This window comes from Listeria farberi (assembly GCF_014229245.1).
Lineage (GTDB): Bacteria > Bacillota > Bacilli > Lactobacillales > Listeriaceae > Listeria > Listeria farberi.
Map to the genome: position 1 here is coordinate 1 of NZ_JAARZJ010000008.1, position 115343 is coordinate 115343.

General features: G+C 38.9%; 111 protein-coding genes, 1 other RNA gene, 1 riboswitch and 1 other annotated feature (1 of these 114 running past the window's edge). Of the genes, 80 read left to right on the forward strand and 32 right to left on the reverse strand.

Features of this window, described 5'->3' with window-relative positions; translation table 11 throughout:
* Nucleotides 1–199: 199 nt before the first annotated feature.
* From HCB45_RS08225 to HCB45_RS08240, 4 genes are all read right to left on the reverse strand, one after another.
* Nucleotides 200–1972 (reverse strand): ABC transporter ATP-binding protein, encoded by a 1773-nt coding sequence (locus HCB45_RS08225; protein WP_185319698.1) that lies wholly within the window; start codon nt 1970–1972, stop codon nt 200–202.
* Entirely contained in the window at nt 1972–3693 is a 1722-nt protein-coding gene (locus HCB45_RS08230) for an ABC transporter ATP-binding protein (RefSeq protein ID WP_185319699.1), read from the reverse strand. Before HCB45_RS08230 ends, HCB45_RS08225 begins: the two co-directional genes overlap by 1 nt.
* Nucleotides 3694–3853: 160 nt before the next feature.
* Entirely contained in the window at nt 3854–5560 is a 1707-nt protein-coding gene (gene pabB, locus HCB45_RS08235; protein ID WP_185619537.1) for an aminodeoxychorismate synthase component I, read from the reverse strand.
* Complete coding sequence (locus HCB45_RS08240) at nt 5557–6129, reverse strand: anthranilate synthase component II (protein ID WP_185619539.1); 573 nt, start codon at nt 6127–6129, stop codon at nt 5557–5559. Before HCB45_RS08240 ends, pabB begins: the two co-directional genes overlap by 4 nt.
* A 130-nt stretch (nt 6130–6259) precedes the next feature.
* Here HCB45_RS08240 and HCB45_RS08245 point away from each other — a divergent pair, with 130 nt between their 5' ends.
* The 3 genes from HCB45_RS08245 (at nt 6260) to HCB45_RS08255 (ending at nt 8568) form a co-directional block, all read left to right on the forward strand.
* Nucleotides 6260–6679 carry a pyridoxamine 5'-phosphate oxidase family protein gene (locus HCB45_RS08245; RefSeq protein ID WP_185607933.1) on the forward strand — a complete coding sequence of 140 codons (420 nt, stop codon included), beginning with the start codon at nt 6260–6262 and terminating at the stop codon, nt 6677–6679.
* Nucleotides 6680–6731: 52 nt separating this feature from the next.
* Nucleotides 6732–6954, forward strand: a binding site (T-box leader).
* 59 nt (nt 6955–7013) lie between these two features.
* Nucleotides 7014–8297, forward strand: coding sequence for a serine--tRNA ligase (gene serS / locus HCB45_RS08250; protein WP_185608001.1), 1284 nt, complete (start codon nt 7014–7016; stop codon nt 8295–8297).
* A 19-nt stretch (nt 8298–8316) separates the two neighbouring features.
* Nucleotides 8317–8568: a TfoX/Sxy family protein gene (locus HCB45_RS08255; RefSeq protein ID WP_185319704.1), complete on the forward strand. Its 252-nt coding sequence runs from the start codon at nt 8317–8319 to the stop codon at nt 8566–8568.
* A gap of 54 nt (nt 8569–8622) precedes the next feature.
* On the opposite strand, the gene HCB45_RS08260 is transcribed toward HCB45_RS08255, so the two are convergent.
* Nucleotides 8623–10350 (reverse strand): ABC transporter ATP-binding protein, encoded by a 1728-nt coding sequence (locus HCB45_RS08260; RefSeq protein WP_185319705.1) that lies wholly within the window; start codon nt 10348–10350, stop codon nt 8623–8625.
* A 329-nt stretch (nt 10351–10679) separates the two neighbouring features.
* On the opposite strand from HCB45_RS08260, the gene HCB45_RS08265 reads away from it, so the two are divergent.
* The 8 genes from HCB45_RS08265 to HCB45_RS08300 all read left to right on the forward strand — a co-directional run bounded on the left by HCB45_RS08265 (nt 10680) and on the right by HCB45_RS08300 (nt 17261).
* A complete protein-coding gene (locus HCB45_RS08265; RefSeq protein WP_185319706.1) occupies nt 10680–11369 on the forward strand; it encodes a Crp/Fnr family transcriptional regulator in 690 nt (229 codons plus the stop codon).
* A 142-nt stretch (nt 11370–11511) separates the two neighbouring features.
* A complete protein-coding gene (gene fsa, locus HCB45_RS08270; RefSeq protein WP_185619541.1) occupies nt 11512–12156 on the forward strand; it encodes a fructose-6-phosphate aldolase in 645 nt (214 codons plus the stop codon).
* Between the two features lie 18 nt (nt 12157–12174).
* Nucleotides 12175–12522: an SH3 domain-containing protein gene (locus HCB45_RS08275; protein WP_185619543.1), complete on the forward strand. Its 348-nt coding sequence runs from the start codon at nt 12175–12177 to the stop codon at nt 12520–12522.
* Between the two features lie 117 nt (nt 12523–12639).
* A complete protein-coding gene (gene lde, locus HCB45_RS08280) occupies nt 12640–13848 on the forward strand; it encodes a multidrug efflux MFS transporter Lde (RefSeq protein ID WP_185619545.1) in 1209 nt (402 codons plus the stop codon).
* Nucleotides 13838–14128 carry a helix-hairpin-helix domain-containing protein gene (locus HCB45_RS08285; RefSeq protein ID WP_185319709.1) on the forward strand — a complete coding sequence of 97 codons (291 nt, stop codon included), beginning with the start codon at nt 13838–13840 and terminating at the stop codon, nt 14126–14128. The genes lde and HCB45_RS08285 overlap by 11 nt, the downstream gene beginning before the upstream one ends.
* Nucleotides 14121–14810 carry an NAD-dependent protein deacylase gene (locus HCB45_RS08290; protein WP_185619625.1) on the forward strand — a complete coding sequence of 230 codons (690 nt, stop codon included), beginning with the start codon at nt 14121–14123 and terminating at the stop codon, nt 14808–14810. The genes HCB45_RS08285 and HCB45_RS08290 overlap by 8 nt, the downstream gene beginning before the upstream one ends.
* A 92-nt stretch (nt 14811–14902) precedes the next feature.
* On the forward strand, nt 14903–16237 hold the full coding sequence (locus HCB45_RS08295; protein ID WP_185319711.1) for a hemolysin family protein: 1335 nt from the start codon (nt 14903–14905) through the stop codon (nt 16235–16237).
* A 67-nt stretch (nt 16238–16304) separates the two neighbouring features.
* Entirely contained in the window at nt 16305–17261 is a 957-nt protein-coding gene (locus tag HCB45_RS08300; RefSeq protein WP_185319712.1) for a LacI family DNA-binding transcriptional regulator, read from the forward strand.
* Between the two features lie 4 nt (nt 17262–17265).
* On the opposite strand, the gene HCB45_RS08305 is transcribed toward HCB45_RS08300, so the two are convergent.
* Genes HCB45_RS08305 through HCB45_RS08320 form a run of 4 tightly spaced genes read right to left on the reverse strand, consistent with a single transcriptional unit; the run spans nt 17266 to nt 24747 of the window.
* Nucleotides 17266–18399 (reverse strand): glycerate kinase, encoded by a 1134-nt coding sequence (locus HCB45_RS08305; RefSeq protein ID WP_185319713.1) that lies wholly within the window; start codon nt 18397–18399, stop codon nt 17266–17268.
* A complete protein-coding gene (locus HCB45_RS08310; RefSeq protein ID WP_185619547.1) occupies nt 18396–20078 on the reverse strand; it encodes a sugar phosphorylase in 1683 nt (560 codons plus the stop codon). Before HCB45_RS08310 ends, HCB45_RS08305 begins: the two co-directional genes overlap by 4 nt.
* Before the next feature lies 1 nt (nt 20079).
* Nucleotides 20080–22728, reverse strand: coding sequence for a glycoside hydrolase family 38 N-terminal domain-containing protein (locus HCB45_RS08315; protein ID WP_185619549.1), 2649 nt, complete (start codon nt 22726–22728; stop codon nt 20080–20082).
* Nucleotides 22729–22788: 60 nt separating this feature from the next.
* Nucleotides 22789–24747 (reverse strand): fructose-specific PTS transporter subunit EIIC, encoded by a 1959-nt coding sequence (locus tag HCB45_RS08320; RefSeq protein WP_185619551.1) that lies wholly within the window; start codon nt 24745–24747, stop codon nt 22789–22791.
* Between the two features lie 163 nt (nt 24748–24910).
* Between HCB45_RS08320 and HCB45_RS08325 the strand changes: the two genes are divergently transcribed.
* From HCB45_RS08325 to HCB45_RS08335, 3 genes are all read left to right on the forward strand, one after another.
* Complete coding sequence (locus HCB45_RS08325; RefSeq protein WP_185319717.1) at nt 24911–25663, forward strand: MurR/RpiR family transcriptional regulator; 753 nt, start codon at nt 24911–24913, stop codon at nt 25661–25663.
* 81 nt (nt 25664–25744) lie between these two features.
* On the forward strand, nt 25745–26113 hold the full coding sequence (locus tag HCB45_RS08330) for an RpiR family transcriptional regulator (protein WP_185319718.1): 369 nt from the start codon (nt 25745–25747) through the stop codon (nt 26111–26113).
* Between the two features lie 13 nt (nt 26114–26126).
* Nucleotides 26127–26738 carry an HAD family hydrolase gene (locus tag HCB45_RS08335; RefSeq protein WP_185619553.1) on the forward strand — a complete coding sequence of 204 codons (612 nt, stop codon included), beginning with the start codon at nt 26127–26129 and terminating at the stop codon, nt 26736–26738.
* Nucleotides 26739–26781: 43 nt separating this feature from the next.
* Here the strand turns inward: HCB45_RS08335 and HCB45_RS08340 are convergent, their stop codons facing one another.
* The 3 genes from HCB45_RS08340 to HCB45_RS08350 all read right to left on the reverse strand — a co-directional run bounded on the left by HCB45_RS08340 (nt 26782) and on the right by HCB45_RS08350 (nt 28607).
* A complete protein-coding gene (locus HCB45_RS08340) occupies nt 26782–27186 on the reverse strand; it encodes a cupin domain-containing protein (RefSeq protein ID WP_185319720.1) in 405 nt (134 codons plus the stop codon).
* Nucleotides 27186–27641 carry a MerR family transcriptional regulator gene (locus HCB45_RS08345; RefSeq protein WP_185619555.1) on the reverse strand — a complete coding sequence of 152 codons (456 nt, stop codon included), beginning with the start codon at nt 27639–27641 and terminating at the stop codon, nt 27186–27188. The genes HCB45_RS08340 and HCB45_RS08345 overlap by 1 nt, the downstream gene beginning before the upstream one ends.
* Nucleotides 27642–27725: 84 nt before the next feature.
* Nucleotides 27726–28607 (reverse strand): helix-turn-helix domain-containing protein, encoded by an 882-nt coding sequence (locus HCB45_RS08350; RefSeq protein WP_185619557.1) that lies wholly within the window; start codon nt 28605–28607, stop codon nt 27726–27728.
* Between the two features lie 169 nt (nt 28608–28776).
* Here HCB45_RS08350 and HCB45_RS08355 point away from each other — a divergent pair, with 169 nt between their 5' ends.
* Genes HCB45_RS08355 through HCB45_RS08365 form a run of 3 tightly spaced genes read left to right on the forward strand, consistent with a single transcriptional unit; the run spans nt 28777 to nt 31076 of the window.
* Nucleotides 28777–29226, forward strand: a complete 450-nt coding sequence (locus tag HCB45_RS08355; RefSeq protein WP_185319723.1) for a MarR family winged helix-turn-helix transcriptional regulator — start codon at nt 28777–28779, stop codon at nt 29224–29226.
* Nucleotides 29223–30575 (forward strand): MATE family efflux transporter, encoded by a 1353-nt coding sequence (locus HCB45_RS08360; RefSeq protein ID WP_070006604.1) that lies wholly within the window; start codon nt 29223–29225, stop codon nt 30573–30575. The genes HCB45_RS08355 and HCB45_RS08360 overlap by 4 nt, the downstream gene beginning before the upstream one ends.
* Before the next feature lie 57 nt (nt 30576–30632).
* The gene (locus tag HCB45_RS08365) at nt 30633–31076 is read left to right on the forward strand and encodes a VOC family protein (RefSeq protein ID WP_185619559.1); all 444 of its coding nucleotides are present in this window, start codon (nt 30633–30635) and stop codon (nt 31074–31076) included.
* A gap of 20 nt (nt 31077–31096) precedes the next feature.
* Here HCB45_RS08365 and HCB45_RS08370 read toward each other — a convergent pair whose 3' ends face one another.
* Both HCB45_RS08370 and HCB45_RS08375 read right to left on the reverse strand, forming a co-directional pair.
* Entirely contained in the window at nt 31097–31558 is a 462-nt protein-coding gene (locus HCB45_RS08370) for a GNAT family N-acetyltransferase (protein ID WP_185319726.1), read from the reverse strand.
* Between the two features lie 53 nt (nt 31559–31611).
* Nucleotides 31612–32346, reverse strand: coding sequence for a MerR family transcriptional regulator (locus tag HCB45_RS08375; RefSeq protein ID WP_185619560.1), 735 nt, complete (start codon nt 32344–32346; stop codon nt 31612–31614).
* 79 nt (nt 32347–32425) lie between these two features.
* Between HCB45_RS08375 and HCB45_RS08380 the strand changes: the two genes are divergently transcribed.
* Nucleotides 32426–33145 carry a glucosamine-6-phosphate deaminase gene (locus HCB45_RS08380; protein ID WP_185319728.1) on the forward strand — a complete coding sequence of 240 codons (720 nt, stop codon included), beginning with the start codon at nt 32426–32428 and terminating at the stop codon, nt 33143–33145.
* A gap of 41 nt (nt 33146–33186) precedes the next feature.
* Here the strand turns inward: HCB45_RS08380 and mbcS are convergent, their stop codons facing one another.
* Nucleotides 33187–34764: an acyl-CoA synthetase MbcS gene (gene mbcS / locus HCB45_RS08385; protein ID WP_185619562.1), complete on the reverse strand. Its 1578-nt coding sequence runs from the start codon at nt 34762–34764 to the stop codon at nt 33187–33189.
* A 195-nt stretch (nt 34765–34959) separates the two neighbouring features.
* Between mbcS and tadA the strand changes: the two genes are divergently transcribed.
* From tadA to HCB45_RS08435, 10 genes are all read left to right on the forward strand, one after another.
* Nucleotides 34960–35430 (forward strand): tRNA adenosine(34) deaminase TadA, encoded by a 471-nt coding sequence (gene tadA / locus HCB45_RS08390; protein WP_185319730.1) that lies wholly within the window; start codon nt 34960–34962, stop codon nt 35428–35430.
* Nucleotides 35431–35813: 383 nt separating this feature from the next.
* Nucleotides 35814–37220 carry a cytochrome ubiquinol oxidase subunit I gene (locus HCB45_RS08395; protein ID WP_185319731.1) on the forward strand — a complete coding sequence of 469 codons (1407 nt, stop codon included), beginning with the start codon at nt 35814–35816 and terminating at the stop codon, nt 37218–37220.
* Nucleotides 37207–38220: a cytochrome d ubiquinol oxidase subunit II gene (cydB, locus tag HCB45_RS08400; protein ID WP_003727651.1), complete on the forward strand. Its 1014-nt coding sequence runs from the start codon at nt 37207–37209 to the stop codon at nt 38218–38220. The genes HCB45_RS08395 and cydB overlap by 14 nt, the downstream gene beginning before the upstream one ends.
* A complete protein-coding gene (cydD, locus tag HCB45_RS08405) occupies nt 38220–39944 on the forward strand; it encodes a thiol reductant ABC exporter subunit CydD (RefSeq protein WP_185619564.1) in 1725 nt (574 codons plus the stop codon). Before cydB ends, cydD begins: the two co-directional genes overlap by 1 nt.
* The gene (gene cydC / locus HCB45_RS08410) at nt 39944–41683 is read left to right on the forward strand and encodes a thiol reductant ABC exporter subunit CydC (RefSeq protein WP_185619566.1); all 1740 of its coding nucleotides are present in this window, start codon (nt 39944–39946) and stop codon (nt 41681–41683) included. The genes cydD and cydC overlap by 1 nt, the downstream gene beginning before the upstream one ends.
* Before the next feature lie 143 nt (nt 41684–41826).
* Nucleotides 41827–42798, forward strand: a complete 972-nt coding sequence (locus HCB45_RS08415; protein ID WP_185619568.1) for an LPXTG cell wall anchor domain-containing protein — start codon at nt 41827–41829, stop codon at nt 42796–42798.
* A gap of 42 nt (nt 42799–42840) precedes the next feature.
* Entirely contained in the window at nt 42841–43779 is a 939-nt protein-coding gene (locus tag HCB45_RS08420) for a GW domain-containing glycosaminoglycan-binding protein (RefSeq protein WP_185619570.1), read from the forward strand.
* A 114-nt stretch (nt 43780–43893) separates the two neighbouring features.
* On the forward strand, nt 43894–45408 hold the full coding sequence (locus tag HCB45_RS08425) for a gluconokinase (RefSeq protein ID WP_185319736.1): 1515 nt from the start codon (nt 43894–43896) through the stop codon (nt 45406–45408).
* A 276-nt stretch (nt 45409–45684) separates the two neighbouring features.
* Nucleotides 45685–45951, forward strand: an RNA gene (ffs, locus tag HCB45_RS08430) — signal recognition particle sRNA large type.
* A gap of 154 nt (nt 45952–46105) precedes the next feature.
* The gene (locus HCB45_RS08435; protein ID WP_185319737.1) at nt 46106–46747 is read left to right on the forward strand and encodes a hypothetical protein; all 642 of its coding nucleotides are present in this window, start codon (nt 46106–46108) and stop codon (nt 46745–46747) included.
* A 44-nt stretch (nt 46748–46791) separates the two neighbouring features.
* Here the strand turns inward: HCB45_RS08435 and HCB45_RS08440 are convergent, their stop codons facing one another.
* Nucleotides 46792–46947, reverse strand: coding sequence for a hypothetical protein (locus tag HCB45_RS08440; RefSeq protein WP_185619571.1), 156 nt, complete (start codon nt 46945–46947; stop codon nt 46792–46794).
* 441 nt (nt 46948–47388) lie between these two features.
* Here HCB45_RS08440 and HCB45_RS08445 point away from each other — a divergent pair, with 441 nt between their 5' ends.
* From HCB45_RS08445 to HCB45_RS08480, 8 genes are all read left to right on the forward strand, one after another.
* The gene (locus tag HCB45_RS08445) at nt 47389–48753 is read left to right on the forward strand and encodes a PTS sugar transporter subunit IIC (RefSeq protein WP_003768594.1); all 1365 of its coding nucleotides are present in this window, start codon (nt 47389–47391) and stop codon (nt 48751–48753) included.
* Nucleotides 48754–48886: 133 nt separating this feature from the next.
* Nucleotides 48887–49108 carry a hypothetical protein gene (locus tag HCB45_RS08450; protein ID WP_003721028.1) on the forward strand — a complete coding sequence of 74 codons (222 nt, stop codon included), beginning with the start codon at nt 48887–48889 and terminating at the stop codon, nt 49106–49108.
* Nucleotides 49109–49110: 2 nt separating this feature from the next.
* Nucleotides 49111–49293 carry a DUF3188 domain-containing protein gene (locus HCB45_RS08455; RefSeq protein WP_003728589.1) on the forward strand — a complete coding sequence of 61 codons (183 nt, stop codon included), beginning with the start codon at nt 49111–49113 and terminating at the stop codon, nt 49291–49293.
* A 17-nt stretch (nt 49294–49310) separates the two neighbouring features.
* Nucleotides 49311–49775, forward strand: a complete 465-nt coding sequence (locus tag HCB45_RS08460) for a DUF3284 domain-containing protein (RefSeq protein WP_185319739.1) — start codon at nt 49311–49313, stop codon at nt 49773–49775.
* Nucleotides 49776–50325: 550 nt separating this feature from the next.
* Entirely contained in the window at nt 50326–52065 is a 1740-nt protein-coding gene (gene dnaX / locus HCB45_RS08465) for a DNA polymerase III subunit gamma/tau (RefSeq protein WP_185319740.1), read from the forward strand.
* A 29-nt stretch (nt 52066–52094) separates the two neighbouring features.
* A complete protein-coding gene (locus HCB45_RS08470) occupies nt 52095–52412 on the forward strand; it encodes a YbaB/EbfC family nucleoid-associated protein (protein WP_003722063.1) in 318 nt (105 codons plus the stop codon).
* Between the two features lie 108 nt (nt 52413–52520).
* Nucleotides 52521–53117, forward strand: a complete 597-nt coding sequence (recR, locus tag HCB45_RS08475) for a recombination mediator RecR (RefSeq protein WP_003722062.1) — start codon at nt 52521–52523, stop codon at nt 53115–53117.
* Between the two features lie 14 nt (nt 53118–53131).
* Nucleotides 53132–53374 (forward strand): YaaL family protein, encoded by a 243-nt coding sequence (locus tag HCB45_RS08480; protein WP_185319741.1) that lies wholly within the window; start codon nt 53132–53134, stop codon nt 53372–53374.
* A gap of 43 nt (nt 53375–53417) precedes the next feature.
* Here HCB45_RS08480 and HCB45_RS08485 read toward each other — a convergent pair whose 3' ends face one another.
* Nucleotides 53418–54260: an aldo/keto reductase gene (locus tag HCB45_RS08485; protein WP_185319742.1), complete on the reverse strand. Its 843-nt coding sequence runs from the start codon at nt 54258–54260 to the stop codon at nt 53418–53420.
* A 118-nt stretch (nt 54261–54378) separates the two neighbouring features.
* Between HCB45_RS08485 and HCB45_RS08490 the strand changes: the two genes are divergently transcribed.
* Nucleotides 54379–54825, forward strand: a complete 447-nt coding sequence (locus HCB45_RS08490) for an NUDIX hydrolase (protein WP_185607927.1) — start codon at nt 54379–54381, stop codon at nt 54823–54825.
* A gap of 22 nt (nt 54826–54847) precedes the next feature.
* Here HCB45_RS08490 and HCB45_RS08495 read toward each other — a convergent pair whose 3' ends face one another.
* From HCB45_RS08495 to dhaK1, 6 genes are all read right to left on the reverse strand, one after another.
* Nucleotides 54848–55687 carry a Cof-type HAD-IIB family hydrolase gene (locus HCB45_RS08495; RefSeq protein WP_185619574.1) on the reverse strand — a complete coding sequence of 280 codons (840 nt, stop codon included), beginning with the start codon at nt 55685–55687 and terminating at the stop codon, nt 54848–54850.
* Between the two features lie 118 nt (nt 55688–55805).
* Nucleotides 55806–56657, reverse strand: coding sequence for a MurR/RpiR family transcriptional regulator (locus HCB45_RS08500; RefSeq protein ID WP_185607925.1), 852 nt, complete (start codon nt 56655–56657; stop codon nt 55806–55808).
* Between the two features lie 109 nt (nt 56658–56766).
* Nucleotides 56767–58425 (reverse strand): peptide ABC transporter substrate-binding protein, encoded by a 1659-nt coding sequence (locus tag HCB45_RS08505; RefSeq protein ID WP_185619576.1) that lies wholly within the window; start codon nt 58423–58425, stop codon nt 56767–56769.
* Nucleotides 58426–58562: 137 nt separating this feature from the next.
* Nucleotides 58563–58937: a dihydroxyacetone kinase phosphoryl donor subunit DhaM1 gene (gene dhaM1 / locus HCB45_RS08510; protein WP_149118043.1), complete on the reverse strand. Its 375-nt coding sequence runs from the start codon at nt 58935–58937 to the stop codon at nt 58563–58565.
* A 3-nt stretch (nt 58938–58940) separates the two neighbouring features.
* Nucleotides 58941–59537 (reverse strand): dihydroxyacetone kinase ADP-binding subunit DhaL1, encoded by a 597-nt coding sequence (gene dhaL1 / locus HCB45_RS08515; protein ID WP_185319747.1) that lies wholly within the window; start codon nt 59535–59537, stop codon nt 58941–58943.
* A 21-nt stretch (nt 59538–59558) separates the two neighbouring features.
* Nucleotides 59559–60548, reverse strand: coding sequence for a dihydroxyacetone kinase subunit DhaK1 (gene dhaK1 / locus HCB45_RS08520; protein WP_185319748.1), 990 nt, complete (start codon nt 60546–60548; stop codon nt 59559–59561).
* A gap of 183 nt (nt 60549–60731) precedes the next feature.
* Here dhaK1 and HCB45_RS08525 point away from each other — a divergent pair, with 183 nt between their 5' ends.
* The 5 genes from HCB45_RS08525 to HCB45_RS08545 all read left to right on the forward strand — a co-directional run bounded on the left by HCB45_RS08525 (nt 60732) and on the right by HCB45_RS08545 (nt 65869).
* A complete protein-coding gene (locus tag HCB45_RS08525; protein ID WP_185607923.1) occupies nt 60732–62111 on the forward strand; it encodes an aminotransferase class I/II-fold pyridoxal phosphate-dependent enzyme in 1380 nt (459 codons plus the stop codon).
* A gap of 54 nt (nt 62112–62165) precedes the next feature.
* Nucleotides 62166–62792: a dTMP kinase gene (gene tmk / locus HCB45_RS08530; protein WP_185607922.1), complete on the forward strand. Its 627-nt coding sequence runs from the start codon at nt 62166–62168 to the stop codon at nt 62790–62792.
* Between the two features lie 107 nt (nt 62793–62899).
* Entirely contained in the window at nt 62900–63229 is a 330-nt protein-coding gene (gene darA / locus HCB45_RS08535; protein WP_003739897.1) for a cyclic di-AMP receptor DarA, read from the forward strand.
* Between the two features lie 220 nt (nt 63230–63449).
* Nucleotides 63450–65099: a glycosyltransferase gene (locus tag HCB45_RS08540; RefSeq protein WP_185619578.1), complete on the forward strand. Its 1650-nt coding sequence runs from the start codon at nt 63450–63452 to the stop codon at nt 65097–65099.
* Nucleotides 65100–65173: 74 nt separating this feature from the next.
* A complete protein-coding gene (locus HCB45_RS08545; protein ID WP_343068649.1) occupies nt 65174–65869 on the forward strand; it encodes a DUF421 domain-containing protein in 696 nt (231 codons plus the stop codon).
* 87 nt (nt 65870–65956) lie between these two features.
* Here HCB45_RS08545 and HCB45_RS08550 read toward each other — a convergent pair whose 3' ends face one another.
* The gene (locus tag HCB45_RS08550; protein ID WP_185619580.1) at nt 65957–67717 is read right to left on the reverse strand and encodes a 1,4-beta-N-acetylmuramoylhydrolase; all 1761 of its coding nucleotides are present in this window, start codon (nt 67715–67717) and stop codon (nt 65957–65959) included.
* A gap of 162 nt (nt 67718–67879) precedes the next feature.
* Here HCB45_RS08550 and HCB45_RS08555 point away from each other — a divergent pair, with 162 nt between their 5' ends.
* The 4 genes from HCB45_RS08555 to HCB45_RS08575 all read left to right on the forward strand — a co-directional run bounded on the left by HCB45_RS08555 (nt 67880) and on the right by HCB45_RS08575 (nt 73820).
* Nucleotides 67880–68446 (forward strand): TetR/AcrR family transcriptional regulator, encoded by a 567-nt coding sequence (locus HCB45_RS08555; protein WP_185319754.1) that lies wholly within the window; start codon nt 67880–67882, stop codon nt 68444–68446.
* 102 nt (nt 68447–68548) lie between these two features.
* A riboswitch (M-box (ykoK) riboswitch) is annotated at nt 68549–68716 on the forward strand.
* Between the two features lie 284 nt (nt 68717–69000).
* Nucleotides 69001–71571 carry a magnesium-translocating P-type ATPase gene (gene mgtA / locus HCB45_RS08565; RefSeq protein WP_185619582.1) on the forward strand — a complete coding sequence of 857 codons (2571 nt, stop codon included), beginning with the start codon at nt 69001–69003 and terminating at the stop codon, nt 71569–71571.
* Entirely contained in the window at nt 71572–72702 is a 1131-nt protein-coding gene (locus tag HCB45_RS08570; protein WP_185619584.1) for an FtsW/RodA/SpoVE family cell cycle protein, read from the forward strand. It begins immediately after the preceding gene.
* Nucleotides 72699–73820, forward strand: a complete 1122-nt coding sequence (locus HCB45_RS08575) for an FtsW/RodA/SpoVE family cell cycle protein (protein WP_185619586.1) — start codon at nt 72699–72701, stop codon at nt 73818–73820. The genes HCB45_RS08570 and HCB45_RS08575 overlap by 4 nt, the downstream gene beginning before the upstream one ends.
* Before the next feature lie 21 nt (nt 73821–73841).
* On the opposite strand, the gene HCB45_RS08580 is transcribed toward HCB45_RS08575, so the two are convergent.
* The 3 genes from HCB45_RS08580 to HCB45_RS08590 form a co-directional block, all read right to left on the reverse strand.
* Nucleotides 73842–74144 (reverse strand): PTS sugar transporter subunit IIA, encoded by a 303-nt coding sequence (locus HCB45_RS08580; RefSeq protein WP_003722042.1) that lies wholly within the window; start codon nt 74142–74144, stop codon nt 73842–73844.
* A gap of 36 nt (nt 74145–74180) precedes the next feature.
* A complete protein-coding gene (locus HCB45_RS08585; protein ID WP_185319758.1) occupies nt 74181–75488 on the reverse strand; it encodes a PTS sugar transporter subunit IIC in 1308 nt (435 codons plus the stop codon).
* A gap of 135 nt (nt 75489–75623) precedes the next feature.
* The gene (locus HCB45_RS08590; protein ID WP_003739890.1) at nt 75624–75929 is read right to left on the reverse strand and encodes a PTS sugar transporter subunit IIB; all 306 of its coding nucleotides are present in this window, start codon (nt 75927–75929) and stop codon (nt 75624–75626) included.
* A 253-nt stretch (nt 75930–76182) separates the two neighbouring features.
* Here HCB45_RS08590 and HCB45_RS08595 point away from each other — a divergent pair, with 253 nt between their 5' ends.
* From HCB45_RS08595 to HCB45_RS08625, 7 genes are read left to right on the forward strand one after another with little or no spacing between them, the layout of a single operon-like run.
* Nucleotides 76183–76272 carry a potassium-transporting ATPase subunit F gene (locus HCB45_RS08595; protein WP_015085182.1) on the forward strand — a complete coding sequence of 30 codons (90 nt, stop codon included), beginning with the start codon at nt 76183–76185 and terminating at the stop codon, nt 76270–76272.
* Nucleotides 76269–77954 carry a potassium-transporting ATPase subunit KdpA gene (kdpA, locus tag HCB45_RS08600; RefSeq protein WP_185319759.1) on the forward strand — a complete coding sequence of 562 codons (1686 nt, stop codon included), beginning with the start codon at nt 76269–76271 and terminating at the stop codon, nt 77952–77954. The genes HCB45_RS08595 and kdpA overlap by 4 nt, the downstream gene beginning before the upstream one ends.
* Before the next feature lie 11 nt (nt 77955–77965).
* Nucleotides 77966–80011, forward strand: a complete 2046-nt coding sequence (gene kdpB / locus HCB45_RS08605; protein ID WP_185319760.1) for a potassium-transporting ATPase subunit KdpB — start codon at nt 77966–77968, stop codon at nt 80009–80011.
* 14 nt (nt 80012–80025) lie between these two features.
* Nucleotides 80026–80598, forward strand: coding sequence for a K(+)-transporting ATPase subunit C (gene kdpC / locus HCB45_RS08610; protein WP_185319761.1), 573 nt, complete (start codon nt 80026–80028; stop codon nt 80596–80598).
* An 18-nt stretch (nt 80599–80616) separates the two neighbouring features.
* A complete protein-coding gene (locus tag HCB45_RS08615; RefSeq protein ID WP_185319762.1) occupies nt 80617–83310 on the forward strand; it encodes an ATP-binding protein in 2694 nt (897 codons plus the stop codon).
* Nucleotides 83307–84002 carry a response regulator gene (locus tag HCB45_RS08620; RefSeq protein WP_185319763.1) on the forward strand — a complete coding sequence of 232 codons (696 nt, stop codon included), beginning with the start codon at nt 83307–83309 and terminating at the stop codon, nt 84000–84002. Before HCB45_RS08615 ends, HCB45_RS08620 begins: the two co-directional genes overlap by 4 nt.
* Nucleotides 84003–84039: 37 nt before the next feature.
* Complete coding sequence (locus HCB45_RS08625; RefSeq protein WP_185319764.1) at nt 84040–84852, forward strand: alpha/beta fold hydrolase; 813 nt, start codon at nt 84040–84042, stop codon at nt 84850–84852.
* Between the two features lies 1 nt (nt 84853).
* Here the strand turns inward: HCB45_RS08625 and HCB45_RS08630 are convergent, their stop codons facing one another.
* The 4 genes from HCB45_RS08630 to HCB45_RS08645 form a co-directional block, all read right to left on the reverse strand.
* Nucleotides 84854–86110, reverse strand: a complete 1257-nt coding sequence (locus HCB45_RS08630; RefSeq protein ID WP_185319765.1) for a Y-family DNA polymerase — start codon at nt 86108–86110, stop codon at nt 84854–84856.
* A 12-nt stretch (nt 86111–86122) separates the two neighbouring features.
* Nucleotides 86123–86464, reverse strand: a complete 342-nt coding sequence (locus HCB45_RS08635; protein ID WP_185319766.1) for a hypothetical protein — start codon at nt 86462–86464, stop codon at nt 86123–86125.
* A gap of 194 nt (nt 86465–86658) precedes the next feature.
* On the reverse strand, nt 86659–87114 hold the full coding sequence (gene rpiB / locus HCB45_RS08640; RefSeq protein ID WP_185619589.1) for a ribose 5-phosphate isomerase B: 456 nt from the start codon (nt 87112–87114) through the stop codon (nt 86659–86661).
* A gap of 45 nt (nt 87115–87159) precedes the next feature.
* Nucleotides 87160–87630: a universal stress protein gene (locus tag HCB45_RS08645; RefSeq protein ID WP_185319768.1), complete on the reverse strand. Its 471-nt coding sequence runs from the start codon at nt 87628–87630 to the stop codon at nt 87160–87162.
* Between the two features lie 115 nt (nt 87631–87745).
* On the opposite strand from HCB45_RS08645, the gene HCB45_RS08650 reads away from it, so the two are divergent.
* The 16 genes from HCB45_RS08650 (at nt 87746) to HCB45_RS08725 (ending at nt 102979) form a co-directional block, all read left to right on the forward strand.
* A complete protein-coding gene (locus HCB45_RS08650) occupies nt 87746–88552 on the forward strand; it encodes a helix-turn-helix domain-containing protein (RefSeq protein WP_185619591.1) in 807 nt (268 codons plus the stop codon).
* Between the two features lie 45 nt (nt 88553–88597).
* A complete protein-coding gene (locus HCB45_RS08655) occupies nt 88598–88966 on the forward strand; it encodes a VOC family protein (RefSeq protein ID WP_185319770.1) in 369 nt (122 codons plus the stop codon).
* Nucleotides 88963–89325: an MmcQ/YjbR family DNA-binding protein gene (locus HCB45_RS08660; RefSeq protein ID WP_185619593.1), complete on the forward strand. Its 363-nt coding sequence runs from the start codon at nt 88963–88965 to the stop codon at nt 89323–89325. Before HCB45_RS08655 ends, HCB45_RS08660 begins: the two co-directional genes overlap by 4 nt.
* A gap of 77 nt (nt 89326–89402) precedes the next feature.
* Nucleotides 89403–90215, forward strand: coding sequence for a putative ABC transporter permease (locus HCB45_RS08665; RefSeq protein ID WP_185619595.1), 813 nt, complete (start codon nt 89403–89405; stop codon nt 90213–90215).
* Between the two features lie 370 nt (nt 90216–90585).
* Complete coding sequence (locus HCB45_RS08670; protein WP_185619597.1) at nt 90586–92655, forward strand: BglG family transcription antiterminator; 2070 nt, start codon at nt 90586–90588, stop codon at nt 92653–92655.
* Between the two features lie 33 nt (nt 92656–92688).
* Nucleotides 92689–93153 (forward strand): PTS sugar transporter subunit IIA, encoded by a 465-nt coding sequence (locus HCB45_RS08675; RefSeq protein WP_070235154.1) that lies wholly within the window; start codon nt 92689–92691, stop codon nt 93151–93153.
* A 56-nt stretch (nt 93154–93209) separates the two neighbouring features.
* Nucleotides 93210–93491 (forward strand): PTS sugar transporter subunit IIB, encoded by a 282-nt coding sequence (locus tag HCB45_RS08680; protein ID WP_003722023.1) that lies wholly within the window; start codon nt 93210–93212, stop codon nt 93489–93491.
* A gap of 61 nt (nt 93492–93552) precedes the next feature.
* Nucleotides 93553–94824 (forward strand): PTS galactitol transporter subunit IIC, encoded by a 1272-nt coding sequence (locus HCB45_RS08685; protein ID WP_003722022.1) that lies wholly within the window; start codon nt 93553–93555, stop codon nt 94822–94824.
* A 36-nt stretch (nt 94825–94860) separates the two neighbouring features.
* The gene (locus HCB45_RS08690; protein WP_185319774.1) at nt 94861–95913 is read left to right on the forward strand and encodes a galactitol-1-phosphate 5-dehydrogenase; all 1053 of its coding nucleotides are present in this window, start codon (nt 94861–94863) and stop codon (nt 95911–95913) included.
* A gap of 1 nt (nt 95914) precedes the next feature.
* The gene (locus HCB45_RS08695) at nt 95915–96946 is read left to right on the forward strand and encodes a zinc-binding dehydrogenase (protein WP_185319775.1); all 1032 of its coding nucleotides are present in this window, start codon (nt 95915–95917) and stop codon (nt 96944–96946) included.
* A 194-nt stretch (nt 96947–97140) separates the two neighbouring features.
* Nucleotides 97141–97581: a ribose 5-phosphate isomerase B gene (gene rpiB / locus HCB45_RS08700; RefSeq protein ID WP_003764201.1), complete on the forward strand. Its 441-nt coding sequence runs from the start codon at nt 97141–97143 to the stop codon at nt 97579–97581.
* A gap of 8 nt (nt 97582–97589) precedes the next feature.
* Complete coding sequence (locus HCB45_RS08705) at nt 97590–98264, forward strand: ribulose-phosphate 3-epimerase (protein WP_185319776.1); 675 nt, start codon at nt 97590–97592, stop codon at nt 98262–98264.
* Between the two features lie 33 nt (nt 98265–98297).
* The gene (gene tkt / locus HCB45_RS08710; RefSeq protein WP_185319777.1) at nt 98298–100313 is read left to right on the forward strand and encodes a transketolase; all 2016 of its coding nucleotides are present in this window, start codon (nt 98298–98300) and stop codon (nt 100311–100313) included.
* The gene (rpe, locus tag HCB45_RS08715) at nt 100310–100954 is read left to right on the forward strand and encodes a ribulose-phosphate 3-epimerase (protein WP_185619599.1); all 645 of its coding nucleotides are present in this window, start codon (nt 100310–100312) and stop codon (nt 100952–100954) included. The genes tkt and rpe overlap by 4 nt, the downstream gene beginning before the upstream one ends.
* A 132-nt stretch (nt 100955–101086) precedes the next feature.
* On the forward strand, nt 101087–101566 hold the full coding sequence (locus HCB45_RS08720) for a GNAT family N-acetyltransferase (protein ID WP_185319779.1): 480 nt from the start codon (nt 101087–101089) through the stop codon (nt 101564–101566).
* A gap of 15 nt (nt 101567–101581) precedes the next feature.
* Nucleotides 101582–102979: a deoxyguanosinetriphosphate triphosphohydrolase gene (locus HCB45_RS08725; RefSeq protein WP_185619601.1), complete on the forward strand. Its 1398-nt coding sequence runs from the start codon at nt 101582–101584 to the stop codon at nt 102977–102979.
* A 37-nt stretch (nt 102980–103016) separates the two neighbouring features.
* Here HCB45_RS08725 and HCB45_RS08730 read toward each other — a convergent pair whose 3' ends face one another.
* On the reverse strand, nt 103017–104408 hold the full coding sequence (locus HCB45_RS08730; RefSeq protein WP_185619603.1) for a deoxyguanosinetriphosphate triphosphohydrolase: 1392 nt from the start codon (nt 104406–104408) through the stop codon (nt 103017–103019).
* A 256-nt stretch (nt 104409–104664) separates the two neighbouring features.
* Between HCB45_RS08730 and rpsL the strand changes: the two genes are divergently transcribed.
* The 11 genes from rpsL to HCB45_RS08785 form a co-directional block, all read left to right on the forward strand.
* On the forward strand, nt 104665–105078 hold the full coding sequence (gene rpsL, locus HCB45_RS08735) for a 30S ribosomal protein S12 (protein ID WP_003720973.1): 414 nt from the start codon (nt 104665–104667) through the stop codon (nt 105076–105078).
* 30 nt (nt 105079–105108) lie between these two features.
* Nucleotides 105109–105579, forward strand: coding sequence for a 30S ribosomal protein S7 (rpsG, locus tag HCB45_RS08740; RefSeq protein WP_003722012.1), 471 nt, complete (start codon nt 105109–105111; stop codon nt 105577–105579).
* Between the two features lie 65 nt (nt 105580–105644).
* The gene (gene fusA, locus HCB45_RS08745) at nt 105645–107732 is read left to right on the forward strand and encodes an elongation factor G (RefSeq protein ID WP_003724965.1); all 2088 of its coding nucleotides are present in this window, start codon (nt 105645–105647) and stop codon (nt 107730–107732) included.
* A 108-nt stretch (nt 107733–107840) separates the two neighbouring features.
* A complete protein-coding gene (gene tuf, locus HCB45_RS08750) occupies nt 107841–109028 on the forward strand; it encodes an elongation factor Tu (RefSeq protein WP_003739865.1) in 1188 nt (395 codons plus the stop codon).
* 155 nt (nt 109029–109183) lie between these two features.
* Nucleotides 109184–111250: a BglG family transcription antiterminator gene (locus HCB45_RS08755; protein WP_185619605.1), complete on the forward strand. Its 2067-nt coding sequence runs from the start codon at nt 109184–109186 to the stop codon at nt 111248–111250.
* A gap of 193 nt (nt 111251–111443) precedes the next feature.
* Nucleotides 111444–111878 carry a PTS sugar transporter subunit IIA gene (locus HCB45_RS08760; RefSeq protein ID WP_003728554.1) on the forward strand — a complete coding sequence of 145 codons (435 nt, stop codon included), beginning with the start codon at nt 111444–111446 and terminating at the stop codon, nt 111876–111878.
* Between the two features lie 2 nt (nt 111879–111880).
* Nucleotides 111881–112153: a PTS sugar transporter subunit IIB gene (locus HCB45_RS08765; protein WP_003726309.1), complete on the forward strand. Its 273-nt coding sequence runs from the start codon at nt 111881–111883 to the stop codon at nt 112151–112153.
* Nucleotides 112154–112179: 26 nt separating this feature from the next.
* Nucleotides 112180–113478: a PTS ascorbate transporter subunit IIC gene (gene ulaA, locus HCB45_RS08770; protein ID WP_003733048.1), complete on the forward strand. Its 1299-nt coding sequence runs from the start codon at nt 112180–112182 to the stop codon at nt 113476–113478.
* A 69-nt stretch (nt 113479–113547) separates the two neighbouring features.
* Complete coding sequence (locus tag HCB45_RS08775; protein WP_185619607.1) at nt 113548–114540, forward strand: phosphotriesterase family protein; 993 nt, start codon at nt 113548–113550, stop codon at nt 114538–114540.
* A 12-nt stretch (nt 114541–114552) separates the two neighbouring features.
* Nucleotides 114553–115302 carry a creatininase family protein gene (locus HCB45_RS08780; protein WP_185619609.1) on the forward strand — a complete coding sequence of 250 codons (750 nt, stop codon included), beginning with the start codon at nt 114553–114555 and terminating at the stop codon, nt 115300–115302.
* Nucleotides 115262–115343, forward strand: the 5' end (the start) of a protein-coding gene (locus HCB45_RS08785; RefSeq protein WP_185319784.1) for a KDGP aldolase. It continues 638 nt past the right edge of the window; only the first 82 of its 720 coding nucleotides appear in the window; its start codon is at nt 115262–115264; its stop codon lies off the right edge, out of view. Before HCB45_RS08780 ends, HCB45_RS08785 begins: the two co-directional genes overlap by 41 nt.

Consider the following 115343-nt stretch of genomic DNA (forward strand, 5'->3'; position numbering starts at 1 on the left):
AAAGTAAAATAAGACCAATAAAACCACTTCTAACAAAAAGATTAAAATTCATATGTATGTTCACCTCTGCTTTTATTTTTCTGTTCTAAATTACGTTAACATAAAATTGCTGAGATGAAAATAAAAAAAGAAGTTCTCAATATTTAACATTTGAGAACTTCCTTTTTTCTATTTATTTCAGACCATAAAAAGCGTCTATCTACTCAATAACAAACTGATTATGATAAAGCTCAGAATAAAATCCTTCCGCCTTCATCAGCTCATCATGGTTACCCTGTTCAATCACTTCACCTTGATGTAGCACGACGATATGGTCGGCATCGAGGATGGTTTTTAAACGGTGGGCGATGACGAAACTAGTTCTACCGGAGATTACGTTGTCCATAGCTTTTTGGATGCGGCTTTCGGTTACGGTATCTACATTACTTGTCGCTTCATCTAGAATTAGTAGAGAAGGGTTCGTAATAATAGTTCTCGCAATACTCATAAGCTGCTTTTGACCAACACTGAAAATATTGTTTTCATCACTGATTTCTGTTTCATAACCTTTTTCGAGGTTCATAATGAAGTCATGGATGTTAGCTTGTTTCGCAGCGTTAATCACTTCCTCATCGCTTGCTTCCGGTTTACCGAAAACAATGTTATCGCGAATAGTTCCCGTAAATAGAACGGAATCTTGCAACACGATACCGACTTGTTTACGCAAGGAATCTAGTCTAATATCACGAATATCAATATCGTCAAAACGAATGGAACCACCGTCGACATTGTAGAAGCGGTTAAGCAGGTTCATAACAGTTGTCTTACCAGAACCAGTTGGTCCAACAAGCGCCACCATTTTACCTTTACTTACATCAATGGAAACGTCTTTTAGAACTGGTTTTTCAGGGTCATAAGCGAAATCAACATGATCTAGTTTAACACCTTTATTAATACCATCAATTGTTTGTAAGTTCTCGCGTTCCACTTCTTCTTCCTCTGCAAATACTTCACTAACACGACGCGCACCAGTGATTGCTAGTTGTAGCAAGCTGTACTGGGACGAAATTTGTGTAAGCGGCATGTAGAATTGTTGCGAATACTGAACGAACATAACGATTAAACCAAGAGCGGCTGTGCGTTCAAGGTCACCGTTTAGAGCTAACCATCCACCGAAGAAGATAACAATAGCTGTATTTAACAATGAAATACCTTGCATCATTGGGAAAAGTAAACCAGAGTATACTTGACCTTTATAAGTGGCGTTCTTAACGATGTTGTTTTGTTTAACGAAGCCGTCGATTGTTTCTTCTTCTAAACCGTTTGTGATAATGATTTTTTGACCAGAGATTTTTTCGTCAATGTAGCCGTTTAATACACCCAGTTCATCTTGTTGAACATCAACATATTTACGAGCTTTTCGGATAATCACTGTGGCAATAATTACTGCAAATGGTGCAGATATTAAGGTAACGAGTGCTAGTTCCACATTTTGTTGGAACATCATGATAATAACACCAATCATTAACGCAATGTTTGATAGTACTTGAATCAAAGCTTGGTTAAGTGTGTTAGAAATGTTATCCAAGTCACTAGTAAAACGACTAAGCATTTCGCCGTCATTGCGACTATCGAAGAAACGAATCGATAGTTTTTCCATCTTGCGGAAAAGCCCTATACGCATTCTGTTCGTCGATTTACCAGCTACCCCTGTCATAATGATACTTTGGATAAAAGTGGCAGCAGCGAGCAGTACGTAGCAGAGAATCAGCATCCAAATGATATGGATGAAGTCACTCTTGTCATCAACACCTGTTCGCATTAAACGAACAACATAATCACCAAGCTCTTGAACAGCATTACCAATATACTGTGGTGCTTTTACTTGAAGGTATGTCGCAAAAATTACAGCAATTAAAATGACAAAAAGTTGAGGTTTATAACCCCGCAGATAGTGCCAGAAAAAGCGGCTAATTTGTTTAAACTCTTTCATTATGCGGTTACCTCCTTGCCTTTTTGAGTGTCGTAAATTTCACGGTAAGTTTCATTTTCTTTAAGAAGTTCTTTGTGGGAACCAACGCCAACGAGTTTACCTTGATCGAGCACGAGAATTTTATCTGCTTGAATAACAGAAGAGATTTTTTGTGCAATGATGAAAGTAGTTGTATCGTCTAGCTCTTTATTAAGTGCTTCTTTGACTAATTTCTCGGATTTTGCATCAAGGGCACTTGTGCTGTCATCAAGAATTAGTACTTTTGGCGAACCGATAACTCCACGTGTAATGGATAGACGTTGTTTTTGTCCACCAGAGAAGTTATTGCCGCGCTCAGAAACAGGAGCTTCATAAAGTTTTGCTTGTTTATCAATAAATTCTTTCGCTTGTGCTATTTTACTTGCATGCTCCATTTCATCAGTTGTCGCGTCTTTTTTACCATGACGTAAATTGTCTGCGATTGTTCCTGAGAAAAGGATTGCGCGTTGGAGCACGAAGGAAACGGTGCTACGAAGTGTTTTCTTATTGATGTCTTTTAGGTTTGTACCACCAATAATAACTTCACCTTCAGTTGGGTCGTAAAGACGTGGGATTAGCTGGGCAAGAGTGGATTTACCAGAACCTGTGGCGCCGACAATACCAACCATTTCACCAACATTCGCTTTAAAAGAAATATCTTTAAGAGCAGGTGTATCGTCACCATCATATTTGAAACTAACGTTACGGAACTCAACAGTACCTTCTAAATCTTGTTCTGGCGCATTTTCATTGTAAGTAATATCTGGTTCTGTTTCGAGAACTTCAGTAATACGTTTCAAGGAAATAAGCGCACGAGAGGCCATCATCATCAGCATACCGCCGATAATAATTGCCATCATGATTTGCATCAAGTAATTCATAAATGATGCGATAGCCCCGATAACTTCTGGGTTTTCAGCAGCCATGTCACCTACAAAGAAAATAGAAACAACAATTGCTAAGTTAGAAACGAGCATAAATGCAGGAATCATGACAGAAAAAAGAGTTCCTACAATGATAGTGTGACGAGTTAGTTTGTCACTGACAGTTGTGAAACGTCCGATTTCGTTATCTTCTTGAACAAAAGATTTAACAACACGCATTCCGGCAAGGTTTTCTTTTGCGATAGAATTTACGCGGTCAATTAACGTTTGAATAATCGCGAAATGCTTACCCATAGAACCGAATGTGAAGACAACAATTAGCACAACGAGTACGACAAGTACAATAATTACCCACCATAATTCAGGTAGAGTAAACATCGCTAAAATAAATGCCCCAATAAACATAATCGGAATTCTTGTTAGCGACTGTAGTGAAAGCATCACTAAATTTTGTACTTGGGTAATGTCGTTTGTTTGTCGAACAACTAGATTACCTGTCGAAAGTTTTTCAATGTTACTAAATGAAAATGTTTGGATTTTACGGAAACTAGATTCACGAATATCCGCGCCGACACCTTGAGCGACTTTGGCAGAAAGAATCGTGTTTAGAATCCCAGCGATAAGGCCAACTGCGGCAATACCGATTAGAAGTGCGCCTATGGAAGAAATTTCATCCATATTGTCTTTCATAATGGCGTCTAGGACTTGCTGAAGTAATTTTGGTTGCCATAGTTGTGAGATAACCATGACTACTACAAACAAAGTAGATAAAGTTGCTTGTAGCTTGTAATTTTTAAGATGGTGAAACAATACTTTCATGATTTTCCTCCCTTGGAAAACGGAAATAAAGACGTGCGAACACATATTCTAATATAGATTGTGAAAATTTGCAAGTGATTTTTTCGCGAATTCTAAATATGGCGAAAATATGGCAAATATACCGTGGGAAATCGTTTTTTAATTGTGAAAAAACGATTGATTATTGTTTGATACCTACTTCTACAAATCCCCTTACACTATTTATTAACCACACAATGTCAGCCTCAAAAAGGTCTTTTTTTGTTAGTGTTTTTTCGGAAATTTTGTTTTTTGCTAATAAATCTGCTCTCATGGTACCTGGGAGAAGACCAGAACTCACTGGTGGTGTGAAAAAACAGCCTTTTGTGCCTAGAACTATATTCCCGGTAGTAAATTCTGTCAGCTCGCCTCGCTCATTCCAAAGCAATGTTTCCCCGGTTTCAGCGCTTTTCATGTCTTCATAAACAGATCGATTAGTGGTTTTATGATAAAGGAATAAATCATCAGTTGAGACTGGACTTTTTGCCAGTTGCGCGGTTATTTGCTGATTTTGCGTACTTATTTCGGTTAATTCTAAAAGGTGCGTGCCATTTGGATGAAGTAAAAATCTTAATTTATATGTTCCAGCTGGATTGTTTCGCGCTGTTTCCTGCCATAATTCCCCAATTTTTCCACCGTCAAAAGGAACACCGAAAAAATTTGCGCTTGTTTGAAGCCGTTTTAGATGAAAGTCTATCCGGGAAAGTGTTCCGTTTTCAAGACGTAAACATTCAATTAAAGAAAACTTAGTTGCTTTTTCTAAAATGACTGATTTTGCATGAATCTCGGAAAATTCACTTTCGGCATCAGAATCCCAAACAATACCGCCACCAACACCATAAGTTGCTTTATTATCACTAATAGAAATCGTTCGGATTGGCACATTGAAAATCGCATTCCCATTAGGTTCTAGGAAGCCAATCGCGCCGCAGTATACGCCTCGAGGTGAATCTTCTAGCTCTGAAATAATTTCCATTGTCCGCGCTTTTGGGGCGCCAGTTATTGAACCACAAGGGAAAAGCGCCTCGAAAACTGCGGCTAAGCTAGTATCAGGAGGTGTTTCTGCAGTAACGGTAGACGTCATTTGCCACACTGTTGGGTAAGGTTCTAAAGTCATTAATTTAGGCACTTTTACGCTACCGGGAACTGCGATCATCCCAAGGTCATTTCGTAGTAAATCAACAATCATCACATTTTCGGCACAGTTTTTAGGATCGTTTTTTAACCAATCATGTGCTTCTAAGTCAGCTTGTTCCGTACTTCCGCGACGAATGGTGCCTTTCATTGGACGTGTCGTTAAGATATTTTCCTTCCATTTAAAAAATAGCTCGGGTGAAGCTGAGATAATCTGAAATTCATCCGTATCAAGTAACGCTGTATAATTTGCCTTTCCAACTTGCTGCAATGATTCAAAAGAAGCTTGGGCAGAAAAATCACTCGGTACATCACTTTGGAGCCGAACAGTGTAGTTGATTTGGTACGTGTTTCCAGCAGCAATTTCCGCTTTAATCTTTGCTATTTTTTCTGCATAATTCGGATAATCTGTATCCATTTTAAAAGAAAGTGGTGCTGTGTCTGAGTTTTCGGTAGGTGCAGTCGTGAAATTGTCGTATACACCAAACCAGATAAGCGGCATGTTCTTGGAAGGTTGTTTGGTTTTTAAATTACTACGAAAAGCAGGAGCGGCCTCATAACTAACAAAACCAGCAACGTATTTTCCGGATTTTTGGGCTTCTTCGGCAGCTTTCATAATAGGAAGTACTTCCGATAAATCGCGCGCCACCAGTTCGCGAATTGGATTTTCAAAAATCTTTACCGAACCTTCAAAATCAAAACGTAATAAACTCATTTGGCAGCTCTCCCCAGTCGTACAAAGTTTTCTAAAATCGCGTGTCCGTTTTCAGATAGAATTGCTTCAGGGTGAAATTGGACACTGTAAATCGTTTTTGTCAGATGCTCTAACCCCATCAAAACCCCATCATCCGTTACAGCGGTCACTTTCAAATCAGCTGGCACCGTATTTGGGTCAATGACTAAAGAATGATAGCGGGCAACTGAGAATCTCGAATCAAGTCCGGCAAATAATCCTTTACCATGATGCGAGATAATGCTAGTTTTTCCGTGAACAGGAACATCCGCCTGTACAACTTTTGCCCCGAAAAAATGACCAATCATTTGATGGCCAAGGCAAATTCCGAGAACGGGAACGTGAATTTTGTCTAGTAGAGCTAAACTTGCTGGAAAATCATCCGGAGAACCAGGCCCGGGTGAAAGAATAACCATTTCAGGTGCTAATTGCTTAAATGCTTGAAGCGAAAAATCTCTAGCAGAAACTACCCGCACATCTTCCTTAAGCTCTAAAAAATATTGGTATAAATTATATGTAAATGAGTCATTATGATCGATTAATAAAATCACTTCAAATCCCCCTAGTTAAAACGGTTATACTCTTTTATAGCAAATAGCTACGGAGATAACAAGCCTGAAATGTTTGAAGCCTGAAAACAAGTGGAAATGTACACTAAATAACCAAAGGAAGGTGTTTTAGATGGAAAATGAACTAGAAGATAAAATTCTCGCCATTTTAGAACAACATCAAGTGGGGGTATTAACCTCTGTACAAGGCGATTTTCCGCACGCTAGGTATATGACGTTTCTGCATGATGGCTTAACACTTTACACACCATCTGGAAAAGAACTACCGAAAACAGAGGAAGTCCGTAGAAATCCGCACGTATGCGTTTTAATTGGCTATGATAGCCCTGGATCTGCGTTTTTAGAAATTAATGGTTTAGCTTCACTGGAAGAAGATGAAGCTATCAAAGAACGTATTTGGGAAAACATCTCTAAAGACTGGTTTCAAGGCGAAGATTCACCATCCTTTGTCGTTATAAAAATTGTTCCGGAACAAATTAGAATACTGAATTCAGATGATGACGGTCCAGACACACTTGATTTAATCGGTTAAAGATTTGCTTGTAATTTAAGCAGATATGCGATAGAATAACTTTAAATTAATACGAAAAGCGAAGACAAGAAGTAGTAATGAGGTAGAATTTCTAAAGAGAGCCAGTGGTTGGTGCGAACTGGTGAAGTTTCCTTATGAATCCATCTTGGAGTGAGTGGTGGAAAGCATAGTTTTGCGAGTAAATCATTCCGGCTGGGTCCGTTAAACCTAAATGAAGCTGGGGATTTTTTTAGATCCCAATAAGGGTGGCAACGCGGTTAACTCTCGTCCCTTTCCTGTTAATTCGGGAAAGTACGGGAGTTTTTTATATGGAAAAAATAAAGGAGGAGTTAGCATGTTAGATGTTAAATTGTTACGTAATAATTTTGAAGAAGTAAAACAGAAGTTGCAAAATCGCGGGGAAGACTTGGGTGAATTTGAGAAATTTGGCGAGTTAGATAAACGTCGTCGTACACTGATTGTTGAAACAGAAGCGTTAAAAAGCCAGCGTAATGAAGTGTCTCAAGAAATCGCTAAATTAAAGCGCGAAAAACAAGATGCTGATGCTAAAATTGAAGAAATGCGTGTTGTTGGTGATCGTATTAAAACTTTAGACATCGAGTTAAGAGAAATTGACGAGAAGTTAGATATGATTTTAATGTCGATTCCAAATATTCCACATGAGTCTACTCCGGTCGGTGAATCAGAAGATGATAACGTAGAAATCCGCAAATGGGGCGAAGTACGCGAATTTGATTTTGAACCAAAAGCTCATTGGGACTTAGGAACTGACCTAGATATTTTGGATTTCGAGAATGCTGCAAAAGTAACTGGAAGCCGCTTCGTTTTTTATAAAAAATTAGGTGCAAGACTTGAACGAGCGCTAATTAACTTTATGATGGACTTGCATTCGAATGAACATGGCTATGAAGAAATGCTTCCACCGTACATGGTGAACCGTGCGAGCATGACTGGAACTGGTCAATTGCCAAAATTTGAAGAAGACGCATTCTTAATTGAAGCAGAAGATTATTTCCTGATTCCAACAGCAGAAGTACCAGTAACAAACTACCACCGCGAAGATATTTTAAAAGCAGAAGATTTACCAAGAAAATATACAGCATTTAGCGCATGCTTCCGTTCTGAAGCGGGGTCTGCTGGTCGTGATACGCGTGGCTTAATTCGCCAGCATCAATTTAACAAAGTGGAATTGGTTCAATTTGTTAAACCAGAAGACTCTTACGTGGCACTAGAAAAATTAACTGGTAACGCAGAAGAAGTATTGCGCCGACTAGAATTACCCTATCGTGTACTAAGCATGTGTACTGCTGATTTGGGCTTCACTGCTGCTAAAAAATATGATTTAGAAGTTTGGATTCCAAGTTATGATTCTTACCGTGAGATTTCTTCTTGCAGTAATTTTGAAAGTTTCCAAGCAAGACGTGCCAACATTCGTTTCCGCCGTGAGCCAGGAAGCAAACCAGAATATGTGCACACATTAAATGGTTCCGGGTTAGCACTAGGTCGTACGGTCGCTGCTATTTTGGAAAACTACCAAGAGGCAGACGGATCTGTACGCATTCCGAAAGTACTACAAGGTTACATGGGCGGTATCGAAAAAATCGAATTACCAAAATAAAAAGGAAGAAGGAACTGTAATGGCGACACTTAGCGAATTACCAAACATTGGCAAAGTACTGGAGCAGGACTTAATAAAAGCCGGGATAAAAACCCCAGCTGAGCTAAAAGATGTTGGAAGCAAAGAAGCCTTTTTACGTATTTGGGAAAATGATTCAAGCGTTTGTTTAAGTGAATTATGTGCGCTTGAAGGAGCGGTACAAGGTATCAGGTGGCATGATTTAAACGAAGCAAAGAAAACCGAACTCAAAAAGTTTCATCAATCCTTATAACAAAAATGACGATGCGAACATGCATCGTCGTTTTTGTTATTTCCCGGGAAATAGTTATTTTAATTGTTGTTCTGCAAAAGAAGCATAAAGGGGATGAGAAGCGACTAATTCACTATGTGTGCCTCGGCCAGTAATTTCTCCGTGTTCAATAAAGAGAATTTGGTCGGCATTAACAATTGTGGATAGACGATGAGCGATAACAAAAGTAGTACGACCTTCCATTAAGTTGGCTAAAGCTTGTTGAACTATTTGTTCGGATTGACTATCTAAGCTTGCTGTCGCTTCGTCTAACATGAGAATATTCGGGTTGCGTAAGAAAGCTCGTGCAATGGCAATCCGCTGTCTTTGCCCCCCTGAGAGCTTCACACCACGTTCGCCGACTTCGGTTGCCATTTTGTCAGGTAGTTCAGAAATAAAGCCATCTGCATAAGCAAGTTTTGCTACATTCCAAAGCTCGTCTTCGGTAATTTCTCGGTCCAAACCATAACAAAGATTATCGCGAATTGTGCCAGAGAGCATCGCACTTTCTTGGGAGACGTAACCAATTTGCGTACGCCATGAGTTAATGGAAATCTCAGAAAGAGGAATATCACCCACTAAAATTTCTCCCGCTTTTGGTTGATAGAAACGCTCTAAAATCGCAAACAAGGTAGATTTACCGCCACCACTTGGACCAGCGAATGCGATAACTTCCCCTGGTTTTGTATCAAAAGAAACATCTTTTAAAATCGGTTCACCTTCATTGTAAGAGAAGGAAATATCTGTGACGCGAATCGTTTTTCCGCTCACGTCCACTTTTTTACCAGCATCGAAATCTTCTTCAGTTTCATTTAAAATATCCGCAATGCGTTCGGTCGCACCTTTTGCTTTTTGAAGTTGCGCGAAAAAAGTCGCAAAAGAGGTTACTGGAACGATAATTTGGAATAGATATAGCAAGAACGCGATTAATGTACCAGTAGTCATAGTCCCGGCTGAAACGCGAATCCCGCCGTAACCAATGATACCAACAATAACTCCCATTACAACAAAGAAAATTAAAGGTCCAAGTACAGCGACAACTTTCGCCTCACGAATACCGAATCCGAATAGACGATTGATTCCCTTATGACCAGCTTCTGTTTCACGTGTTTCCGCATTAGATGCCTTTACGAGCCGTGCTTCAGAAAGGGTTTGACTAATGGAGCCAGTGAAGTCAGCTGTTTCATTTTGAAGACCTTTAGAGATTTTAAACATTTTCTGACCAAGCGGCGCAACGACTAGCGCTGTAATTGGAACAGCTACTAAGATAATTAGTGTCATTTTCCAGTCCATAAAGAATAAGATAATAACCGCACCAACCACAGAAATAATCCCTGTTACAAATTGTGGTAAATGATCGGCAATTAGCTCCTTGACTACGACTGTATCGTTTACCATGCGGCTGACCATTTCACCCGTTTTTGTATTATCAAAATAAGAAACGGGCAAGTGCACAATTTTTCTCCATAAACGTTCGCGAATCGTAGCTACAACTTTCTGACCCATATAATTAAGTAAGAAAATCGAGAAACCGTTTGTGATAGCTTGCAAAATGAATGCAAGAACAATTAAAGCGACCATTTTTACATCTAATGAGGTTACCGAAAAACCATCAATTAAGTTTTTTGTAAAAAGTGGGACTACAAGCCCAGCAATTGTAGTTATTACACTGGCTATTAAAGCGCAGAATATTATCCAATTGGCGGGTTTTGCACTAATAAGTAACTGGAAAAAATTCCTCCAACTATATTTTTTTTGATTCATTTATTTCACCCTTCCTAATTTCCCCAACCATATAATGCTTACTTTTTAAGTATAATCAATTTACTAGATAATAAACCAGTCTAAAGTGGTAATTATTAGATTAATATCTGAATTTGAATATTTAGTAAAAGTAACAAAAAATTCGAATTTACGTCAAAATGCTCAGTTAAAAAGATATATAAATTAAGTATTTAAAGAAAAGTTGTAATATATTTATCTTTAATTTCCTTTTTGGTATTTTATGACTAGCTAGGAATAGGATTTGAGATATAACCTTTATGATATAATTACGATGAGTTTTTTCAATATAATATAGCAAAGGAGAGAATATGCTATTCTTAAAAGAGCTTGAATCCAATCTAACGGTTAGCAAATTAATGGAGTTGTGCTTTGAACATCCAAATTACAAAGACTACTGCTCGGTTATCGGCACCAAGAAGGGTGAGGTTCTAGAAAGTTTAAGTCCGGCTGGAACAAAAGTATATTTTGTTCTAAGTGGCATATACGGGATGATTGTAGAGAAAGATGCAGAAATGGAAGAAGAAAGCTGTAAAGAATGCATTGTTCGTTTCTTACAAAAAGGAGATAGTTTTGGACTATATCATCTTTTTTATGATGAATGGAGCCCGCACGTTTCGATGCAGAGCTTAGGTCACGGAGAAGTTATGGAAGTAGATAGCAATTTCTTGTTCTCTATTTTTGACAAAGAAGATGAGAATAACTTTTTTATGATTAAAGTGATGGCAGAAGAATTACGCGAAGCCCACACATTTGCAAAACTAAGCTTCTTAAAAAAGGAAGAACGAATCCGCAAAGCCATTCTCAAATGCGCTCAAACTTTAGGAACGTTTTCTGATAACGGGATATTGCTACCAAGAGAAATTACGCAAGAAGTACTTGCAAGATACACCAATACATCGCGCGAATACGTGGCTCACACAGTCATGCATTTAATTAAAGAGGATATAATTAGAAATAGACCTAAACCTCTACTAGTGATGGATAAAACTCGTTTATAAGTTTGTTTCACGTGAAACTTTTTAGAATGCTTCGATTGCATTCTTTTTTTTGTAGGAAAAGCACTTCAAAAGCATTCTTTTATCTTTTGCGTTATAATGGCTCTGTAATTGAAAGCGCTTGATAGAAAAGGAGGATGTATAAATGAGATTTTTTATCGATACAGCGAACGTAGAAGAGATTAAAAAGGCTAACAGAATGGGGTTTATTGCTGGAGTAACGACAAACCCATCACTTGTTGCCAAAGAGGGCCGCGATTTTAATGAGGTTATTCAAGAAATTACATCCATTGTTGACGGACCAATTAGCGGTGAGGTAGTGAGTTTGAAAGCGGAAGAGATGATTGAGGAAGGTCGAGTTATTGCCAAAATACATCCAAATATGGTGGTTAAAATACCTATGACTGGTGAAGGTTTAGCCGCAGTAAAAGTTTTGACGGAAGAAGGAATTAAAACTAATGTCACGCTAGTTTTCTCTGCTACACAAGCGTTACTGGCAGCGCGAGCAGGAGCGACATATGTATCCCCATTTTTAGGACGTTTAGATGATATTGGTGATGATGGTTTGGTGCTTATTCGTGATATAGCAGAGATTTTTGAAACACATGGTATCCCGACAGAAATTATTTCAGCAAGTGTACGCCATCCGATTCATGTAATTGAATGTGCTAAGGCAGGAGCAGATATTGCTACAGTGCCTTATAAAGTATTTGAACAAATGTTAAGACATCCGTTGACTGATAGCGGAATTGAGAAATTTCTTGCGGACTGGGAAGCAGCTAAAAAATAACGAGGAAGGTTTCTAACTATGAATCAAACATTTATCGTAAAAAAAGAACATATTAGCAAGTATCCAAACCCACTTTTTGTTAATAAAAATGAGTCTATTTGGGTGTTTGATGAGGATACAGAATACCCTGGTTGGATCTTTTGTAAAGTGAAGTCATCAGGTAAAGAAGGCTGGATTCCTAAGCAAATCATTCAGTTAGGTAGTGATGGGAAAAGTGGAACCGTGACAGAAGATTATTCTGCACGCGAATTAAATGTAAAGCCTGGGGATAAATTAGAAAGTAACCGTGAGCTTAACGGTTGGGTTTGGTGCGTAACAGAAGATAATGAAGCTGGCTGGGTACCACGAGGAAATCTTGAATCGTAAAATGTTTCACGTGGAACATTTTAAGTAAATATAGCAAAAAAAGCGAAGGGTTTAGTTTTACTTTCGCTTTTTTTGTGGAATAATTAAGGATAAGAATAGAAGAATCTAGGTGGATTTATGGAAAATTGGAAGAAAAATTTGTATGTTGTTTGGGTAGGGTGTTTTCTTACCGGGACTGGATTAAATTTAATTATGCCATTTTTACCATTATATATTGAAGAACTCGGTGTACATAATCCTGACCAAGTAAGTTTATGGTCTGGTGTGGCACTAAGTTCAACATTCTTAGTATCAGCAATTATGTCGCCGGTTTGGGGCAAATTAGCAGATCAAAAAGGGCGGCGCATTATGCTTTTGCGTGCTGCGCTTGGAATGGCAATAGCAATGATTTTGATGGGACTTGTCAGCAATGTTTACCAATTTGTAGGTCTACGTTTATTAATGGGGATATTTTCAGGATACATTTCCACGGCTAATGCGTTAATTGCTACTCAAGTTCCTCGGCACCGCAGTGGTTGGGCGCTCGGTGCTCTATCAACAGCAGCAGTATCAGGTGTATTAATCGGTCCCTTAATTGGTGGAGCGCTATCTGACTCATTTGGTGTTAGACCAGTGTTTTACATTACAGGCGTTCTTTTACTAGGTAGTTTTTTCCTAACACTTTTCTTTGTCAAAGAGAGATTTACACCAGTAGAAAAAAAGGAAATGCGTTCAGGAAAAGAAGTTTTCTTATCGTTAAAAAATCCCGGATTAATTATCTCGCTGTTTATTACGACAATGATGATTCAAATCGCATCCAATTCCGTGAACCCAATTTTGACATTATATGTACGAGATTTAGCGGGAAATGCGCAAAACATTGCATTTATTAGTGGGATGATTGCTTCAGTGCCAGGAGTTGCCGCGCTTATCGCTGCGCCACGACTTGGAAGGTGGGGGGACCGAATTGGCTCAGAGCGAATACTGCTAGGTGCGCTCATCGGATCCATGTTACTGCAAATACCAATGGCTTTTGCTCAAAATCCGGTGCAACTTGGTGTTTTGCGTTTCTTATTAGGTCTGACAGATGGCGCTTTACTTCCAGCAGTTCAATCACTGCTAACTAAAAATACACCACGAGAAATTTCCGGTCGGATTTTTGGTTATAATCAATCTTTTCAATATATCGGAAATGTCATTGGGCCGCTGGTTGGATCAAGTGTGGCAGCACATTTTGGCTACGGAGATGTATTCCTTGTAGTAGCTGGCTTTATTTTTATCAATGTACTAATCAGTTTTTATTTCAACCGAAAAATGCATAGAGAGAAGGGAAATCATGCCAACTGATCTAATAAAATTACCAGGAATAGGTAAAAAAATGGTATTAATGTTAAATGAAATTGGGATTCAAAAAATTGCTGATTTAAAAGGAAAGAATCCACTTGATTTATACGAAAACACTTGCGTTAAGCGAGGCGAAAGAATGGATCCTTGTGTGTTATATACGTATCGCTGCGCAGTCTATGTTGCGGAAACGGATAAAACAGAGCAAAATGCTGAATTGCGAAAATGGTGGAATTGGAAAGATAAACAACATATAAATGAAAGGAACATAAATGATGAATAAATTAAACGAAGCAATAAAAGAGTCAGAACATATTGTTTTTCTTACTGGTGCAGGTGTTTCTGTGCCTTCAGGAATTCCGGATTATCGCTCGAAAAATGGCTTGTACGCCGGGATGAGTAGTCCAGAATATATGCTGAGCCATACTTGCCTTGTGCGTGAGCCAGATAGGTTTTATCAATTTGTGACCGAAAATATGTACTATCCAGACGCAGTACCAAATGTAATTCATACGAAAATGGCTGAAATCGAGGCAGAAAAAGATGTCACTATTATTACGCAAAACATTGATGGTCTTCATGAAAAAGCGGGTTCTAAGAAGGTAGTTAATTTTCATGGTAGTTTATATCACTGCTATTGCCAAAAATGCGGAAGAAGTGTTTCGGCAAATGACTATTTACAATCAGATATTCATGCCGAGTGTGGCGGACTAGTTCGACCAGATGTGGTGCTTTATGAAGAAGCCATTTCAGAAAAGGCGATAGACCAATCACTTGCTGCCATTAGGAAAGCTGATTTGATTGTCATAGTAGGAACTTCTTTTCGAGTGAGTCCATTTTGTAATTTAACAGATTATCGAAACAAAAAAGCGCGAATTTTTGCTGTGAATCAAGAACAGATTTTGCTTTCGTATCCTTTTGAAATGATGAAAAGTGATGCTGTAAAAGTTTTCGCAGAGATTTGAAACCTTGCAGTAATAGGGGTGGCGTGATAAAATTTTCTTAACCGGAAAATTGTCCGGAATATTTTGAGAAAATAAGGAGTGGAGAGTTCCATATGAACCCTGACCCCGAGAGTCAGCAGATTATCTTGCAGTTAATTCTTATTGTGGTGTTGACAATGCTCAACGCATTCTTTGCCTCAGCAGAGATGGCCCTTGTATCACTAAACAAAAATCGCGTGAAAAGCCAAGCAGAAACTGGCGATAAAAAAGCCATTATGCTAGCTAAGCTCGTAGATGATCCAAGTAAGTTTCTAGCTACAATTCAAGTTGGTATTACGCTTGCTGGATTCTTCTCCAGTGCATCAGCCGCGACTAGTATTGCGACTAGGCTTGAATCTGTTTTTGGAGGAAGCAGTTTTGCGAAAGAGTTATCTATTATCGTCGTAACTATTGTGTTATCGTATATCACGTTAGTTTTCGGTGAGCTTTATCCAAAACGTTTAGCGCTTCAAAAATCAGAAAAAATTGCCCGTGTTTCCGTACGACCAATTATGGCAGTTGGGGTTGTGCTTCGCCCGTTTGTAAAATTCCTATCTTTTTCAACAGATATTCTTGTGAAATTAACAAGAATGGAGAAAAATATGGATAATGAAAAAATGACGCGTGAGGAAATGCAACTATTGATTGAAACCGGTCGACGTGACGGTGTAATTGAGGTAGAAGAATTACAAATGCTTCGTGGTGTATTTGAAATGGATAATAAATATGCCCGTGAAGTAATGGTACCACGGACAGATGCGTTTATGATTGATGCCGAAACAGAATCAGAAGCACTTTGTGACGCATTATTAAGTGAGAATTTTTCAAGAGTTCCCGTCTATACAGGCGACCAGGACTCGGTGCTAGGTATTCTGCATATGAAAGATTTTTTTGCGGAAGCGAGAAAGTCAGGATTTAAAAACATTGATGTGAAATCGCTTGTTAAAACCGCGTATTTTGCCCAAGAGACGATGTTTATTGATGACTTACTTAAGAACATGCAAAGAACTAGAAACCAAATGGCGATTTTAATGGATGAATATGGTGGCGTTGCAGGTATTGTCACTGTAGAAGACTTATTAGAAGAAATTGTCGGCGAAATTGACGATGAAAATGATGTGTTCTCTGATGAAGTCAAGAGAATTGACGATACTACATTTATCGTAGAAGGCCGCATGCCGCTTGATGATTTTAACAAAATGTTTCACGTGGAACTTCCTGCACGTGGGGTAGATACTGTAGCTGGTTTTGTGCTTACTTTAACAGGGACAATTCCAGAAGAAGATGATAAAGTAGTAGTAGAATATGGTGCACTTCGCTTTACAGTAGAAGAAATGAATGACGCTAGACTGGTTTCGGTTCGTGTCGAGAAAGACATCCAAACAAGCGAACTAGAACAGATGGCTTAATGATAAAAATAAGAGTGCGGTATGAGAAATCTGTCCGCACTTTTTTCTTAGGAATGAGGTTTTTTAAATGCCAAATATTAAAGAAATAGCCAAATTAGCGGGGGTTTCAGTAACGACAGTGTCGCGCGTGCTCAATAATCATCCATATGTTGCAGAGGAGAAAAGAGCTCGTGTACAAGCTGTCATTGACGAATTAGACTACTCTCCTAACCGAAGTGCTATGGACTTAGCACGTGGTAAGACAAATACGGTTGGCGTGATTATACCTTATAATGATCATCCGTGGTTTGACAAAATAGTGAATGGTATTTTAGAGGCAGCTTTTAAAAATCGTTATTCGGTGACACTTTTTCCAACTGGATATGATACGAAAGAAGAAGAAAAATTTTTAATGCGCTTGAAAACAAAGCAAGTTGATGGGCTAATTATTACTTCGCGTGCCAATAATTGGGATGTGATTTTGCCGTACCTAGCATATGGCCCGATTATTGCTTGTGAATACGTGGAGTCTAAGGATATATCTTGTTCTTATATTGACCGAGTGAAGGCTTACCGAGCAGGATTTCAATTTTTGCAAGATGAAGGTTATCATAAAGTAGCGTTCACAGCAGGGCGGGAATCACGAGAAAGTACTAGTACATATGGGAAAATTAATGCCTATGAGCAGGTTTTTGGTCCAGTCAAGGATAATCGTTTTTTAAGTGAATGTTACACGCTTGAAGATGGTTTGAAGGCGGGCGAACATTTTTTTGCCAAAGGGAAAGATTGGCCTGATGCGATTTATGCGAATGGTGATGAAGTTGCGGCTGGCATAATGTATCATGTGAAAGCACTTGGATTACGTGTGCCAGAAGACATCGCTATTTTAGGACAAGAAAATCTCCCAATTGGTAAGGCGTTAGAAATCACGACGCTTGATCATCACCTAAAAAAATTGGGAGAAAATGCATTTACTATTTTTGAGCAAGGTAAATTACAAAGAATTAAAGTGGAGCATGAATTGATTAGAAGGAAAACAGTCTGAAAAACTATTTAGCTAATAAAGTTAGTTTTGCAATGTTTTCTGCTGTACGTTCGAGATTTTTTGTCGTATTTTCAAAAAGAGTGGGTAAATCTGTTATTTCAGGGATGTTTGGGAAAAACGCATCAATGCCGTGTTGCTCGGCTAGGTCGTTTTCAAGTGCCAGACTGCCGACGATAGCTAGAACGAAACAGCCCTGTTTTTTTGCCTCTTGAGCGATTTGAACAGGGATTTTCCCCATCATGGATTGCTTGTCCATTCGTCCTTCGCCAACAATAACAATATCGGCATCTTTCATTTTATCTTTCATATTAGAAAGTCCCATAACAAGAGTTGAACCGCTTAACATGTCTGCATTTAGGAAGGCCATTAGCCCAGCAGCGATACCACCAGCGGCTCCAGCTCCTTTTTTTGTAGTGATTTTTTGAGAAGAAAATTGGTCGAGTTTTGCTCCGTAATTCTGCATGGCGTTCTCTAGTTGAACGAGCGTGTCTGGATTTGCGCCTTTTTGAGCACCGAAGACGAATGTAGCACCGTTCTCGCCAAGAAGTGGATTCGTCACATCGCAAGCTATTTGGAATTGAATGTCTTTCAGTTTTGGGTTAAGATTACTAGCGTCAATGGAATATATCTCTTGTAAATGAATACCTCCGGGCGGGATAGGTTGTTTGTTTTTATCTAGTAGTGCTACGCCCAATGATTGGATTAGTCCAGCGCCGCCATCGTTTGTACCACTTCCACCAAGCCCGATAATGATTTTTTTGACGTTGTGGTTAAGTGACGCTAAAATTAGCTCACCAACGCCAGCAGATGTTGCATAGGCTGGATTACGGTCTGCTGCTGCTATTAAATCCAAGCCAATTGCGTTAGCAGACTCGATAATCGCGGTTTCTTGTCTGGCAAGAATACCGTAGGAAGCAGCTATTTTATGACCATTGAGGTTGGTTACTTCCGTTTGAAATAATTGCACTTCATCGGACTCGCTTAAAACAGTAAGAAAACCCTCACCCCCGTCAGAAACAGGGGCAAGGCTAATTTGATCGGCTGGACGTGCTTTAGTCCAGCCTTTTTTTATGGCATTTGCTACTTCAACCGCAGTGGCGCTCTCTTTGAATGAATCAGGTGCGATAAGGATTTTCATTGGTCAGCCTTCTTAATCCAGACAACTTCATACGCAGTTAATTCAAGTGTACTTATAACGGGTTGGTTGGTTAATAAATTCATTCCAGAGAAAGCGATTTTTTTGTTGATATTGTGAGAAGTGACATTGATAATTCCGTAAATACATTCTGTCTCATTTTCCCGTTTTATCGCGAAAACATCTGATCCTAAATCTAAAATTTCTTGTGCTGCAAATGGTGAAAAGGCAGTGTGGTTCCGTCTGATTTGCACCAATTTTTTTAGAGAGGTAAAGATGGTTTGGCGATAAGTGTTAGCTTCAAGTTCATGAGCTAACTGGTTTTTCTCCAGTTTTTCCCGGTTGATTCGACGTTTGATGCCGGATTCTTCGTAACCACCAAGGTCGTTTTTTGAGCCTAATAGTGAATGGTAGTAAATTGCCGGAACACCTTGAAGTGTTAGTAAAATACTATGCGCAGCAATAATTTTTTTCGTTACAAGCTCTTCGGTTGTGTCTTCATCTAGGTTTTGCAGGGCTTCACCGTAGTTGATATTAAGTTCATACACAGACTGCGTGCCATCTGCATTATCTTTATAGGAAACTTGTCCGCCGTTTTGGACTGCTTTTTGGACGAGAGAATTAATTTCTTCGTCGGAAAGAATTCCGGTCGCAGGGCGCATACCAATTCCATCATGACTTGCTAGGAAGTTAAAATAAGTCGCTGTGCTAGAAACTTGTGAAATGGATTTCGCCCACTTCGAAAGCTTCGTTGTATCATGACAAGTGAAGGTATGGAGCACAAGTGGTGGTAGTGGGAACTGATACACCATATTTGCTTCGTTTCCGCCATCGCCAAAATAGCTAATGTTTTCTTCATGAGGGACGTTGGTTTCTGTGATAATTTGCAGATTCGGATATAGTTCGTCAATTAGTAACCGCCAAAGTGAAATGATCTCATGAGTTTCTGGTAGGTGCATGCAAGTAGTACCAGATGTTTTCCATAAAAATCCGATGGCATCAAGACGAATGCTTGTGGCCTGTTTGGATGCGTAGAACAGCAGTACATCTGTTAAGGCCACAAGGCAATCGATATTCCGGACATTTAAGTCTAACTGGTCTTCGCTAAAAGTAGTCCAAAGTTCTTTACCGTTTTCGTATGTGTGGAACAGCGGAGAAGTCCGCGGACGAGTAACATTTTTATAATCAAATTGACTATCCTTTTCAATGAAAAATTGGTTGTAAGGCGCTTCGTTATCGGAGAATCGCTTGAACCAATCGCTTGATTTCGACATGTGATTGGCTACGAAATCAAGCATCACTCGGAAGTTCTCAGACATCTTTTGAACATCATCCCAGTCACCAAGATGCTCATCAATTTGCTTGTAGTCTGTGACAGAGAAGCCATCATCTGACGTACTCGGGAAAATTGGCAACAAGTGGACATCTGTAATAACATCTTGCGCATATTCTTGTAGGAATTCATTCAAGGTTTGTAATGGATGTTTGTTTTTTTCATAAATGCTGTCACCATAGGCAATAAGATAGACGTTTTTTTCGGAAATAGTATCAATGGGACTTCGCGTATTATTAGAATAGTTTTCGGCACATGCGAGCATTTTTTCCAAATAAGCGGGCTGATAAGCAGCTTGATAAATTTTTCTTAGTTTTACTTCTATTTGATTAACCAGTTCGGTTTGCATATTATTCTCCTTCCAACAAAATAGTTGCAAATCCTTTTTTAGGAATACAGATAGTGTTTTCTGTTAGTTTTGCGATTTTCTCCTCAGCTAATGAAACTTCAAAACTGGAAGCGTTAGTTGTCCAGCGAACCGTTTCTTCTGTATCAGCTGGATTAAACAGGCGGATAATTGTACCAGTACCATCCCACGATTTTTTGCAAGTGCTCATGAATACGTTCGGGTTATCCAGTTCAAAGATAGAATTTTGAGCTGGCAGACGGTCGATTGGATAATCCACTTCAAAACGTTCTAGGCGCTCTTCAAATGTATTTAGGTTTTGTAAGTGATAGGTTTCTGTATGACCTTCAAAAATGTTAGATTGCGCGTAGAGCGTTTGTTCATTTAGTTTTTCAGGTTGTACATACACAGCATATTCAAAAATCATTTCTTCAAGCATTTGACCGTCTGGTGTAGGAACGACTTTGTTATTAATACCGGAAGCGCGGCCTGGACGCCACATTAGATCATCTTTTCCAAGCAAACCATTACTTCTGAAAAGAGTTAATGCGATTTCAGCGGTTTTCGGTAAGATTTCATATTCTTTGATACCGCCAACTAATAAAGCAAGTGTTGCGTTTTCTTCTGAAACAGCGACAATATTTTCCACTGGAAAAATCGGCACAGGAGCTTCAACAAATTTTTCCTCACGCCAATTTGCAAGATAAGGGTTTATGACGCTACGTTTCATGAAGCTATAACCTTGGTCTGCGTAAGAAAATTTAGGTTCAGTCACATTAGTTTTAATCAATGCTCTAATGCGGTGGTCTTTTACTTTATTGTCAATGATATGACGAACACGAACAAATTCTTCGCCGTCAAAAAGTTCGATTTCCGTTAAAATTTCAAATGTTTCTGTACTTGTTTTTTGTGCGCGGGCTTCTAAATCTTTCGGAACTAAAGCAGTATGTTTTAACATCATTTTGCTATATAGATGATTTTTTTCAACGGTTAGTAATTCGCTTGTTTCGATATAGATGGTTTGGTCGCCTTCAAGTGGTGAGAAGTCAAAGGAATCCCCAGCGTCAGCCACATTCTCGAAGCGAATTAGGTCATTTATAATGCTTTGTTGTTCTTTATTTAAAAGATTGATTTTCCCGTTTTCGAATTGAACGATGATTGTTTCATTTTCAATGGTTTGTTTGGAAAGGCTGATTAATTGATCCATCTCTGTAGCGATTGGCTTAACTTGCAGAGTCGTATAACCAAGTGCAGGGATTAGACCGCTTTTAAGACAGATTTCTGTACGGTAATAATCTGGTACAGCGACTTCTTTTTCGCCTTTTGCTGTTACGATAACTTTTCGTCCACCGTCTAGTTTTTCTTGATGCAGAACGCTGAAAGTTACTTCTTCCTCACCTGAGAGAAGTTGGAACGCTTTTTCAGGAGTGAATAATGTTAGTTTTGCCGTTCTTTCTTGCGGCACAGGATTAGTGTTGAATAATAGCGCAATATTTTCGTCGCCCATTTTCTGACTAACAGCCTTTGTGATTTGCTTCTTCAAAAGATTAATTAAACCATCTGTCATTCGAAGTGCACTTGTTAGTCTGACTACGATGTCGTGGTTTGCGTCATCTGAATTCGAAGCACCAATACCGTTATGAGCATGGCTATCAAATAATTTTTTCCAAATGATATCTAACCAAGGTTTTGGATATTTGATACCAAATTTGTTTGCCATTGTTGCAAGTGGTTCTAAAATGTTGACTAATCTATTTTCTACTAAGTAATTAAGACGTTTAATATCGTAGCGTTCTGAGCGACATGTGTGGTGGATGCGAGATTTCTGACAAGCAAGCAGTTCTCCAGTTATCTCGTTCGGGAAAGTAGAAGTCCAAGCGTCATTCATAAATGCTTCGTAATCAGAAAGAATGAAGGTGTAACCTAAGTCCATCTCGTTTAATTCTGCAACAATTTCCGGGAAGTTTTCACGAACAAGAACTTGGTCGCCACCTGCTGGTAAAAGAAGGACATCTGTATGTGTGTTCATTTCAGCAAGTCGATCTAAAATTGGCAGAAGACGCGTTTCTACATAACTTTTTTCACTGCTTAAAAATTTACCTGGTCCATAACCGAAGAAAATATTGTTAGTTGGGATGGACTGGTTGTCAGGAGATGTCCAGTGGAAGTTAAGATCATCTTGTACTTGATCATTATAAACACCACGTTGGAAAATGCTATGCTTCATGTTAAATGATTTATATATAGCTGGAAGATAAGCATGTTGCCCAAAAATATCCGGAGAATAGCCGATACTCATACTATGCCCAAATTCTTCGCCCATTTTATAACCATAAAGTAAGTTGCGAATAACAGCTTCCGTTTTTACTAATAGACTATCGGTTTGTGTATACCAAGGGCCGACAAAAAGCCGACGATCTTGAATAAGTTTTTGAACGCGTGTTTTATTTTCTGGACGAATATCTAAGTAGCGCTCAATAACAGACATTTGACCATCGAAAGAATAGCTAGTAAAAGAATCTTTTGTTTCTAAAACGTTTAAAAGATAATCTAAGTTCTCAATTAATAAGATATTGGAATCTTCCATGGTGAAATACCATTCGTGATCCCAGTGTGAATGTGCAACAACATGTACAATTTTATTTTTTTTCATTTTAAAAACCTCTCAAATTAAGTGACAGGTACTAACTAGAGTACCTGTCAGCTTATTTATTTATTTGATTTTATTTTCTTTACGTTTGATTAAGCCATAACGTACGAAGATATTTGCGAATGTAATAAAGGCGATACCTACAATTAATCCAATCGCATAGGCCCAGAAATTTTCAACGAGCGGCCAGCCCCAAATTGCTGGAAGTGGAAGCCATTGTACTGCACCAAGTAATACTGCAGTTACTGCGCCAAGAGAAGCGCCGATCATATTAATTGGAATCGTGATAAGCGGATTTTGTAGCATAAATGGTATCGCGCCCTCTCCTATAGCGATAAATCCTAGGAAAATAGACGTTGTACCAGCAACACGTAAGTTCTCATCAAAAACACGACGTTTAACAACATATTTATCTAGGACAGTCGCAAGCCCAATTCCAATTGGAGGGATAACGATTGCTAGAACGCGAGCTGTTAGCGGGAAAATCTCATCTGCTGCAAGTCCAATAGCGATAGCTCCAGCTGCTTTATTAACTGGTCCGCCAAGGTCAAATGCAGTCAGACAAGCGATAATAGTTGAAAGTAGTACAGCACTTGCATCTTGATTTTGAATAATTAGCTCTTGTAACCAAGCGTTTAATCCCCCGAAAACTGGATCAACCACATAGTAATTGACGAAGAACAAGATTAAAACAGTAATACCTGGAATTAGAAACATTGGTTTCATAGCTTGTAAATTTTTGTGTAATTTAATTTTTTCATTTAAGAATTTAGCAACAAAGCCGGCAATAATACCTAAAATTAGTACACCAAAGAATCCTGATGGTATACCACCATCTACACCCCAGAAGGTGTAATGTAGCCCGGCTGCGAAAGCACCACCAATAAATCCAGGAGCAAGCCCGGGACGGTCAGCAATCGAGTAAGCAAGGAAGGCACCGAAAACCGGATACATGAATTTCATAATCATATTTCCGTATAAACCAAGATAATGGAAGATAACAATAAGCTGATTAGAGTTTGTCGCATACTCTGGGTTACCAATAACTTTTTCAAGACCAAAGGCAGTTGCACCAAGTTGGGCAATACCAATCATTAAACCACCTGCGACAATAACAGGTAACATATAAGAAATACCAGTTAAAATACCACGATAAATTTGCGAGAAAGCACTGCTCTTATTATTATCAAATTGTTGTTCTGAGCCCTCTGTATCAGCTTTTACATAGCCATCTGGTTTACTTAACACAGTTTCAATCATTTCTTTCCCACTACGAAGTGGCTCAGCAACACGTCTTTGAATAAAAGGCAATCCAGCAAAACGTTCTTTATCTTTTGCAGAAATATCAGTAGCGAAAATGACTGCTTCTGCCCCTTTAAGAATTTCGGGAGTAATACGGTCTTCAATACCATTGGCCCCTTGTTTTTCAACAATTACTTCAATGCCAAGCTCTTTACCAGCTAGTTCAAGGGCTTCAGCTGCCATATATGTATGGGCGATACCCGCTGCACATGCTGTAATAGCTACGATTTTCCGACTATAATCTGCTTTTTCCTCTTGGTTTTGTTCGGAATCTAGTACGTGCATAAATTCATTTACTGTCGGAGCGGTAGAAATGCTATCTATAAAAGTTGGATTGAGTAAACGCTTACTTAAAGTTGCTAAAAGTTCTAAATGAGTTGATCCAGCTTCATTTTCTGGAATAGCTAATAAAAAGATATATTTTACTTCATTTGTTGAATCAATACTCCCCCAAGAATTAATTGGTTGATTGATACGAGCAAATGCAAAAGCAGCTTTTTTTACAGCTTTAGATTTGCCATGCGGAATAGCAAAACCTTTCTCTAAGCCAGTTTCAGAAATTTTTTCGCGCTCTAAGACAGCTTTTTTAAATTCATTTTTATCTGACAAAACTCCTTGATTGTGTAAAGCCTCGATTAATCCATCAAATACTTCTTCTTTAGTGCACCAATCTTTATCTAAAAAGATAAGCGCCTCTGATGTAATATCGCTTAAATTCAATGCTATCAGCTCCTTTATTAACACTCTTTTCCCTAGGTTACTTTAGTTATACCATATTATTTTTTGAAAAATGTACGGAATTCGTACAATTGTACGGAGTGTTGTTGAATCACTTTTATTTCTGTATACTAAAATTAATTCAGATGTCTATGGAGGTATTATTATGTCGGTCACTTCGCTTTATCGTTTATTTGCCCCACAAATTGAATTTCTAAGTCCTGCTGAAAAACAAGTTTTTTTCTATATTGATAATCATATTTCTAATCTTGATAAAATGTCGCTCACTTCGCTAGCAGAGGAGACGAATGTAAGCACGACCACTGTTATTAGAATGTGCCATAAATTAAAGCTATCGGGCTTTTCTGAACTTAAGTTTTTGCTACATGCAGATAAAACAAAAGCAAAACCTTTTTCCAAAAATTATTCAGCTACTTTTTTAGAAACAGTACAATTAGGAATTGAACAACTACCTCAAAAAGAAATCGAGAATGTAGCCACGAGAATCTTATATGCTCCCAAGATTTATATTGCATGTCTTGGGATGACAAAAACATTAGGAGAATATTTTTCAAAGAGTTTAGTTACTTCTAAAAAGAATGTCGTATTTACTTATGACTCGTTTATCATTGATATCTTGCCGCAAATTGTTGAAAGAGACGATTTAATAATAATTATTTCTGAAAGCGGTGGGACAGAGAACACGCTTTCACTCGCAGAACATTTAAAATATAATTTATCGAATGTAATCGCTATTGTTAATAATCCTAATGCTCCTATTTCACAGTATGTAGAGACAATCATCTATGCTTCTAGCGAGGTATTTGATGAAGAGTTATTTAAACATCACCATGCACCACTTTTGATTGTCATTGACTTAATTCTAAATATTTTTGAACAACAAAAGAAACTTATTTAAAAATTTTTATGAAATTGCTTGACATGAAACCCATTTCATCATTTAAAACTAATATATAAGGTGATGAAGGAGGCGAATGATATGAAATTAGATGGAGTATGCAAGATTAATTCAGCCCTAGGAATGGAATATCAATTCGGAGAGTTTTACATCGATAGAGACTATCTTGTTTTTGACCAAAACTTCAGCTTAGGTATGAAAAAACGGCAAACATTTCCAGTTGCGAAATTAGGACATATTGCGTTGGTTAGAGAAGAAGAGGAAATCTTGCTCACTTTTAGCTGTGATAATATCGAATTTGAAATAAATGGAAATTCTCATGCTAATTTGCGCGAATTTCGGGATTTGCTTCAAAATAAAGGCACTAATAGCTCGGATATAAAAAAAGCTGAAAATAAGAAAAAAGCGAGATATACAACTCACCATTATCACAACTTCGCTAAATCGTGAAGGAGGAAATTATATGTATAAAGCAATAATTTTTGACGTAGATGGAACAATTCTAGACACGGAGAGAGCTGTTTTGCATTCTCTTCAAGCGGTTTTAGCCGAAGAAGGATTAAGTTACGAACTGGATGAATTAAGATTTGTGCTTGGAATTACTGGAGCAGCTGCGGTTGACCAGTTAAACATTTTAGACCAAGAGAAAGTGTTGGACAAATGGATTGAACGAGAAGCAACTTTTATTGAAGAAGTAGAGGTTTTCGAAGGCATTCATAAAGTACTGCATGCTATCCCAGAAAGCGGCGTAGTTACTTCTAAAAATGCATTAGAAATGGAAAAAGGTTTTTATCCATTTGATATTCAGGATCATTTTCAAGCAATTGTTTGTGCGAGTGATACGGAAAACCATAAACCTCATCCTGATCCACTACTAAAAGGGTTAGAAATTCTTGGAAGAGAGCCACATGAGGTGCTTTATGTTGGTGATTCTTCGTACGATATGAAATGCGCCCATGCGGCCGGAGCTCATTTTGGCTTAGCACTTTGGGGTGCGAAAACAACAGATGGCTTTGAAAGTGCAGAACTTGTCTTTGAAAGACCGGAAGATATTTTAGCTTATGTAAGTAAATGAGTAAAACCCGCCAACCTTGAAATAAGGCAAGCGGGTTTTTTCGTTATAAATTATTGTAATGTTCATCGGAAACGGGCTCTAACCAAGTAGTTCCGCCTAAATCCACATTTGTCGAAATGGCTAAGTGGACAAACCAACTATCATTCGTAGCTCCGTGCCAATGTTTTACGTCTTTAGGAATAGTTACCACGTCGCCCTCTTTAAGCAACTGAGCGGGTTTTCCTTCCTCTTGATAGTAGCCAGTTCCGCCTGTTACAAGCAAGATTTGCCCTCCGTCGTGTTTATGCCAGTTGTTTCTGGCTCCCGGTTCAAACGTAACGTTCCCAATCGGACAATTGTAAGCAGTATCTTCAGGGACAAGCATTTTTAAATAAGCATTACCGGTAAAGTAGTCATTTGTAATCAACTCACCTTTATCAAAAATAACGCTGTTTTCTAGTGTACTCATTATAAATTCCCCCTTTCGACATTAAAATCTTTTAGTTCTTTTTGAGCCGGAATGAGGTGGGTATCGTAATTATCTATTTTGAAGTCAAGTCGATCAAGCGCTTCTTGCATAACATCAATGCGATTTTTCAACTCAATGCGTTGTTCTTTCAGCAATTCGGCGCGAGCTTCCAGCGTGTGTTCGCCTTCCCGGAAAAGTGCCAAGTAATCAATTAATGCTTCAATAGATAAACCAGCGCGGCGCATTTGGCGACTAAACAAAATCCAGCGTATGTCTTCTGCGCCAAATTTACGAATCCCATTTTCATTACGATATATAGGTGGAATTAAACCAATGCGTTCGTAGTAGCGAATTGTATCAGCAGAAACACCACTTTTTTCACTCGCTTCTTTGATATTCATTGTTAAGTCTTCCGAAGCATCCACCACATAAAAGCTAATTTTATTTTTGGTCATAGCCATTCTCCTTTACTGATTTTCTATAATGATTGTATTCCTTGGAGTTAACTTTAAGTCAAGCGAAAAAGCAACCATGATAATTTATTCATGATTGCTACTATTTGTTTGAAGTGTAGACAGATAAGCTAAGAGCAACCCATCCATTTTGCGGAGTGATAAGTTTGTCTGTTCATAGAATTTGTCCAAACGATATTGAATGGTATTCCGGTGCATAAAAAGTTCTTTGGCAGTGAGGCTGATGTTTCCTTGGTTTTTAAAAAGCGTATGAATTAAAGGAATCCAAGTATCATCTTGATGGAAAAGCTTGTTGAGTTCACTCGTAATTAAACTTTCTTTCATTCTTAGCGCGATGACTTTTAAACTTTCGGAAGCGACGGTTTGGACAACTTCACGATTATTATGGTCAAAAATGGTACGTTCCTCTGCAAATAAGCCACGTAATTTAGCGTTTAACGGGTGGAAGAGCCCCATAAAGAAAGTAGATGGAATATAAAAATCATTTTCAAGGGTACCGGCAACGGCAATAAGTTCTTCTTCCCCGAGGAGTGAACTGGTGGATTTTTCAATAATCACACCATAACTAGCCGAAAACATAATTAGTTCAGCATCTGGACTAAAGAAACTGAGTAGCGCTTTTTGCCATTCTTGCAACATGCTTTTGGTGGTTGTGGTTTTAATATGAAACTGTGTTATCCGGTAAGTTTCTTTTTCATTCGTAATCGTGACTGCTTCTTTTCCAAATAACAAATCGAACCAAAACTGAGTAGATTCTTTTGTAAATGTTGGTAATGGTTCTGGAAATAAAGTATCTAGTAACTCCACTTCTTCTCCTGAAAGGTCACTTTTAGGAATAGTAAAATAATACGGTTCCTCGAAAAAAGAAAACGTATCTGTAGTTGATTTTATTGGGTTTTTTGAAACGACTATATTGGGATATCTATTTTTTAATATTTTAATATGCACAGTGGATAGCACCCCTTCTCTACTCTTTATTTTTACAAAAGAAAGATAGGAAGTCAAATTATTACCCGGGAAATAAAAAGGTTGCGCAGTCAACCAAATTACTGCTATACTATAATGGTTGACGCCGCAACTAATTATGTGGCGGATTTTTTTATGAGGAGTCGGATAAATGGCAGATAGACAGGAAAGTTTAGCGAAAGCCATCGCAATTATTCATCGTTCGGAAAGCACTTTTAAAAATAAAAAGTTACATGAAACTGGTCTTAATATAGGTCAATTACGGTATTTATGGACGCTTTATAAAGAAGATGGTATTTCTCAAGAATCAATGGCAAAGAGGTTTATGGTAGATAAAGCGAGTGTGACGCGTCACATTAAACGTCTAGAAGAACTAGGTATGATTCGCCGCGAAATGGATATGAAAGACCGACGTATTCAGCGGATTTTTGTCACAGAAATAGGTTTTCAGATGCGCAATTTAATTGAAGAAGTTACAGCTGAATGGTCTGCACTTTTAACGGCAGGATTTAGCGAAGAAGAAAAAGATGACTTAATGCATTTGATAGGACGACTTTCTGATAATGCGATTATGGCAGTTGAAGGAGGAGAGGTCGAATGAAAGAACAGAGTAAACGGTTAGGTGAAGATAGCATTCCATCACTCATGGCACGTTTGTCGATTCCGGCATTTATCGGTATGTTTGTTATGGGAATGTATAATATAGTTGATACGATTTTTGTGTCATATGGCGTTGGTCCATCAGGGGTTGCGGCGCTTTCAATCGCTTTTCCGGTTCAAATGATATTGATGGCGATGGCAGCCATGTTTGGTATTGGTGGTGCTTCGATTATTTCCCGCTCGCTCGGTGCTGGGGAACAAAAACATGCCGATAAAGTATTCCATCAAGTTATTTGGTTAGTACTTATTTCCAGCATTTTTATTGCAATTGTAACTTTTATTTTTTTAGATCCACTTATTACGCTTTTTGGAGCACCAGCGGATATTCATGATATTGCCAGTGATTTCTTATCGCTTATTTTACTAGGCGCAGTGTTCCAAACCTTTGCGATGGCGATGAATAATATCGTTCGTTCAGAAGGTAATGCAAAAACAGCGATGTTAACCATGATTATTTCCGCTATTTTAAATATGATTTTAAACCCGATTTTCATTATGGGATTCGGTATGGGCGTTCGTGGTTCAGCGCTTGCAACCGTCATTGCGCAGGCTGTTGGCGCGATTTGGCTCTTGATTTACTTTTTATCAGGAAAAAGTACTTTATCTTTAAAAGGGTTCTCATTCCGAATGGATTTCCCGCTGATTCGCCGGATTATGGCAATCGGGTTCCCGTCATTTATTATGATGTCCGCAGGGAGTATCGTAACGGTTGCGGTAAACTGGATGCTTAATATTTATGGTGGAACGATGGCGATTGCGGTATACGGGATTGCGAACCGAATTGCTTCTTTTGTAATTATGCCAATCAATGGTGTAACACAAGGGATGCAGCCGATTGTAGGATTTAACTACGGATCGAGACAATTCGAACGTGTAATGAAAGCTGTCAAAGTGTCAATGATAGCAGCAACTGTCATGTCACTAATTGCTTGGGGCTTGGTAGAAATTTTCCCAGGAATGCTCGTACGAATTTTCTCGAACGACCCAGAGTTAATCGCCCAAGGAACAACCGCTGTTAGATTTATGCTACTAGCTGCTCCAACAATCGGGTTCCAAATTGTTTGCGGAGGGCTCTATCAAGCGCTTGGTCGAGCAAGGATTTCCTTTATCATTTCCTTAATGCGTCAAATCATCTGTTTAGTACCACTTTTACTTATTTTACCGCAGTTCTTCGGTTTAGATGGTATTTGGTACGCTTTCCCATTAGCAGATTTAGGAGCGTTCACCGTCTGTCTAGTGATTATGAGCAAAACATGGCGCCGAATTTTTAAAAATCCTGAGATAGTTTAGAGAAAAACGAATTGGGTATTTTCTTACTAGTGTCTTAAAAACAAAGGAGCGATTCATATGGCGAAAATTTACCCGTATTTAGCTTTTGAAAATGCAAAAGAGGCTTTAGAATATTATGAAGAAGTGTTTGGAGCAACAAATGTTTCGCGGTTACCCGTAAGCGAGGAACATAGCGAAATGTTCGGACTGGCAAAAGAAAACTTGGAAAACACTACCGTTCATGGCGGATTTAGTGTCCTTGGCGCAAATTTATTTTGTTCGGATTCATTTGGAAAAGAAGTAAAACCATCCAACCAAATCTCGATTATGCTCGATTCTAACAGTGAGGATCCAGTAGCTGTAGCTGATGCGGATGCTTTCTTTGAAAAAGTAAGTTCATCGGGAAGAGTGACAGTGACATTACCTTTTGAAGAGCAATTTTGGGGTGGGAAAATGGGGCAATTTGTTGATGAGTACGGCATTTCCTGGATGATTCATACGCAACCTTATTCTAAATTATAAAAAGCAAGTGGACCAAGATATTAGCTATCTTGGTCCACTTTTTTATTAGGATTTAATTTTGTCATTAAGTAGTGTTCGCCAATGCCAGGAATGACAAACGATTTGCCAACTTTACGATAGCCATGTTTTTCATAAAAACCAACTGCGACAATTCGCGCATTACACCAGATAATTTCTGCGCCGCGCTTCCAAATTTCCGCTTCACCTTCTGCAAGTAATGCTGTGCCGAGGCCTTTCAAGCGCATCTGGCGTTCTGTCGCCACACCGCGAATTCGGTACTGGGAAGGATTCATAATAACAGTCGATTTTTCAGGATAAAAACTCGCAACTCCAAGTAAAACATCCTTTTCAAAAGCGCCTAAATGAAACGTACCTTCCATTTCATCATTAGGGTAAATTGCGTTTTCTTCAGGTTGTTCTGGGCGAAGAACCCGGTGCCTAATATCTTGCGTGTCTTTTGCTTTGATTTGCTTGATTTCCACGGCGCCCACCTCCACGTTATTTCTTTCTATTATAACCAATCTTTCTAAAATATCTATTCAAAAGTTAATTTTGTTTCATAGGAATAACCACGAACCAGCTCTTGATTAATCCAGGCGACCGTTTCTTGTAAAAGATAATTTTCATTTTCTGGATATGATTTTGAGGTTTGTGAAGTGATAAAAGATTGCCGCTCACTAGATAGTAAAAGTCGTTCGCCAGGCGCCCCAACGGAATGATCCAATTCGATGAAAAGGTAAGCCTGCCCGTCTATTATAAAAAAACCTGGAAACTGCTGATAGCTTTTCGAAAGACCAAGGCGTCTAACTGTTTCCTGAACTTCTTGATGAAAGGCAGGGTCATTTAGAATATTAGAATGAACAGGTGTGAGAAGCCGTTCTGTAAGCAAGAGGCGAGCGGGAAGTACTAGTTCCTTCTTTTCAGAATCGCGCTTTAGTAAACCTTGATAACGCTCAAGAAGCCACTTTTTACGAGCAATTCGGGCTTCTTCTTCAGTTAGTTTTTGCTGATATTTAATAAGCAACTCGGGCAAGCTTTCTGATGTGTTTTTGTCGAGATATTGTTTCAGTTCTTGCAAGGAAAACCCCATATACTGCAATGCTTGGATAAGGTTGAGTTGTTCTTCTTGAGCCGTTTTGTAGTAGCGATACCCGGAAGTCGGATCGGTAAAAGCCGGGACCAAAAGACCAATCTTGTCATAATAGCGCAATCGTTGAATGGAGAGTTGGCTTTTCTTTGCCATTTCCCCAATGGAAAAAAGCGGTTCCACATTTATCACCCTTTCGTCTTGACTCTATAGTTACTATACACTTTATCATAAAGGTAATTCAAAGCGAGAGGTGAAAAAAATGAAAATTATTGTGGAAAAAGATTACGAAAATATGAGTAAAACAACGATGCAACTGCTTTTAGGGAAAATGTATCAAGACAAGTTGGTTCATTTGGCCATCACAGCAGGCTCGACACCGAAGCGAATGTATGAACTGATGGTAGAAGAAATGAAGGAGAAAGCACCACTGAAGAATGTCAGCTATTATAATTTTGACGAAATTCCAATTGGAGACGAAAAATATGGCGTAACCATTGGCAATTTAAAAGCGATGTACTTTGATCCGGCGGGAATTCCTGAAGAGCAAATTCATATGTTAGATACGAAAAACTATACAGAACATGAAGCGCATTTGAAGGAAGTTGGTGGCTTGGATGCGATTTTAATCGGGATTGGTGAAGATGGTCACTTTTGCGGAAACCTACCTGGCGTAACCAAATTCGGCGATGAAACGCGACTTGTTTCCGTCCAATCGCGCCCAGATATGTTCGATATTTTGCTAGGAGAAGTTGGTGGCGACGCAGAAAAAGTCCCAGAATACTATGTAACAATGGGACCAAAAAGCGTCATGCACGCAAAAGAAGTTATCCTATTCGCAAACGGCAAGAAAAAAGCAGCAATTATCAAAAAAGCACTACAAGGCCCAGTAACAGAAGACATTCCAAGCTCGATTTTCCAGTTGCACCCTAATTTTACAGTTGTGCTGGATGAGGAAGCGGCGAGTGAATTAAATATGTAAATGAAAACCCAACCTTCTATTTAGGAAGGCTGGGTTTTTGATCATCCATGCACACTAGCAAACTCCGCATCGCGCAACTCAACGCGACGAATTTTACCAGAATCAGTTTTCGGTAATGCCTCAACAAACTCAATCCGGCGCGGATACTTATATGGAGCCGTTTGTTCTTTCGTAAATGTCTGTAATTCATGCACAAGATCTTCCGTGCCCTCGTAACCATCCTTTAAGACGATAAATGCTTTTACGACCGTACCGCGGATTTCGTCAGGGCTTGCGACAACAGCGACTTCTTTTACGGCTGGGTGATGTGTGAGCGCGTCCTCTACTTCGAACGGTCCAATCGTGTAGCCAGAGCTAATAATAATATCGTCATTCCGACCTTGGAACCAGTAATAATTGTCTTCATCACGGATAGCCCGGTCACCAGAAACAAAATAATCACCGCGAATCGCTTTTTGCAAACGTTCTGGTTCCTTATAGTACTCTTTGAAAAGTGCTGGGAAGTCTCTGCGCATTGCGATGTCCCCAATTTCACCGACACCTACCGGATTTCCTTCAGCGTCAATAATTGCCATGTATTCTGGCATAATCGGTTTACCCATCGAACCTGGACGGATTGGCGTATCAACCAGTGTCCCAATTAACAGCGTACTTTCCGTTTGGCCGTAGCCGTCGCGAACTTTAATATCAAAATTATCTTGGAAAACTTGAATAACTTCGCGGTTTAAAGGTTCTCCTGCTGATACGGCGCTACGAAGAGAACTTAAATCATGTTCGCGTAAATTATTTACTTTAGCCATTAAACGATATTCTGTTGGTGTACAGCATAGCACATTGATTTTTTCTTCTTCCAGTAAATGAAGTTGTTTTTCAGGAATAAAGCGACCGTTGTAAATGAAGCCAGTCGCGCCTTTTCCAAGTACAGAAAGGAATGGAGACCAAACCCATTTTTGCCAACCAGGACCGGCTGTGGCCCAAACGATATCGTCTTCGTGAATATCGAGCCAATGATCAGCGGCGATACGGATATGCGCGTAACCCCAACCGTGAATATGTACAACACCTTTAGGATTACCAGTAGTTCCACTAGTAAATGCAAGCAGGCAAGCGTCATCGCGAGAGGTTTCTACGCGTTCAAATTCAGTCGATGCAGCTTCCATTAGTGTTTCGTAGTGATCCCAGCCGGATAATTTTTCGCCAACAATAATTTTTTTCGACACAGAAGGAATATTTTCGATTTTATCAAATTCAGCGGTCATTCCATTGTAAGAAACGATTGCTTTTACGTTAGCGTGGCGGATGCGGTATTCTAAGTCATGTGCTTTAAGAAGTTCAGATGCCGGGATAATAATGGCACCAGCTTTCCATAAGCCCATATAAATGGCGTAAGTTTCGAGTAATCTAGGAGTCATAACGATAACATGATCGCCTTTTTTAATGCCGGCCTCTTTTACAATATTGGCAAATTTGCTCGCTTGTTCAAGCAAATGGCGGTAACTCCAAGTTTTTGTTTCATCCTGCTCATTTTTCCAAATTAAAGCTGTTTTTTCAGAACTAAATTTAGCAATCTCGTCAGTAATATTATAAAGTTCTGGAGCGATTAAATTTTCTGAATTCATAATGACTCTCCTTTATAAGTAGATTGTATATTTTGATAATTTTGTTTTAGTACCTAGTATTAATATATGGTAATATAAATGTTCCGTGAAAGCAACTAAAAGTATTCCTGTGAAAGTTTGAGCAGATTGTTCTTACATCTAATACAAGCTATGATAAAATACCAATGAGTGATTTTTTAGAAATGAGGTGCATAGATGGAACGAGCTTTCTTTATGCAACAGGCGCTTAAAGAAGCGGAGAAAGCACAAGAAATTGGAGAAGTTCCAATTGGTGCAGTTGTTGTTTTAGATGGAGAAATTATTGGTCGTGCGCATAATTTACGCGAGACTAGTCAAAATGCCGTGACTCATGCGGAATTACTTGCTATTCAAGATGCGTGTAAACACCAAAATTCTTGGCGGCTCAGTGGCGCAGAACTATATGTTACCTTAGAGCCGTGTCCAATGTGTAGCGGTGCCATTTTACTCTCGCGAATTGAAAAGGTTTATTACGGAGCTAAAGATCCAAAAGCAGGAACCGCGGGATCGTTAATGAATTTGCTGCAAGATGACCGATTTAATCATACATGTGAAGTGGAAGCAGGATTATTGGAAGACGAAAGCAGTGAAATGCTAAAAAGTTTTTTCCAAGAACTGCGAAAACGGAATAAATTGAATAGGTCTTAATGCTCATTGTGAGAAATTATACTTTTATATCCTTCATTGTGAAATAAAAAGCAATAAGTCTTATCAACATTTACAGCCACTTAATAATTGCGAAACTTATCACAATCTCGCAAAAACAAAATAACATCGAAAGTACTAAATAATTTTACCTTAAAATAGGATAAAATATACTCCAGATAGAACTCATTATAAAGTAAAAATCTTTCTTAACTAGTCCCTAAACCTGTGGAAAATAAGGATTACATATTATTTTATTATGCTTTGTGAATTACAGAGCAACTGGACGCTTCACTTTGGGCGGTTTTTCACAAGGTTATTAAGAAGGAAGCAAAAAAAGCAAGGGACTAAACAGCAATTTTAAGCATAAAAAGGAGGAGAAAAGGGTGGATAAACTATTTTTAGCCCGTTTTCAATTCGCATCAACAACGATTTTCCATTTTTTATTTGTACCACTTTCAATTGGACTTGTATTTATGGTTGCTCTTATGGAAACGTTGTATGTCGTGAAGGGGAAAGAAATTTACAAAAAAATGTCGAAGTTTTGGGGTCACATATTCCTTATTAACTTCGCGGTCGGTGTCGTAACCGGTATTATTCAAGAATTCCAGTTTGGGATGAACTGGTCGGATTACTCTAGATTTGTAGGGGACGTATTCGGAGCACCACTTGCAATCGAAGCGTTACTTGCATTCTTTATGGAATCTACGTTTATCGGACTTTGGATTTTTGGTTGGGACAAACTTGGCAAAAAGCTTCATTTAGCTTGTATTTGGCTTGTTTCAATCGGAACTATTATGTCTAGTTTTTGGATTTTAGCAGCGAACTCATTTATGCAACATCCGGTTGGTTTTGAATTTAAGAATGGCCGCGCAGAAATGAATGACTTCTTGCAACTCATTACTAATGGACAACTACTTGTGGAATTCCCGCACGTTATATTCGGGGCATTTGCCACTGGGGCCTTTTTCATTGCCGGTGTCAGTGCGTATAAGATGCTCAAAAAACAAGATGTCGCCTTCTTTAAACGATCATTCCAGATTGCTATGGTCATGGCGGTAATTGGTGGCTTTGGTGTGGCTTTCAGTGGTCACTCGCAAGCGCAATACTTGGTTAAAACGCAACCAATGAAAATGGCAGCAACGGAAGGGGTTTGGGAAGATACCGCAGACCCAGCCCCATGGACGATGATTGCCAAAATTAATCCAGAAGAGAAGAAAAATGAATGGGAAGTAAATGTCCCATATGCGCTAAGTTTCTTATCTTACGGAACATTAACTGGTAGCGTGGAAGGTATGAACACGCTGCAAAAACAATATGAAGAAAAATATGGCGAAGGTGATTATATCCCACCAGTTAAAACAGCTTTTTGGAGCTTCCGTATCATGGTTGGCGCTGGTATGTTAATGATTTTATTCGCGCTAATTGGTATTGTCCTTGCTTGGAAGAAAAAACTTGTTAATGCAAAATGGTATTTACGTTTCATGATTCCAATGATTGGCTTCCCGTTCCTAGCGAACTCCATGGGTTGGATTATGACAGAGATAGGGCGACAACCTTGGGTAGTTTTCGGTTACATGAAAACCGCTGATGCTGTATCGCCTAACGTTTCATCAGGACAAATTTTGTTCTCGATAATTGCGTTCTCAACAATTTATACGATTTTAGCGATTCTATTGGTTTACTTATTTATACGTGAAATTAAAAAAGGACCAGACGGACACAAACCAGAAAAAGCAGAGATTTCCGTAGATCCGTTTGATAAGGGGGATGAAAGCTTTGTCACTAAATGAGTTATGGTTTCTATTAATCGCCATCTTATTCATTGGATTCTTCTTCCTTGAAGGTTTTGACTTTGGTGTTGGGATGTCTACACGATTTATGGCTAGAAATGCACTGGAACGCCGCGTGCTCGTCAATACGATTGGACCGTTCTGGGATGCAAATGAAGTTTGGTTACTAACTGCGGGGGGCGCGATTTTCGCCGCTTTCCCTAACTGGTATGCAACCATGTTTAGTGGTTATTATATTCCACTGGTATTCTTATTACTTGCTTTAATTGGTCGTGGAGTTTCTTTTGAGTTCCGTGGTCAAAAAGATTCACCACTTTGGATTAAGACATGGGATTGGGTTATTTTCTTCGGTAGTATTTTACCGCCATTCTTATTTGGTGTATTATTTGCTAGTTTGATTCAAGGTATGCCGATTAATAGTGATATGGATATGTATGCTGGATTCTTTGATTATATTACAGTGTTCTCCGTTTGGGGCGGCGTAACAATCACGCTGATGTGTCTACTTCACGGATTACTATTTATTACTTTGCGTACAGAAGAAGATATTCAAGACCGTGCTCGTCGCATGGCGAAACGTGTTTGGTTTATTACTGTGCCAGCTTTAGTAATTTTCGTTGTACTTGCTTACTTCAATACAGATATGTTCCAAGTTAGACCTGTACTTGTACCACTGATGATTGGAATTGTAGTCGTTATGTATGTACTATCTGCCTTGTTCATCTGGAAAGACCGTGATATTTTAGCATTTACATTCGGCGGACTTGGAATTGTTTTCACGATTGCGACGATTTTCGTGTCACTATTCCCACGTGTAATGATCAGTTCTATCAACAGTGCGTTTGATTTAACTATAGAAAATGCAGCTTCCGGACAATATTCGCTTAGTGTGATGACGATAGTTGCCGTTACGCTATTGCCGTTTGTTCTTGGTTACCAAATTTGGAGCTACTATGTTTTCCGTAAGCGCGTTTCTAGTAAGGAGAAAATGACGTATTAATGGGAAAAGATTTAAGGAACTACAAAGGAATTAAAAAAATAATGGCGATTCTCGCAGTTTTCACGCTTGTTCAAGGTGCTGCGATTATCGTGATGGCGATAACTTTAGCTTGTGCGATTACTGACTTATTTCACGAGCATCCATTTCAATCAGTCACATTGCAAATAGGTCTCTTCGCGGGGGCCTATTTCTTGCGTCACTTTTTGAATGTATGGAAAAAACAAATCGTTTATCGTTATGCCGCTAACTTAGCAAAAACCATGCGGGAAGAGTTGCTTGATAGTTTGTTCGCGCTTGGACCGCGTTTTGCTCGTGCGGAAGGGACTGGGAAAGTTGTGACAATGGTTATGGAAGGTGTAGCAGACTTCCGGAATTATTTAGAACTGTTTCTACCTAAAATGATGAATATGGCTATTATTCCAGCAATGATTTGGGTTTATATTGCCTTTCAGGACTGGACTTCCGCTTTTATTTTAATGATTACTTTACCAATTTTAATTGTATTTATGATTATTTTAGGATTAGCCGCGAAAAAACAAGCAGATTCCCAGTTTGAAACATATCGCGTGCTTTCGAATCACTTTGTGGATTCATTAAAAGGTCTTGAAACATTGAAGTACTTAGGATTAAGCCATGATCATGAAGGAAAAATCGCTTCGGTTAGTTCACGCTACCGAAAAGCTACAATGAAAACATTACGTGTGGCATTCATGTCATCTTTCGCGTTAGATTTCTTTACCATGCTTTCAATTGCGCTTGTTGCGTTATTCTTAGGTCTTGGCCTCATTGATGGCAATATGAACTTGCCAATTGCGCTCAGTGTCTTAATTCTTGCGCCAGAATACTTTTTGCCAGTTCGGGAAGTTGGCTCGGATTACCACGCCACACTTGACGGGCAGGAAGCGGGTCGAGTTATACAAGGGATTATTGACCAAGCTAAAGCGGATAAGCCAGAAACGGACGCTTTACCGCTAACACCATTTGCTGAAAACACCGAGTTCTCCTTTGAAAAAATCACTGTAAAGCACGGCGCGGATGATGCTGAATCGCTACATGAAGCAAGTTTTACAGTGAAAGGTTTTGAAAAAATTGGGATTATCGGTGCGACGGGCGCTGGTAAATCGACGTTGATCGATGTTTTAAGTGGCTTTTTGACGCCAACTTCTGGAGATTTTCGCTGGAATGGAAAAACTGGTGCGGCGCTTGCTTCGACTGATTGGCAAACCCAAGTCACTTACATTCCGCAACATCCATACCTTTTTCATGATACAATCGCTGGAAATATTTGCTTTTATCATCCTAATTCTACCGATGAGAAAATGAAAAAAGCGGCAGAATCAGCTGGTTTAAATAAGCTTGTGGCTGGTTTAGAGGCTGGTTATGAAACACTTGTTGGAGAGTCCGGGCGGATGCTGAGTGGTGGGCAAGAGCAACGTGTGGCGCTTGCTCGAGCTTTCTTAACGGATCGCCCAGTTGTGTTAATGGATGAGCCAACAGCGCACTTAGATATTGAAACAGAATACGAATTAAAAAAACCAATGCTAGATTTATTTGAAAATCGATTAGTCTTTTTCGCAACGCATCGTTTGCACTGGATGCTTGAAATGGACCGAATTATCGTTTTAGATCACGGGGCTGTGGTCGAAACTGGGACGCACGAGGAACTGCTTTCGCGTAAAGGTTTCTATTACAATTTAGTCAAAGCCCAATTGGAGGAAGTATGATGCGGAAAAGTAGCTGGATTATCCCATATATCAAAGAAAACCGCGGCTTGTTTTTACTTGTCATCTTCCTTGGAACATTAACTTTTGCATCAGCTGGGGCACTCATGTTCACATCCGGTCATTTGATTTCAAAATCGTCCTTAATGCCGGAATCGATCATGGCTGTTTACATTTCCACTGTTGGTGTTCGTGCATTTGGTATTATGCGCTCCGTTTCACGCTATGTGGAACGACTTTCGAGCCATTCGCTTGTCCTTAAAATTCTGGAAAAGATGCGCGTTCGATTGTATCGTTTACTTGAGCCGCAAGCGTTACTACTAAAATCGCGCTATAAAACTGGTGACATTCTTGGCCTTTTAGCTGGTGACATTGAGCATTTGCAAAATTTCTATTTAACTACGATGCTACCAGCAATAGTTAGTCTTGTGCTTTACGCTGGAGTGGTTATCGCGCTTGGAGCATTTTCAATCCCATTTGCTGCGCTCTTTATACTCTTGATTGGACTTCTTGTACTTGTTTTACCATGGGTATCGCTTCTGTATGCTCGCGGTAAGAACGCTTATTTAAAACAAGGGCGCAATAGTTTGTATCAAAAATTCACCGATGCTATTTTTGGTATTAGTGATTGGAAATTCAGCGGACGTGAAAAAACATTTATTTCTAACTATGAAAAAGACGAGGCAGACATGCTTCGAACTGAAAACAAACAATTTCATTTTGTTAATTGGCGTGATTTTTTTAGTCAACTTGTCGTTGGTTTTATGGTTATCGTGATGGTTTACTGGAGTACAGCAGAGTCGCGGGACGGTGCTTTTTCTGGCACGATGATTGCTGCGTTCGTTTTAGCAATCATGGCGCTGGCAGAAGCCTTTGTACCAGTTTCAAGTGCTATCAGTGACAAATCATTGTACCAAGACTCGCTTGCTCGTTTAGATAAAATAGAAGATCCGACGCTACCGACTTTTGAAGAAGAAACAAAAGAAATGGAGCGAATTAACGCAGAACATGTGGTTTTAAAAGCAGAAAATCTAACTTTTTCTTACGATAAAAAGTCACCAAAAATCTTAAACGGTTTTGACTTCACGTTGCAACAAGGTGAAAAAGTGGCGATTATCGGACGAAGTGGAACAGGGAAATCAACTTTTCTTAAATTAGTTCAAGGAGCGCTACTTCCGACTGCTGGAAAAGTAACTATGAACAGCATTGAGGTGGAAAACTTGCGCCCACAAATCCCTAAATTAACCTCCATGCTAAATCAGAAAGCGCACCTTTTCAGTACGACTGTTTTGAATAACATCCGTCTAGGAAATCAAGATGCATCGGATGAAGAAGTATACGAAGCGGCGAAAAAAGTACAACTGCACGATTTTATTATGAGTATGCCAGATGGCTACCATACACAAATGAGTGAGATGGGTGAACGTTTTTCAGGTGGTGAGCGTGGCCGTATCGCCTTAGCTCGTATTTTACTGCAAAATACACCGATTGTTATTTTAGATGAACCAACAGTTGGTTTGGACCCGATTACAGAACGTGATTTACTGGCGACTATCTTTGAAACGTTAGCAGATAAGTCGCTCATATGGGTAACGCATCATTTAGTTGGTGCCGAAAAAATGGACCGTGTTTTGTTTTTAGAAGAGGGAAAAACGTTAATGGAAGGGCCTCATGCTAAATTAATGGCTGAAGAACCTCGATATAAACGACTTTATCAATTAGATCGACCGATTGAACTATAATTTTTAGGCTTGCTAAGTACGTACTTAGCAAGCCTTTTTTTGTATCTATTTTTTAATATTTGTAACAAAATTGTAATTTAAAATTGACTTTCACTCCATTTCTGCTTATGATTAAACTAAGCAAAATGAAAGGGGAATTTATTATGAAAAAATTCCACGCGTTAGTGTTTACAGCATTAGTGACATGTCTAATCCTCCCATTTTCCTTGACAGCAAATGCTGAAACAAATGAAAATGGTAACAACTCAACACCTACTGAAGAAAAAGCAATGGATACTACTAAAAATATAATTACTGAGGAAAAGACAGAACCAGCAGAACCAACAAAAGACCTAGCAAAAGACCCGGCAAAAAAGCCAACAGTAACATCACCGCAAAAAAGCCAAGTAAAAACAACGATAGATATTACCGATTCACAAGAAGTCTACTCCTACGAACAAAACAGCAAGATTGATCTCAAAGACTTTACCCCAACATTAAATGAGTACACGGATACGTTACTAACAAATTATCGCTTAGCAGCCAACTCTAAACTAAGTACTGCGGAAACGGGCATCCAAGAAGTCACGCTACTTGGAGATAATGAAGACGGCAAAACAACAGCAGTCAAACTCAATTACTTAGTCAAAGAAAAAACGGCCCAACTGACTATTACAGATATGAATTTCGATTTAGAAACAAAAATTTTCACAGGTAAAACAAAACCATTTGCTAGAGTATACATTAGTTCCCCGCCAGATGAAAACTTTGGAGAAGGAACAACCACTGCGGATAAAGATGGCAATTTTTATGCAGAATGGGCGACAACACCAAAACAAATTACTGCATATGCTTTTGATGAATCAGGTAACTATAGTGAAGAAGTAACCTACCAAGTTCCAGCCAAAAAACAAAATAAAGCAGTCGTAACAGCCCCAGATAAAGTAAAGAAAATCGAAACAAAAAATGCAGTCAAAAGCGCAACAGCAAAACCTACTGATACTTCAAAAGTTACCAAAGAAGACAAAACAGATTTGCCCAGCACTGGAGACAAAGGTACAGAATGGATTTTCGTTGTAGCGGGTGTTATAGTTATTCTAGTGGCAGTGTTATTACTTAGGAAACGTAAAAAATAAGCTAATTGCTATAGGGAATAACTCAAAAATAAGGAGCGAATAATGAAGAAGTTATTAAGCGGTTTAATTATTGTTTTAATGGTTAGCCTACTTGGTCACTCCTTTAACGCCGAAGCAGCAACGTATGAAAAAATCATTTACGACAAAGCAGTTAATCTAAAAGGGGTAGTAAATCAGTCAAAGCGAAATGATGGTATTAATAGCAAAATGTACAAAACGAGTAGCAGTGTTAAGTATCTCGGTTCAGCTAAGAAATACGACAAGAAGACATTGATTATTACTCGCGAAGGAAAAACAGCTAGAGCAAAATGGTATTATTGCAAGCTAGGAAATACTACAATCGGCTGGATTGACTCACGTGCTTTTACAAATATCGGCAAACCGACGATTGCTGATACCGTTCCAGCCCTTTGGAACAGCAAAAAAGCAATCATCACCACTAAACCAAAAAGTACTACCGCAACAACCTACTTTTTCCAAAAAAATAGTGCGGGAAATTGGTATGAAGTTCGTCATTTTACTAGTCATATTGGTAAATGGGGATTTGACCCAAAATTCTCTGAAAAAAGTTCTGGGACTCCAGTTGGCGTTTACCGAACAGGCATAGTTTTTGGACAAAAAGGGAACCCTGGTACGAAGCTGACATTCAGAGCGATTACTAATAGAAGTTATTGGATTTCTAATTCTAATGACAAAGCCTATAACACTTGGCAAGAACGCAATTCCTCTAGTTCTGCAGATGAAAAAATGAAGATTCCGCAGTACAAATATGGAATGGAAGTGAAATACAACGCTAAACGTGTAAAAGGTAAGGGATCGGCTGTGTTTTACCATGTTGATTCACCTAAATACAATTACACATTAGGTTGCGTCGCTCAAAGTGAAGCGAATACAAAAGAAGTGCTAAAATTCGCGGATAAAAATACACTTATTGTGCTAGGCGAAGAAAGCCGCATAAAGACATTTTACGGTGTAAACTAAGCTAGAGAATTTCTCTAGCTTTTTTGTTTGACGAAAAAAAGCTAAGTAGCCCAGCCCCAAAATTTCTTCTATTTGACGTATAATAAAAAGAAACGAAAACGCGGGGTGAATTGTTTGACGAGCAAACCATACATAATGGGCGTAGACATTGGAACTTCAAGCACAAAAGCAGTACTTTTTAATCAACGAGGAGAAGTGATTTTCCGGCAGGCGACGCATTACGAATTAATAACTGATGAAACTGGAAAAGCAGAAGAGAATCCCGCAGAAATTTTTGGCGCCGTTCTGACTTCCATTCAAGCTGTCATGAAAAACGTTAATAAAGAGGAGTTAGCTGGAATTTCGTTTAGTTCCGCGATGCATAGTTTGATTATGGTTGGAAGTAATGGAGAGCTTTTGACTGAATGTATCACTTGGGCGGACGGACGAAGCAGTGAGACGCTCGAAAAAGTAAAACGGGATAATTACTTATTCCAATTGTATGAAGCCACAGGGACGCCGATACACCCTATGAGCCCCTTTGCCAAAATTTGTTGGTTGAAGGAAGAAGAGCCTACACTATTTAAACGCGCAGAAAAATTTGTTGATATTAAAGCTTATATTTTGTATCGCTTGTTTGGTGTTTGGGTGATGGATGAATCGTTAGCATCGGGTACTGGACTATATAATATTACGGAGCACGACTGGGAATTTGAAGCAATGGAAATTGTAAAATTAACTCCTGATTTCTTACCGAAAGTTGTGCCAGAAACTTATCAATTAACAGGAGTAGGAAGAGAATACGCTGAATTAATGGGCATTCCAGAAAATTTGCCCTTCATTGTAGGTGGTAGTGACGGCGCGCTTGCTAATATTGGTATTCAAGCGACTGGCCAAAATGACGTTACGATTACGGTAGGGACAAGTGGGGCAGTGCGTAAACTTACCGACCAATTCCAAATAGATTCACGCGGCCGGACGTTTTGTTATGGAGCTGGTGATGGATACTTTATCGCAGGGGGCGCAGTGAATAATGGTGGAAAAGTAGTTGAATGGGGTTTGCAACAATTTGGCTCTGAAGCTGAAATTAGCAGGCGTGATTTCGCAAGCTTTATTGCAAAAATAGAGGAAGTCCCTCCAGGTGCTGCGGGTCTTCTATTCCAGCCATACTTATTAGGCGAGCGTGCCCCTTTTTGGACTAATGATATTCGTGGGGGGTTTGTTGGATTAACGATTAATCATACAAAAGCACATTTTATTCGAGCAATTTTGGAAGGTGTCGCTTTTAATCTCGCGGAAGTTTATGAGGCGGTTTCGGCTCCAGATGATATTATTTATGTTACAGGCGGGATATCAGCCCATGATGCTTGGTGTAAGCTTCTGGCAGATATTTTGAACCGAGAAATACGTGTTCCTCATACGATAGAAGGTTCGAGCTTAGGAGCAGCGATTATTGGTATGCGATCACTAGGGATTTTGAAGGATCTAAATCTAAAACATACACTACCAATTAAAGCGGTATATCATCCAAGTGAAGACGTCCTGAAGTACACTGAACTACGTCTGATTTTCAAACAAGTTACCACTCAGTTAATGTCTAGCTACAGCCAATTAAATAGTTGGCAAAAGAAGTTTGATATTAACAGCTAAAATTTCCATTTCATGATATAATCACTAAAAGAAAAGTGATAACGAGGGGGAGAAACGATGAATAAAAAAATAGTATGGATAGCTTTAACATTAGTAGGTATTTGTGTAGTGGGTACAATTATCGCAGCAATCATGAGTGTTTACTTACGTTAAAAAAATTTCCCTGTTTTCTACTTGCACTTTTTACACTAAAAAGGTACACTAGTAATTGAGCTCTTTTCAGAGTTTGCGCTAAATAATTTTTTATTTGGCACTTAATTATTGGTAGCAAATTTGTCGTGCTAGACGGGGAGGTAGCGGCGCCCTGTAACCCGCAATCCGCTCTAGCGGGGTTGAATTCCTCATTTGAGGCATCGTAATTGTTTGGTCTGCCCTTGACAAGTGGTGTTGAAGGTTGGGTCTTGCGCAATGGGAACCTGTGAACCATGTCAGGTCCGGAAGGAAGCAGCATTAATCAGTGCTTCTCATGTGCCGCGAGGTTGCCTGGCTCGAGCTAACTATCAAGGTAACGCAGGTGATTGCATGTCGATGTGAGGTGCGCGACACTAATTTTAAATATATTAAGGACTATTTTGCTTATCGCGAAGTAGTCTTTTTTCTACAAATTAGCTGCTAAACTTATAAAAGTAATGTATAATCCTTCATAAACTGGTACAATATAACTTAACAAAGCAATTCATGACAAAGGATGAAAATAATGCAACAACTAAAAACTAAAAAGAAATGGCTACCCGCTTTAATCGTCGCAGTTTTCGTAGGAATTATCGTAATCTTAGCAATTATGTTTGGCTTTTTCCAACGCCAAGAAGTGTTTGACAAGTATGAAGTAGCTTACGAAATAGATGGTAAACTATATGAAGTTTTTCCGATTAGTGCCACAGATATTGGTGTAGATAAAAAATCTAAAGATAAAAACCTCTATTTTCGTGTGAACAGTTATTATAATATTGATTACTTATTCCGACTAGCTTATAAACAATATGAAATTAACGAACCATCTACCAATAAATATTATTCGGGTCTAATTGATTATAGCGTCGCAGATAATGCCTACGTTACCCAAAAAGACGTCTATATAACAAATAATGAATCCTATGCAACGTATGATTTTTTTGATAAAAACGGCAAGAAAATCTATTCCTATAATCCTGAAGAAACCTCAAACGATGATTATATCGTCCGGATTAAACCTACCATTTTACAAGGTTACGAAAAAAGCGACATCGGTAGTTATGATGATTACTTAGATATTACAAGCTTGTTTAAAGACAAACTTGGTATGAATGTAAAAGTTCGAATTGATGAGGATAAAGAAATGGTCATCTTTTCTATTAACTAAAAAAAGAGCCCCGGTAGCGGGGCTCTTTTTTTGTTTGAAATAAGTTAATCCTCGTCTGTTTTATGTTCGGCTGACTTGTTGTTTTGTTCTTCCACAGAATTTGGTTCTTTTATATCATCTGGAAATACAATCGAAAAATGCTCTTTTTTCACAACTTTACTATTTTTCGATTCTTCCGGCATATCTCGTTTTACTGCCATATTTATCACCTCGAATTGTTGGTATTACTTAGCTTATGCTCATTATAACACAGAATGAAAAAACTAGAAATTAAGTGAAACTGTGTAATGTTAACGCTTACTTACACAGTTTTTTAGGTATGTGTGTAAAGTGATTTATTGGTATAAATGATAACGTTTGTAAGTGATAATCGTATATTTTCTTACTATTATATACTTGGCACGGAAATTGCAATAGATTAAAGTGAATCTAAATGTAAGCCTTATCATGAAGCGGAGAGGAGGACTCCCAAAATTTCACGAGGTCATGCAAAGATTCCATCTGATTTGTTTTAGCAGTAGGGATTGCTAAAACAACGTAAACAGATATAGTTGATAAACCTAAAGGGGAAGATACATAGAAATTATATTTTGTTTAAAGAGATGAGCAGTAAATAAAAAAGGTTAATGGGAGGATAAAATATGAATGGTTTGACAGCATTTTTAGAGAAATATTTTGTACCAGTAGCTGCTAAAATTGGTTCGCAAAAACATTTAGTGGCGCTACGTGATGCTTTTATTTCTACAATGCCAATTACAATGGCTGGGTCAATTGCAGTACTTTTAAATGCGTTTTTTAGGGATTTTCCAACTGACTGGGGATGGACAGGATTTGTGGAAGCAATGCAACCACTTATCGAGATTAATGGATATGTATACAATGGGACGTTAGCAATTGTTTCAATTATTTTTGCATTTTCACTAGGTTATAATTTATCAAAAGCGTATGAAGTAGATCGATTAGCTGGGGGGCTAGTTTCTCTTGCTGCTTTTGTTATGAACTTAACTGTTACTGTAAGCTTAGACGCAGTAAAAGCTGCTATTGCGGCTTCTAATGCTAATTTTGATGTCAATACTTTACCAAAAGAATTTGCTGGGATTTACGGGTTCTTTAATCTTAGTCAAGTAAATGGTACCGGATTGTTTACTGCAATGATTTTCGGTTTTATATCAACTATTATTTATGCGAAATTAATGCGCAGAAATATTATTATCAAAATGCCAGATTCTGTTCCACCGGCAGTAAGTAAAGCTTTTGCAGCGATTATCCCTGCACTAGTAGCACTTTATGTTGTTGGTATTATTGACTGGGCATTCTTCAAAATCACTAATATGGACGTTATTACTTGGATTTCCAAAACAATTCAAGAGCCGTTATTATCACTTTCGCAAGGGTACGGAGCTGTTTTACTAGTTACTTTCTTAGTACAACTACTATGGTTCTTCGGGATTCATGGTCCAAACGTACTTGCTCCGGTTCTAGAATCACTTTGGGGTACAGCACAACTACAAAACATTAGTGCAGCACAAGAGGGCGCTAAATTACCATTCGAATGGGTACGTGGTTCTTTCGATGCGTACGTATGGATGGGTGGATCAGGCGGTACACTTGTACTAATTATCGCCTTACTAATGTTCTCGAAACGAGCGGATGCACGAACAGTTGCGAAATTGTCTCTTGCACCAGGTATATTTAATATTAACGAACCAATCATGTTTGGTTTACCGATCGTATTAAATACAATTTACTTAATACCTTTCATTATCGCACCAATGGTAATGGTAACAATCGCTTACTTTGCAACAACACTTGGCCTTGTTGGTCCAGTTAAAATTGCAGTAGTTTGGGTAATGCCGCCACTTCTGAATTCCTTCTTAGCAACTGGGGGAGATTGGATGGCGCCAGTAATTTCACTCATAAATATGGTCATCGCGTTCTTGATTTGGGTACCATTTGTTATTACCGCAAATCGCGTTGGTGTACCAGAAGAAGAGATGAAAGCTTAGGAAATAATAAGTTTCTGGCTAGGTGCAGCTAATTGTGCCTAGCCAGTATATCATGTAGGAAATCCTGCGCTATTTTTATTCATTGCAAGAAGCGAAAGATAACGTTAAACTATAGAAAAGGAGGTTTTTTTAAATGATTATTCTTAATTGTCCAATGAAACGTGATTATATTACTGAATTACTTGAAACATACGATAAAGACGGTGTAACTTTTAAAAAAATTGCTGAACAAGGTATGAAACTTACTTTTGAAACAAATATTGAAGATGAAGAAAAAGCAGCAAAAATCGCCAAAGAAACAATAAAAGCAACTGAAATAGGCTCTGTACTCTATTTCCAAGTTAGTGTGGGTTGAAAATGAAAATTGTTAATGCACTATTTATTATTAGTATAGGTCTTATTATTATTATGTTTAGTCCTTCTTATGGAAAAGATGGGATGGCTAGTGTACCTCTTCTAGTTACAGGACTTGCGGTTGTTTTAATTGGCTGTGTTTTCATCGTGCTAAAAATCCGTAAAGATAAGAAAGAAAAGAATTAGAAGGAGTCGATTGAAAAGTGAATGTCACACAGAAATTATATATTTCTCAAAAAGAATGCTTTGATACACTAGTTAGCTCAGCCATTTATGATGTGAAAAATGCCACTGGTAAAACGCTTCAGATGCGCAAACTAGAAGGATATAAATACCAACGAACAATGTCTAACGGTGCACTTGCTACAACAAAAATTGTTAAAGTGACTCCTAACGAACTTTATCAATTTGAAACAAGTAGCCGAGTAAACACACATACGACGACTTATACGATAAAGTCCACAAGCGAGACAACTTGCGAAGTGACTTATAACGAATTAATTGAAACGGAAAAAACAATGAATAAAATGAATAATATTATTGTTGGTTTTATGTTTGGATTCTTCCGGAAAAAACGTGTGAAAAACTTGCTGAAATCAATAGAGCTTTCGGTTATTAACGAGAGTAAGAAAAAGCAGGAGAAACTAGCTGCTAAAAGTGAACAATAAGGTTTGGAATCGGGCTTTTTCGGGAGTCTGGTTCTTTTTTTGAGGGTTTGTCTGGACGGGGTAGTTGTTTTTTTGGGCTAGCCGGACTCAGAACGTATTGAAACTTCTATTAGGGATTAAATCATCGCTTTGCTCAGATTTATATTGAAGAAGTAGATCAAAACAAAGTACATTTTGAAACTTCTATTAAGGATTAAATCATCGCTTTGCTCAGATTTATATTGAAGAAGTAGATCAAAACAAAGTACGTTTTGAAACTTCTATTAGGGATTAAATCATCGCTTTGCTCAGATTTATATTGAAGAAGTAAATCAAAATAAAGTACGTATTGAAACTTCTATTAAGGATTAAATCATCGCTTTGCTCAGATTTATATTGAAGAAGTAGATCAAAACAAAGTACGTTTTGAAACTTCTATTAAGGATTAAATCATCGCTTTGCTCGGATTTATATTGAAGAAGTAAATCAAAACAAACAACGTTTTGAAACTTCTTCAACAATACGTTATAATAAAACTACTAAAATGGTTTTAGGTGAAGGAGAGTGGCAGATGGCGTATCAGGCTTTGTATCGGGTTTTTCGGCCGCAGTCGTTTCAGGATATTGTTGGACAGGAACATGTGACGAAAACGCTTAAAAATGCCATTGTGCAAAATAAAACTTCGCACGCTTATTTATTTTCTGGACCTCGGGGGACTGGGAAGACTAGTGCGGCGAAAATTTTTGCGAAGGCGATTAACTGTGAACACGGTCATGACGGGGAGCCTTGCAATGAATGTGAGATTTGCAAAGGTACGACGGATGGCTCTATACCAGATGTTCTTGAAATCGATGCTGCCAGTAATAACGGGGTTGAAGAAATTCGGGATATCCGGGAAAAAGTAAAATATGCGCCAACTGTGGCGAAATATAAAGTATATATTATTGATGAAGTGCATATGTTGTCGACGGGAGCGTTTAATGCGCTACTAAAAACGCTAGAAGAGCCGCCGAAACATGTCATTTTTATTTTGGCGACAACAGAACCACACAAGTTACCGCTAACGATTATTTCGCGGGTCCAGCGTTTTGATTTTAAACGAATTACGACGCAAGATATTATTGGTCGTTTGAAATTTATTTTAGAAGAAGAAAAAATTCCTTATGACGAAAAAGCATTGATGATTGTTGCGCGTGCGGCTGAAGGTGGGATGCGAGATGCGCTTAGTTTGCTCGATCAAGTTATTTCTTACGGGTCGGAAGAAGTTACAGTAGAAGATGCGCTAGAAATAACGGGGTCGGTTGCTCAAAATCTGCTTACAAAACTAGTAAGTGCAGCGTTTGACGGCGATGCAGCAGAAGCTATCTCAACGCTTACAGCTTTACTTGCAGAAGGAAAAGACCCAGTCCGTTTGGTGGAAGATTTACTTGTGTTTTTCCGAGATGTGCTACTGTATCAAAAAGCGCCGAATCTGGAAGAAACGCTGGAACGGGCTTTAATTGATGATGACTTTGTCGCTTTGGCAAAACGAGCAGATTCACTTAAAGTGTATGAATTCGTGAAGATTTTAAACACTGCGCAGCAACAAATGCGTTTTTCGAATCATCCAGGTATTTATGTAGAAGTGGCGCTTGTTCAGTTAACGCAAGCCGGGCAATCAGCGGTAAGTGGCGGAAATGTATCAGCGGACGCAGCTTCTGGAAGTGACTTCGCAGACTTAAAACGGCAAATGGAGCAAATGCAGCAAGAACTTCAAACACTTAAAAAACAAATTGCTAGTGGAGCAGTTGCCACCCAAGCTGAAAAACCAACCCAAAATCGTGGTAGCTCTAAAAAAGCAATAAACAACGGCAAACAATTTAAAGCACCTATTGGTAAAATCAACCATGTACTAGGTGAGGCTAAAAAAGAGAATTTACAGTTAATCCGTGGATGTTGGGGCGAACTTTTATCCATGCTGATGGCGTCCCAGGCAGCACTTTTAAATGACGCAGAACCTGTAGCTGCATCTCAGGATACTTTTGTGTTAAAATTTAAGCATGAGATTCACTGTCAAATGGCGATGGATAATCCGAACTTTGTCGAAACGATCACATCAAGTATTGCACGACTGACACAAGTGAATTATACTTTTATTGGAATCCCAGAAGATCAATGGGCTGACGTAAGAGAGAATTTCCTTCATAGTCATGGTAGCGACGGTGATGCGGAGGAAGGTACAAATCCAGAAGCTAGAAAACCGGCGGAAGATCCTTTTGTTGCAGAAGCCGCAAAGCTCGTTGGTGAAGATTTGCTTGAAATTAAAGATTAAAAAACAATAGAAGAAAGAGGAGATTATTCATGCGTGGAATGGGAAATATGCAAGGTATGATGAAACAAATGCAAAAAATGCAAAAGGAAATGGCGAAAGCTCAAGCTGATTTAGAAGCTCAAGAGTTCACTGGAACAGCTGGTGGCGGAATGGTTACAGTAAAAGCTACTGGTAAACGTGTCATTACAGATGTTGTTATAAACGAAGAAGTAGTTGATCCAGAAGACATCGAAATGCTACAAGATTTAGTACTTGCAGCAACAAATGATGTATTAAAACAAATTGAAGATACAACTTCACAAACAATGGGTAAATTCACACAAGGGTTAAATATCCCTGGAATGTAATATTGCTTGGTTTGAGACTCTTGGCTTGTATTCAAGAGTCTCAACTATTTTTCAATAGAATGTTCCACGTGAAACATTTGTATTTTGAAGGTGAGAGGAAGACGAATTATGCATTATCCTGAGCCGATAACGAAATTAATAGATAGTTTTATGAAATTACCGGGAATCGGACCCAAATCGGCAGCAAGACTAGCTTTTTATGTGCTAGACATGAAAGAAGACGATGTATTAGACTTTGCAAAAGCGCTTGTTGATGCGAAGAGAAACCTAAGCTTTTGTTCCGTTTGTGGTCATATTACAGATAAGGATCCATGTTATATTTGCGCTGATACGTCACGCGATCGAAGTGTTATTTGTGTGGTACAAGAATCCAAAGATGTTATTGCAATGGAAAAAATGCGTGATTTTCATGGCTTATACCACGTGCTCCATGGGACAATCTCTCCGATGGACGGAATTGGCCCGGAAGATATTAATATTCCTGATTTGCTGAAACGTTTACAAGATGACACTATTGAAGAAGTTATTTTAGCAACAAATCCTAATGTTGAAGGAGAAGCTACTGCGATGTATATTTCGCGTTTACTAAAACCTTCAGGCATAAAAGTAACTAGAATAGCGCATGGCCTTCCAGTGGGTGGAGACTTAGAATATGCTGATGAAGTCACACTTTCTAAAGCCATGGAAGGACGAAGAGAAGTCTAAACTGAGGTGATAAAATGGAGTCCAGAAGTAATAAGTTTGGCCGGAAAAAAAACAAGAAGATTGGCAAATTACACAAATCCTATGATGCTTATTTGATGGAATTGATTGAAGTCACACAAGAAAATTGGCATAAGCAGAAAGTTTTGTTGCGAAAAAGTTTTGAGTACGATCCTAATTTAGAATATGAGGAGAAAAAGGCGGAAGCACGCTATTTTTACCTTTTTAAAGAAGCTCGCGCACGTCAATTAAAGAAATAAAGAAAAAATCTACTAGACCATATTGGAATAGTAGATTTTTTTATTAAATTTCAGAACGGACATACATTACATCTGGTGCATGACTCACACGTTCACCAGTATTCAGGCGCTCGACTTGGCGCATATCTGCTTCCGACAATTCAAAATCGTAAATAGCTGCGTTTTCTCTTATTCTTGAAGGCGTTTCTGATTTTGGAATGATAGAAATATTATTTTGCAAATGCCAACGAAGAACAATTTGGGCAGGAGATTTACCATATTTTTTTGCTAAATCAATCAGAATTTGCTCTTGTAAAACGCCACCTCGACCAAGCGGGCTCCAAGCTTGATGAACGATATGCAATTCCTCTAAATAACGATGTAACAGCTGATTTGGAAAGTGTGGATGTGTTTCTAGTTGGTCAACTACTGGAAGAACGTTGGCACTTGTACGAAGCCGGTCTAAATGGTGCGCTTCAAAATTACTCACGCCAATCGCACGAACAAGCCCTTCGTCATATAATTTTTCTACAGCGCGCCAAGTGTCGAAAAATGTATCTTGTTTTGGCCAATGAACTAAATATAAATCAATTTGATCTAGTTGTAATTTTTTCTGCGATTTTTCAAAAGCTCGAAGCGTTTCATCGTAACCTTGTTCTGTATTCCACATTTTTGTTGTGACGAAAAATTCATCTCTTTTCAAGCCGCTTGACGCAAAAAAGTCTCCAAGCTCTTTTTCATTATGGTAAAATGAAGCCGTATCAAACAAACGATATCCAACATCTACCGCAGTTTCCAGCGCAGTACGCATACGCGCTTCATCCGTTAACTTGTAGACCCCAAAACCATGTCTAGGCATTTCAATTCCATTGTTTAATCTGTATGTATCTGAGAAAGAAAGTGTCATTTTTTTACCTCCTAATTTAGTTGATTAACTTTAGCATACCAGAAAATGGAGAATTTCTGTAGAGTGAAGGGATTGATTTGGGGGATTTTTTATAATTTAGAAAAAAGGAAGTGGGATAATGAGACAACCTTTTCAAATTTTAGTTATACCATTTATTAAAAATGAAACCAATTATCAGTTTTGTGCTTTGTTGAGAACCGATGTAGCTGTTTGGCAGTTTGTTACTGGCGGAGGGGAAGACGGAGAGTCAATCCTAGAGACTGCCAAGCGTGAAAGTAAAGAAGAGCTAAACTTGAAGGGGGAGTTTGAAATGTATAAATTGGATTCATATTCTACTATCCCTAGTTTTCATTTTTCATTTAGTAAGCCTTATGTAGTTCCAGAATATTGTTTTGCCATTGATTTAACGAGTTTTTCAGGTTATATCGAATTATCCATAGAGCATCGTGAGTTAAAATGGCTTTCTTATGAGTCGGTGATTCAGCTGTTGGAGTGGGATAGTAATAAGACGGCGCTTTATGAGCTGAATGAACGTTTGAAAAATGATGATATGCAGCCAATATAAAAAAGGCTAAAAATCAGCCTTTTTAATTTGTAATTAAACTGTTTAGTACGTGCGCAATGCCATCTTCATTATTAGACAACGTAACGGAGCTAGCGGCGGCTTTTAATTCCGGGACCGCATTTTGCATAGCGATTCCTGTACCTGCGTATTCGACCATAGTGATGTCATTATGGCCGTCTCCGAATGCGATAATATTTTCAGATTGAATGCCCATTGGTGTTAAAACGGTATCAAGTGCTTTGGCTTTATCAATGCCTTGAGCTGTGAACTCAAAGTAAAAATCAGCTGTGAAGACACAATTAAGTGTATCTTTGAAAGGCGCCATCATTGCTTGGTAATTTTCTTGCATATAGGCCGGGTCACCAGCAGTGAGGATTTTACTTAGACGATAATCTAAAAATACGGCTAAATCATCTTTTTCACAGAGTTTAAAATTTCCTCCGCGAGACTCGTATTGAATAATATTTATTTCTTCGCCGCGGTAAGGTACATAGCAGTCGTATACATTATTCGTATACATATAATCCTCTTTATCAATCATTACTTTGACTTCAAATTGTTTCATGTGTTCTAAAACGGCTTTTCCTTCTGCAACCGTAAGCGCTTGGTTGAATAATTCTTCATTTGTCGCACAATCAACTACTTTAGCGCCGTTGTATGAAACAAGCAAACCGTGGTGTTTTTCCATTTCTAATTGTTCGGCGTATACGTGCATTCCGGTTGTTGGTCTGCCGGATGCGAGGATTAGTTTCACGCCATTTTGTTGCGCGGTGATGAGTGCTTTCTTTGTTTCTGGAGAGATTTTTTTGTCGTCGTTTAATAAAGTGCCATCAATGTCTAAAATAATTGCTTGAGTTGTCATGTGAGTTTAGCTCCTTTTTTTCTTTATTGTATCACTAGAAATTAAGAAAAAGTCAGATGTGGCCCATATTGAGAGCTTTTTTTCAATTCAAAAGGAAAACGGCTCCTTTTTTGAAAAATCATTCCAATTCGGTGTTCATTTTTTGATAATTCGTTGTTTTGTATTGGATGTTTTTATCGTAATTATGGTTAAAATAAACGGAATAAAGGGTGTCAAAAATGCTTAGTAATGATTGTCGTGTTGAGAATGATGAGACCTTATTGTAATGATTCTCAGCGGATGCCATGTAGATTTTGTGTGTGGCGAATTCCACTAAAGGATTGTCTTGCATAGAGGTAATTAAAATAATATCGACAGTACTTTCGGACAAGATTTTGACAACTCTTTGAAGGGTTCTGCTTCGTCCCCCATAGGAAACAACGATAGCAACATGATCTTTGTCACTGTTTGCAGCGGATAAACTTTGAATATAATCTTCCTCAGGAACATTGACCAAAACGCCGATTTCCTGCATTTGAAATTTGAAGTTTTGAGCGAAAAATAAATTGGCAGAAGCCGCGTAAACATCAATAATTTTTGCATTAACCAATTTTTCGCCAATCTTTACAAGTTCTTCTGGATCGGCGTTGTTTAACGTTTCGTCGATAGTTCCCTTATAAATTTGATTGAGGTTGGTCATGATTTGGTAAGGCGTATCGGATTCCAAAATAGGATAATCATAATTTATATCTTGTTCTGCAGTTGTTTCTCGAAGGCTCGAAGCGATTTCGATTTTTAGTTCACCGACGCCATTTAGCCCTAGTTTGTTAATTAGACGGTAAATGGTTGCAGCAGAAACGAAAGCAGCGGTAGCCAGCTCTTTAGGCTTAAATTGTAATGTTTTTTTCGGATTTGCCACTATGTAGTTGGCAAGTTCCTTTTCATTATTAGTTAAATTGGTTAGTTCGCGTATTTTGATTAAAATATTCATCGTGTCAAATCCTAACTTTTTAGAATGGGAAATTGGTCATAAGTAATTATAACACGGAAAATTTGCATGAAAAAAGACGAGGATGCTTGAATCCTCGTCTTTTAAGTTTTTATTTTTTTTCTATCCAATGATAACTGAATGGGGCACCAAATAAGTGATGCGCGATGCCGCTTATATCAGGGCTTTGAAGTGCTGCTGTACCTGCTTGATAAAGTGGCGCAATACCAACGTCGTCCATGAGTATTTTCTCTGCATCTAGCATTGCTTGCCAGCGTTTTTCTGGCTGAGTTGCATAAGTGGTAGATGCATCAGTCAGTAGTTTGTCATATTCTTTATTCGAGTAGTTAGAGCGATTGTAGTTGTTTCCGGTCATTGTTGTTGATAGGAATGTGATAGGATCTTGGTAGTCTGGACCCCAACGAGTTAATTGTAAAGTATAATCTTCTGTTTCATCTAATTTTAGACGTGCTTTATAAGGCACAGTTTTGATTTTGATTGTTAATCCATCTAAATTAGATTCAAGTGCACTTTGTAAGAACTCGCTAGATTTTTTATTGAAATCTTGGTCGTCCCCAAGTAGTTCTACCGTAAGTGTATCAATACCTAATTCTTTTTTCGCTTTGTTCCAGTATTCTTTTGCTGCTGCTTTGTCAGTTGTTAATAGGTCGCCATTTTCTTTCCGGAAATCTTCTTTTGTTTCTGGATTGAAAGTGAATTCAGCTGGAACAAAACCATTGATTGCGGTAGAGCCGTTACCCATGACGGTTTTTACTAGTGATTCTTTATCGACAGAAAGAGCAAATGCTTTACGTGCATTCTCATTTGCAAAAAGGGTAGATTTTCCAGCTTGTTTTTGGTTGAATTTCAGATAATATATAAAAGCTTCTTTTTCTGTAGTGTAGTCATCATCATTTTGTTTTTGCTTGGCATAGTCGCCTGTGAGCGTCGCGCGGTCTAGCTTACCTGTGGAGTATAGATTAACCGCAGCTCCTGGTTCCTTTACTACTTGCATATTAATAGTATCGACTTTTACTGTATCTTTATCCCAGTAATTTTTGTTTTTCTCGTATTTCCATTCTTTGCTTGTGTTTGTCCAATCTTTCATCACAAAAGGACCATTGTAAATCATGTGATCACTATCTTTGGCATAGTTCTCGCCTTGAGATTCAACGTATTTTTCATTTTGTGGATAGAATGTTGGAAAGGTCAAAAGGGAATGGAAGTAAGGTGTTGGATTTTCGAGTGTGATTTCGAGTGTAGTATCATCAAGTGCTTTGACACCAAGTTCTTCGGGTTTCTTTTTCCCATTAATAATATCTGTTGCATTCGCAATCAGACCATCAAAAAGGACTGCATATTCTGCTGCGGTTGCGGGATTAGCAATTTTTTGCCATGCATAAACGAAATCATGGGCAGTTACTTTTGTGCCATTAGACCATTTTGCGTCATCTCGGAGTTTAATCGTGTAGACTTTTTGATCTTTCGAGATTTCTGGAGCGCTTGCTGCGACCCCTGGTTGTGTTTGGTCATCTTTATCTAAGTAGTAAAGACCTTCAAAAACTTGATTTTGTGCTGTAAAGCTAACGCCATCGGTCCCTGTTACTGAATCCATGGATGGAATTTCAGCTGATTCCATCAAATTAACAACTTTTTTATCCCCTGTAGAAGTTGTTACTTTATCTTTAGAACTGTCACTGCTGCTGCATGCTGCAAGAACAAGCCCTAATGTCAAAATGAAAAAAGCCATAATAAAATTTTTCTTCAACATAATATTATACCCCCTGTTTTATTGTGCATTATTTAGTTTATACTAAATTTTAAGAAAAATAAAGAGTTTTTAGTCAATTCTTTCAATTTAAATAATTATAAAACCCCTCAAACAGGATAATTCAAGGGGTTTTAGTTTTATTTAATTTCGATGGTTTTAAGGTTTGCTGCGATAACTTCTGGTTTTTCATCCATTTGAACTTGAGCAGCTGTAGCATATGCTCCTTCTAAAATTGGAGCATTAAAAAGAATAATTTCTTTTTCGCTGATTTCTTCCACTGTTTCAATATTCATTTTAGCGCTTCCGAGGTCATAAAAGGTGTACACTTTATCGGCTTCGTTATTTTCAATTGCCTCATTCACTGCATCAAAACTTGTGCCAATGCGACCGTCTTCTGTTCCGCCTGCATGCGTGATAGAAACATCTGGGGCGATTTCTTTAATAATATCATGAACACCTTTTGCCACGTCTTTGGAATGAGAAATAATAACAACACCATAAGGTTTAGTCATAAGTTAGCTCACCTCCGTTTGAAGCATTGCGTGGAATAGTAAGGCGGATGAGTATGCGCCTGGATCAAGATGACCAATCGAACGTTCGCCAAGATAACTTGCTCGACCTTTAGTGGCTTTTAAATCTTTTGTTTTTTGTAAGGCCGCATCGACCACATCATCAGTTAAATCTTCTTGATGCAACGCGTGAACAACTGGCTCCCAAACATCAATCATTGTTTTTTCTCCAGCATGTGATTTACCACGTTTTTCGATGCCTTCTAGACCAGCTTCGATAACTTTTGTAAGGCCAACCGCATCAATGGTTTCCGATTCAACTGCTTTACTCATATTCAAAAATGCTGTTCCGTAAAGTGGACCAGATGCACCACCGACTTTGCTGACCATTGTCATCCCAGTCGTTTTGAAAACATCTTTTAAATCAGCTGGTTCTTTTTCTGCAAAAGCTTTTTTGAGTTCACTGAGTCCGCGAGCCATATTAATACCGTGGTCTCCATCACCAATCGCTTGGTCGAGATCACTTAATAATTGTTTGTTTTCTTGTACACGTTCGCCGAAATCATTTAACCAGCGTAACGCCCAATCTTTATCATAAGTCATGATTCATTCCTCCAAATTTTATTACCAAGCAATTGTGTCTGCTGGGAGTTTCAACATATCAACCCATTTTTCATCTTCTAATTTCAAAATGGTTAATGATAACCCAGCCATTTCTAGAGAAGTCATATAATCGCCAACGAGTGTTTTTTCAACTTGAACACCAGCATTTTTTAGAAGTTCATGAACATCATTTGCAAAAACGTATTGTTCCATAAGTGGAGTTGCGCCCATGCCGTTTACAAGGACAACCACTTTATCACCCGATAGGAGTTTGCTTTCACTACTAATGCGTTCATAAAGTTGTTTAGCAAGGCTAGCGGATGGCATAATTTTTTCGCGCGTAAAGCCGGGTTCGCCGTGGATACCAATGCCAAGTTCAATTTCGTCATCGCCAAGCTCAAAGCCGGGATGGCCAACTTCAGGAACGGTACACGGAGAAAGTGCGACACCAAGCGTTTTAACAGAAGCAATTACTTTTTCACCGAGTGCTTTTAGTTCTTCAAGCGATGCGCCTGCTTCTGCGGCTGCCCCGATAATTTTATGCACGAGAACAGTTCCGGCTACACCGCGGCGTCCTGTGGTGAAAGTACTGTCTTCAACAGCAATATCATCATCCACTATGATTTGTTCTACTTTAATATCATCGGCATCGGCTAAATCTGCCGCCATTTCAAAATTCATTACATCACCGGTATAGTTTTTCACGATCAAAAGCACACCAGCGCCTTGATCTGCGGCTTTAATACCTTCATAAATTTGGTCTGGGGTTGGGGAAGTGAAAACATCGCCACATACAGCAGCAGAGAGCATTCCGCGACCCACATAACCAGCATGAGCCGGCTCGTGACCAGAACCTCCGCCACTTACTAGCCCGACTTTTCCTGGACGTTTATCATTTCTTGCAATGACGCGAGTTCCTTCAACACGGTGAACAACATCTGCGTGCGATTTAACTAAACCTTCCACCATCTGTTCTACTACTTGATCAGTACCGTTAAGAATCTTCTTCATCTGACAAAAAACCTCCTTTAAAATTGTCCTCTTAACTCAATTTCCCTTTACTAGAAAGTCAAAACGTGGTTGCTTCCTTTATTATACAACTTCTAAAATGAAAACGCTTTAAAACTACAAGGATGTGTCATAAATTCAGCAAAATGGTACAATGAAAGAGAGAATTTAAAAAGGGGAATTGTTATGCGAGATCAATCTAAAATGCCTTTAGTAGAACGGTTAGATGCTCATGCTAAATCTTGCCCAATATCACTTCATGTTCCAGGTCACAAAAGTGGAGCAATTTATCCAGATGCATGGCAAAAATTAGTAAAATGGGACGTAACAGAAATAACTGGAATGGACGACTTGCATCATCCGGAAGATGTAATTTTCGAAGCGGAGGAGTTACTTGCAGAATGTTATGGAAGTAAAAAAAGCTATTTTCTAGTCAACGGAACAAGCGGGGGAAGCTTGGCGGTTATTATGGCAACTTTAAAACCCGGAGAAAAAGTGTTAGTGCCAAGAGATGCGCATAAATCAATTTTGCATGGAATCGAACTAGCAGGTGGAGAACCAATTTTCTTAACACCGGTGACAAATAAAGAAGTTGGCGTCGCGAATGGTGTATCAACAGAACTTCTTGAAGAAACTTTACATAATCATCCAGATGTAAAACTATGTATTTTCACTTATCCGAGCTATTATGGAACGACTTTTAATTTACAAAAATGTATTCGAATTGCGCATGACTTTGGCGCGGTTGTGTTTGTCGATGAAGCGCATGGGGCGCACTTTTTAACAAGTTCTGAATTTCCGAAAAGTGCGGTGGAACTTGACGCAGACGTGGTTGTTCAGTCAGCGCATAAGACGTTGCCGGCGCTAACGATGGGGTCCTATTTACATGTGGTGAATGACTTGCCGATTTTTGAAAAATTAACTTATTACTTGCAAGTTTTCCAAACGAGTAGCCCGTCTTATTTAATCATGGCGTCACTAGATGCGGCACGAAAATATGCGGCAACTTACTCAGCAGCAGACGTTGAAGCTTTTTGGAAGATGCGCGCTAGGTGGATTAAATGGTTAACGAAAAATAAATTTGAAGTGATTTTGCCAGATGATCCACTTAAAATTATCGTACGCAAAATAGGTTATACAGGTTATGAACTACAAGCCATTTTTGAAGAAAGTTCTTATTTCCCAGAGCTTGCCGACGAGTCGCAAGTGTTACTGATTTTACCGTTAATCAAAAAAGGAATTGATTTCACGCCAATCAGCCGGATTCATTCACCAGTGAAAAAAGAAATCGCGAAAGAGCCGTACGAAATGTCGACACCTTGCGCGTCAGGTCTTGCTTTAACTTATGAAGAAATGCACGCACGCGCGACCGAATTTGTTCTGGTAGATGAAGCGACTGACCGTGTATCTGCTGAAATAATCTCGCTCTATCCGCCGGGGATTCCAGCTATTATCCGCGGAGAAAGTATCACAGAAAAACATATTCGCGAACTAAAAAACATTCGCACGCGGCACTATCAAGGCGGCGAAAAACTAGCCGAGAATTACATCCGTGTATTCTGCTAATTTATGCTATAATCAAACAGAAAGTGACGCGAAAGGGAAAGGAAATTATATTAGATGAAAGCAATTTTTATTACACTTGAAGGACCAGATGGCTCTGGTAAAACTACTGTTGGAACTCTGTTAAACCAAAAAATGAAAGAAGCGGGAATAGATTTCATTAAAACTCGCGAACCAGGTGGTAGCCCGATTTCAGAAAAAGTAAGAAACATCGTGCTCGGAATTGGCAATGAAGAAATGGATTCGAAAACAGAAGTATTACTTATTGCTGGAGCTCGCCGTCAGCATGTGGTTGAAACGATTCGGCCAGCTTTAGCGGCAGGGAAAACCGTTCTTTGTGACCGTTTCATGGATAGTTCACTTGCTTACCAAGGCGCCGGACGTGACATGAATATGGAACAAGTTTTACAAGTGAATTTGTATGCGATTGAAGATACAATTCCAGATCGGACCTATTATCTCGATGTGCCAGCCGAAGTTGGTTTAGCTAGGATCGCTGCTAATAAAGGCCGTGAAGTCAATCGTTTAGATAAAGAAGATATTTCTTACCATGAGAAAGTCCAAGCCGGTTATGAAAAAATTATCAAGATGTTCCCAGAGCGCTTTATGCGAGTGGACGCAACTATGACACCGGAAGAAATCACGGAAGTCATTTTAGCAGATATTTTAAAACAACTAACGTAACATTTCGTGTGACTTAAGTACCAAGCCAAAAGTGCATATCACTCTTTAAAATGCGGTTTATTTGCTATAATAGAAAAAAGATAGATTTTTAGGAAGGGTTGATTTCTTTGAAACTCATATTTGCGATAGTCCAAGATCAAGATAGCAACCGTTTGTCTGACGCACTAACAAAAGGCAATTTCGGTGCGACAAAGTTAGCTACTACGGGTGGATTTTTAAAAGCAGGAAACACCACATTTATTATCGGAACAGAAGATGAACGTGTAGATGATGCACTAGCGATAATCAAGGAAAACTGTAAAGCACGCGAACAAATGATGACACCATCCGCTTCCTTAGGTGTGACGGTAGATACGTATGTGCCTTACCCAATCGAAGTTCAAGTTGGCGGCGCGACAGTATTTGTAATGCCAGTTGAGAGTTTTCATCATTTTTAAATTTCTTTAATACAAATAACATGAATTGAATGAGGTTGCTTATTTCTAGAATTTTAGCAGAAATAAGTCACCTCATTTTTTTGTATTAAAAAAATTTTACAAAGTAGTTATTATTGTTTATTTCATTTTCGAAAAGGTAAAAGAAACATATGAAAAATAGCAGGCTTTTTTCATATAAAATGTGAAATTAATAATTTGAGGTTAAGGGGGCGGAATAGGGATGAATTTGAAAAAATTGTATTTAAAAAGTTGGTTTGAAGAGGGAATCATAAAGGATAATGTAGTATTTATAACAGAAAAGGATTCTAAGTGTTTTGAAAAAATCTTGAATAGCAATCCTTTCTTAAAAGAAAAAAAGCAACATTTTATTGATACACTTGATTCGGAAGAAAATATTGCCTGGCTAGGAAAAGCGGAATATATTATTTCTTCTATAGAATTGCCTACATTCTTCATCAAAAAAAAGGGACAAACTTACATTCAAATTATCAACAAACCTGATTGGAATCCCAACTTTAAACGACTATTACTTCATGCAGATTATATTGTTAAAAAGGGTGCTCTTGAAAATATTTCTGAAAACTTTACAACAATTATACAAGGACAAGTGTTGCTATTCGAAAATTGTCGTTTTTTTGAAGAGAAGGAAAAAACAGCCGTAAAAAAAGCGAAAAAGGTAGTCGTCATGTACTGCGGAGGATTTAAAAATAATGGCATTACTTCTTCAGCGCTTAACTTGATGCGTAACTTAGACAAAGAGAAGTATCAAATTGTAGTGATCGAAAAAGAAAATCTTGATTATTATGAAATGCTGAATTTTAATAAAATACCAAATCACGTGATAAAAGTCCAAATTCCCGGAGACATTAACATTGCACCTAATGAAGAAGACGCGTTTGTAGATTTCCACGCTCACCCACTTGAGCATTTAATGAAAAATGGTCCTACCCAATTTTTACCAGAAGAAATTAAAGCGATTTACAAACGAGAACTTTATCGTGTGTTGGGCGATACCCCTATAGACATCGCTATTGATTTTGATGGCTATTTTAAATATTGGACATTACTACTTGCTTCTTCCGATAGCCCACGAAAAATAATTTATCAACATAATGAAATGATACAAGAATATAGTAAAAAACTGGGCAAGGAGTACAAACATCGAGCTGATTTAAATATTATTTTCCCACTATATAATTATTTTGATATAATCGTTTCCGTCTCTAAACAAACCGGGGAAGTAAATAAACAACATTTAAAACATATTATCCAAGACACTAGTAAAATGACTTATGTTCACAATTTAATTGATTATGAATATATCCTCCGTGCTGCTAAAGAGGAAAGCGACATTACAGTGTCACCAGATACATTTAACTTTGTAACAATGGGAAGATTGTCACCAGAAAAAAACCATATAGGATTAATTAAAGCATTTTATCAACTACAAAAAAAACAACCTGATACACAGCTTTTCATCATTGGGCTTGGAGAACTAGAAGAAGAATTAAAAAAATATGTTTTTGATATTGGCTTAGAGGACAAAGTGCATATTTTAGGTCAATTAGAAAATCCGTTTCCAATTATAAATGCATGCGACGCTTTTGTATTATCTTCTATTCATGAAGGACAGCCAATGGTATTACTAGAATGCTTAGTTTTACAAAAAAAGGTTGTTTCTACTAATATTCCAGGATGCTACAGCCTTTTAAAAGATGGGTATGGTTTACTGGTAGATAATTCAACAGAAGGATTAATGGAAGGGATGGAAAAAGTTATGCTTGGATACGATGACTTTAAAAAGTTTGATTATAAAGCATACAATAAAGAAGCTGGCCAAATGTTAGAATCTAAGCTAGAAAAAGAATGAAGTTGATTTAGTTGTAAGCGAATCTGCTATTGTTATTTTTCTTCTAGAATATATATAAGGGAGGAGGGAACTTTATGATTTACTTGCTTATAGCTTCTAAAATGATTTTAGGCTTTTTTGGTTTATTAATAACAATGCGACTGCTAGGGAAAAAAGCGCTTTCTGAGTTAACTCCTTTTGATATAGTCTATGTAGTTGTGTTTGGAGGTATTTTGGAAGAGAGTTTATATGATAATAATATACAAGTTTGGCATATGTTATTTGGCGTTTTAATATGGGGAGCCTGCATTTATTTAATAGAACTTGCAACGAGAAAATTTGCTTTTCCAAGAAGATTAATGAAAGGAGAATTAAGTGTACTTATTAACAACGGAGAATTTGACGAAAAAGAATTAAAGAAAAACAAGATGGAGATGGAACAAATCAGGACGATGCTACGCCAAGAAAACATTTATAATATAGAACAAGTAAAGTATCTGATTGTAGAGCCTGGTGGGCAAATTAGTATTAAAAAATACGAGCAATACGAACCTCCAGAAAAAAGAGAATTAGGGATTGAAGTACAAGAAGAAAAACTCAATTATTTATTAATTAATGAAGGAAAAGTAAATAAAAATGAGTTAAAAAGATTGGGAAAAGAAGAAAGCTGGCTATATGAGCAGCTAGGAAAAATCGGCTATTCTGCAAATGAAATTGCTTCTATTATCTATGGTGAATGGGATGAAGAAAAAGGATTTTGGATAAAAAGGTACAAAGGAATGGAACATTAAAGCTTGTTTAGTTTAAATATGTTAATGGTATAGGTAAATAAATGCACCTTCTTTAATTGAATTTAAAGAAGGTGCTTTTTACTATATTTAGCCCTTAATCGCTAATTTCTGTCCCACATGAATCATATTGCTTGTTAACTTATTCCAAGCTTTAATATTTTCTACAGTTGTTTTATATTGTCTAGAAATGGTCCAAAGGGAGTCGCCTTTTTTGACAGTATATGTTTTTACAGCGGAATTACTTGGTTTGTTTGTGCTTGGTTTCGATGTGTTCGTGTTGCTTGTCGTCGTCCCAGCGCTAACTTTAAGTTTCTGTCCAGGATAAATAAAATCAGATTTCAAGTTGTTCCAAGATTTAAGGTTAGCAATAGTTACTTTGTGTTTGCTCGCGATTTTCCAAAGCGAGTCACCTTTTGCAACTGTGTAAACTTTGGCATTGTTGCTCGTGCTTGGTTTGGATGTGTTAGTACTCGTAGTCGGTTTGGATATATTCGTGTTGCTTGTCGTCGTCCCAGTGCTTACTTTAAGCTTTTGACCAGGGTAAATGAAATCGGATTTTAGGTTGTTCCAAGATTTTAAGTTAGCAATCGTTACTTTATGATTAGTCGCGATTCTCCAAAGCGAGTCACCTTTAGCAACTGTGTATACTTTAGCGCTTGTGCTAGTACTTGGTTTGGATGTGCTTGTTCCCGTGCTTGGTTTCGATGTATTCGTGTTACTTGTCGTCGTCCCAGCACTTACTTTAAGTTTTTGACCAGGGTAAATGAAATCGGATTTCAGGTTGTTCCAAGATTTTAAGTTAGCGATAGTTACTTTGTGTTTGCTCGCGATTTTCCAAAGTGAATCTCCTTTTACAACTGTGTAGATTTTTGCGTTGGAAGTGTTTGTGTTCCCAGTGTTACTAGTGCTCCCGGAATTTCCACCAGTTGTTTTGCCGCTATCGTATTGTGTTAAGTTGTATCGGCTTATTAAATCATTTAATTTAGTTGCATAAGCTGTATCCGTTGCATAAGTTCCTGTTAAAGCCTTGGTTGCGTCTTTATAAGAAGTAGTGTTGCTTTTCCAAACTTTGGAGTAGTAATTTGGGTTCCAGCTTGGGCCGTTACGAATAACTTTGGCGTAATCTTCTAGAGATTGATGATAAGACGGATATTTTCTAAATTTAGCTGTGATTGTGTAGTAGTTTCCTTTACCATCATCTTCTAGTGTTTGTTTTGTGTAGGATTGGCCGTTGTAAGCCCCTTTGATTCCAAAAAGGTTATAGTTTGGAGCAGAGCCTAATTCGCTTGTTCCATAAGCACTTTCTAAAATGGCTTGGGCAATCATGACAGATGCGTATAGGTCATTTGCTGCTGCGATTTGGGAAGAAGAGGCTTGGATAGTTTGGATAAAGCTTTGAACAGTTGCTCCCGAACGGAGTGCTGATTTTTGTAGTAGGTTGTAAGTAGCTGGTGTAGAAGAGCTTGTTGTATTATCTGGGTTGCTAATTGTTTTGGGTTCAGCTGGAGCTTTTTCTGCATTATTTGCTGTGGGTTGATTTTCTTCTGGTGTTTTAGTGGGTTCTTTGGCCTCAGTTTGCTTCGGTTCAACTGTTTGTTCTGTCGCGTTTGCAGGAGTTGAATTCGCTTGTTTTTCTGTAGTTGTGTTAGCTTCTGCGCTTTTAGAAGCTTCGTCTCCTGGTGCTGTTTCATCAGCACTAACAATTACTTCAATTCCTGGAACGGTAATAGAGGTCGCGATGGCTGTAACTCCAGCAATTGTTGCACTAGTTTTGAATTTTTTACTTTTTTTATTTTTCTTGTCTTCTTTCAAAGCTTCTAAAATACGTTCTTTTCTCGTTTTTTGCATGGTAAGTCACTTCCAATTCTTTTAAATATTCTACCTCCATTATTACACATTTCACATATCTTATACCTGTTATCGACAAATTGTAATTAAATTGTCAAAAAGGTCGGTCTTTGTTATACTGAATATAAGCAAGTGCTTACTTAGTTGAACGGGGGTATAATAATGATTACAAATGAATCCATCATGGATGCAACGCTATGTATGATGGCGAAAAATGGCATAAAAGGCTCTACCACAAGACAATTAGCAGAAGCTGCTGGAATAAATGAAGCTACGATATTTAAAAAATTTAAGAATAAAGATAATTTAATTCATATGACGTTAGAAGTGCAATTTGAAAGTATGAAAGCAGAAATCAACCAATTTTTTGATAAAGATTTTGAAAGTGCCAAGGTTTTTTTACGTCAAGCGAGCCAGTTTATTTCAGATATTTATGAAAAATATCGAGATTTTATGGTGATTTCTGTTCGCGAAATGGGCAGTAAAGATATGGAGTTTATTGATCCCTCAATTGTCGAATATCTATACGAGCGGGTTAATCAAAAAGTAAAAGAAATGGTTCCAAGTAAGAACTCGACACAAGAAGCAGATGCCATCTCTTTAATTTTAAATAGTGTTATTTTGCTAATCATGGTGGAAAAAGTGAGAGATGATATTTATAAACGCCCGCCAACGATTACGACAACTGCAGATGCCTTAGCAGATGTTTTGTTAAAATTGTTGAAATAAATAACGAAAAGTTAAATAAAAGTTAAGTATTTTACATTTTGTCTTGCGAGCTTAGATTTTCTATGTTAAACTCGTAGACGATTAGAGCGATAATAAATATGTAGTTTTGCCTGTTAGGTGAGGCTCCTATGCAAACACAGGCCACTGCCCAAAAATGTCCAAAGACGCCAATGGGTAGAACAGGGATTGTCGGATTAAGGCTTTCCATAATGTGGCTAAGAGTAATTCTTTACGTTGTATAGTGCCAAAACTTTAGCGAGGGGAGTCTGTTTTAGTATGCGTATGAATTCAGAAGTCCTTGCCAAGGTTTTGGTAAGGACTTTTTTCATGTTTATTATGAAAATAATTATCTGGGAATTAAAATCCTTTTTTTAGATAATTAAGCTTAGATAAAATTCGAAAGGAGATGAAGGCAATGGACCACCATCAGGGAGAGGAAGTAGAAGAACCGGACTCGTATTATAGTAATCAAGCTGCAAGAGTGACTAACCTTCATCTCTGGCGCACATAAACGTTATTCTCAGCTTGCCTAGAAAGAATTGGAGGCAAGGAAAATGAAAAAAACACACGCAAAAATGCAAGGTAACAATTTGCTCAAAGAATCACAAATGGGCAAAGAAAAAGTTTTAGAAAAGCTAGGTGTAATGGAAACGGGGCTCACAAACGTAGAAGTTACAGAAAGATTAGCGGAATTTGGTCCCAATCAAACTGTGGAAGAAAAGAAAGTATCAAATTTGCGGCTCTTTATTCGGGCGTTTAATGATCCGTTTATCTATATTTTAGCGATGTTAATGGTTGTTTCGTATTTGACGGACGACATGGAAGCGACAATAATTATGGCATTAATGATCTTAGCAAGCGGAATTCTTGGATTTGTTCAAACGAGTAGAGCAGAGCGGGCTAGCTATGCGCTAAAAAATATGGTGAAAAATAGAGTCAATGTTATTCGAAATGGCTCCATGGATCTGGTAATGCAAGACGCAATCGTACCTGGAGATTTAATTGAAATTTCGGCGGGAGATATTATCCCAGCAGATGCGCGAGTTATTTCGGCTACGGATTTATTAATTAATCAATCGGCGCTCACTGGAGAATCGATTCCTGCTGAAAAATTTGTGGAAGACAAAAGTGCCAATCCAGAAATTTTTGAACGGGAAAACCTATTATTTATGGGGACAGATGTGTTAAGTGGGCATGGCCGGGCAGTTGTTTTGCGGACTGGAAGCTCGACGTTCTTTGGTTCGTTGTCCATCGCAGCTACTGAACGCCGCGGCGATACTAGTTTTGATAAAGGTGTTAAATCAATTTCGAAATTACTATTTTATTTTATGATGGTGATGGTACCGATTGTATTTATGATTAACGGGCTTATGAAAGGCAATTGGTTAGAAGCATTTCTATATGCAGTAGCTATTGCTGTTGGCCTTACACCTGAGATGCTACCTATGATTGTCAGCACGAACTTGGCAAAAGGTGCCATCAATATGTCGAAGAAAAAAGTAATCATGAAAGAACTGAGCGCCATTCAAAATATCGGTGCGATGGACATTTTGTGTACGGACAAAACAGGCACGCTCACGGAAGATAAACTAGAACTTGTAAAATACATTGATAGTGCTGGCGAAACCTCAGAACGCGTCTTAAAAATGGCTTATTTAAACAGTTACTTCCAAACTGGTTGGAAAAATGTTTTAGATCATGCAGTTATTGCTAAATTGGATGAGAGTACTGCATCAGGTTGGAAAAAAGTTGGCGAGATTCCATTCAATTTTGATCGACGCCGTTTGAGTGTGGTGGTCGAAAATAGGGCAGAAACAAGGATGATTACAAAAGGCGCGGTGGAAGAAATGCTCACTGTATGCACTCATAAGGAATTTGGTGGCGCTGTTTCGACACTAACTGAATCAGAAAAGAGCGGACTTCAAGACATGTGTGCCGAAATGAATCGCTCAGGAATTCGCGTGATTGCAGTGGCTTATAAAACTGGAAAAGTTGGAAAAGTATTTACTAAGACTGACGAAGAACAAATGATTATTGCGGGATTCCTCGGTTTCCGCGATCCAGTAAAAGCATCGACGAAAGAAGCAATCGCTCATCTTTTCAAAAATCAGATTAACATAAAAGTTTTAACGGGCGATAACGAAATTGTAACAAAGCGGATTTGTCAGGAAGTCGGCATCCCAGCGAATGGGTTTTTACTAGGTGCTGATATAGAGGAACTATCCGATGAAGAACTCACACGTGAATTACGGAAATATCACATTTTTGCTAAATTAACCCCAATGCAAAAATCGCGAATTATTGGTTTGCTTAAAAAAGCGGGGCATACGGTTGGATTTCTTGGTGACGGAATTAATGATGCTCCGGCTCTTAGGAAAGCGGATGTTGGTATTTCTGTTGATACAGCGGCAGACATTACCAAAGACGCAAGCTCAGTAATTTTACTGGAGAAAAGCTTAACGGTTTTAAATGATGCGGTGATGGAAGGTCGGAATGTATTCGGTAATATTCTAAAATACCTTAAAATGACGGCCAGCTCTAACTTCGGTAATGTGTTTAGTGTTTTGGTGGCAAGTGCATTTATTCCCTTTTTACCAATGCTATCTTTACATCTTTTGCTACAAAATCTGCTTTATGATTTCTCTCAATTAACACTTCCTTGGGACAAAATGGATCGCTCATTTTTGAAGAAGCCGCATCAATGGGAACAAAAAGGAATGTTGCGCTTTATTCTATGTATTGGGCCAGTAAGTTCGATTTTTGATATTGCGACGTTTCTAATTATGTGGTTTGTATTTAGTGCAAACACGGTAGCAGAGCAAGCTTTATTCCACAGTGGTTGGTTTGTTGTCGGCTTACTCACTCAAACTTTAGTTGTTCATATGATTCGGACAGAGAAAATACCTTTCATTCAAAGTCGGGCAGCTGCTCCGGTAATGATTGCAACACTAGTCGTGATGGCATTAGGTATTGTGATTCCGTTTACCGGATTTGGTCACAGTATAGGTTTTGTGAGCTTGCCAGGTAGTTACTTCCCATGGTTAATCCTCATTCTTGTTGGATACATGGCTACGATGCAACTAGTAAAAACTATTTATATTCGGAAATTCCGGGAGTGGATTTAAATGCGTGCGGGCCGATTGCTCTTTGTAACGTATTTGCTTCTGGCAGTATGGAGTTTGCTACTTGTTTATAGCACGAGTTATGGGGTTGCAATCATGCGTTACAAAGTAGAACCTAGTTATTTCTTTAATAGACAGCTCCTCTTTTATGGACTTGGTCTTTTGGGCTTGCTTATTTGCTCGCGTATAAATGTGAAATTATTTTATCAGCGGGTGACGTTACGTATTCTTTCTTTGGGTCTTCTAGGTCTATTAGTTTTAGTGCTTGTAACTGGTAATGCGGCTAATAATGCCCAAAGATGGTTATCTATTTTCGGAGTGACATTCCAGCCTACTGAAACTGTCAAATTGCTATTAATACTTGTGATTGCGACTGTTTTCTTAAGGAAAGGTTGCGGGGTGCGAGTACAACATTGGGTGCTAGGCTTCTTGTTTCTTACTATAGCATTAGTCTTCTTACAGCCGGATCTCGGCACGGCTTTAATTTTAGGTGTTATTGGGGTCGCTTTGCTTTTAACAAGCGGAGTGGGCCTCTCGCGCCTTGTGCGAATTGCAATTTGGACTTTCGGTCTCTTATTACTTGTAGCAATGCTGATTTACTTCTTTCACCCAGACTTTTTTAGTTCGGCAAAATTGGGCAGATTTGCTTTTTTGGATCCTTTTAACCTTGAAAACTTAGATGCTTCTTATCAACTTAGAAATGGCTACTATGCGATTGGAAGTGGTGGGGTATTTGGAACTGGTTTAGGAGGTAGCATCCAGAAATTAGGGTATTTGCCGGAGCCGCATACGGATTTTATTATGACGGTGATTGCGGAGGAACTTGGTGTTTTTGGTGTTATTTGGACGATGTTTTTGCTGATGTTGCTCAGTTTTACCGCACTTTATATTGCTGTTTGTAGTCAGTTTATTTTCGATTCGATGGTTTGTATAGGAGTTGCCGCTTGGATTTCGGTGCAGATGTTTTTGAATCTTGGAGGAGTGAGTGGGATTATTCCGCTTACTGGAGTTCCGTTGCCGTTTATTAGTTACGGGGGTAGTTCGGTTGTCATGCTTTCGTGCGCAGTTGGGTTTGTACTAGCAGCAGCGAGACGGAATGCACTAGCTAAAACGAGAGAGGTCGTGTATTTATGAAACGAGATGTACTTTATAACCGAATTATTCTATCGGTATTCTTATTGTCTTTAGTTAGTTGTGTGGCGATATATTTTGCTCAACAGACAAACCAGTACAATACGAATTTTTTAGGAATGCAATTGGTATTTTTGGCAATTGGGACGCTTACTTGTTTTGGAGTTTCTAGGCTCCCGATAGAATTTTTACGCCATCATGCGATTTGGCTGTATGTGATTATGGTCATTACACTACTAGGTATACTCATTCCTAATCCGTTAGTTCAAAATATAAATGGGGCGACGCGTTGGTATCGCTTCGCTGGGCTATCTTTTCAACCTTCTGAAGTAGTAAAATCCATTTTTATCTTTGCATTGGCGCATTTTGCAGTGAAATATCAAGCGCAAAAATGGAAACAATTAGGGATTCTGACGGTGCTTACTGGGATAGTATTACTATTAATTATGAAACAACCAGACCTTGGTACGACGATTGTTTACGGGGTTACGGCGCTAGCGATTATTTTACTGGCAATTAAATCGACGAAGCTGATGGTCGGAATTATTACGTTAATCTTAACAGCTGCAACAATTGGGATGTATGTTGTCGTGTATCACATTAGCTTATTAGAGAAAATTGGGTTTCACGCGTACCAGTTTTCGCGGATTCAGACGTGGCTTGATCCAACGACAGATCCTGACGCAGTGTACCAGCTCAATTTGTCAATGAAAGCTGTTGGTTCGGGGATGATGACTGGTAGTTCAGGAACAAATGCGTATATTCCTGAAAGTCATACAGATATGATTTTTAGTACGATTGGGCATCAGTTTGGGTTTGTTGGTGTCAGTTTGTTGTTAATTTTATTTATGCTTCTTATTCATCAATTAATTATGGCTGCACTATTGATGAAGAATACTTTTTCATCGCTTGTTTTAGCGGGCTTTGCAGTGAGTTTTGCATTTAATATTTTTGAGAATATTGGTATGACTGTTGGACTTATGCCACTCACGGGGATTCCGCTTCCTTTCATTAGTTATGGTGGGAGTGCTGTGCTAGGTAATTTTATTGCAATAGGCGTAGTATTAGCAATTATTCGATCAGATACCGATTTAGTAGAAGAAAAAAACCAGCTGGCATAACGCCAACTGGTTTTTTAAGTTTTATTTATTCTTATAAAGGTCTACAATTTCTTTCGCTAAATCTTTGAAAGTGATTGCGTTCATTAAGTGGTCTTGTGCGTGAACGAGTAGAAGGGAAACTTCTGTTTTTTCGCCACGTGCTTCACCTTGTATAAGTTTTGTTTGAGAATGATGCGCTTCAAGTAGTGCTTGTTCTGCTTGGGCGATTTGTTCGTCTGCTTGAGCGAAATCCCCTTTTTTAGCGGAATCAATGGCTAACATAGCGTCACTTTTAGCATTACCACCGAACACGATCAAGCTCATAATTGTTTGTTCTAAATCCATCTGTAAACACGTCCTTAAAGTTTTGGTTTTTAAAAATTATTCAGCAGTAACGCCTTCAGCAGCAAGTGCTTCTCTTTCACGACGTAGCTCTTGAATTTGAGCGATTTTCGCGAATGGAAGGAAGATTAGAATAGATAATCCTAAGTTTACAGCTGCAAGTACGCCACCAGCGATACTTTGTGTTGCAAGTGCTCCACCGATAATTGGTGGTGTAGTCCAAGGAGTTACGATAGTACAAGCTGGTACCCAACCAATAGCTGTTGCAAAGTAAGCGACAGTTACAAGTACAAGTGGTGCCAAGATGTACGGAATGAACATAATTGGATTCAAGACGATTGGAAGACCAAACATCATTGGTTCGTTAATATTGAAAAGACCTGGCGCTGCAGACAATTTAGAAACTGTCATGTACGCTTTGTGTTTACGAGCTACGATAAAGATAGCAATGATTAAACCGATAGTTGCCCCAGTTCCGCCTAAGTTAACGAAAGAGTCAAAGAAAGGTTTGTTAACAATGTAAGGAAGTTCTTTACCAGCTTCTAATGCTTTTACGTTAGCTTCGATTGCTGGAATATTGATTGTTTGCATGAACGGGTCGATAATGTTCGCACCGTGTAAACCAAAGAACCAAAGGAAAGCAGAAACGAATGCGAGTAATAATGCTGCTGGCAAGGAGTTTGCAAGACCCATGAACGGTTCTTGAACTAATTCATAGAAAGAAATTACTAAGTTACTTACGCCTGCTGCTTGGAAGAATGCAGTGATTAGACCAAAGATAGAAACAGTGATCATTGCAGGGAATAAAGCTGCGAATGAACGTGAAACTGCCGGTGGAACACCATCAGGCATGTTGATAATTAGTTTCGGGCTACCACTTAAACGTGTGAAGATTTCAGTGGAAAGAATTGCAATAATTAAAGCTAAGAAAAGACCAGTTGATCCAAGACCACCAGTATTTGGGACACCATCTGCACCTGGAGCGATTGCACCAATAGTGAAGAAAGTTGCTACAGAAACTACTGCGGAAGAAAGTGGATCTTTATCATAAGATTTAGCTAAGTTATAAGCTACAGTGAAAGCGATAAGTAATGCTAAGATAGCAAAAGTACCGTTCCAAACGTTTCCGCCAAATGCTTGCCAAGTTCCTTCACCAAATAAATTATTCATGAATTTTTGGTAAGCTGGAATTGGGAAGTTGTTAATTAAAACGGCGAAAGACCCTAGAATCATAAGTGGCATAGTTGTAATGAAACCATCACGGATTGCTACTAAATGACGTTGTCCACCAATTTTGGCAGCATAGGGAATGAAATATTTCTCCATAAATGCGATAAAACCATTCATTTTTTATTCTCCTTTTTTGAGGATAAAGTAATAGCACGGATTAAGACGAATACATAATTTCTAAAACATACTGTTATTACTATACCTCTTCAATTTTTTATAATTTTCAGCTAGCTAGCTGTAATTACCCTCTTTTTACTTCATTAAATCTAATGCTTGTTCTAAAACTTTGTCGCCTTTCATCATTCCATAATCAACACTGTTAATAACAGCTAATGGAATACCTTTTGGCTCCAATTTTTTCTTCATGTTGCCTTCTAAGAAACGTACTTGTGGTCCAAGTAATAATACGTCGATTTCGTCTAAATGGTTAGCTGCTTCTGCTTCTGCAACGGCAAAAATTTTCGCTTCAAGGCCTTTTTCTGCAGCGGCTTTTTCCATTTTTGTAACTAGTAAGCTGGTAGACATACCTGCTGAACATACTAACATAATTGTTTTCATGATTATTTCCTCCTCTAGATAATTCTCTTAACACTTATTATATATGCAAGTACCGTGCCAACTTTAAATGTGGCTATAAAAGGGTTTTCATTTTGTTTTTTGCTTACACATTGGCTTTTTTTGTGTGTAAAAATTACACACATTAGGATTTTAACGGAATCTTTATGTAAGCTTCTCTAATCTTAACACTGTCTTTATACGTTTGTTGATAGGATTAGTGGTGGAAAGAGTACGATGAAGGGGTGAACGGAAAATGGGTGTTGTTCTAGTGATTGCTGGAATAATCGGTTTAGGCTTGTTGGTGTATTTATTTTATGTGTTATTTAGAGGTGAGGATTTATGAAGTATATCGTGCTGCAAGATGTGTTTTTTGTTGTATTGTTGTTAGTTTTAGCCGTACCACTTGGAATTTATATGTATAAAGTAATGATTGGGGAAAAAGTGTTTTTGTCCCGAGTGCTTGAGCCGGTTGAACGGTTTGGTTATCGGCTGATGGGTGTGAGTGAGGTTGGAATGTCAGCGAAACGTTATGCTGTGTCGGTACTTGCTTTTAGCGCGGTTGGTTTTGTATTTGTAATGGCAGTGTTAATGATGCAAGGCTTTTTACCACTTAACCCGGAAGGTATGAAAGGTCTTAGCTTTAGTCTTGCATTTAATACAGCAGCGAGTTTTGTGTCGAATACGAACTGGCAAGCTTATTCAGGTGAGGCAACTTTATCTTATTTTTCCCAGTCGATTGGGTTAACAGTACAAAATTTTGTTTCAGCAGCGACAGGGATTGCAGTTTTATTTGCGGTAATACGTGGTTTTATATGGAAGAAACAGAAAACAGTAGGAAATTTTTGGCAAGATTTATTTCGGGTGACATTGTATATTCTGTTGCCACTTTCGCTTATTTTGGCGCTTCTTCTAGTTTCACAAGGGGTGGTGCAATCATTTGCTGATTATTCAGTTGTTGAGACGCTTGAAAATGGAGCGAAACAATTGATTCCACTAGGTCCGGCTGCAAGTCAAATTGCAATTAAGCAGCTTGGAACAAATGGCGGCGGTTTTTTTGGAGCGAATTCTGCGTTTCCTTTTGAAAATCCATCTAGTTTTACTAATTTAATAGAGATGCTTGCAATTTTGCTTATTCCAGTGGCGCTTGTTGTAATGTTTGGGCGCGCGGTGAAGGACAGTAAGCAAGGGCGCGCAATTATGACGGCGATGATGATTGTTTTCGTCGTTGGTGTTGTTGCCATCACTATCTCAGAACAATTTGCAGGTCCAAGTTACCAAGGGGTTGCGGCTTCTGGAAGTTTGGAAGGTAAAGAGGTGCGTTTTGGTGTTGGTGGATCGTCGCTTTTTGCGGCTTCTACGACGGCTGCTTCAAACGGGGCTGTGAATGCGATGCACGATAGCTTGACTCCGCTCGGTGGGCTAGTTCCGATGTTCTTTATGCAGCTTGGTGAAGTTATTTTTGGCGGCGTTGGTAGTGGACTTTATGGAATGATTGGCTTTATTATTTTGACGGTGTTTATTGCGGGACTATTGGTTGGGCGGACGCCAGAATATTTAGGGAAGAAAATTGAACCTTATGATATGAAAATGGTTTGTTTGCTTATTTTAGTTCCTCCACTGTTGACTTTGTTTGGTACGGCGGTTGCGGTAATGATGCCGAGTGTGCAAGCTTCTGTTTCGGCGAGTGGGGCGCACGGTTTTTCTGAGGTACTTTATGCATTTACTTCAATGGGAAATAATAATGGTAGTGCTTTTGCTGGGTTTGCAGCGGATACGACATTTACAAATATGGTCGGCGCAGTAATGATGTTACTTGCTCGTTTTATCCCACTTGTTGCGGCGCTTTACTTGGCTCAAAATATGGCTGGAAAGAGTTCGGTTGCAGCTAGTAGTGGAACATTATCGACGAAAAATGGCATGTTTATTGGTCTTTTAATTGGTGTTGTGGTACTTGTTGGCGCCCTTAGTTTCTTGCCGGCGCTTGCACTCGGACCGATTGCGGACTTCTTTACAACTTTCAAATGAGGTGAATGGAAATGATGGAAAATGGTATTTGGAAAGATGCGCTAATTCAGTCGATGAAAAAATTGTCTCCAAAACTGCAAGTGAAAAATCCGGTAATGTTGCTTGTTTATGTAGGTGCGATTTTGGCAACTAGCCTTTATTTTCTTGGCTTTTTCGGTATTTCGGATGAGAAGTCCGGTTATACGCTAGCGATTGCGCTAATTTTATGGTTTACAGTGTTATTTGCAAATTTTGCAGAGGCGATTGCGGAAGGTCGAGGTCGAGCACAGGCTGATAGTTTAAAAATGGCTCGAAAAGACGTTTTAGCTCGAAAATTAAAGAATGTTGATGATAAAACTGATGTGATTGAAGTAGCTTCGAATGATTTGAAAAAAGGCGATATTGTGTATGTTCTTGCGAATGAACAAATCCCGATGGACGGTGAAGTTATTGAAGGTGCGGCCTCGGTTGATGAAAGTGCGATAACAGGAGAATCCGCGCCGGTAATCCGTGAGTCTGGTGGGGATAGGAGCGCTGTGACGGGCGGAACTACACTTGTTTCTGACTGGTTAGTTGTTCGTGTAACGGCGGTGTCTGGAGAAAGTTTCTTAGATAAAATGATTGCGATGGTGGAAGGCGCTTCACGGAAAAAGACGCCAAATGAGATAGCTTTGCAAATTTTACTTGTGACGCTTTCAATTATTTTTCTGGCTGTTTCAGCAACGCTTTTACCATTTACTGATTTTGCGAGTAAACAGGCAGGTGCTGGTTCGGCGATTTCGATTACGAATGTGATTGCTTTGCTCGTTTGTTTGGCGCCAACTACTATCGGCGCATTGCTTTCATCCATTGGAATTGCTGGAATGAGCCGTTTAAATCAAGCGAATGTTTTAGCAATGAGTGGCCGGGCGATTGAGGCGGCTGGAGATGTGGATGTACTTTTACTTGATAAAACTGGTACGATTACACTAGGAAATCGGAAAGCAAGCGAATTTTTACCAGTGGATGGGGTGACAGAACAAGAGTTAGCGGATGCGGCTCAACTGTCCTCGATTGCAGATGAAACTGCAGAAGGTCGAAGCATTGTTGTATTAGCAAAAGAACGTTTTGATATTCGCGGCCGAGATTTTGCTGAAATGCACGCAGAGTTTATACCTTTTACTGCAACAACACGAATGAGTGGGATTGATTATCAAGAAAATACAATTCGAAAAGGCGCTGCTGATGCAGTTCGAGCGTATGTAACTGCAAATGGCGGCGCGTACCCAGAAGAATGCGATACGATTGTAAGCAAAGTGGCAGGTGCTGGCGGAACACCGCTTGTAGTAGTTCGAAATAATAAAGTGCTGGGCGTTATTTATTTAAAAGATATCGTGAAAAATGGAGTGAAAGAACGTTTCCTTGATTTGCGGAAAATGGGTATTAAAACCATTATGATTACCGGTGATAACCCAATGACCGCAGCAGCAATCGCGGCAGAGGCTGGTGTGGATGATTTTCTAGCTGAAGCAACTCCAGAAGCAAAATTGGAATTAATTCGCGAATATCAACGAGAAGGACATTTGGTTGCAATGACAGGAGACGGGACGAATGACGCACCAGCTCTTGCACAAGCCGATGTAGCTGTTGCGATGAATACAGGGACTCAAGCTGCCAAAGAAGCTGGAAATATGGTTGACCTTGATTCTAGCCCAACTAAATTAATTGATATTGTTCGGATTGGAAAACAACTTTTAATGACTCGCGGAGCTTTGACTACATTTAGTGTTGCCAATGATTTGGCGAAATACTTTGCGATTATCCCTGTACTTTTTTACGGGATTTTCCCACAACTTGAAGCACTTAACTTAATGAATTTAACAAGTCCGACGAGTGCGATTTTATCTGCAATTATTTATAACGCGGTGATTATTATAATTTTAATTCCTTTGTCTTTAAAGGGCGTAAAATACCGTGAAATGCCAGCTGGAAAGTTATTAAGTCGCAATATGTTGATTTATGGTCTCGGTGGTTTAATTGCGCCATTTATTGCTATTAAATTAATTGATATGCTGTTAACTGTTTTAGGAATCGTTTAAGAGGGGGAGAGAACATGAAAAGATTTATGCAAATTTGGAAGCCGGCAGTAGTGGGATTTCTACTTTTAACATTGGTATGTGGCGTAATTTATCCGGGGGTTGTCACAATTATTGCAGGTGCGGCTTTCCAGGACAAAGCAAATGGCAGTATAATAGAAGGAAAGTTAGCAGACGGGGAATCAGGAAAATATGGTTCTACCGAAATTGGCCAAACATTTACTCAGCCTGAATACTTAATCGGGCGAGCTGCGAGTGACGGGGCGGCGACTAATTTAAACCCAACTAGCGAAGAACAAAAACAATTAGTTGAAAAACGAATTGCTTGGTGGCACAAACTAGATCCAGCCAACAACCGCGTTATTCCAATGGATTTGGTGACAGCTTCAGCAAGTGGAGTAGATCCTGACATTTCAGAGGCAGCAGCTGCTTATCAAGTGGACCGGATTTCTAAGGAACGCGGAATTTCTACCAAAGTGGTTAAAGAAATTATTGCTGAACATACAAGTAAGCGATTGTTAGGTTTTTGGGGTGAGCCAACTGTGAATGTGTTACAAGTGAATTTAGCATTAGATAGTTTGAAAATGTAAGTAGTTGGAGGCGAGTATATGGAGACGAATCGTCCAAGTCCGGATGCACTACTGGTGAATTTGCAAGAAGAAACAACAGATTCTTCAGTAGGTAAGTTAAAAATATATTTTGGATTTGCAGCAGGTGTTGGGAAGACTTACGCCATGTTAAGTGATGCCAAGGATCAACTAGCAGCGGGTGTAGATGTAGTAGCGGGTTATATTGAACCTCATGCTAGAGAAGAAACACTTAGAATGTTAGAAGGAATTCCGATTATCCCTCCTAAAGCAATCAATCATAAAAATATCGCGCTTAAAGAATTTGATTTGGACGAAGCGTTGAAACGAAAACCGGAACTTATTTTGGTAGATGAACTCGCACATACGAATGCATCAGGCGTACGCAATAAGAAACGCTTTCAAGATGTGGAAGAATTGCTCCAAGCGGGAATCGATGTATATACGACTGTCAATGTGCAACATATTGAAAGCTTAAATGATATTGTAGAAGGTATCACTAAAGTAGCTGTTCGCGAAACGATTCCTGACTATGTTTTTGATGAGGCGGACCGAGTAAAGTTAATTGATATTGAACCCGATGAACTTCTAAAACGGTTAGAACAGGGCAAAATTTACCAGCCAGCGCGCGCAAAAACAGCCATGCAGAACTTCTTCACTAGAGAAAACTTAAAACTATTGCGTGAAATTGCGATGCGAAAAGCAGCCGACCGAATTAGCCACGAATATGATCAAACAGGTGTTTATCCAGAAAAGCGAGCGAGTAGTAAATGGCTAGTTTGTATTAGCACTTCGCCTTCGTCTGCAAAACTTATTCGTTGGACAGCGCGCACCGCCGAGGCTTTTCGTGCACCATGGACCGCTCTTTATATTGAAAATGAAGAAAATGATTACATGACTAAGGCAGAGAAAAAATGTCTTCGGGAAACAATGGAACTCGCTGAACGACTTGGTGCTGAAATTGTCACACTGGCTGGACATGACATTGCAGAGACAGTAGCCGAATACGCCCGGTTGACAGGAGTTACAAATATCGTCGTTGGAAAATCACGTCGCCGTATGGGGTTAAGGTCTTTATTTGAAGAAGATTTTGAGGATCGACTTATTACGCATCTGGATAATGTTGATATGCATATTATCCCATCAAGCCAACCAAAAACTAAAAAACGCCGAATGAAAATGCGTTTTAAAAACTTCTTGACTTGGCATGATATGGCAAAAATGATTTTACTGCTAACTTTGGCAACAGCGATATGTGTCGCTTTAAGTGAATTTGGTATCGGTGATCAAAATGTTATTATGGTGTATATTTTATCCGTGTTAATTATTTCTCGCGTAACAAGCGGCTATGTTTATGGTGTTATGGGTTCTATCATTGGTGTGATGTTATTTAATTTCTTTTTCACGACACCACTTTATACGTTTAATACAATTCAAGCAGGCTATCCGGTGACGTTCGGAATTATGCTTTTAGTCGCTCTTATTACAAGTGCGCTAACTGTGCGAATTAAAACGCAAGCTAGCCTAGCTGTCGAGCGCGAACGTCGAACCGAAGTGCTTTATGAAATCAACAAAAGGCTATTAGTCACCCGCAATTTAAAAGGAATTATTGATTTAACTAATGAATATATTTTGCATCTATTTAGTCGTTCTGTCATTTTTTATTCTGCGGACCCTGCTAAAAGTAATAAAGGGATTTTCGTACAAGCGGAAGGAAAAGAAGATGCGAGTGCGCTTCTTAGTGCGGATGAAGAAGCTGTCGCGCACTGGGTTTTTAAAAATAAAAAGCGGGCTGGTGCCGGAACTGATACATTGATGGGAGCATTTGGTTATTATATGCCAGTCATGTCGCAAGGGAAAGTGCTTGGGGTTATTGGCGTTTCTTGCTCCTCGGAAGATGGTCCGCTTACACAAGATAATCGGATATTTTTACGAATGATTAGTTCCCAAGTGGCGCTAGCTCTAGAACGGCAATATTTATCAGAAGAACAACGCCAAATCATTATCGAATCAGCCAAAGAAAAAATGAGAAGTAATTTACTTCGGGCAATTTCACATGATTTAAGAACACCGCTAACAGGTATTGTTGGAGCAAGTTCAGCCTTACTTGAAAAAGAAACGGAATTAGATAAAGAAACAGAACACAATTTGATTAAAGGTATTAAAGATGATTCTGGTTGGCTCATTCGGATGGTTGAGAACTTATTATCTGTTACACGAATTAGTGAAGGCTTAGTGAGCTTGGAACGAGCCCCAGAAGCTGTGGAAGAAATTGTTGGTGAGGCTGTTGGTCGAATAAAAAAACGTTTCACAGATCGAACTATCCATGTCAAAGTACCACGTGACCTTCTTATGGTTCCAATGGACGGTACGCTAATTGAGCAAGTCCTTATTAATTTAATGGAAAATGCGCTACGACATGGTGGGCCTGGTGCGGAAGTTTGGGTGAACGTGACGAAAACGAAGGAAAGTGCGATTTTTAGTGTTCGTGATAACGGAAAAGGCATTCCGGAAAATCGCTTGCCAGATTTATTTGATACTTTTGCTGTGGAAGCGAGAGAACGTTCGGATATGTCGCGCGGACTAGGACTTGGTTTATCGATTTGTATGTCGATTATTCGAGCGCATGACGGGACTTTAGAAGCGAAAAACAACGAACATGGCGGGGCGACATTCTGGTTCACTTTGCCACTAGACGGAGGAGATGGAAAATGAACAGCAAACGACTTGTGCTAATTGTGGAAGATGAAGAAGGCATTAGTAATTTTATTTCAGCTGTTTTGACGGCTAGCGATTATGCGGTGATTAAAGCAGTGAACGGTAAAGAAGCGCTAGAACAGACAGCTAGCCATTCACCGGATGTAGTGTTGCTTGACCTTGGTTTGCCAGATGTGGAAGGACTAGATGTGCTCCGGGATATTCGTGTTTGGTCAAAAGTGCCGATTATTGTTGTATCTGCGCGTGATCATGAACGGGAGAAAGTAACTGCACTTGACCTTGGCGCAGATGATTATATTACGAAACCATTCGGCACATCAGAACTACTTGCGCGTATTCGAACAGCGCTACGACACATTCAACCAAGCAGCAAAGAAGCGCCAAATGACCATATTATCCACATTCAAGACCTTTATATCGATGACGACCGCCGACTTGTCAAAATGGGCGATACAGAAATTCACTTTACGCCGATTGAATATAAAATTTTGCTCCTATTAGCTCGCCATGCTGGAAAAGTCCTTACACATGATTTTATTATTCGGGAAATTTGGGGACCTTATCCAAGTGAAAACCAAGCACTGCGGGTAAACATGAGTAATATTAGGCGGAAAATCGAAAAAAATCCTGCTGAGCCAGCCTATATTTTGACGGAAATAGGTGTTGGGTACCGGATGGCAGAAGAATAATATGTTATGATAAAAATAAACGCCAGGAGGAATTAGTATGCATAAAACAATCCGTAGCGTAGACGTTTATTATGAAAAATATGGTGAAGGAATACCAATAATAATGATTCATGGCTTTGCGCCTGATTCGCAGCTGATGATTGGTTGTATGGAACCAGTTTTTGACAAAGAAAGCCCGTTTTCACGCATTTATTTAGATTTACCAGGAATGGGAAAAACCGAGAACTATGATTCTATTCAAAATGCCGACCATGTACTCACTTTGTTGTTAGAATTTATTGAAGCAGTAATCCCTGGCCAGCAGTTTATACTCGCCGGGGAATCTTATGGTGGTTATTTAGCTCGTGGAATAGCAGCAAAAATGCCAGGTAGAGTGCTTGGTCTCTTGCTTATCTGTCCAGTAATCTACCCAGAAAAGGAAAGAAGAACATTACCAGAACAAAAAGTCATGTATGAAGATGAAGCTTTTTTGGAATTGTTATCTGTGGAAGACAGAACTTATTTTTCAAAAAGTGGCGTCATTTTAACAGCGAGAAACTGGAATCGTTTCTTAGCAGAAGTAATGGCTGGAATAATTAATGCGGACTCGGAATTTTTGGACCGATTATCAGCAAACTATGCACTGAGCTTTGACCCAGATGAAAAAGCTTTGTTCGATATACCGGCATTATTCTTATTTGGTCGTCAAGATGATCATGTGGGATACGCAGACGGGCTTACATTGCTCGAAAAATATCCACATGCTTCTTTTGCTATTCTTGATTTTGCAGGGCATAATTTACAAATTGAACAACCAAAAATATTTACAACAATGGTAGAGGATTTCTTGTTCCGCGTAAAACCAGAATAAGTTAACCTTTGTGACCACCAACCATTTCAGAACGTTTTAATCCAGTCGCTCCATTTAGTAAACTGCTCGCATGCATAAGTGATTTAAAACCATAACGAGTGCGAATTTTATCGACAGTTACTTCTAATTGCTCGTGATTTAATGTGCGAGTGGCATCCTCAAATAGATTGAGTTGCAGTCCGGTTTTTAAAGTGAGTTTACCACACGAAATCGCAATGGAGCGCACGGGTTCGCGTTCATCGTAACGTCTGAATAGTTGCAAGAAATAAGGGATAAGCGCATGACTACTACTAGTAGAAGGGATTTTAGCTTGATGGCTGAATCCTTTTTTTATGCTGTATTTGCTGTAGCCGATACTTAAATGAATAACCTCCGTATCCACATGGTTTTGGCGCAAACGCATTGCTACTTCCTCAACCATTTCACGAATAACTATCTCCACTTCAGCCGGAATATGATAGTCTTTTTCCAGAATTTGGCTTTTTCCATAACTTTTACTAACAGGGACATATTTTTCGTTTAAAAGACTGTAATCAATTCCGTGTGCGTGATAGTAAAGCTGTTCGCCAATAACTCCCATTGCGTTTTTTAATACTTGGGGCGGGGTTTGGCTAAGTTGATACATAGTGAAAATCCCCATTTTTTGTAGTCGAGTAGCAGTCCTGTGACCGATTCCGCATACATCATCTAAATGCTTAATCTTCCAAATTGTTTCTGGGACATCTTCATAGCGCCATTCAGCGATTCCATCATCACGGTTTTTAGCCACATTATCAAGAGCGAGCTTGGCAAGAAGTGGATTGTCACCAATGCCAACAGTGACATACAGCCGTAATTCCTCTAAAATATCACGCTGAATTTTATGGACAATTTCTTTTGTACTACCAAATAACAGATGTGATCCAGTGATGTCTAAAAAGCATTCATCAATACTGTAAACATGAATGAATTCTGCAGGAACGTATCGTCTAAAAATAGCTTGAATCATCGCGTTTACTTTTAAATATAGTTTCATACGCGGTGGTGCAATAATAATGCGCTCATCCCAAGTAGGGAGTTCATACATTCTTGACCCTGTTTTAATGCGGTGAATTTCTTTCATTTTTGGTGTTGCAGCTAAAACAAGTCCACCAGCCCGGTCGCCGTTACTCATTACTACTAAATAAGCTTCAAGTGGATTCAGCCGACGTTTGACACACTCAACCGAGGCGAAAAAACGATTTAATATCGATGCACAAAATATCACGGCGTGGTGCACGGCTGTAATCTTCTACTTGTACCATTTGTCGACACTCCTTTCTTCTATGTTTCGAATGGCAGAGAAGGAAAGCGGGACAGTACCTTCAGAGTTTTTAATATAAATGGTGTTATTTTCCACTCCTGAAATACGACCAATAATATCATTTTCAGGAGCGGCTTCTGGATTTAATGGTTTTTTCTGGATAACAAGCGTAGACTGATGTGTCATCGCGCTAGCTAGTACGCTTTCGATAAATTCTGTAGTCATAGCTTCTTTCCATACTAAAGTTGGCTCAGCATTTTGCATCTCTTCTGTATGTTCACTTAATAAAAAACCGCCCCATTTCTTCATGCCGCGATCTTGGTAGCTCATATGATGACACCCCCAATATTTCAAATAATTAGCTATTACTTATATATATTATACGAACAAACGTTCTTGTTAGCAATGCGTAAATGTTCTCATTTGTGATATAGAAACGGGAATAAATTACTATTTGTGAAAGATTAATAAAATGAATATAAAAAAAGACCAAGCCTATAAGTAGACTTGGTCGTTATAATTTTTTAAGCGTGGCTATCTTCATAAGCAGTGATTTGTCCTACACGATTTGCGTGCCGGCCACCTTCATACTCGGTTTCTAACCAAATTTTGACAATATCTTCTGCTAGTCCTGGACCTATGACTCTCGCTCCAAGTGCAAGGACATTTGTATCATTATGTTCGCGAGTTGCATGAGCGCTAAATGTATCACCAACAAGCGCGCAACGAATTCCTTTTACTTTATTAGCCGCAATACTCATACCAATACCTGTACCACAAACTAAAATCCCGCGATCAACTTCATTATTCACGACTTTTTCACTAACCGTAATCGCGAGTCCAGGGTAATCCACTGATTCTGGTGTTTCGGGTCCAAATTCTTCATAACTAATTCCAACGCTTTCAAGATAAGAAATAATACTTTTACGTAATTCAATTCCGCCATGGTCTGAAGCAATGGCAACTTTACTAACTGTCATTTTTTTTCCTCCTGCCGTATAATCAATACCTTCATTATACATGAATTAGAGTTTTTCAACAGTCTTTCTGTTGCGCCAAGGTTTTGCATGGACAATAATAACGTCGCAAGGTGCATGAGCGGCCGTATATTCAGACACACTACCAAGAATAAATTGCTCCGTTACCGAAAGTCCAGTTGCGCCTACTAAAATCAAATCGGGTTCAAAATTTCGAGTTATTTTTTTATTAAAGGTAGTTTTTGGTGTACCAAAGTGAACAAAAGTTTCTACATGCGTGACACCAGCTTTTTCGGCCTCTTTTTTGTACATTTCAACTAATTCTTCTCCGTAGGCTTTGGCTTTTTTTGCATAGGTTTGCTCATAATCAATTAGTGGTGCAATTCGGCGTACATCAGCAACAAAACCAATACCAAGCGTGGCACCATCCATTTTGGCAAATTGAACAGCTCGTCTTAGTGCGGCTTCCGCTTCGTTTGATCCATCAACACCAACAAGAATTCGTTTGTAAGCAGACATTTTGTATCACCCTCTCAAAAGTTTTCCCCTTATTTACTTAATACCCATAAATAAAAGAAAGAAGCATGATTAAAGAGAAAATTTTGTGGTACTATGAGGAAAAGGAGGTTTCTTTATGGCAAAGCTTACAAATTTTTATCCAATTGTAGCTACACCAAAACGTATAGGCTATAAAGAATATCTGCCAAGTGCGAGGCTTACGGGGTATATTCGTTGTTTTTGGGAGGCCGATGATAAGAATTTCCCGGGAAATAATCTAGTAGTACCTGATTTATGCGCGGATATTATTTTTACGATAGATAGGAAAACAGGGTTAGTGACTGATGCTGTATTTGTTGGAGTTAGTAATACGCCGTTTGAATCTGATAATGAAAATAGTAGTGAGTTATTTGCAGTACGTTTCTATGCGTGGTCGTTGTTTTTATTTGTCGAACAAGATTTGGCGGGGAGTATGAACCGAGTAAATGAGCCGGAAGATATGTTTCGCGGAATCACCCGATTTTTTCAGGAAGAATTTTCAGAAACAACGACGAATAGCGAAAGAATCACCTTATTAGAAGAATTTTTATTACGAAAATTATTGACGCTTGGTAAACCCGTTCATGCCGATTTTTTAAATGAATTAGATGGGTTGCTGCGAAATCCAAATCAGCAGAAGCTAGGCGTAATCTCTGAGCGACAGTTAGAACGGCTTTTTCAAAAACATATGGGACTCGCACCAAAACAAACTGGAAAATTGATTCGTTTTCAAAATGTGTTGCAGTCTTTATATAAAAATCCAAGCGTGTTAGGTGCGGAACTGGCTTATCTGCATGGTTTTTCAGATCAAGCGCATATGATTAAACAATTTAAGCGATATAGCAATCACACGCCAGACGAAATAAAACAAATTCTTCTGCAAAATGTCGCAAATATACAATGAAAAAGAAAATTGATTTGTTAAACTATCGATATGGAGGTGCTTTAAATGATTAATGAATTTGTTTGTACGAATATTTCCACGCAAAATCCGGCAGAGCTAGTCTCCTTTTATCACGAAAAACTGGGAATTCCTCTTATCTTTGAAGGATACGATAATTACGATGGCGCAAAACTAGGCTTTTCCGAAAATGCTCCTGGGATTATTGTCTGGAATAGTGGTAAATGGGGCAAAACAAGTGAATCTAAGGTGGAATTTGTATTCTCTTGTGATACTAATTTGGATGACATGTATCAGGAACTTCGCGATTTAGGTGTTGTGACTCCGGAACCACGTGTGGCTGAATGGGGTGGGCGCGAACTTAATTTGTTTGACCCAGATGGTAATAAAATCATGATTTTGGAGCCTGGCGAATGAGTGAATTTGATTGGATACGAGATGAAATCAGCAATCTTCCAGGCGTAACCTATTCCTTTAAAGAAGAATGGGAAGCAGAACGTTACCATGTGATTGACCAATTAATGGCGATGCGAGGGACGAATAAAGAAGGAAAACCTATTTTAACATTGAAGTGTAATGCTGAAAAAAGTGAGAAACTTCGCGCGGAAAACCTTACTGTTGTGCTAGGTTATTATATGAATAAGCGGGTTTGGATTTCAGTCTTACTGGAAGACGAGCAAAATAAAGACTTGATTCGAGCATTAATTCACCATGCTTACTTAGAAGCAAAGAATAAATTACCCAAATATAAACAAGCGGAACTAGGAACTTTTTGACTAATTTAGTTGAAAAGTTCCTAGTTCTGTTATAATAAAGATGATTGTGAAAAAGAAAACAAAAAGGGGATGAAAAGATGGATATTAATATGTTTATCCTATACTTCTTCATTTATTCTGTTCTCGGATGGGCTTGGGAAGAAGTTTTTTGCTCGATTTCAGAGAAGAAGTTAGTGTATCGTGGTTTTCTTTATGGACCATATTGCCCCATTTACGGGTTTGGGGTAACGGCAGTTTTAATGATGATTTTACCATTTCAAAATAACTTATGGGCCTTATTTATTTTTTCGATGATTATATGTACGGTAATTGAATATATTACTGCAACGGTTTTGGAAGCATTATTCCATACAACATGGTGGGATTATCACAACTGGCCGCTAAATGTAAAAGGACGAATTTGCTTGCCGATTTCGATTTTTTGGGGATTTGCTTGTATTATCGTTGTACGTTTCTTGCATCCACTTGTCACTGAATTTGCGGATTGGATTTTAAGCTGGGGTGGCTGGATTATTCCTTCGCTTATCGTGGTTCTGATGCTTATCGACACCATTAAATCTGTCACAAGTATGCTATCATTCCAAAAAGCACTTGCTGAATTTAATGAAAAACTAAACACACAAGCGAACGAGCTAAAAGCAAGTGTAAAAGAACGAGCGAAAGAATTTGAAGAAGGACTTTTGAAAAAACAAGAAAATGTCGATATGAAAATTGCTGAAATCGAAGCAAAACGTAAACAAGACAAAGAACTTGCTGCCAGCATGCGCAAACTTAAATTTAATGAACGACGAATGTTAAAATCATTCCCGAAAATGAAAGTGAAACGCGCAGCACCTTTTAAGAACTTCAACAAAAGTTTGCTTAGAGTGGATAAGCAAAAAAGAAAATAGGTACACTGACTATGGCACGAATGGTATTTTTTATCATTTGTGCCTTTTTTTGCGTGATTTTTTACAAAACGTATAGAAAGAACCGTTTATCTTTTGTATGATTAAGAAGAAACAACGCCCCGCAAAACTCCATTACTTCATTCTCATTTTTGTTTCAAAGCAAATTTTACCTCTCTTCCAGAAGTTTCATAATCACGCTATATAGCAAGCTTTACAAGTAACTTTTGCATATTTACAAATAACAGGTTTGTTAAAAAAGTCACAAGTAAAGCCCAATGATGTACATTCTTTCCGCAAGTTATTGGGATGAAAGCGTGTACATTTTTATTAGATTTAGATTTATAATTAAAACGAACAGGAGGGAACTAACATGTATTTGGATGAGAGAAGTAATTCACTTTTAAAAGAACTCTTACGACATCCTGACACATCGAGTACGAACTTACAAGCCAAATTCGGTTTAACTCGAAGACAAGTCGACTATAGTTTCCAAAAAATTAACAACTGGCTAGAAGAACAGACTTATCCGAAGATTCATCGTGCTGCAAATGGTCGATTTATCGTAGAACCTGACCTGTTTCAAATCATTGGTGAGGAAGATGGCGAAAAAACAGATTGGTATATTCCGTCAGAAAAGGAACGCGCCAGTTTAATCATCCTCATGTTAACAACAGGAAGTGAAGAGTTATCCCTTAATCACTTTATAAGCGAGCTGGAGGTGAGTAAGAACACCGTATTACGAGATTTGAAGCTGGTACAGAAAACACTCGATAAATTCAATCTTGAAGTAAAATATTCGCGGATGCGTGGCTATTTAATTGAGGGAGATGAGTGGAATCAGCGAACAGCACTCATTTATGCGGCAGAACACATTATAGAAAGTTTTGGTGGCGAAGAGTATTTACAGGATTTCATGCAAGTGGACGAAGCAAGAATTAAAGAGCTTCGGGAAAAATTGGAACAAGTGGAGCATCACTTAAATTTGCATTTTATTGACAATAAAATGCAAATACTGCCTTACATTTTAGAAGCTGTTTTTCGGCGGATGAAGAAGGGGCAAACAATTACGACATCTTTCCTGATTGACTACAATGAATTGTCAGATACTCGGGAATACGGAGCAGCAGAGATTTTTATTGAAGAAGAGCCAACTATGCCAGAAGCAGAGCGTATGTACATCACATTACAGCTTTTAACTTCCAATGTACTTCCGAAACAATATTTGAAATCGGAGGAAACACATAAGTTAAGACTGGCGCTGGAACAAGTTCTAAGCGAATTTGAGAAAAAGGCTTGTATTCAACTAGTAGACAAAGAATCGTTACTTGAAAAATTATTTGCACATATTAAACCTGCGTATTATCGGATTAAGTATCATCTTACAACAGATTACAGCATTTTAGACAAGATTGATCAAGAATTCCAAGCCGTGCATTACATCGTGAAAGAGTCGCTCAGGCCATTAGAACGTTTTATTGGTAGCAAAGTTCCTGAAAATGAAAGTATATTTATTACCCTTTTTATTGGAGGGCATTTAATCGAATCCACGGAAAAATTGCAAACAAGGCTAAAAGCAGTCGTGGTTTGTCCGAATGGATTGTCGATTTCGAGATTGATGGAAAAAACATTACGAAGCCTTTTCCCAGAAATATTTTTCTATCAAGCGATGTCGATTCGAGAATTTGAACAAACAAAGTTAGGCTATGACATTGTATTTTCCGCAGTGCCACTTTCGACCGATAAGAAATTTTTCCTAATTAATCAATTGATGGATGGAAAAGAGCGCCTCGAGCTTAGACGCCGGGTGATGCGGTCTGTTTACTTAGTGGATGAGGTGAATATCAGCGTCGACCAATTAATGAAAACTATTTCCAAATTTGCTGATATTAAAGATGCTGCCCGTCTTGAAAAAGTGCTAGCAGACTATTTAATGCCAGTACCAGAAGAAAACATATCCAAACACACAGGCAAAAGCACACTCGCAGATTTGCTTGAAGTAACACGAATCACACGTAAGAAATCTGTGAAAGACTGGCATGAAGCAATTTATGATGCAGCTTTACCGTTACTTTCAGCGGGAGTGGTGGAGCCAGCCTATGTGGAAGAAATGAAACGGCAATATCCGGCACCGATTATGAACATCATTCTCCGTAATACGATAGCTATCCCTCATGCTGAAACGGAAAAAGGAGTAAATAGCCTCGGAATGAGCTTGTTATATGTAGAGGAAGGCTTGCCGTTAGAAGGTGGTAAAGAGCTACATTTTATCGTCGTCATTGCAGCCATAGATAAAAATGCTCACTTCACAGCTTTACTACAATTGATGGAATTATCGGAGAACAAAAAAGAACTGAAAAAACTTGCGGATGCCAGAAATACAGAAGAAATGCACCAAATAATTAAAAACTTCACGGACTTGGAAACAAAAAAGACAATGTAGAGAAGTCAGAAAGAATTACAGGAGGATTTCGTAATGGATTTAGTACAATTTTTGAAAAAAGGAATGGTTTGGGTTCAATCGGATATCGAGAAACAAGAGGACCTATTCCAAATGGTCGCAGAAAGTGGAAAGTCTGAAGGATATGTAACGGATGACTTTTTAACAAGACTAACAGACCGTGAACAAACCTTTCCAACGGGGCTAAAATTAGATGGATACGGCGTGGCATTACCGCACACGGATCCAGAATGCGTTACGGAACAATTTATCGCCGTAATCACTGTGAAAGAGGGCATTCCATTTAAATTAATGGAAGATGCTGGTCAAACGGTTGAAGCGAATTTGATTTTCGTACTCGGACTAAATGAACCTCACAGCCAGCTCGCGGTACTTCAGCAATTGATGGGGACGATTCAAGATAAAGACAATGTAGCCGCATTACTCAGAGCGAAAGATGAAGACGAAGTAAAACAAATTTTAGAAACTATTACCGTTTAAAAAAACAGGGAAATTAGCCGCGGGAAATCGCAGCAATTAATTAGGAGGAATTTATCATGGGACAATTTAAAATTTTGGTAGCTTGTGGAGCAGGAATTGCAACATCAACAGTAGTAACGGACAGAGTAGAACGTTTGGTAAAAGAAAACAATGTGGATGCAGAAGTAAAACAAATTAAAATCTCAGAAGCAGCATCCATGCAAGATGGAGCAGATTTAATCGTATCAACAACTATTTTACCAACAACTTACAAAATCCCAGCTATTATTGCAACTTCTTATATCACTGGTATGGGTATGGAAGAGCTTGACGAAGAAATACTTGCGCACCTTAAATAAAGGCTGCGCAAGGGAGTTTAGAAATCATCATTAAACAGAGAAAAAAAGGAGGAAATATTAAATGGATACACTTCTGTCAGGAGTACAGTATGTTTTAAACTTGGGGCCTACAGTTATTTTGCCTATTATGATTTTCTTTATTGCATTAATTTTCCGAGTACCAGCAAAGAAAGCGCTTCGTTCAGCGATTACGATTGGTATCGGGTTTGTAGGTATTAACCTTGTTATCAGTTTACTATCTAGTAACTTAGGTCCGGCAGCACAACAAATGGTTGAGCGTTTTGGACTGAATTTAACAATTATTGATGCAGGTTGGCCAGCAGCAGCCGCGGCTTCATGGGCTTCTCCAGTTGCAGCAATTCTAATTCCAATCTGTTTGGTAGTTAACTTAGCACTTATTTTCTTCAAAGTTACGAAAACACTTGATATTGATATTTGGAACTACTGGCACTTTATCGCAGCAGGCGCGACTGGTTATATCGTAACTGGTGGTAACTGGTGGTTCGCGATTCTTTGTGCGATTATCTATGAAGTTGCTGTTCTTTGGATGGCAGACAGAACACAACCTATGGTAGAAGAATTTTATGGCTTAAAAGGGATCTCCTTACCAACAGGTTCTACAGCAGCATTCGGTTTCATCGGTATTCCGGTTGGTTGGCTAATCGCTAAAATCCCTGGTATTAAAAACATCCATGTTGACCCAGAAACTATTCAAAAACGTTTTGGTATTTTCGGGGAACCAATGATGATGGGTCTTATTCTAGGTATTGCAATCGGTATTCTTGCAGGCTATGACGTTGGGGCAGTGGCACAACTTGGTATGTCCATGGGTGCGGTAATGTTCTTAATGCCTCGTATGGTTAAAATTTTAATGGAAGGTTTAATTCCAATTTCAGAATCCGCTCGTGAATTCATGAAATCTCGTTTCAAAGGCCGCGAACTTTATATCGGACTTGATGCAGCACTTTCAATTGGTCACCCAGCGAATATTTCTACTGGTTTAATCCTTGTTCCAATCACTCTTTTCTTAGCGGTTATCATTCCTGGTAACAAAGTACTTCCTTTTGGTGACTTGGCAACTATTCCATTCTACGTATCTTTCGTAGTAGCATCTCGTAAAGGTAACATTCTTCACTCTGTTTTAGCTGGAACTGTAGTTATTGCACTAGCGCTTCTTATGGCAACTGACTTCGGTCTTGTGCATACAGAAATGATGAAAGGTGTTTACGAATTCCCTAAAGGAGCAACACAAGTTAGTACACTTGATATGGGTGGTAACTTCTTTAACTGGGTTATTCTTAAATTCTCTCAAGCTTGGGCAGCTATTTTCTAAGTTTTGTTTTAATGATATAGAAGAGGTGATAGTAACATGAGAGCAGCTGTGTTATACGAGAATAATGTAATAAAAGCAGAACAAATTGATGAAGCGACTTGTGGAAAAGATCAAGTTCGTGTCGAAGTAAAAGCAGTTGGAATATGTGGATCGGATATTCATAAAATGCAAACACGCTGGAAATACCCACTGCCTGCTGTAATGGGACATGAATTCGCAGGCGTAATTACAGAAATTGGTAGCGAAGTAACAAACGTAGCTATCGGTGACCGTGTCGCAGGAATTCCGCTCGAGCCTTGTATGGAATGTAATTATTGTAAAGCGGGCGACTTCGCACTATGCGATAACTACCGGATGGTGGGATCACATTTCCACGGCGGATTTGCTGAGAATGTCGTAATGAAAGCAGACAATGTCATTTCTATCGGCGACCTTGATTTTGAAGAAGGTGCGATGATTGAACCGCTTGCTGTATCGATGCACGGGGTACTTGGAATTGAACCAAGACTTGGTGATACAGTTATCGTATTTGGGATTGGAACAATCGGGATTTTGGTTGTACAATGCTTACTTCTTGCGGGTGTGAAAGATATTATCGCTGTCGATATCAGTGATAAAAAGTTAGCGGATGCGCGGGAATTTGGTTGTAAATATACCATTAATCCTAAAAATGAAGACCTGAAAGAACGAGTTTTCGCTTATACGAATGGTCTAGGTGCTGACATTGCGCTAGAATGTGCTGGCTCGAAAATCACCCAAGAACAATGCCTTCTTGTAACGAAGAAAAAAGGTAAAGTTGGATTTCTAGGAATAGCTTACGCAGATGTACTTTTACACGAAGAAGCTTTTGAAAATATATTTAGACGTGAACTTACGCTTAAAGGTTTTTGGAATTCTTACTCGGCACCATTCCCAGGTGAGGAGTGGCGTACATCGATTGAATTTGTGAAACAAGGTCGAATTAAGCTGAAACCACTAATTTCGCATCGTTATAAGCTAGAGGAAACGAAAGAAGCGTTTGATATGATTCTTTCCAGAGAGCATGATTATAACAAAGTGATGATATTGCCGCAGAAAGGTGACGATTAATTTGAAAGCAGTAGTAAAAACAAATCCCGGATATGATCAAATGGAGCTAAGAGACGTGGAAGAACCACAAGTTTATGGCGACAAAGTAAAGATAAAAGTAGCATTTACAGGTATTTGCGGATCAGATATCCATACGTTTAAAGGTGAATACAAAAATCCAACAACCCCTGTCACACTGGGACATGAATTTTCTGGTGTCGTTGTGGAAGTTGGTCCAGATGTGACAAGTATCAAAGTGGGAGACCGCGTCACAAGTGAAACAACTTTTGAAACTTGTGGAGAATGTATTTATTGTAAAGAACATGATTACAATTTATGTAGCAATCGTCGCGGCATTGGTACGCAAGCAAATGGTAGTTTTGCAGAATTTGTTTTGTCTCGCGAGGAAAGTTGTCACGTGCTTGATGAACGTATTTCGCTAGAAGCAGCAGCACTGACAGAACCGCTTGCATGTTGCGTGCATTCAGCGCTTGAAAAAACAACGATTCGTCCAGATGACACAGTACTTGTTTTCGGACCTGGTCCAATTGGTTTATTACTCGCTCAAGTTGTAAAAGCGCAAGGGGCAACGGTAATCATGGCAGGAATTACCAAGGATAGCGACCGCTTACGTCTAGCAAAAGAACTTGGAATGGACCGGATTGTTGATACCTTAAAAGAAGACTTAGCTGAAGTTGTGCTCGGCATGACGGATGGTTACGGAGCTGAACGCGTATTTGATTGTTCAGGTGCAGTACCAGCTGTAAACCAAGGATTACCTCTAACGAAGAGAAAAGGCGATTTTATTCAAGTAGGACTGTTTGCCGAAAAGAAAAATGCAATTGACGAAGAATCTATTATCCAACGTGAAATTGCTTATATCGGCAGCCGTTCGCAAAAACCATCTTCTTGGATTTTGGCGCTCGATTTACTTGCTAATGGCAAAATCAATACGGATAAAATGATTACTAAAGTATATGGTTTAGACGACTGGCGCGAGGCTTTCGAGGCAGTTATGGCAGGAAATGAAATTAAAGTATTAGTGAAATCTTAATAATGGAGGATGGGCTGTATGAAAAAACATCAAAAAAAGGATAACCGTGCAAACGAATCCAAAGCTTCTCGGGCTCAGATGTTTTACAGTAGTCATCCTTAGAAATGAGCCGAGAACATATTCGCGTATGTTCTCGGTTCCATTTCATTATAAGACGTTAAAAGAAAAAAATCTATTAATGAAGGTGAAATTAAATGAAATTAACAATTGGTTGCGACCACGGCGGACGTAGACTAAAAGATGCCATTGTGAAACATTTACGTGAAAAAGATATTGAAGTTGTTGATATTGGAACATATACAGACGAAAGTGTCGATTTTCCGTCTTATGCGGAAGAAGTTGCGAATCAAGTAGTAAGCGGACAAGCTGATCTTGGGATTTTGTGCTGTGGGACTGGAATTGGTATGAGTATCGCTGCTAACAAAGTAGATGGAATCCGTGCAGCAGTTGTTTCTGATACTTTTTCAGCGCGTGCTACTCGTGAACATAATAATAGCAATGTTCTCTGCCTAGGCGAACGCGTTATCGGCGAAGGATTGGCTCTTTTACTTGTTGATACTTGGCTTGAGGCATCATTTGCAGGAGATCGTCATAAACGTCGCTTGGATAAAATTACTGAACTTGAAAGAAAGTGAGGATGGAAATGAGAAAAATAGCCGCTTCAATTATGTGTGCAGACCAACTACATTTAGGTGATGAGCTCCAGCGCCTCGAATCTGCTGGCGTGGAACTACTACACTGCGATGTGATGGACGGTATATATGTGAATAATCTAGCACTAGGTCCAGAATATTTGGAAATAGTGCGAAATAACACAGAAATCCCCTTAGACATACATTTGGCTACGATTACCCCACTTAAATATATTGACATGTATGCCACTGCGAAACCTGAATATATTTCGTTTCACGTGGAAGTAGCAGAAGATGTGTCAGAAGTAATCCGAAAAATTCGTTCTTACAATATTAAACCATCGATTGCGATAAATCCGGAAACCCCGATTGAAGCCATTTACCCGTATTTAGATGATGTCGAAATGGTGTTAATGATGACGGTAAATCCTGGGTTTGCAGGGCAAAAATTTCAAACAAATGTATTACAAAAACTGCATGATTTAAAAGCAAAACTAGAAGGGAAAGTGCATGCGCCGCTTATCGAAGTAGATGGCAATATTAATAAAGAAACAGTAGGCTTGATGCGAGATTGTCTACCAGACATTTATGTACTAGGCACATCCGCGTTATTTCATGACCGAGATAAAACGAGTTATGCAGAAAGACTAGTACGCATTTGGTCAGACGTAGAAAAACATGTGTAATAAAGCACAAACAATTTGAGGGAGATGACAGTTTTGAAAAAAACACTAGATAGACAAGCAGTAGACACGATTCGTTCGTTATCCATTGATATGATTGAGAAAGCAAACTCAGGACACCCAGGAATGCCGATGGGAGCAGCTCCAATGGCGTATATGCTATTTGCGAAACATTTAGTATTTAACCCAGCTAACCCAGAATGGTTTAACCGCGACCGATTTGTTTTATCAGCAGGACACGGGTCCGCACTACTTTATAGCATGCTTCATTTATTTGGTTATGATGTAAAAATGGAGGACTTAAAACAGTTCCGTCAATTAGATAGTTTGACACCAGGACACCCTGAATTTGGATGGACTGCGGGAGTTGATGCAACGAGTGGCCCGCTTGGACAAGGGATTGGTATGGCTGCTGGTATGGCGCTTGCGGAATCTCATTTAGCGGCTGAATATAACCAACCTAATTATCCAATTGTTGACCATTACACATATGCAATTTGCGGTGACGGAGACTTGATGGAAGGTGTGGCTTCAGAAACAGCCTCACTTGCAGGACATTTAGGGCTTGGAAAATTAATCGTATTATACGATTCCAATGATATTTGTTTAGATGGCGATTTAAGTGCAACGTTCAGTGAAAATGCAGCAGACCGTTTCCGTGCATACGGCTGGCAAGTTTTACGCGTAGAAGACGGCAACAATTTAGCTGCTATTCAAGAAAAAATTGTTCAAGCTAAATTAGAAACATCGAAGCCAACACTAATCGAAGTGAAAACAGTCATCGGTTATGGCGCACCAACAAAAGCAGGCAGCTCCGCAAGTCACGGTGCTCCGCTTGGTGAAAAAGAAGCAAATGGTGCAAAAGAGCATTACGAATGGGCAGAAGAGCCTTTCACAGTACCAGCTGAAGTCCGTGATTACTTAAGAAATTACAAAGCGCGCGGAGAAAAACTAGAGGGCGCTTGGAATACAATGCTCGCTAATTACAAAAAAGAATTCCCAGAACTTGCAAGCCAATTAGACCGCGTGTTAGCGGGAAAAGTAGCAGCTGATTGGAACGCCAATTTGCCAACTTTCGAAGCAGGTACAAATGTCGCAACGCGCTCTGCTTCTGGAAAAATGATTAACGCAATTGCAGCCGAATTACCAGAACTGTTCGGGGGATCCGCTGACTTAGGGTGCTCGAATAAAACATTTATTGATGCGAGCCCAGCATACAGCATTCAAGACCCAGCTGGTAAAAATATCTGGTTCGGTGTGCGCGAATTTGCGATGGGAGCAATGTTGAACGGAATGGCACTTCATAGCGGTTTGCGAGTATTTGGCTCCACTTTCTTCGTCTTCTCAGACTATGTCCGTCCAGCAATGCGGATGGCTGCTTTAATGCAACTTCCAGTAACATATGTATTCACGCATGACAGTATCGCTGTAGGTGAAGACGGCCCGACACATGAACCAATCGAACAACTAGCCTCGCTCCGTGCCATGCCAGGCCTAACAGTTATCCGTCCAGCCGATGCCAAAGAAACTCGCGCGGCTTGGGAAATTGCTGCGACCAACACGCACGGTCCAATCGCACTTGTATTATCACGCCAAGACTTACCAGTACTTGAAAATGACCAAGAAGAAGTAGATGCAGGCGTCGAAAAAGGTGCATATATCGTAGCACCAGCAAATGGTTCCAAACCAGACGCTATCATTATCGCAACAGGATCCGAAGTGTCCCTTGCCATCGAAGCAAAAAATGAACTTGCGAAAAAAGACTTAGACGTGTCAGTTGTCAGTTTATCGAGCTGGGAACGCTTTGAAAAAACAACCGATGCTTATAAAGAAAGCATTTTACCAAAAGAAGTCACAGCGAGATTTGCGATTGAAGCTGGGGCAACATTTGGTTGGAAAGAATTTATTGGATCAGAAGGCGATATGTTAGGAATCGATCACTTCGGCGCATCTGCCCCTGCGAAAGATTTGTTTAACGCTTATGGATTTACGCCAGAAAATGTGGCGAATCGTGTCGAAGCTATGATTGCGAAAGCCGGTGTGCGCGTATGACATTCGTAGCCCCGTCTCTACTTGCAGCTGATTATATGAATATGGCAAATTCTATTAAAGAAGCAGAACAGGCTGGCGCTGACTACCTTCATATCGATGTCATGGATGGACATTTTGTGCCGAATCTAACGTTTGGAATTGATATGGTCGAGCAAATTAATAAAACGGCGACTATTCCACTGGATGTCCACTTAATGCTCTCAAACCCAGAAAACTATATTGAAAAATTTGCAGCAGCTGGAGCACACATTATTTCCGTACACATCGAAGCAGCACCGCACATCCACCGCGTCATTCAACAAATTAAAGCAGCGGGCTGTAAAGCGGGAGTCGTGCTTAATCCGGGAACTCCGGCGAGTGTGCTGGATGCTATTTTGGGCGACGTAGATTTAGTTTTACAAATGACTGTAAATCCAGGTTTTGGTGGACAATCATTCATTAATTCAACGATTGAAAACATGCGCTATCTTGATAATTGGCGCCGAGAAAATAACGGCAGCTATGTTATCGAAGTCGATGGTGGTGTAAATGCCGAAACTGCAGAAAAATGTAAACAAGCGGGTGTAGATATCCTCGTTGCTGGATCATACTTCTTCGGGGCAACAGATAAAGCAACCTGTATTCAAGACTTAAAAAAATAAAATACGAAAAAAACTAGGTTGCCCAAAAAGCGCCTAGTTTTTTTATATTATATAGTAGATATTTTTTTAATTGATACATCCTGCGCTCTAGCTTATACTTAAATTAATACGACAACAAAAAGGAAGAGATAGATGACACGACTAACATTTCGAAACGGAACAGAACAAGACACGAAGTTAATTCTTCGTTTTATTACCGAACTTGCAATTCATGAAGGCATTGAAAAAGACGTAGTAGCAACCGAATCTGGCCTACACAAAGCCCTTTTTCAAGAAAAATCTGCCGAAGTAATTATCGCTGAATACGAAGGGGAGCCAGTTGGTTTCGCACTCTTTTTCCATAATTTTTCTACTTTACTTGGCAAAAAAGGCTTATACTTAGAAGACCTTTACATCATTCCAGAAATGCGCGGAAAGGGCTTTGGAACAAAATTTTTCAGCTATTTATCCAAACTTGCTTTAGCACGAGACTGCGGCAGATTTGAATGGTGGTGCTTAAATGAAAACAAATCAGGTATGGATTTTTACGAAAAAATTGGTGCAGAAAAAATGTCAGAATGGACCGTACATAGGCTCTCTAAAGCCGAAATGGAAAAACTAAGCAATCTATGAAAGGATGGAATTCAAATGAATTGGGACAAACTATTAAATGACAAACGCCGCCGCGAATCCGGTGTCACTCGTTCGAAAAACACCGACGTACGTAGCGCTTTTGAAAATGACTTTCAACGTATCGTCATGAGTGCATCGTTTCGCCGTTTACAAGATAAAACCCAAGTATTCCCACTAGAAAAAAGCGATTTTGTTCGTACACGACTAACCCATTCAATGGAAGTAAGCACCATCGCAAAATCAATGGGGAACATGGTTACACACACGATTCAAGAAGAAAAATTAGACCAAAATTTTACAAAAAATCATGCGGACAAAATCCCGGAAATCCTTGCTTGTGCAGGACTTTTACACGATATGGGGAATCCGCCGTTCGGTCACTTTGGTGAAGAAAGTATCCGTGAGTGGTTCCGCGACAATCTAGCAACCATCACTTACAAAAATAAAAGTCTAGCAGAAATCCTAACACCGCAAATGAAAGAAGACTTTTACTACTTTGAAGGTAATGCGCAAGTGCTCCGTGTAGTTTCCAAACTGCATTATCTTTTCGACCAATACGGCTTAAACCTAACATTCGCCACTTTAAACGCAGTCATCAAATATCCAGTTTCTTCTTTAAAAGTAAATAAAAAGCAAATCAAAAGCAAAAAACTAGGCTATTTTTACGCCGATGAATCTCTTTTTAATGAAATAACAACTGCAACAGAAGCGCTTGACAATCGCCATCCGCTTACTTATTTACTAGAAGTAGCAGACGACATCGCGTACCTAAATGCCGACCTAGAAGACGGCGTGAAAAAAGGCATTGTCAACATCACGCAAATCTTAAAAGGTTTTGAAGAAGTGGAAGAGCACAATAAAGTCACTGCCGCGTGCTACAACGAACTTAAGAAAAAAAGCGAGCGCTACGAAGGACAAGAAGAAAGTTTCATCGTACAACAATGGCTAGCATCGAACGTCCGCGGTCAACTAATCAATCGCTCACTTGAAGTGTTTTACGCAAACTACGATGCCATTATGGCAGGCACATTAAACGACTCGCTCATCGATGCTTCAAGCGCCGAACAACTCGTACAAATTTTACAAAGTCTATCATTCACGTATATTTACCAAGATAAAGGCATTGTTGAATCGGAAATCGCCGGCAACGAAATCATTTCCAAATTACTCGAAACGTTCATTCCAGCCGTTATCTACTATGATAGCGAAACACCAGAACGCCAAACAGCCAAAGATAAACGCCTACTAACCTTGATTTCCGACAACTACCTAGGCTGTTACCGCAAAAACGCAGAAGGCGAAAGCGAAACAATGAAACTTTACTTGCGATTACTCCTCGTAACCGACTTCATTTGCGGTATGACCGACAGCTACGCGAAAGATTTATATCAACGGTTGAATGGACTAAGCTAATAAAAAGTGTCCACAGAATTATTCTGTGGACACTTTTTTAATAGATACCATTAAGTTCCTGATACAAATCTTTTGCATAAGTATCAGTCATTCCACATATGAAATCAGTAACTAATAATAAACGTAAATAAAGCTTTTCTATCTGATTTTTATCTTTTGCATTTTTATGATAAGAAGAAAGGTGGTTATCAGATATCAATTTTATTAATCGTTTAGATTCATCTTTATTAGGGTCTTCAATGTCGGAATCATAATAGATTGCTGCAGGAACAAAAAGATCTAGTAGTCCATAAATTATTTTTTTACCTGCAAGTTCTGAGGCAATAATTTTTTTATCTGTAAAAATTTGAGTGAAGCAAGCCTTTTCTAAACCTTTAGCTAAGCCTTTAGCTTTACTTGTTTCTAATAGGGCTTTGTCAAAAGTACCAGCCATTATTGTAGAGTAGTTATCGAAAAAATTCTTCACAACAGACTTTATTAATATTCCTCTGACTTTTGTTGCAGACCACGCTTGGAATATAGAAATATCTTTTGTACATTTTTCTTTGATTTGTACCAATTCATCGAAACAGTCTTTAAGGATATAATCTGATGGAGTTAGCTCTGAATTTAATATTTCTATAACAGTATCTATGGACACAATTCCTTTTTTTACTGCATCTTCTAAGTCAGCTATTAAATAACTAATATCATCGGCGGCTTCTAACAAGAAGGTGACAGGATGTCTGTTATCAAAAGTACCAGTTTGTTCAGTGATTTTTTTAAAAATGTCTTTTTCAGCGTAAAAGTAACCCATTTTTTTACTTTTAATATGTGATTTATCTATTTGTAAAGAATTAACAGGATATTTAATAAATGAATTTAGAGTAGCTGAGGTTAAATTCATGCCATAACTGTTTTCAAAAAGCTGATGAAGCTTCGTTACTACACGTAAAACCTGTGCATTTCCTTCGAAATTTAAAAAATCTCCACACATTTGTTCTTCTAAAATAGTATTTATTGAAATTTTGCCTAATTTAAGTAAAGGGAGTTCTTTAGCGAACCATTGTCTTATAGCTGTTTCACCAAAATGACCAAAGGGTGGGTTACCTATGTCATGGAGTAATCCAGCCGAAGCTAAAAGGTCAGATAGCTCTCGAATATTTTCTACTGTAAATAGTGGGTCAATTTTGTCTCTCACAATTTGTGTTCCCACCATTGTTCCCATGGACTTGGCTATAGTTGACACTTCTAAGGAATGTGTCAATCTAGTTCGAATGAAATCATTTTTTTCTAAAGGAAATACTTGGGTTTTGTCTTGAAGTCTTCGGAATGAAGCACTTAGAATAATTCTTTGATAATCATTTTCAAAAACGTTTCTTAAATCATAAGTGTTGGTCGTTCTTTCACGATCTGGTGTTCTTCCGTTTAACAAAGTTGTCCATTCCATCTCTAATCATCCTTTTTTAATTTTATATTAATACAATCATTGTGAATAATCAAACAATATCTGCGATAGATTATATAGAAAATCACCTTGACATCCGAGCGTCAAGGTGTTACTATATTCAAGGTGCCTCTACTATAAACAGAGGTCTGAAAATAAAACAGCGTTGTAGGTCAAACTTACAGCCATTTTATTTTACCGAAAAAATGAACCACCTGGATGTGTGGAACTACTAAACAAGGAAGGAGGAATTTATCCCATGCCTACAATTAACCAATTAGTACGCAAACCTCGTCAATCTAAAATTAAAAAATCTACATCACCTGCTTTGAACAAGGGCCTAAACAGTTTTAAAAGAGAACTAACAGACGTTAACTCTCCGCAAAAACGTGGCGTATGTACTCGTGTTGGTACCATGACTCCTAAAAAACCTAACTCGGCGCTTCGTAAATATGCCCGTGTACGTTTGAGTAATGGTATTGAAGTAACAGCTTATATTCCTGGTATTGGTCACAACTTACAAGAACATAGTGTTGTTCTTATTCGTGGTGGACGTGTAAAAGATTTACCAGGGGTACGTTATCATATCGTTCGTGGAGCGCTTGATACAGCTGGTGTTGAAAATAGAGGACAAAGCCGTTCTAAATACGGTACGAAAAAACCTAAAAAATAATACTTATAAAATATGAAAGGAGGATATCCGATGCCTCGTAAAGGTCCTGTTGCTAAACGTGACGTGTTACCAGATCCGATTTATAATTCGAAACTAGTAACTCGTTTAATTAATAAAATGATGGTTGACGGAAAACGTGGAAAGTCTCAAGCTATCCTATATTCCGCATTCGATATCATTGCACAAGAAACTGGTAAAGATCCGATGGAAGTATTTGAACAAGCTATGAAGAACATTATGCCTCTTCTTGAAGTTAAAGCTCGCCGTGTAGGTGGTGCTAACTATCAAGTACCTATCGAAGTACGTGCTGACCGTCGTTCTACTCTTGGTCTTCGTTGGTTAGTAAATTATGCTCGCCTTCGTGGAGAGAAAACAATGGAAGTACGTGTTGCTCGCGAAATCATGGATGCTGCCAATAACACTGGTGCTTCTGTTAAGAAACGCGAAGATACACATAAAATGGCTGATGCTAACAGAGCGTTCGCTCACTATCGTTGGTAAAAAAATCACTAACAAATTCCAGGCGTATTGCCTGAAAAATTGTTTTATGGAAGGAGAAATACAACATGGCTAGAGAGTTCTCCTTAGAAAAGACTCGTAATATTGGTATCATGGCCCACATTGATGCGGGTAAAACTACCACTACTGAACGTATCCTTTTCTATACAGGGCGTATTCACAAAATTGGTGAAACCCATGAAGGTGCTTCTCAAATGGACTGGATGGAGCAAGAGCAAGAACGTGGTATTACTATCACTTCTGCTGCGACAACAGCTCAATGGAAAGGCTACCGAGTAAACATTATCGATACACCAGGACACGTAGACTTCACAGTTGAAGTTGAACGTTCGCTTCGTGTACTTGATGGTGCTGTTGCGGTTCTAGATGCACAATCTGGTGTAGAACCACAAACAGAAACAGTTTGGCGTCAAGCTACTACTTACGGGGTTCCTCGTGTAGTATTCGTCAACAAAATGGACAAAATCGGCGCAGACTTCCTATATTCTGTAGGTACTTTGCATGAACGTTTGGCTGCCAACGCGCACCCAATTCAACTCCCAATCGGGGCCGAAGATACATTTGAAGGTATCATTGACTTAATCGAAATGAACGCATTGTATTATGAAGATGATTTAGGAAATGACCCTCATATTAAAGAAATTCCAGCTGATCTGAAAGACTTAGCAGATGAATACCGCGGTAAATTAGTGGAAGCAGTTGCTGAACTTGACGAAGAGCTAATGATGAAATACCTAGAAGGCGAAGAAATTACAAAAGAAGAACTTAAAGCTGGTATCCGTAAAGGAACACTTAACGTTGAGTTCTATCCTGTAGTTTGTGGTACAGCATTCAAAAACAAAGGTGTTCAACCAATGTTAGATGCAGTACTTGATTACCTTCCAGCACCAACAGATGTTCCAGCTATTAACGGCGTATTGCCTGATGGAGAAGAAGCTGCTCGTCACGCTGATGATTCAGAACCATTCTCTTCCCTAGCATTCAAAGTTATGACTGACCCTTATGTTGGACGCTTAACTTTCTTCCGTGTTTATTCCGGTACTTTGAATTCCGGTTCATATGTACAAAACTCGACTAAAGGTAAACGTGAACGTGTTGGACGTATCCTTCAAATGCACGCTAATCACCGTGAAGAGATTTCGATCGTATACGCTGGCGACATCGCTGCTGCCGTAGGACTTAAAGATACAACTACTGGGGACACTTTATGTGATGAAAAAGAACAAATTATCTTAGAATCCATGGAATTCCCAGAACCAGTTATCCAAGTCGCTATCGAACCTAAATCGAAAGCTGACCAAGATAAAATGGGGCAAGCTCTTGCGAAACTAGCGGAAGAAGATCCAACTTTCCGTGCTGAAACTGACCAAGAAACTGGCCAAACTCTTATCTCCGGTATGGGTGAACTTCACCTTGACATCCTTGTTGACCGTATGAGACGTGAATTCCGCGTTGAAGCTAACGTTGGTGATCCACAAGTTTCTTATCGTGAAACATTCCGTAAATCTGCTCAAGTTGAAGGTAAATTCGTACGTCAATCTGGTGGACGTGGACAATATGGTCACGTTTGGATTGAATTCGGACCAAACGAAGAAGGTAAAGGATTTGAATTTGAAAATGCAATCGTTGGTGGGGTTGTTCCACGTGAATACATCCCAGCTGTACAAGCAGGTCTTGAAGGCGCACTAGATAACGGTGTACTTGCAGGCTACCCACTGATTGACATCAAAGCAAAACTTTACGACGGATCTTACCATGACGTCGATTCCAATGAAATGGCCTTCAAAGTGGCTGCTTCAATGGCATTACGTAATGCTGCTAAGAAATGTGACCCTGTAATCCTTGAGCCTATGATGGCTGTAGAGGTTGTTATCCCAGAAGAATACCTTGGTGATATCATGGGTAACATTACTTCCCGTCGTGGTCGTGTAGATGGTATGGAAGCTCGCGGTAACGCTCAAGTTGTTCGCGCATTCGTACCACTTGCAAACATGTTTGGTTATGCAACTCACCTTCGTTCAGGTACGCAAGGTCGTGGTGTATACACTATGCAATTTGACCACTATGAAGAAGTTCCTAAATCTATTGCTGAAGAAATCATTAAAGCTAATGGTGGAAACAACAAAGAAGATTAATTGATTTTTTTCGCAACATCAAGTATAACTTTAGTTAGAAGTATTACTTAGTTTAAATTTAAGCTAAGTAAAAAATAATTATTGAATTATCGAGGAGGATATTTTAAAATGGCAAAAGAAAAATTTGACCGCTCTAAACCCCATGTTAACATTGGTACTATTGGACACGTTGACCATGGTAAAACTACTTTAACAGCTGCAATTACAACTGTACTTGCTAAAAAAGGCTTTGCTGATGCACAAGCTTATGATCAAATTGATGGTGCTCCAGAAGAAAGAGAACGTGGAATCACAATCTCTACTGCTCACGTTGAGTACCAAACTGACAACCGTCACTATGCACACGTTGACTGCCCAGGACATGCCGATTACGTTAAAAACATGATCACTGGTGCTGCACAAATGGACGGAGCTATCTTAGTAGTATCTGCTGCTGATGGCCCAATGCCACAAACTCGTGAACATATCTTACTTTCACGTCAAGTTGGTGTTCCATACATCGTTGTATTCATGAACAAATGTGACATGGTTGACGATGAAGAATTACTAGAATTAGTTGAAATGGAAATTCGTGATCTATTAACTGAATATGAATTCCCTGGCGATGACATTCCTGTAATCAAAGGTTCAGCTCTTAAAGCACTTCAAGGTGAAGCTGACTGGGAAGCTAAAATTGACGAGTTAATGGAAGCTGTAGATTCTTACATTCCAACTCCAGAACGTGATACTGACAAACCATTCATGATGCCAGTTGAGGATGTATTCTCAATCACTGGTCGTGGAACAGTTGCAACTGGACGTGTTGAACGTGGACAAGTTAAAGTTGGTGACGAAGTAGAAGTTATCGGTATTGAAGAAGAAAGCAAAAAAGTAGTAGTAACTGGAGTAGAAATGTTCCGTAAATTACTAGACTACGCTGAAGCTGGCGACAACATTGGCGCACTTCTACGTGGTGTTGCTCGTGAAGATATCCAACGTGGTCAAGTATTAGCTAAACCAGGTTCGATTACTCCACACACTAACTTCAAAGCTGAAACTTATGTTTTAACTAAAGAAGAAGGTGGACGTCACACTCCATTCTTCAACAACTACCGCCCACAATTCTATTTCCGTACTACTGACGTAACTGGTATTGTTACACTTCCAGAAGGTACTGAAATGGTAATGCCTGGTGATAACATTGAGCTTGCAGTTGAACTAATTGCACCAATCGCTATCGAAGACGGTACTAAATTCTCTATCCGTGAAGGCGGACGTACAGTAGGCGCTGGCGTTGTTTCTAACATCAGCAAATAATATCTGATACGATTCAAACCGACAAAGTCATTTGGCTTTGTCGGTTTTTTTTGTGCCTGAAATAAGAATTAACTTGAAAAATATCACATTTTCGCATAACCTTAAAGTAGACATATCTTTTTACCTTCTAGACCGAAATCAAGGAGGTAGGCCAAGTGGTACAATTTGATGCTAGAAATATGACGCTACTCGAATCGCTCGTCGTGGCGAATGTATATCTTGCACCCGAGAAATTACAAGAAGAATTAGGGATTTCGAAACGAACACTTCAATATGATGTGGAAAAAATTAATAAAGAATTAGACAATATAGGGCTTGATGGCATTCAATCCGTTCGAGGACAAGGTTATTATTTATTAGAAGATGAAAAATCGACAATTAAAGAAATCCTTGGAAATAGGGAAGCGAGCCACAAAGTCTTTTCAGCTAGTGAACGTCGCATCCGTATTTTATTTTTTCTACTTGTAACAGATGCACGAGTAATTATCGATACAATTAATGAATGTAATGAAGTCAGCCGCAACACCAGTTTACAGGATATTAAACAATTAAAATTATCGCTTAAACAGTTTAACTTAGAACTCGCTTATGATCGGAAAAATGGTAATATGGTTCTCGGTGATGAACGTAGTATTCGTCAGTTTTTCATTCATTATTGTATGAATAACGAAGAAATCGCAACCGCAGATCAGCTTCTCGATTTAATGAAAATTAATCCAATGATTAAAAATAAAGAACTCTTCCCAAATTTAGATACAATTTTTGAAATTTTAGCAGTAACAGAGAAAAAAATCGGTATTCGTTATACAGATGAAGTTATTGAGCGTATTGGTATTATGATTTTCTTTTTTAAGGAACGAATGAAACGCGATTGTTATTTAAATGAGCACGAAGAACATGAGGTTGAATCTTTTAATATTGCTCAAGAAATTTACGAGCAATTACAGCAAAAAGAAGATTTTAAGATCAATCATGCGGAAATTACTTATTTAGGCAAACTTTTACTTGGCGCTAGTCGCTTGAATGATGATGCAGCTGTTGAAGGAAAGTTGGATATAATTGTTGAGAAAATCATTGCCGAATTTGAACGCCTTGCTTGTGTGAATTTTGAAGACCACCGTAGTTTAAAAAAAGATTTATTGCTCCATTTACAACCAGCATATTACCGGCTTAAATTCCAAATTGAATGGATTAATCCGCTACGAACAGATATTAAGCAAAGTTATAGCGATGTGTATGAGATTACGAAAAAATCATTAGAACCACTAGAAGAGTTACTTGGCGAAAAGATTCCCGAAGATGAGATAGCATACGTAACGATTTTGTTCGGGGGTTATCTTTCTCGCAAAAACAATACTTTAGTTGAACGGAAGAAACTTTTAATTGTTTGCTCTAAAGGGGTAGGAACGTCACGGATGATTGAGCGGCAACTTGCACAATTACTCGGTGAACGTGTTGAAATATTAGAACCAATTTCCATCCGTGAATTTGAAAAAGGGCTATACGCGCCAGACTTTATTGTGTCGACTTTGCCAATTATGGAACCGAAAGCACCAGTTTTCATTGTTAGTCCGATTTTGACTGAGGCGCAGAAGCAACAACTGATGAAGGCGATTGCCCCGCACATTTTGCAAAAGGACTCGGATGCGCGCATGTTGTCTTCTGTGCTTGATGTGGTGGATCAATATGCCAAAGTGGAAGACCGCGAGAAATTGGCGGCAAAACTGAAGTCGGTATTGTTCCAAGTGCAATCAGACAGCCAACTAGAAAAATCGCCAACACTTGAAGAACTATTGCCAAAAGAACGAATTATTTTTAAAGATAGTGTGGCGGATTGGCATGAAGCTATCCGAGTTGCGTCAAAACCACTTCAACAAGAAGGCTATATATCAGGAAACTATCAACATGCAATGATTGACAATATTGAGAAACTCGGGCCATATATCGTTATTGCACCAGGGATTGCACTTCCCCATGCTTCGGTGGATGACGGCGCATACCGTGTTGGAATGAGCCTGTTGCGATTAGACCAGCCGGTTTCATTTTCAAGTAAAGCGAAGGATCAGGTTAAATTAATTATTGTGCTCGCTTCCATTGACTCCTACACACATATTAATGCGCTGAGCCAACTCACTAATTTAATCATGAAACATCACTTGCTAGAGCAGATTGAACAAGCTGAATCAGCAGCAGAAATTGCTGCAATGTTAACAATAAAATAAGCTATAAAGCCAGTGGAGCAGTCAAATGCCGCACTGGCTTTTTTGTATGCTCGCTAACGACAAAATGTAACAGTCTATTCTTTGCACTTTCGAAAAGAAAGGAATTGGGCTTTTTTAAACAGAGTGGCTACAGCTATAATAAGAGTGTAAGTTATTGATAGCGCTATCAATTAGTTGGAAGGGATGAAGAGATATGTCTTTTTTGGATAAAGAGCTTGTGAATCTGCATGGTTCAGCTAAAAATGCTGACGAAGCTATCGTGCAAGCAGGAGAATTATTAGTGAATGCAGGTTATGTGAGCGAACAGTACGTAGAAAAAATGGTGGAATCATATCATGAAAATGGTGCGTACTTTGTCATTGCACCTCAAATAGCAATTCCTCATGCAAGACCAACTGATGGTGTTGAAAACTCTGCGGTATCACTAGTCGTACTAAAAGAAGGCGTGAATTTCGGACACGCCGCAAATGATCCCGTGCGATTAGTCTTTGGGCTCGCAGCAACATCAAGTGAGGCACATTTAAAAGTCATTCAAAAAATTGTCTCCTTGCTTAGTAACAGCGATAACATTGAAAAAATGATTCATTCAGAAGATTATCAAGCAATTGGAGAATTAGTGGAGGGATAACGATGAAAATTTTAGCAGTGTGTGGACTTGGTCAAGGAACAAGCCTAATTTTAAGAATGAATGTAGAAACAGTCTTACGCGACATGGGAGTGGACGCAGATGTAGAGCACATTGATGTATCGGCTGCGCGCTCAATGAATGTGGATATTATTGTAACAAGTCAAGAATTAGCAGAAACACTTGGAACAGATACAAGCGCCAAAGTAGTCATCGTCAATAACTATTTTGACAATGCGGAAATTAAAACGGCTTTATCTGAAGCAATCAATAGTTAAATAAGACAAAAAAAGGTGGGAAAAAAATGGAGATTATTACGTGGATTGCCAATAACTTTTTTGGAACCCCAGCCATACTTTTAGGTTTTATCGTACTTCTCGGGTTACTTTTACAGAAGAAAAATTTAAGCCAAGTTATTAGCGGAACGTTCAAAGCAATTATTGGATTCTTAATTATTAACGCTGGTGCGGCTGTTATCACTGGTTCCCTTGGAATTTTCGAACCAATGTGGAAAGAAGTATTCGGGCTTGAAACACCGCCACTTGCAGGGTTTTTAGGACAAGAAGCCTTTAATGCTAAATTTGGTAGTGCAGTAACACTTGCGATGACTCTAGGATTTTTAGTCAACGTATTATTAGCAAGATTTACACCGTTTAAGTATATCTATTTAACTGGTCATATGATGTTCTGGACAACAACGATCTTTGCAGGAATTACTGTACAAGCTGTTGGCGGCGATATTCCGTTCTGGGGTCTTGTACTATTCCTAGCAGTAATCATGGGTCTTTACTGGACATTACAACCAGCAATTACACAACCATTCCTACGTAAAATTACAGGAAATGATAATGTCGCATTAGGGCATACTTCATCCAGCGTAGCGATTTTATCTGCTTTACTAGGGAAAGTATTTGGAAATAAGAAAAATGATGCAGAACATATTAACTTACCGAAAAAATTAGAGTTCTTACGTGACTCAAACGTTATTACAGCACTTACAATGGGGATTCTGTTCGTAGTTGGTGCAGTGATTCTGATGGTGAAGAAAACACCAGGAGCAGAAAAATTAATCGCAGAAGCTGGAAATCAAAGCTTCATTGTATACTCCATCGTTCAGTCCTTTACGTTTGCAGCGGGTATCGCCATCGTTCTTGTAGGTGTACGGATGTTTATCGGCGAAATCGTACCAGCATTCAATGGTATTGCAACAAAACTTGTACCGGGTGCGAAACCAGCACTAGATGCCCCAATCGTTTATCCATATGCGCCAAACTCCGTAATTATCGGTTTCTTAGGAGCATTCATTGGAGCGATTATCTGGTTGGTAGTACTTGGAAATACAGTTGGTTACGTGTTTGTGCCAACAATGATTGTTCTCTTCTTCCACGGTGCAGTTGCTGGGGTATTTGGTAACTCGACGGGTGGGGTTAGAGGAGCCTTGATAGGTGGATTCCTAACGGCAACAGTTGTCGCCTGGGGTCAATATATAATGGTTACTTTCTTTATTAATACGACTGTTCCCGATACAGCAATGTGGGCAGCCGACTCAGATATGTTTATTCTAGGACCAATAGTCAGCATGTTAGCGAAGTTATTCTTTTAAGTAAAATCTAAACCTCTTCCTTGTCTAGCATTCAAGAGGAAGGGGTTTTTTGAAAGGAAGTTTTAAAAAATGAGTTTTATTCGTACTTTTTATGGAGATATCGCCCCGGATCAGTTGGGCTTCACTTATTCACACGAGCACATTGTCTGTGTACCGGCTTACTGGCAAGAGCGAGATGCCGATGATTTACTTTTAGATGATAAAGAAAAATCGCAACTTGATGTACAAGATTTTGCTGATTTAGGTGGTAAAACAATTGTTGATGCAACCGCGGTTGATTATGGTAGACGCGTATTAGATGTGGCGCAAATTTCCAAAGAAACAGGTATTCAAATCGTTGGAACAGCTGGATTTAACAAAAGCTTCTTATGGGATGGAAAAATCAAACCAGAACTGAAGCCGATTATAGGTGACTTTGAAACATATTATGAATGGATCGAAAATACTTCAACGGAAAAACTAACAGAATTCGTTGTAAATGAAGTCGAAAACGGACTTGAAGGAACACCGTACAAGGCCGGTCAGGTGAAATTTGGCACTGGCTACAATATGATTACACCTTTAGAAGAAAAGACGATACGCGCGGTTGCAAGAGCACATCACGAGACAAAAGCGCCGATTCATTCTCATACAGAAGCGGGAACGATGGCTTTAGAGCAAATTGAAATTTTAAAACAAGAGAATATACCGTTAGAATATCTATCAATTGGACATATGGACCGTAACCTGGATCCGTATTATCACAAGCAAGTTGCTAAAACAGGCGCATTCATGTCATTTGATGGCATTGCAAAAATCAAATACGCACCAGAAAGTGCTCGGATTAAAGCAATTCTATATCTAGTTTCGGAAGGCTTTGAAGATCAAATTTTAGTCAGTGGTGATACAGCGCGCAAAACATATTATAAACATTACGGCCACGGACCAGGACTCGAATATATCACCAAAAAATGGGTGCCACGCTTTATTGACGAAGCAAACGAAAAAGGCTTTGACGGAGAAAAATTAGTTAAAAAATTCTTCATAGATAACCCGGCGAGATGCTTTACATTTAAAAAATAGGAGGCGAAATCTGTGTTATATGCAGATGAAAATTCATTTGATATTGGCGCAAAAATCACGAGAACAAAACCAGTCCTTTTGCCAATAGGAGCAGTTGAAGCCCATGGACCGCATTTGCCACTGGGGACAGACAATATTTTAGCGTCTGAATATTCTGCGAGAATAGCGGCCGAAACAGATGGTTTTGTGCTTCCGGTATTACCTTATGGCCAAGTTTGGAGTTTGCAAGATTTCCCAGGGAGTTTAACGTTATCCAATGAGACCGTTACAAAAGTGGTCGTAGAAATTGGTGAAAGTCTTTATAAACAAGGATTTAGACTATTTGTACCAGTGAGCGGACACCTTGGCAACATGGCAGCGCTAAAAGATGCAGCGCGTGAACTATATGCCAAATACCCAGATATGATTATCTTGCACATTTTTTACCCGAATATCCAAAAACTTGCAATGGACGTGCGCGAAGGAAAAGCAAACCATCATACGTACATTCATGCTTGTGAAATCGAAACGTCACTCATGCTCTACTTATCACCGGAAAATGCCGATATGAGTCGTGCCATTGATGATCCACCAATTTTACCAATTGATGCGGATTTCACCCCGACACCCTGGCAAAGCTTCACAAAGACAGCAGTACTAGGAGAAGCAACTTTGGCAACAGCAGAAAAAGGCGAATACTTGATTGAAAAAACGTTAAAAACATGTGTGGAGTTGATAAAGCTTGAACAAGAAAAAATTCGAAAATCTACCGAAATGGAATAATTTTGCGCTATTTAATTTTTTAGCGAAAGATAAAGAAAATA

Excerpts from the sequence above, each read along its gene's own strand:
- HCB45_RS08225 (WP_185319698.1), bottom strand. The coding sequence starts at position 1,972 with ATGAAAGAGTTTAAACAAATTAGCCGCTTTTTCTGGCACTATCTGCGG.
- HCB45_RS08230 (WP_185319699.1), bottom strand. The coding sequence starts at position 3,693 with ATGAAAGTATTGTTTCACCATCTTAAAAATTACAAGCTACAAGCAACT.
- pabB (WP_185619537.1), bottom strand. The coding sequence starts at position 5,560 with ATGAGTTTATTACGTTTTGATTTTGAAGGTTCGGTAAAGATTTTTGAA.
- HCB45_RS08245 (WP_185607933.1), top strand. The coding sequence starts at position 6,260 with ATGGAAAATGAACTAGAAGATAAAATTCTCGCCATTTTAGAACAACAT.
- serS (WP_185608001.1), top strand. The coding sequence starts at position 7,014 with ATGTTAGATGTTAAATTGTTACGTAATAATTTTGAAGAAGTAAAACAG.
- HCB45_RS08255 (WP_185319704.1), top strand. The coding sequence starts at position 8,317 with ATGGCGACACTTAGCGAATTACCAAACATTGGCAAAGTACTGGAGCAG.
- HCB45_RS08260 (WP_185319705.1), bottom strand. The coding sequence starts at position 10,350 with ATGAATCAAAAAAAATATAGTTGGAGGAATTTTTTCCAGTTACTTATT.
- HCB45_RS08265 (WP_185319706.1), top strand. The coding sequence starts at position 10,680 with ATGCTATTCTTAAAAGAGCTTGAATCCAATCTAACGGTTAGCAAATTA.
- fsa (WP_185619541.1), top strand. The coding sequence starts at position 11,512 with ATGAGATTTTTTATCGATACAGCGAACGTAGAAGAGATTAAAAAGGCT.
- HCB45_RS08275 (WP_185619543.1), top strand. The coding sequence starts at position 12,175 with ATGAATCAAACATTTATCGTAAAAAAAGAACATATTAGCAAGTATCCA.
- lde (WP_185619545.1), top strand. The coding sequence starts at position 12,640 with ATGGAAAATTGGAAGAAAAATTTGTATGTTGTTTGGGTAGGGTGTTTT.
- HCB45_RS08285 (WP_185319709.1), top strand. The coding sequence starts at position 13,838 with ATGCCAACTGATCTAATAAAATTACCAGGAATAGGTAAAAAAATGGTA.
- HCB45_RS08290 (WP_185619625.1), top strand. The coding sequence starts at position 14,121 with ATGAATAAATTAAACGAAGCAATAAAAGAGTCAGAACATATTGTTTTT.
- HCB45_RS08295 (WP_185319711.1), top strand. The coding sequence starts at position 14,903 with ATGAACCCTGACCCCGAGAGTCAGCAGATTATCTTGCAGTTAATTCTT.
- HCB45_RS08300 (WP_185319712.1), top strand. The coding sequence starts at position 16,305 with ATGCCAAATATTAAAGAAATAGCCAAATTAGCGGGGGTTTCAGTAACG.
- HCB45_RS08305 (WP_185319713.1), bottom strand. The coding sequence starts at position 18,399 with ATGAAAATCCTTATCGCACCTGATTCATTCAAAGAGAGCGCCACTGCG.
- HCB45_RS08310 (WP_185619547.1), bottom strand. The coding sequence starts at position 20,078 with ATGCAAACCGAACTGGTTAATCAAATAGAAGTAAAACTAAGAAAAATT.
- HCB45_RS08315 (WP_185619549.1), bottom strand. The coding sequence starts at position 22,728 with ATGAAAAAAAATAAAATTGTACATGTTGTTGCACATTCACACTGGGAT.
- HCB45_RS08325 (WP_185319717.1), top strand. The coding sequence starts at position 24,911 with ATGTCGGTCACTTCGCTTTATCGTTTATTTGCCCCACAAATTGAATTT.
- HCB45_RS08330 (WP_185319718.1), top strand. The coding sequence starts at position 25,745 with ATGAAATTAGATGGAGTATGCAAGATTAATTCAGCCCTAGGAATGGAA.
- HCB45_RS08335 (WP_185619553.1), top strand. The coding sequence starts at position 26,127 with ATGTATAAAGCAATAATTTTTGACGTAGATGGAACAATTCTAGACACG.
- HCB45_RS08340 (WP_185319720.1), bottom strand. The coding sequence starts at position 27,186 with ATGAGTACACTAGAAAACAGCGTTATTTTTGATAAAGGTGAGTTGATT.
- HCB45_RS08345 (WP_185619555.1), bottom strand. The coding sequence starts at position 27,641 with ATGACCAAAAATAAAATTAGCTTTTATGTGGTGGATGCTTCGGAAGAC.
- HCB45_RS08355 (WP_185319723.1), top strand. The coding sequence starts at position 28,777 with ATGGCAGATAGACAGGAAAGTTTAGCGAAAGCCATCGCAATTATTCAT.
- HCB45_RS08360 (WP_070006604.1), top strand. The coding sequence starts at position 29,223 with ATGAAAGAACAGAGTAAACGGTTAGGTGAAGATAGCATTCCATCACTC.
- HCB45_RS08365 (WP_185619559.1), top strand. The coding sequence starts at position 30,633 with ATGGCGAAAATTTACCCGTATTTAGCTTTTGAAAATGCAAAAGAGGCT.
- HCB45_RS08380 (WP_185319728.1), top strand. The coding sequence starts at position 32,426 with ATGAAAATTATTGTGGAAAAAGATTACGAAAATATGAGTAAAACAACG.
- mbcS (WP_185619562.1), bottom strand. The coding sequence starts at position 34,764 with ATGAATTCAGAAAATTTAATCGCTCCAGAACTTTATAATATTACTGAC.
- tadA (WP_185319730.1), top strand. The coding sequence starts at position 34,960 with ATGGAACGAGCTTTCTTTATGCAACAGGCGCTTAAAGAAGCGGAGAAA.
- cydD (WP_185619564.1), top strand. The coding sequence starts at position 38,220 with ATGGGAAAAGATTTAAGGAACTACAAAGGAATTAAAAAAATAATGGCG.
- cydC (WP_185619566.1), top strand. The coding sequence starts at position 39,944 with ATGCGGAAAAGTAGCTGGATTATCCCATATATCAAAGAAAACCGCGGC.
- HCB45_RS08415 (WP_185619568.1), top strand. The coding sequence starts at position 41,827 with ATGAAAAAATTCCACGCGTTAGTGTTTACAGCATTAGTGACATGTCTA.
- HCB45_RS08420 (WP_185619570.1), top strand. The coding sequence starts at position 42,841 with ATGAAGAAGTTATTAAGCGGTTTAATTATTGTTTTAATGGTTAGCCTA.
- HCB45_RS08435 (WP_185319737.1), top strand. The coding sequence starts at position 46,106 with ATGCAACAACTAAAAACTAAAAAGAAATGGCTACCCGCTTTAATCGTC.
- HCB45_RS08440 (WP_185619571.1), bottom strand. The coding sequence starts at position 46,947 with ATGGCAGTAAAACGAGATATGCCGGAAGAATCGAAAAATAGTAAAGTT.
- HCB45_RS08445 (WP_003768594.1), top strand. The coding sequence starts at position 47,389 with ATGAATGGTTTGACAGCATTTTTAGAGAAATATTTTGTACCAGTAGCT.
- HCB45_RS08450 (WP_003721028.1), top strand. The coding sequence starts at position 48,887 with ATGATTATTCTTAATTGTCCAATGAAACGTGATTATATTACTGAATTA.
- HCB45_RS08455 (WP_003728589.1), top strand. The coding sequence starts at position 49,111 with ATGAAAATTGTTAATGCACTATTTATTATTAGTATAGGTCTTATTATT.
- dnaX (WP_185319740.1), top strand. The coding sequence starts at position 50,326 with ATGGCGTATCAGGCTTTGTATCGGGTTTTTCGGCCGCAGTCGTTTCAG.
- HCB45_RS08470 (WP_003722063.1), top strand. The coding sequence starts at position 52,095 with ATGCGTGGAATGGGAAATATGCAAGGTATGATGAAACAAATGCAAAAA.
- recR (WP_003722062.1), top strand. The coding sequence starts at position 52,521 with ATGCATTATCCTGAGCCGATAACGAAATTAATAGATAGTTTTATGAAA.
- HCB45_RS08480 (WP_185319741.1), top strand. The coding sequence starts at position 53,132 with ATGGAGTCCAGAAGTAATAAGTTTGGCCGGAAAAAAAACAAGAAGATT.
- HCB45_RS08485 (WP_185319742.1), bottom strand. The coding sequence starts at position 54,260 with ATGACACTTTCTTTCTCAGATACATACAGATTAAACAATGGAATTGAA.
- HCB45_RS08490 (WP_185607927.1), top strand. The coding sequence starts at position 54,379 with ATGAGACAACCTTTTCAAATTTTAGTTATACCATTTATTAAAAATGAA.
- HCB45_RS08495 (WP_185619574.1), bottom strand. The coding sequence starts at position 55,687 with ATGACAACTCAAGCAATTATTTTAGACATTGATGGCACTTTATTAAAC.
- HCB45_RS08500 (WP_185607925.1), bottom strand. The coding sequence starts at position 56,657 with ATGAATATTTTAATCAAAATACGCGAACTAACCAATTTAACTAATAAT.
- HCB45_RS08505 (WP_185619576.1), bottom strand. The coding sequence starts at position 58,425 with ATGTTGAAGAAAAATTTTATTATGGCTTTTTTCATTTTGACATTAGGG.
- dhaM1 (WP_149118043.1), bottom strand. The coding sequence starts at position 58,937 with ATGACTAAACCTTATGGTGTTGTTATTATTTCTCATTCCAAAGACGTG.
- dhaL1 (WP_185319747.1), bottom strand. The coding sequence starts at position 59,537 with ATGACTTATGATAAAGATTGGGCGTTACGCTGGTTAAATGATTTCGGC.
- dhaK1 (WP_185319748.1), bottom strand. The coding sequence starts at position 60,548 with ATGAAGAAGATTCTTAACGGTACTGATCAAGTAGTAGAACAGATGGTG.
- HCB45_RS08525 (WP_185607923.1), top strand. The coding sequence starts at position 60,732 with ATGCGAGATCAATCTAAAATGCCTTTAGTAGAACGGTTAGATGCTCAT.
- tmk (WP_185607922.1), top strand. The coding sequence starts at position 62,166 with ATGAAAGCAATTTTTATTACACTTGAAGGACCAGATGGCTCTGGTAAA.
- HCB45_RS08540 (WP_185619578.1), top strand. The coding sequence starts at position 63,450 with ATGAATTTGAAAAAATTGTATTTAAAAAGTTGGTTTGAAGAGGGAATC.
- HCB45_RS08545 (WP_343068649.1), top strand. The coding sequence starts at position 65,174 with ATGATTTACTTGCTTATAGCTTCTAAAATGATTTTAGGCTTTTTTGGT.
- HCB45_RS08550 (WP_185619580.1), bottom strand. The coding sequence starts at position 67,717 with ATGCAAAAAACGAGAAAAGAACGTATTTTAGAAGCTTTGAAAGAAGAC.
- HCB45_RS08555 (WP_185319754.1), top strand. The coding sequence starts at position 67,880 with ATGATTACAAATGAATCCATCATGGATGCAACGCTATGTATGATGGCG.
- mgtA (WP_185619582.1), top strand. The coding sequence starts at position 69,001 with ATGAAAAAAACACACGCAAAAATGCAAGGTAACAATTTGCTCAAAGAA.
- HCB45_RS08570 (WP_185619584.1), top strand. The coding sequence starts at position 71,572 with ATGCGTGCGGGCCGATTGCTCTTTGTAACGTATTTGCTTCTGGCAGTA.
- HCB45_RS08575 (WP_185619586.1), top strand. The coding sequence starts at position 72,699 with ATGAAACGAGATGTACTTTATAACCGAATTATTCTATCGGTATTCTTA.
- HCB45_RS08580 (WP_003722042.1), bottom strand. The coding sequence starts at position 74,144 with ATGGATTTAGAACAAACAATTATGAGCTTGATCGTGTTCGGTGGTAAT.
- HCB45_RS08585 (WP_185319758.1), bottom strand. The coding sequence starts at position 75,488 with ATGAATGGTTTTATCGCATTTATGGAGAAATATTTCATTCCCTATGCT.
- HCB45_RS08590 (WP_003739890.1), bottom strand. The coding sequence starts at position 75,929 with ATGAAAACAATTATGTTAGTATGTTCAGCAGGTATGTCTACCAGCTTA.
- HCB45_RS08595 (WP_015085182.1), top strand. The coding sequence starts at position 76,183 with ATGGGTGTTGTTCTAGTGATTGCTGGAATAATCGGTTTAGGCTTGTTG.
- kdpA (WP_185319759.1), top strand. The coding sequence starts at position 76,269 with ATGAAGTATATCGTGCTGCAAGATGTGTTTTTTGTTGTATTGTTGTTA.
- kdpB (WP_185319760.1), top strand. The coding sequence starts at position 77,966 with ATGATGGAAAATGGTATTTGGAAAGATGCGCTAATTCAGTCGATGAAA.
- kdpC (WP_185319761.1), top strand. The coding sequence starts at position 80,026 with ATGAAAAGATTTATGCAAATTTGGAAGCCGGCAGTAGTGGGATTTCTA.
- HCB45_RS08615 (WP_185319762.1), top strand. The coding sequence starts at position 80,617 with ATGGAGACGAATCGTCCAAGTCCGGATGCACTACTGGTGAATTTGCAA.
- HCB45_RS08620 (WP_185319763.1), top strand. The coding sequence starts at position 83,307 with ATGAACAGCAAACGACTTGTGCTAATTGTGGAAGATGAAGAAGGCATT.
- HCB45_RS08625 (WP_185319764.1), top strand. The coding sequence starts at position 84,040 with ATGCATAAAACAATCCGTAGCGTAGACGTTTATTATGAAAAATATGGT.
- HCB45_RS08635 (WP_185319766.1), bottom strand. The coding sequence starts at position 86,464 with ATGAGCTACCAAGATCGCGGCATGAAGAAATGGGGCGGTTTTTTATTA.
- rpiB (WP_185619589.1), bottom strand. The coding sequence starts at position 87,114 with ATGACAGTTAGTAAAGTTGCCATTGCTTCAGACCATGGCGGAATTGAA.
- HCB45_RS08645 (WP_185319768.1), bottom strand. The coding sequence starts at position 87,630 with ATGTCTGCTTACAAACGAATTCTTGTTGGTGTTGATGGATCAAACGAA.
- HCB45_RS08650 (WP_185619591.1), top strand. The coding sequence starts at position 87,746 with ATGGCAAAGCTTACAAATTTTTATCCAATTGTAGCTACACCAAAACGT.
- HCB45_RS08655 (WP_185319770.1), top strand. The coding sequence starts at position 88,598 with ATGATTAATGAATTTGTTTGTACGAATATTTCCACGCAAAATCCGGCA.
- HCB45_RS08660 (WP_185619593.1), top strand. The coding sequence starts at position 88,963 with ATGAGTGAATTTGATTGGATACGAGATGAAATCAGCAATCTTCCAGGC.
- HCB45_RS08665 (WP_185619595.1), top strand. The coding sequence starts at position 89,403 with ATGGATATTAATATGTTTATCCTATACTTCTTCATTTATTCTGTTCTC.
- HCB45_RS08670 (WP_185619597.1), top strand. The coding sequence starts at position 90,586 with ATGTATTTGGATGAGAGAAGTAATTCACTTTTAAAAGAACTCTTACGA.
- HCB45_RS08675 (WP_070235154.1), top strand. The coding sequence starts at position 92,689 with ATGGATTTAGTACAATTTTTGAAAAAAGGAATGGTTTGGGTTCAATCG.
- HCB45_RS08680 (WP_003722023.1), top strand. The coding sequence starts at position 93,210 with ATGGGACAATTTAAAATTTTGGTAGCTTGTGGAGCAGGAATTGCAACA.
- HCB45_RS08685 (WP_003722022.1), top strand. The coding sequence starts at position 93,553 with ATGGATACACTTCTGTCAGGAGTACAGTATGTTTTAAACTTGGGGCCT.
- HCB45_RS08690 (WP_185319774.1), top strand. The coding sequence starts at position 94,861 with ATGAGAGCAGCTGTGTTATACGAGAATAATGTAATAAAAGCAGAACAA.
- rpiB (WP_003764201.1), top strand. The coding sequence starts at position 97,141 with ATGAAATTAACAATTGGTTGCGACCACGGCGGACGTAGACTAAAAGAT.
- HCB45_RS08705 (WP_185319776.1), top strand. The coding sequence starts at position 97,590 with ATGAGAAAAATAGCCGCTTCAATTATGTGTGCAGACCAACTACATTTA.
- rpe (WP_185619599.1), top strand. The coding sequence starts at position 100,310 with ATGACATTCGTAGCCCCGTCTCTACTTGCAGCTGATTATATGAATATG.
- HCB45_RS08720 (WP_185319779.1), top strand. The coding sequence starts at position 101,087 with ATGACACGACTAACATTTCGAAACGGAACAGAACAAGACACGAAGTTA.
- HCB45_RS08725 (WP_185619601.1), top strand. The coding sequence starts at position 101,582 with ATGAATTGGGACAAACTATTAAATGACAAACGCCGCCGCGAATCCGGT.
- HCB45_RS08730 (WP_185619603.1), bottom strand. The coding sequence starts at position 104,408 with ATGGAATGGACAACTTTGTTAAACGGAAGAACACCAGATCGTGAAAGA.
- rpsL (WP_003720973.1), top strand. The coding sequence starts at position 104,665 with ATGCCTACAATTAACCAATTAGTACGCAAACCTCGTCAATCTAAAATT.
- rpsG (WP_003722012.1), top strand. The coding sequence starts at position 105,109 with ATGCCTCGTAAAGGTCCTGTTGCTAAACGTGACGTGTTACCAGATCCG.
- fusA (WP_003724965.1), top strand. The coding sequence starts at position 105,645 with ATGGCTAGAGAGTTCTCCTTAGAAAAGACTCGTAATATTGGTATCATG.
- tuf (WP_003739865.1), top strand. The coding sequence starts at position 107,841 with ATGGCAAAAGAAAAATTTGACCGCTCTAAACCCCATGTTAACATTGGT.
- HCB45_RS08760 (WP_003728554.1), top strand. The coding sequence starts at position 111,444 with ATGTCTTTTTTGGATAAAGAGCTTGTGAATCTGCATGGTTCAGCTAAA.
- HCB45_RS08765 (WP_003726309.1), top strand. The coding sequence starts at position 111,881 with ATGAAAATTTTAGCAGTGTGTGGACTTGGTCAAGGAACAAGCCTAATT.
- ulaA (WP_003733048.1), top strand. The coding sequence starts at position 112,180 with ATGGAGATTATTACGTGGATTGCCAATAACTTTTTTGGAACCCCAGCC.
- HCB45_RS08775 (WP_185619607.1), top strand. The coding sequence starts at position 113,548 with ATGAGTTTTATTCGTACTTTTTATGGAGATATCGCCCCGGATCAGTTG.